The 114,384-nt window shown below is 62.7% G+C and carries 100 protein-coding genes (2 of these 100 running past the window's edge); 47 read left to right on the top strand and 53 right to left on the bottom strand.

Annotation, left to right across the window (positions count from 1 at the left end):
• Positions 1-96, bottom strand: the 5' portion of a protein-coding gene (locus tag LMTR3_RS07550; RefSeq protein WP_141686506.1) for a hypothetical protein. It extends 555 nt beyond the left edge of the window; 96 of the gene's 651 nt are visible here — the first part of the coding sequence; it begins with the start codon at positions 94-96; its stop codon lies beyond the left edge, outside the window.
• A 381-nt stretch (positions 97-477) separates the two neighbouring features.
• Between LMTR3_RS07550 and LMTR3_RS07540 the strand changes: the two genes are divergently transcribed.
• Positions 478-831 (top strand): hypothetical protein, encoded by a 354-nt coding sequence (locus tag LMTR3_RS07540; RefSeq protein ID WP_065744455.1) that lies wholly within the window; start codon positions 478-480, stop codon positions 829-831.
• 65 nt (positions 832-896) lie between these two features.
• On the top strand, positions 897-1,499 hold the full coding sequence (locus tag LMTR3_RS07535; RefSeq protein ID WP_065744454.1) for an MSMEG_1061 family FMN-dependent PPOX-type flavoprotein: 603 nt from the start codon (positions 897-899) through the stop codon (positions 1,497-1,499).
• A 214-nt stretch (positions 1,500-1,713) separates the two neighbouring features.
• Here the strand turns inward: LMTR3_RS07535 and bfr are convergent, their stop codons facing one another.
• The 3 genes from bfr to LMTR3_RS07520 form a co-directional block, all read right to left on the bottom strand.
• Positions 1,714-2,199 (bottom strand): bacterioferritin, encoded by a 486-nt coding sequence (gene bfr, locus LMTR3_RS07530; RefSeq protein WP_065744453.1) that lies wholly within the window; start codon positions 2,197-2,199, stop codon positions 1,714-1,716.
• Between the two features lie 139 nt (positions 2,200-2,338).
• Positions 2,339-2,614 (bottom strand): (2Fe-2S)-binding protein, encoded by a 276-nt coding sequence (locus LMTR3_RS07525; protein WP_065744452.1) that lies wholly within the window; start codon positions 2,612-2,614, stop codon positions 2,339-2,341.
• Between the two features lie 177 nt (positions 2,615-2,791).
• Positions 2,792-3,049: a hypothetical protein gene (locus LMTR3_RS07520; RefSeq protein ID WP_176721831.1), complete on the bottom strand. Its 258-nt coding sequence runs from the start codon at positions 3,047-3,049 to the stop codon at positions 2,792-2,794.
• A gap of 185 nt (positions 3,050-3,234) precedes the next feature.
• Here LMTR3_RS07520 and LMTR3_RS07515 point away from each other — a divergent pair, with 185 nt between their 5' ends.
• Positions 3,235-3,546, top strand: coding sequence for a hypothetical protein (locus LMTR3_RS07515; RefSeq protein WP_057841790.1), 312 nt, complete (start codon positions 3,235-3,237; stop codon positions 3,544-3,546).
• Between the two features lie 231 nt (positions 3,547-3,777).
• Entirely contained in the window at positions 3,778-4,050 is a 273-nt protein-coding gene (locus LMTR3_RS07510; protein ID WP_065744450.1) for a hypothetical protein, read from the top strand.
• Between the two features lie 119 nt (positions 4,051-4,169).
• Here LMTR3_RS07510 and LMTR3_RS07505 read toward each other — a convergent pair whose 3' ends face one another.
• From LMTR3_RS07505 to ettA, 4 genes are all read right to left on the bottom strand, one after another.
• A complete protein-coding gene (locus LMTR3_RS07505) occupies positions 4,170-5,252 on the bottom strand; it encodes an ISAs1 family transposase (RefSeq protein ID WP_065744472.1) in 1,083 nt (360 codons plus the stop codon).
• A gap of 297 nt (positions 5,253-5,549) precedes the next feature.
• Positions 5,550-6,818, bottom strand: coding sequence for a lytic murein transglycosylase (locus LMTR3_RS07500; RefSeq protein WP_065744449.1), 1,269 nt, complete (start codon positions 6,816-6,818; stop codon positions 5,550-5,552).
• Positions 6,818-7,408, bottom strand: coding sequence for a TIGR00645 family protein (locus LMTR3_RS07495; RefSeq protein ID WP_065744448.1), 591 nt, complete (start codon positions 7,406-7,408; stop codon positions 6,818-6,820). The genes LMTR3_RS07500 and LMTR3_RS07495 overlap by 1 nt, the downstream gene beginning before the upstream one ends.
• A gap of 127 nt (positions 7,409-7,535) precedes the next feature.
• Entirely contained in the window at positions 7,536-9,185 is a 1,650-nt protein-coding gene (ettA, locus tag LMTR3_RS07490) for an energy-dependent translational throttle protein EttA (protein WP_065744447.1), read from the bottom strand.
• A 231-nt stretch (positions 9,186-9,416) separates the two neighbouring features.
• On the opposite strand from ettA, the gene LMTR3_RS07485 reads away from it, so the two are divergent.
• Entirely contained in the window at positions 9,417-9,611 is a 195-nt protein-coding gene (locus LMTR3_RS07485; RefSeq protein ID WP_065744446.1) for a hypothetical protein, read from the top strand.
• 140 nt (positions 9,612-9,751) lie between these two features.
• Positions 9,752-10,711 carry a D-2-hydroxyacid dehydrogenase family protein gene (locus LMTR3_RS07480; RefSeq protein WP_065744445.1) on the top strand — a complete coding sequence of 320 codons (960 nt, stop codon included), beginning with the start codon at positions 9,752-9,754 and terminating at the stop codon, positions 10,709-10,711.
• Positions 10,712-10,929: 218 nt separating this feature from the next.
• Here LMTR3_RS07480 and LMTR3_RS07475 read toward each other — a convergent pair whose 3' ends face one another.
• Together LMTR3_RS07475 and LMTR3_RS07470 are read right to left on the bottom strand one after the other, a co-directional pair.
• A complete protein-coding gene (locus tag LMTR3_RS07475) occupies positions 10,930-11,895 on the bottom strand; it encodes an NAD-dependent epimerase/dehydratase family protein (protein WP_065744444.1) in 966 nt (321 codons plus the stop codon).
• A gap of 197 nt (positions 11,896-12,092) precedes the next feature.
• Positions 12,093-13,418: a L,D-transpeptidase family protein gene (locus tag LMTR3_RS07470; protein ID WP_065744471.1), complete on the bottom strand. Its 1,326-nt coding sequence runs from the start codon at positions 13,416-13,418 to the stop codon at positions 12,093-12,095.
• 364 nt (positions 13,419-13,782) lie between these two features.
• Between LMTR3_RS07470 and LMTR3_RS07465 the strand changes: the two genes are divergently transcribed.
• A complete protein-coding gene (locus LMTR3_RS07465; protein ID WP_176721830.1) occupies positions 13,783-14,553 on the top strand; it encodes a hypothetical protein in 771 nt (256 codons plus the stop codon).
• 17 nt (positions 14,554-14,570) lie between these two features.
• Here LMTR3_RS07465 and sseA read toward each other — a convergent pair whose 3' ends face one another.
• The 3 genes from sseA to LMTR3_RS07450 all read right to left on the bottom strand — a co-directional run bounded on the left by sseA (position 14,571) and on the right by LMTR3_RS07450 (position 17,249).
• On the bottom strand, positions 14,571-15,425 hold the full coding sequence (gene sseA / locus LMTR3_RS07460) for a 3-mercaptopyruvate sulfurtransferase (protein WP_065744442.1): 855 nt from the start codon (positions 15,423-15,425) through the stop codon (positions 14,571-14,573).
• A 103-nt stretch (positions 15,426-15,528) separates the two neighbouring features.
• Positions 15,529-15,942 (bottom strand): rhodanese-like domain-containing protein, encoded by a 414-nt coding sequence (locus LMTR3_RS07455; protein WP_028347037.1) that lies wholly within the window; start codon positions 15,940-15,942, stop codon positions 15,529-15,531.
• 131 nt (positions 15,943-16,073) lie between these two features.
• Complete coding sequence (locus LMTR3_RS07450; protein WP_065744441.1) at positions 16,074-17,249, bottom strand: vWA domain-containing protein; 1,176 nt, start codon at positions 17,247-17,249, stop codon at positions 16,074-16,076.
• 141 nt (positions 17,250-17,390) lie between these two features.
• On the opposite strand from LMTR3_RS07450, the gene LMTR3_RS07445 reads away from it, so the two are divergent.
• The 3 genes from LMTR3_RS07445 (at position 17,391) to LMTR3_RS07435 (ending at position 20,158) form a co-directional block, all read left to right on the top strand.
• Positions 17,391-17,633: a GlsB/YeaQ/YmgE family stress response membrane protein gene (locus LMTR3_RS07445; protein ID WP_065744440.1), complete on the top strand. Its 243-nt coding sequence runs from the start codon at positions 17,391-17,393 to the stop codon at positions 17,631-17,633.
• Between the two features lie 98 nt (positions 17,634-17,731).
• On the top strand, positions 17,732-18,574 hold the full coding sequence (locus tag LMTR3_RS07440; RefSeq protein WP_057850028.1) for an AAA family ATPase: 843 nt from the start codon (positions 17,732-17,734) through the stop codon (positions 18,572-18,574).
• A gap of 81 nt (positions 18,575-18,655) precedes the next feature.
• Positions 18,656-20,158: a flavin-containing monooxygenase gene (locus LMTR3_RS07435; protein WP_065744439.1), complete on the top strand. Its 1,503-nt coding sequence runs from the start codon at positions 18,656-18,658 to the stop codon at positions 20,156-20,158.
• Between the two features lie 361 nt (positions 20,159-20,519).
• On the opposite strand, the gene LMTR3_RS07430 is transcribed toward LMTR3_RS07435, so the two are convergent.
• A complete protein-coding gene (locus LMTR3_RS07430) occupies positions 20,520-21,536 on the bottom strand; it encodes a methyltransferase (protein ID WP_065744438.1) in 1,017 nt (338 codons plus the stop codon).
• A 178-nt stretch (positions 21,537-21,714) separates the two neighbouring features.
• On the opposite strand from LMTR3_RS07430, the gene LMTR3_RS07425 reads away from it, so the two are divergent.
• The 3 genes from LMTR3_RS07425 to LMTR3_RS07415 are packed head-to-tail and all read left to right on the top strand — an operon-like array spanning position 21,715 to position 24,511.
• Entirely contained in the window at positions 21,715-22,764 is a 1,050-nt protein-coding gene (locus LMTR3_RS07425; protein ID WP_065744437.1) for an aromatic ring-hydroxylating dioxygenase subunit alpha, read from the top strand.
• Positions 22,765-22,768: 4 nt separating this feature from the next.
• A complete protein-coding gene (locus tag LMTR3_RS07420; RefSeq protein WP_065744436.1) occupies positions 22,769-23,521 on the top strand; it encodes a GntR family transcriptional regulator in 753 nt (250 codons plus the stop codon).
• A 9-nt stretch (positions 23,522-23,530) separates the two neighbouring features.
• Complete coding sequence (locus LMTR3_RS07415) at positions 23,531-24,511, top strand: PDR/VanB family oxidoreductase (protein ID WP_065744435.1); 981 nt, start codon at positions 23,531-23,533, stop codon at positions 24,509-24,511.
• Between the two features lie 48 nt (positions 24,512-24,559).
• On the opposite strand, the gene LMTR3_RS07410 is transcribed toward LMTR3_RS07415, so the two are convergent.
• The 9 genes from LMTR3_RS07410 to LMTR3_RS07370 form a co-directional block, all read right to left on the bottom strand.
• The gene (locus LMTR3_RS07410) at positions 24,560-25,267 is read right to left on the bottom strand and encodes a hypothetical protein (RefSeq protein WP_065744434.1); all 708 of its coding nucleotides are present in this window, start codon (positions 25,265-25,267) and stop codon (positions 24,560-24,562) included.
• A 51-nt stretch (positions 25,268-25,318) separates the two neighbouring features.
• Positions 25,319-25,510, bottom strand: a complete 192-nt coding sequence (locus LMTR3_RS07405; RefSeq protein WP_065744433.1) for a hypothetical protein — start codon at positions 25,508-25,510, stop codon at positions 25,319-25,321.
• A gap of 1,098 nt (positions 25,511-26,608) precedes the next feature.
• Positions 26,609-29,977: an adenylate/guanylate cyclase domain-containing protein gene (locus tag LMTR3_RS07395; protein ID WP_084029461.1), complete on the bottom strand. Its 3,369-nt coding sequence runs from the start codon at positions 29,975-29,977 to the stop codon at positions 26,609-26,611.
• A gap of 64 nt (positions 29,978-30,041) precedes the next feature.
• Positions 30,042-30,167 carry a hypothetical protein gene (locus LMTR3_RS39760; protein WP_283809274.1) on the bottom strand — a complete coding sequence of 42 codons (126 nt, stop codon included), beginning with the start codon at positions 30,165-30,167 and terminating at the stop codon, positions 30,042-30,044.
• Between the two features lie 489 nt (positions 30,168-30,656).
• Positions 30,657-31,067, bottom strand: a complete 411-nt coding sequence (locus LMTR3_RS07390) for a hypothetical protein (RefSeq protein WP_065744430.1) — start codon at positions 31,065-31,067, stop codon at positions 30,657-30,659.
• Between the two features lie 236 nt (positions 31,068-31,303).
• Positions 31,304-32,947: a GMC family oxidoreductase gene (locus LMTR3_RS07385; protein WP_065744429.1), complete on the bottom strand. Its 1,644-nt coding sequence runs from the start codon at positions 32,945-32,947 to the stop codon at positions 31,304-31,306.
• 23 nt (positions 32,948-32,970) lie between these two features.
• A complete protein-coding gene (locus LMTR3_RS07380) occupies positions 32,971-33,564 on the bottom strand; it encodes a GNAT family N-acetyltransferase (RefSeq protein ID WP_065744428.1) in 594 nt (197 codons plus the stop codon).
• A 155-nt stretch (positions 33,565-33,719) separates the two neighbouring features.
• Positions 33,720-34,646, bottom strand: a complete 927-nt coding sequence (locus LMTR3_RS07375) for an SMP-30/gluconolactonase/LRE family protein (protein ID WP_065744427.1) — start codon at positions 34,644-34,646, stop codon at positions 33,720-33,722.
• Between the two features lie 150 nt (positions 34,647-34,796).
• Complete coding sequence (locus LMTR3_RS07370; protein ID WP_065744426.1) at positions 34,797-35,630, bottom strand: AraC family transcriptional regulator; 834 nt, start codon at positions 35,628-35,630, stop codon at positions 34,797-34,799.
• A gap of 118 nt (positions 35,631-35,748) precedes the next feature.
• On the opposite strand from LMTR3_RS07370, the gene LMTR3_RS07365 reads away from it, so the two are divergent.
• On the top strand, positions 35,749-36,855 hold the full coding sequence (locus LMTR3_RS07365; protein ID WP_065744425.1) for a mandelate racemase/muconate lactonizing enzyme family protein: 1,107 nt from the start codon (positions 35,749-35,751) through the stop codon (positions 36,853-36,855).
• 14 nt (positions 36,856-36,869) lie between these two features.
• Here LMTR3_RS07365 and LMTR3_RS07360 read toward each other — a convergent pair whose 3' ends face one another.
• Positions 36,870-37,259, bottom strand: a complete 390-nt coding sequence (locus tag LMTR3_RS07360; protein WP_065744424.1) for a hypothetical protein — start codon at positions 37,257-37,259, stop codon at positions 36,870-36,872.
• Positions 37,260-37,454: 195 nt separating this feature from the next.
• On the opposite strand from LMTR3_RS07360, the gene LMTR3_RS07355 reads away from it, so the two are divergent.
• Complete coding sequence (locus tag LMTR3_RS07355) at positions 37,455-37,688, top strand: hypothetical protein (protein WP_065744423.1); 234 nt, start codon at positions 37,455-37,457, stop codon at positions 37,686-37,688.
• Between the two features lie 83 nt (positions 37,689-37,771).
• Here the strand turns inward: LMTR3_RS07355 and LMTR3_RS38870 are convergent, their stop codons facing one another.
• The 3 genes from LMTR3_RS38870 to LMTR3_RS07345 form a co-directional block, all read right to left on the bottom strand.
• Positions 37,772-37,909 carry a hypothetical protein gene (locus tag LMTR3_RS38870; protein ID WP_210184679.1) on the bottom strand — a complete coding sequence of 46 codons (138 nt, stop codon included), beginning with the start codon at positions 37,907-37,909 and terminating at the stop codon, positions 37,772-37,774.
• Between the two features lie 6 nt (positions 37,910-37,915).
• The gene (locus LMTR3_RS07350; protein ID WP_028347057.1) at positions 37,916-38,350 is read right to left on the bottom strand and encodes a cupin domain-containing protein; all 435 of its coding nucleotides are present in this window, start codon (positions 38,348-38,350) and stop codon (positions 37,916-37,918) included.
• Between the two features lie 304 nt (positions 38,351-38,654).
• Positions 38,655-39,308 carry a glutathione S-transferase family protein gene (locus LMTR3_RS07345; RefSeq protein ID WP_065744422.1) on the bottom strand — a complete coding sequence of 218 codons (654 nt, stop codon included), beginning with the start codon at positions 39,306-39,308 and terminating at the stop codon, positions 38,655-38,657.
• A 178-nt stretch (positions 39,309-39,486) separates the two neighbouring features.
• Here LMTR3_RS07345 and LMTR3_RS07340 point away from each other — a divergent pair, with 178 nt between their 5' ends.
• Complete coding sequence (locus LMTR3_RS07340; protein WP_141686504.1) at positions 39,487-40,710, top strand: polyhydroxyalkanoate depolymerase; 1,224 nt, start codon at positions 39,487-39,489, stop codon at positions 40,708-40,710.
• A gap of 231 nt (positions 40,711-40,941) precedes the next feature.
• Complete coding sequence (locus LMTR3_RS07335; RefSeq protein WP_065744421.1) at positions 40,942-41,736, top strand: substrate-binding domain-containing protein; 795 nt, start codon at positions 40,942-40,944, stop codon at positions 41,734-41,736.
• Positions 41,737-41,865: 129 nt separating this feature from the next.
• On the opposite strand, the gene LMTR3_RS07330 is transcribed toward LMTR3_RS07335, so the two are convergent.
• The 6 genes from LMTR3_RS07330 to LMTR3_RS07305 form a co-directional block, all read right to left on the bottom strand.
• Positions 41,866-43,599 carry a bifunctional protein-serine/threonine kinase/phosphatase gene (locus tag LMTR3_RS07330; RefSeq protein WP_065744420.1) on the bottom strand — a complete coding sequence of 578 codons (1,734 nt, stop codon included), beginning with the start codon at positions 43,597-43,599 and terminating at the stop codon, positions 41,866-41,868.
• Positions 43,600-43,661: 62 nt separating this feature from the next.
• Positions 43,662-44,513, bottom strand: coding sequence for a formate/nitrite transporter family protein (locus tag LMTR3_RS07325; protein ID WP_065744419.1), 852 nt, complete (start codon positions 44,511-44,513; stop codon positions 43,662-43,664).
• A gap of 736 nt (positions 44,514-45,249) precedes the next feature.
• Positions 45,250-45,996: a transporter substrate-binding domain-containing protein gene (locus LMTR3_RS07320; RefSeq protein WP_245319804.1), complete on the bottom strand. Its 747-nt coding sequence runs from the start codon at positions 45,994-45,996 to the stop codon at positions 45,250-45,252.
• A gap of 112 nt (positions 45,997-46,108) precedes the next feature.
• The gene (locus LMTR3_RS07315; protein ID WP_065744417.1) at positions 46,109-46,771 is read right to left on the bottom strand and encodes an OmpA family protein; all 663 of its coding nucleotides are present in this window, start codon (positions 46,769-46,771) and stop codon (positions 46,109-46,111) included.
• Positions 46,771-47,187 carry a hypothetical protein gene (locus tag LMTR3_RS07310; protein ID WP_065744416.1) on the bottom strand — a complete coding sequence of 139 codons (417 nt, stop codon included), beginning with the start codon at positions 47,185-47,187 and terminating at the stop codon, positions 46,771-46,773. The genes LMTR3_RS07315 and LMTR3_RS07310 overlap by 1 nt, the downstream gene beginning before the upstream one ends.
• A gap of 170 nt (positions 47,188-47,357) precedes the next feature.
• On the bottom strand, positions 47,358-48,551 hold the full coding sequence (locus tag LMTR3_RS07305; protein WP_065744415.1) for an MFS transporter: 1,194 nt from the start codon (positions 48,549-48,551) through the stop codon (positions 47,358-47,360).
• Between the two features lie 68 nt (positions 48,552-48,619).
• Here LMTR3_RS07305 and LMTR3_RS07300 point away from each other — a divergent pair, with 68 nt between their 5' ends.
• From LMTR3_RS07300 to LMTR3_RS07290, 3 genes are all read left to right on the top strand, one after another.
• Positions 48,620-49,420, top strand: coding sequence for an AraC family transcriptional regulator (locus LMTR3_RS07300; RefSeq protein WP_065744414.1), 801 nt, complete (start codon positions 48,620-48,622; stop codon positions 49,418-49,420).
• A 215-nt stretch (positions 49,421-49,635) separates the two neighbouring features.
• Positions 49,636-50,988, top strand: a complete 1,353-nt coding sequence (locus LMTR3_RS07295) for a malonyl-CoA decarboxylase (protein WP_065744413.1) — start codon at positions 49,636-49,638, stop codon at positions 50,986-50,988.
• A 22-nt stretch (positions 50,989-51,010) separates the two neighbouring features.
• Positions 51,011-51,442, top strand: a complete 432-nt coding sequence (locus LMTR3_RS07290) for a GNAT family N-acetyltransferase (protein WP_065744412.1) — start codon at positions 51,011-51,013, stop codon at positions 51,440-51,442.
• Between the two features lie 171 nt (positions 51,443-51,613).
• Here LMTR3_RS07290 and serA read toward each other — a convergent pair whose 3' ends face one another.
• The 8 genes from serA to LMTR3_RS07250 form a co-directional block, all read right to left on the bottom strand.
• Positions 51,614-52,873: a phosphoglycerate dehydrogenase gene (gene serA / locus LMTR3_RS07285; RefSeq protein WP_065744469.1), complete on the bottom strand. Its 1,260-nt coding sequence runs from the start codon at positions 52,871-52,873 to the stop codon at positions 51,614-51,616.
• Positions 52,874-52,994: 121 nt separating this feature from the next.
• Complete coding sequence (locus LMTR3_RS07280) at positions 52,995-54,164, bottom strand: mandelate racemase/muconate lactonizing enzyme family protein (protein ID WP_065744468.1); 1,170 nt, start codon at positions 54,162-54,164, stop codon at positions 52,995-52,997.
• Between the two features lie 182 nt (positions 54,165-54,346).
• Positions 54,347-54,589, bottom strand: a complete 243-nt coding sequence (locus LMTR3_RS07275; protein WP_065744411.1) for a DUF3297 family protein — start codon at positions 54,587-54,589, stop codon at positions 54,347-54,349.
• A 17-nt stretch (positions 54,590-54,606) separates the two neighbouring features.
• On the bottom strand, positions 54,607-55,083 hold the full coding sequence (locus LMTR3_RS07270) for a glutathione peroxidase (protein ID WP_065744410.1): 477 nt from the start codon (positions 55,081-55,083) through the stop codon (positions 54,607-54,609).
• 68 nt (positions 55,084-55,151) lie between these two features.
• The gene (locus tag LMTR3_RS07265; protein WP_065744467.1) at positions 55,152-56,543 is read right to left on the bottom strand and encodes an amidase family protein; all 1,392 of its coding nucleotides are present in this window, start codon (positions 56,541-56,543) and stop codon (positions 55,152-55,154) included.
• 72 nt (positions 56,544-56,615) lie between these two features.
• Positions 56,616-57,182 carry a c-type cytochrome gene (locus LMTR3_RS07260; RefSeq protein WP_084029460.1) on the bottom strand — a complete coding sequence of 189 codons (567 nt, stop codon included), beginning with the start codon at positions 57,180-57,182 and terminating at the stop codon, positions 56,616-56,618.
• 145 nt (positions 57,183-57,327) lie between these two features.
• The gene (locus LMTR3_RS07255) at positions 57,328-58,653 is read right to left on the bottom strand and encodes a PQQ-dependent sugar dehydrogenase (protein ID WP_084029459.1); all 1,326 of its coding nucleotides are present in this window, start codon (positions 58,651-58,653) and stop codon (positions 57,328-57,330) included.
• Positions 58,654-58,839: 186 nt separating this feature from the next.
• Positions 58,840-59,097 carry a DUF6894 family protein gene (locus LMTR3_RS07250; protein WP_028347078.1) on the bottom strand — a complete coding sequence of 86 codons (258 nt, stop codon included), beginning with the start codon at positions 59,095-59,097 and terminating at the stop codon, positions 58,840-58,842.
• Positions 59,098-59,407: 310 nt separating this feature from the next.
• On the opposite strand from LMTR3_RS07250, the gene pqqA reads away from it, so the two are divergent.
• The 11 genes from pqqA (at position 59,408) to LMTR3_RS07200 (ending at position 71,109) form a co-directional block, all read left to right on the top strand.
• On the top strand, positions 59,408-59,488 hold the full coding sequence (gene pqqA, locus LMTR3_RS36095) for a pyrroloquinoline quinone precursor peptide PqqA (protein ID WP_082637312.1): 81 nt from the start codon (positions 59,408-59,410) through the stop codon (positions 59,486-59,488).
• A gap of 143 nt (positions 59,489-59,631) precedes the next feature.
• Complete coding sequence (gene pqqB, locus LMTR3_RS07245) at positions 59,632-60,561, top strand: pyrroloquinoline quinone biosynthesis protein PqqB (protein ID WP_065744409.1); 930 nt, start codon at positions 59,632-59,634, stop codon at positions 60,559-60,561.
• Positions 60,562-60,581: 20 nt separating this feature from the next.
• Positions 60,582-61,337, top strand: coding sequence for a pyrroloquinoline-quinone synthase PqqC (gene pqqC, locus LMTR3_RS07240; protein ID WP_141686508.1), 756 nt, complete (start codon positions 60,582-60,584; stop codon positions 61,335-61,337).
• A gap of 41 nt (positions 61,338-61,378) precedes the next feature.
• On the top strand, positions 61,379-61,690 hold the full coding sequence (pqqD, locus tag LMTR3_RS07235; RefSeq protein ID WP_065744407.1) for a pyrroloquinoline quinone biosynthesis peptide chaperone PqqD: 312 nt from the start codon (positions 61,379-61,381) through the stop codon (positions 61,688-61,690).
• Positions 61,687-62,901: a pyrroloquinoline quinone biosynthesis protein PqqE gene (gene pqqE / locus LMTR3_RS07230; RefSeq protein ID WP_065744406.1), complete on the top strand. Its 1,215-nt coding sequence runs from the start codon at positions 61,687-61,689 to the stop codon at positions 62,899-62,901. Before pqqD ends, pqqE begins: the two co-directional genes overlap by 4 nt.
• The gene (gene pip / locus LMTR3_RS07225) at positions 62,891-63,877 is read left to right on the top strand and encodes a prolyl aminopeptidase (protein WP_065744405.1); all 987 of its coding nucleotides are present in this window, start codon (positions 62,891-62,893) and stop codon (positions 63,875-63,877) included. Before pqqE ends, pip begins: the two co-directional genes overlap by 11 nt.
• An 11-nt stretch (positions 63,878-63,888) precedes the next feature.
• Positions 63,889-64,554 (top strand): DUF4286 family protein, encoded by a 666-nt coding sequence (locus tag LMTR3_RS07220; RefSeq protein ID WP_065744404.1) that lies wholly within the window; start codon positions 63,889-63,891, stop codon positions 64,552-64,554.
• A gap of 431 nt (positions 64,555-64,985) precedes the next feature.
• Positions 64,986-66,185, top strand: a complete 1,200-nt coding sequence (gene chrA / locus LMTR3_RS07215; RefSeq protein WP_065744403.1) for a chromate efflux transporter — start codon at positions 64,986-64,988, stop codon at positions 66,183-66,185.
• A 252-nt stretch (positions 66,186-66,437) separates the two neighbouring features.
• Entirely contained in the window at positions 66,438-68,237 is a 1,800-nt protein-coding gene (locus LMTR3_RS07210; RefSeq protein ID WP_065744402.1) for an FAD-dependent oxidoreductase, read from the top strand.
• Positions 68,207-70,057, top strand: a complete 1,851-nt coding sequence (locus LMTR3_RS07205; RefSeq protein WP_065744401.1) for a 2-oxoacid:acceptor oxidoreductase subunit alpha — start codon at positions 68,207-68,209, stop codon at positions 70,055-70,057. Before LMTR3_RS07210 ends, LMTR3_RS07205 begins: the two co-directional genes overlap by 31 nt.
• Positions 70,054-71,109, top strand: coding sequence for a 2-oxoacid:ferredoxin oxidoreductase subunit beta (locus LMTR3_RS07200; RefSeq protein ID WP_065744400.1), 1,056 nt, complete (start codon positions 70,054-70,056; stop codon positions 71,107-71,109). The genes LMTR3_RS07205 and LMTR3_RS07200 overlap by 4 nt, the downstream gene beginning before the upstream one ends.
• On the opposite strand, the gene LMTR3_RS07195 is transcribed toward LMTR3_RS07200, so the two are convergent.
• The 3 genes from LMTR3_RS07195 to LMTR3_RS07185 are packed head-to-tail and all read right to left on the bottom strand — an operon-like array spanning position 71,110 to position 75,885.
• Positions 71,110-72,654, bottom strand: coding sequence for a SpoVR family protein (locus LMTR3_RS07195; RefSeq protein ID WP_065744399.1), 1,545 nt, complete (start codon positions 72,652-72,654; stop codon positions 71,110-71,112).
• Positions 72,651-73,922 carry a YeaH/YhbH family protein gene (locus tag LMTR3_RS07190; protein ID WP_176721832.1) on the bottom strand — a complete coding sequence of 424 codons (1,272 nt, stop codon included), beginning with the start codon at positions 73,920-73,922 and terminating at the stop codon, positions 72,651-72,653. Before LMTR3_RS07190 ends, LMTR3_RS07195 begins: the two co-directional genes overlap by 4 nt.
• 19 nt (positions 73,923-73,941) lie before the next feature.
• Positions 73,942-75,885, bottom strand: a complete 1,944-nt coding sequence (locus LMTR3_RS07185) for a PrkA family serine protein kinase (protein WP_065744397.1) — start codon at positions 75,883-75,885, stop codon at positions 73,942-73,944.
• Positions 75,886-76,391: 506 nt separating this feature from the next.
• Here LMTR3_RS07185 and LMTR3_RS07180 point away from each other — a divergent pair.
• The 8 genes from LMTR3_RS07180 (at position 76,392) to LMTR3_RS07145 (ending at position 85,343) form a co-directional block, all read left to right on the top strand.
• On the top strand, positions 76,392-76,997 hold the full coding sequence (locus LMTR3_RS07180) for a hypothetical protein (RefSeq protein WP_065744396.1): 606 nt from the start codon (positions 76,392-76,394) through the stop codon (positions 76,995-76,997).
• Between the two features lie 45 nt (positions 76,998-77,042).
• Positions 77,043-77,492, top strand: coding sequence for a DsrE family protein (locus tag LMTR3_RS07175; RefSeq protein WP_065744395.1), 450 nt, complete (start codon positions 77,043-77,045; stop codon positions 77,490-77,492).
• Positions 77,493-77,900: 408 nt separating this feature from the next.
• The gene (locus LMTR3_RS07170) at positions 77,901-80,747 is read left to right on the top strand and encodes a bifunctional transaldolase/phosoglucose isomerase (protein ID WP_065744394.1); all 2,847 of its coding nucleotides are present in this window, start codon (positions 77,901-77,903) and stop codon (positions 80,745-80,747) included.
• A gap of 12 nt (positions 80,748-80,759) precedes the next feature.
• Positions 80,760-81,755 (top strand): phosphogluconate dehydrogenase (NAD(+)-dependent, decarboxylating), encoded by a 996-nt coding sequence (gene gnd, locus LMTR3_RS07165; protein ID WP_065744393.1) that lies wholly within the window; start codon positions 80,760-80,762, stop codon positions 81,753-81,755.
• Between the two features lie 6 nt (positions 81,756-81,761).
• Entirely contained in the window at positions 81,762-83,273 is a 1,512-nt protein-coding gene (gene zwf, locus LMTR3_RS07160; RefSeq protein WP_065744392.1) for a glucose-6-phosphate dehydrogenase, read from the top strand.
• A 3-nt stretch (positions 83,274-83,276) separates the two neighbouring features.
• Positions 83,277-84,032 (top strand): 6-phosphogluconolactonase, encoded by a 756-nt coding sequence (gene pgl / locus LMTR3_RS07155; RefSeq protein ID WP_065744391.1) that lies wholly within the window; start codon positions 83,277-83,279, stop codon positions 84,030-84,032.
• Positions 84,001-84,543 (top strand): gluconokinase, encoded by a 543-nt coding sequence (locus tag LMTR3_RS07150; protein WP_065744390.1) that lies wholly within the window; start codon positions 84,001-84,003, stop codon positions 84,541-84,543. The genes pgl and LMTR3_RS07150 overlap by 32 nt, the downstream gene beginning before the upstream one ends.
• On the top strand, positions 84,540-85,343 hold the full coding sequence (locus tag LMTR3_RS07145; protein WP_065744389.1) for a Cof-type HAD-IIB family hydrolase: 804 nt from the start codon (positions 84,540-84,542) through the stop codon (positions 85,341-85,343). Before LMTR3_RS07150 ends, LMTR3_RS07145 begins: the two co-directional genes overlap by 4 nt.
• 817 nt (positions 85,344-86,160) lie before the next feature.
• Here LMTR3_RS07145 and LMTR3_RS07140 read toward each other — a convergent pair.
• Both LMTR3_RS07140 and malQ read right to left on the bottom strand, forming a co-directional pair.
• Positions 86,161-87,966 carry a glycoside hydrolase family 15 protein gene (locus LMTR3_RS07140; protein WP_065744388.1) on the bottom strand — a complete coding sequence of 602 codons (1,806 nt, stop codon included), beginning with the start codon at positions 87,964-87,966 and terminating at the stop codon, positions 86,161-86,163.
• Between the two features lie 72 nt (positions 87,967-88,038).
• Positions 88,039-89,985, bottom strand: a complete 1,947-nt coding sequence (malQ, locus tag LMTR3_RS07135) for a 4-alpha-glucanotransferase (RefSeq protein WP_065744387.1) — start codon at positions 89,983-89,985, stop codon at positions 88,039-88,041.
• A 297-nt stretch (positions 89,986-90,282) separates the two neighbouring features.
• Between malQ and treS the strand changes: the two genes are divergently transcribed.
• The 5 genes from treS to treY are packed head-to-tail and all read left to right on the top strand — an operon-like array spanning position 90,283 to position 102,341.
• Positions 90,283-93,576, top strand: coding sequence for a maltose alpha-D-glucosyltransferase (treS, locus tag LMTR3_RS07130; RefSeq protein WP_245319803.1), 3,294 nt, complete (start codon positions 90,283-90,285; stop codon positions 93,574-93,576).
• A complete protein-coding gene (glgB, locus tag LMTR3_RS07125) occupies positions 93,573-95,720 on the top strand; it encodes a 1,4-alpha-glucan branching protein GlgB (protein WP_065744386.1) in 2,148 nt (715 codons plus the stop codon). The genes treS and glgB overlap by 4 nt, the downstream gene beginning before the upstream one ends.
• 3 nt (positions 95,721-95,723) lie before the next feature.
• Positions 95,724-97,799: a glycogen debranching protein GlgX gene (gene glgX, locus LMTR3_RS07120; protein WP_065744385.1), complete on the top strand. Its 2,076-nt coding sequence runs from the start codon at positions 95,724-95,726 to the stop codon at positions 97,797-97,799.
• On the top strand, positions 97,796-99,547 hold the full coding sequence (gene treZ / locus LMTR3_RS07115; RefSeq protein WP_065744384.1) for a malto-oligosyltrehalose trehalohydrolase: 1,752 nt from the start codon (positions 97,796-97,798) through the stop codon (positions 99,545-99,547). The genes glgX and treZ overlap by 4 nt, the downstream gene beginning before the upstream one ends.
• A gap of 4 nt (positions 99,548-99,551) precedes the next feature.
• Complete coding sequence (gene treY / locus LMTR3_RS07110) at positions 99,552-102,341, top strand: malto-oligosyltrehalose synthase (protein WP_065744383.1); 2,790 nt, start codon at positions 99,552-99,554, stop codon at positions 102,339-102,341.
• A gap of 4 nt (positions 102,342-102,345) precedes the next feature.
• Here the strand turns inward: treY and LMTR3_RS07105 are convergent, their stop codons facing one another.
• A complete protein-coding gene (locus tag LMTR3_RS07105; protein ID WP_065744382.1) occupies positions 102,346-102,657 on the bottom strand; it encodes a polyhydroxyalkanoic acid system family protein in 312 nt (103 codons plus the stop codon).
• A 165-nt stretch (positions 102,658-102,822) separates the two neighbouring features.
• Between LMTR3_RS07105 and LMTR3_RS07100 the strand changes: the two genes are divergently transcribed.
• Positions 102,823-102,987: a DUF3309 family protein gene (locus tag LMTR3_RS07100; protein WP_065727178.1), complete on the top strand. Its 165-nt coding sequence runs from the start codon at positions 102,823-102,825 to the stop codon at positions 102,985-102,987.
• 101 nt (positions 102,988-103,088) lie between these two features.
• Here the strand turns inward: LMTR3_RS07100 and ligD are convergent, their stop codons facing one another.
• A complete protein-coding gene (gene ligD, locus LMTR3_RS07095) occupies positions 103,089-105,761 on the bottom strand; it encodes a DNA ligase D (protein ID WP_065744463.1) in 2,673 nt (890 codons plus the stop codon).
• A gap of 99 nt (positions 105,762-105,860) precedes the next feature.
• Here ligD and ku point away from each other — a divergent pair, with 99 nt between their 5' ends.
• A complete protein-coding gene (gene ku / locus LMTR3_RS07090; protein WP_065744381.1) occupies positions 105,861-106,745 on the top strand; it encodes a non-homologous end joining protein Ku in 885 nt (294 codons plus the stop codon).
• A gap of 238 nt (positions 106,746-106,983) precedes the next feature.
• Positions 106,984-108,591: an AMP-binding protein gene (locus LMTR3_RS07085; protein WP_065744380.1), complete on the top strand. Its 1,608-nt coding sequence runs from the start codon at positions 106,984-106,986 to the stop codon at positions 108,589-108,591.
• Between the two features lie 203 nt (positions 108,592-108,794).
• On the opposite strand, the gene LMTR3_RS07080 is transcribed toward LMTR3_RS07085, so the two are convergent.
• The 5 genes from LMTR3_RS07080 to kdpB form a co-directional block, all read right to left on the bottom strand.
• On the bottom strand, positions 108,795-109,400 hold the full coding sequence (locus tag LMTR3_RS07080; protein WP_065744379.1) for a pyridoxamine 5'-phosphate oxidase family protein: 606 nt from the start codon (positions 109,398-109,400) through the stop codon (positions 108,795-108,797).
• Positions 109,401-109,558: 158 nt separating this feature from the next.
• Positions 109,559-110,248: a response regulator gene (locus tag LMTR3_RS07075; RefSeq protein ID WP_065744378.1), complete on the bottom strand. Its 690-nt coding sequence runs from the start codon at positions 110,246-110,248 to the stop codon at positions 109,559-109,561.
• Positions 110,245-112,962: a DUF4118 domain-containing protein gene (locus tag LMTR3_RS07070; RefSeq protein ID WP_065744377.1), complete on the bottom strand. Its 2,718-nt coding sequence runs from the start codon at positions 112,960-112,962 to the stop codon at positions 110,245-110,247. Before LMTR3_RS07070 ends, LMTR3_RS07075 begins: the two co-directional genes overlap by 4 nt.
• A gap of 41 nt (positions 112,963-113,003) precedes the next feature.
• Positions 113,004-113,606, bottom strand: coding sequence for a K(+)-transporting ATPase subunit C (locus tag LMTR3_RS07065; protein WP_065744376.1), 603 nt, complete (start codon positions 113,604-113,606; stop codon positions 113,004-113,006).
• A 106-nt stretch (positions 113,607-113,712) separates the two neighbouring features.
• Positions 113,713-114,384, bottom strand: the 3' portion of a protein-coding gene (kdpB, locus tag LMTR3_RS07060) for a potassium-transporting ATPase subunit KdpB (protein WP_065744375.1). Its footprint extends 1,443 nt past the window's final position; 672 of the gene's 2,115 nt are visible here — the last part of the coding sequence; the start codon falls outside the window, past its right edge — the gene reads right to left on this strand; it ends in the stop codon at positions 113,713-113,715.

Genomic DNA, 114,384 nt, shown 5'->3' with positions numbered 1-114,384 from the left:
TTCGGTCAAGCTGAAAGCCCAAAGCAATAGGGGGAGCGCAAACAGCAATCCCACGGGTGAAAGCAGGCCTAACGCAATCTTCGGGTTCGTGCCCAACGCGTTTCCAATCGTGAAGATGACCGTAGGGCGGCTGCTTACACCAACCACGGGCGGTTAGAGCGCTTGTTTGGCAGCTTGCTGTGCAAGGCAGCTCACCGCGAATCCACACGCAAGATCGATAGCACGTTCGTGCTGCCCTATTTCAAGGCAGCAATCAGTTCGGTGCGACGGTTGAGCAAGTCGTGGCTCGCATCAAACTGTGTATGGGACGACCAGCCAGAAGTCACGATTTCGCACCGCATCAAATCTGCACCGCGCACATCGCTCATTATTTGAGCGTGCATGCGCGCGCGGGCTCCGCTTCAATTGTCCTTGCATTACGAATCGTCGGTGGCATGCGCCGTCGCGAGGACAAGACAAACGAAAGCGGAGGATCGTATGCGAAGGCTTGCGCCATTGGTCCTGCTCGCCTGCCTTTCGATGCAGGCCGGCGCAGCGCTCGCCGTCGACAGGGGCCAGTACGACCACGTGCCGCCCGATATCCGCGCCTGGTTCAAGAGCGTGATCGCGCCGAACGGCGTACCCTGTTGCGATATTTCCGACGGCCATCGCACCAGCTACGACGTTCGCGGCGGCGCCTATTGGGTGCCGATCGAGGGCCAATGGATGCAGGTGCCCGAGCGCGCGGTCATTCGCGACCAGGGCAACCCGATCGGCGAAGCCGTGGTGTGGTACGTGCATCACCGCGGCAGCATCATCATTAGCTGCTTCGTGCCGGCGGACGCGGTTTAGATTCTTCAAGATGACGGTGACACCGGCGAATGATAATCTGACGGAAAATCGCAAAGGAGCCGCCCTTGTCCGATCTTGCCCCTGGCGACCTCGCCACGATCTATCCCACTCCCACGCCGCGCGTGATCGCCAAGGCACGGCCGGAGATCGATGCGCATGCGAAAAAATTCATCGGCATGTCGCCGTTCTGCGTGCTCGCCACCTCAGGCTCGGACGGCAGCGTCGATGCGTCGCCGCGCGGCGGCAACCCCGGCTTCGTTCATGTCGCGGGACCGAACCTGCTCTTGATGCCGGATCGTTCCGGCAACAACCGGATCGACAGCTTTCGCAATATCGTCGAGGGATCAGGCTTCGTGCAGTTGATCTTCTTCGTGCCCGGAATCGACGAGACGCTGCGCGTCGGCGGCAAGGGGAAGCTGTCTGTCGATCCGGAGCTGATGGCGTCGATGATCGAATTCGGCAAGCCGCCGCGCGCGGTGCTGCATATCGACGTCAGGGAAGCCTATTTCCACTGTGGCAAGGCGCTGATGCGCTCGAAACTGTGGGCGGCCACGCAAGTCGAACGCTCGGTGATGCCGAGCATCGGCGAAGTGATCCACGATCAGACCGGACTTGGCGAGCGCGAAAGCCAGGCCGAGATCTACGAGCGCTACAAGACGCAGTTGTAGGGAAGATTGTTGGGCGACACGTACACCCTCCCCTGGAGGGGGAGGGTCGATGCGCGTGTAACGCGCGGCGGGGTGGGGTGACGGTCCCTCCACCCCCAACAGTGCCCGAGTGGAGAGATCACCCCACCCCGTCTCGCATGTCGCTACGCTCATGCGAGCCGACCCACGAGCGAGCTTCGCTCGTCTCGGACCCCTCCAGGGGAGGGTGAAAAGCTCAGTCCCCGTTCTCGAGCCCGCCGACGTGCTTTTGGGTGTAGAGCTCGAGGCCGATGCGCTGGATCAGGTCAAGCTGGGTTTCGAGGAAGTCGATGTGATGTTCCTCGTCCTTCATCAGGCTTTCGAACAGGTCGCGTGAGACGTAGTCCTTGACGCCATGGCAATAGGTTGCGGCTTCCTGATAGAGCGTGCGCGCGGCGATCTCGGAGGCGAGATCGCATTCGATGATTTCCCTGACGTTCTGGCCGATCCGGAGCGGATCGAGCACCTGCATGTTGGGAAAGCCGTCGAGGAACAGGATCCGATCGGTGAACTTGTCGGCGTGCTCCATCTCCTCGATGGATTCCTTGCGCCAGACCTTGGCAAAATCCAACAGGCCCCAATTGTTCAGGAGCCGGTAGTGCAGCCAGTACTGGTTGATCGCGGTGAGCTCGCTGCGCAGGCCCTTGTTGAGATAGTCGATGACCTTGGGATCGCCCTGCATGGTCCACTCCAATTTCTTCAGGCCAGAGGCGGCCTGACACTGTATTTAGAACGCTTCTAAATCAGTTTGGGGCCAAGAGCAACTGTTCCGCGAAAAAAGCGGTGGGGAACCGAGGAAATCAGGGGATTTCAGAGGGATTTCAGCAGGCCGCGAGGGCGAAGGCCGGAGCGGTTTCCTGCGCGGGCTCATCGTTGGCGGCGTGGCGCGTGTGCGGGCAACCGGAGCAGCACTCCTTGGCGCAGGCGCCGAGCGCTTCGTCGATGATGGTCTTGATGGTGCGCGCGCAACGGCCGCATTCGGCGCTGCAGCCGAGGCAACCGTAAATCTGTTTGGGATTTCGCGGCAGGTCCGAAGCTGCAGTCACAGCATTACGGACATCGTGGTCGCTCAGCACGTTGCAGGAACAGACGATCATGAAACCGGTAAAACCTTGGGTGATGCCTACTCATCGATATGGAAGAGAGCTCCGAGATGCAAAAGGAAAAGCCGCATTTTCAAGCAATTCCAAACTGATGCCGGGGAAATACTGGAATGAATCTAAAAAGGAGTATTGCGGTAAATCAATCCGGCGCTGATTGCCGGTTTTCCGCTATCAATCGCCGCCACCACCCCCGCCGTCGCCACCGCCTCCGCTGCTATCGCTGGATGAAGCGGATTCATGGGACGAAGAACTGTCGCTGCCGCTCCCGGAAAACAGGCTCCAACCGCTGCCGCCGAAACTGTCGCTGGAAGTTGCGCCATAGCTGTCGCCACTGGCGCTCTCGCGCCGGGGCTTGCGATTCTGCACCCGGTTCATCAGCAGGTAGCAGATCAGCGACGTGCCGCCGACCGCCACCACGAATGCCGCCATTCCGCCCATCGTCGTCCTGTCCTGCGTTCACGGACCAAGAATAACACTTCGGTATCTTAGCACCGTGATCTGCCTCACCTCCCGTTTTCGTCATCGCCGGGGGCCTTGGCGTTCATTGATCATTCAAGCGAAATGTGGAACTTTTGCCGCGACAAACCCCAATGCCCTTTTGAGAAAGGTGAGCCATGAAGAAGACATTGATGGCGCTCGGTGCCGCCGCCGCGTTGGCCGTTTCGGCCGTGGCTGTTCCCGCCCCCGCCCAGGCGCAGCGCGGCGTTGCAGCGGGCGTCGCCGCCGGATTGATCGGCGGCGCCATTGTCGGCGGCGCGATTGCTTCGCAGAACGGCTACTATTACGGCCCGGGCTACTATGAGCCCGGCTATGGCGGCCCGGCCTATGTCGTCGATCCCGGCTACGGCGAGTCCTGCATCTGGCAGCGGCAGCGGTTCTGGGATGGCTATGGCTGGCGGGTCCGCAACGTCAGGGTCTGCGACTAGCGGTCGTTCATCTTCATTAAATTGCGCTCAACACCCCGGAAAAGCAGGTGCTTTTCCGGGGTGCATGCGATTTTCGGCCCGAAAAAGACCGTTTTTTTCCGCGACCGTTTGAAGACGTTTACTTTCGATTGACCCATGTGCGCTTTTTTAGCGAAGCGGCAGTTCGAAACAGCGTGTGAGTCATCCCCTAAACCCGGCGCCCGAAGGCGTCACTCCAGGAGAGCCCAAGACATGAAGAAGACATTTGCTGCCTTCGTCGCGGTCGCAACGATTGCCGGTTCGCTTGCCTCGACGCCCGCAAGTGCACAGCGTGGCGTTGCCGCGGGCGTGGCGGCCGGCTTGCTCGGCGGCGCGATCATCGGTGGCGCGATTGCTTCCAGCCGCCCGGCCTATGGCGGCCCGGTGTATGTGGAAGAGGCGCCCTATCCGGCGTGCCGCATGGTTCGCGAGCGCTTCTGGGATGGCTACGACTGGCGCTATCGCCGCGTCGAGGTCTGCAACTGATCTGATCGATTGGCGCGCGAGAAGCGCGTTTTGATCTGAAGCCCGGCCGATATCTCGGCCGGGCTTTTTTATCACCACAGAAGCACGGACGTTTGGTTACCCTCCCCTGGAGGGTAGGGCTATCGCATATGGGCGAGGGCGGAGAGAAGGAAGTCGTTGTCCCATCTGGCCTGGAGCATTTTGTGGCTGATGCGGGCCGGCCCTGGTGTTGTCTGCAGGACGTTGATGGCGATCCTGCGGATAGCGGCGAGGTTTTCCGGCGCGTGATCCTTGCGACTGCGGCAGGCATCCTCGTCGAAGACCGTATCGAGGACCCAGTGCAGATTGTTCTCGATGCCCCAGTGGGCGCGCACGACCTCGAGCAGCTTCTTGGCCGACAGCGGGCGCGAGGCCAGGAAGTATCGAACCTTGTGCTTGGCGGGCTTGCCGGAGTGGGCGCGCCAACTGTCGATGCGGCCGACGGCAGCGATCGCGGGGAAGCCGTATTGCTTCGCCAACTGTGGTGCCGGCGTGACGATGGCCTGCCGGCGCTCGACACGGCCGTGAGCGGAGGTCCTTCGCTGGCTCGCCCGCGCTGGCTTCCGGGCCGCATCGAGCAGCGCCTTGGCGGCCTTGAAGAGCCGGCCGCGATTGCTCTTGATGGCCAACACGTAATGGCCCTTCCGATCGCGGATGGCCTGGGCCGTGTCGGGCCGGCAATGCAAGGCGTCGGCGGTGACAAGGGCCCCGTCCAGATCGAGCAGGGCCAGAACTTCGAGAGCACCGGCAATTTCGTTGCGATGGGGAGCCTTCCTCTGAGCCAAGGCCATGCGCGTGCCTGTCGCCCAGACATTGACCATATGCAGCGGCGTGGCCTGCCGGCCACGCGTGAAAGCCCCGCGCAGCGCCTTGCCGTCGATGCTGACCACGCCTTTGACGCCGAAGCCCTTGCCGAACTTGCGCAAGACCGCTTCCAGACCCTTCGGGTCCAGCGCACGGAAGACGTTGCTGAACGTGTCGTGGCTGGGAATGCCGCATCTGAGTTCCAGAAACCGCCGCAACAGCTTCTCTCGGCCTTTGCCGAAGAACTCGAACTCGGTGCAGGTTTTGGCGCCAGCCAGCGTCGCCGCCAAGGCGATGACGAGGATGTCCAACAGATTGTGTTGAGCGTTGCTGGCACGCGGATCTTTGAGCGGGCGAAATATCCGCCTGAGATTGCGCATCTTGGTCTCCTTCGGGAAGCGGGAGACCTCCGAAGAATCCAATTCGCACCGCTATGCAACACCCCTCTAACGCCATATGCGATTCCCCTACCTGGAGGGGGAGGGTCGCCGCGTAGCGGCGGGGTGGGGTGACGGTCTCTCCACGTCCAACAGTGCCCGAATGGAGAGATCACCCCACCCCGTCTCACATTTCGCTGCGCTCCATGTGAGCCGACCCTCCCCCTCCAGGGTGATCCGAACTTCTACTCGAAATCCGGCTTAACCCGATCCAGCGCGGCTGCCACATCTACGACGTAGTCACCGACCCCCGCTCATCGAGCGCAGCACCGCTTCGCTCGGCCAGCAATCGACCTTAATGCCCGCCGACTTCTGATACGCGCCCAATGCCGCACGGGTCTGCATGCCCGCCTTGCCGTCGAGCTTGTCCTTGTAGAGACCGATGCGCGTCAAATGGCGCTGCATGGCCTCGACATCGGCGGAGCGCAACTGCGTCGAGGCCGACCACGGCGTTGCGAACGGCAGCGGGCTCGCCATGCGGTCGGCGAGATGGCCGACGAACAGCACATAGAGATCGGAGAAATTGTATTCCTTGATGACGAAATAGTTCTTCGTCGTGAGGAACGACGGGCCGTAGATGCCCTCCACCTGCAACAGCGAGGCCGGCTGCGCCTGTTCGGCCGCACTCAGCCTTTGTCCGCGCACCGGCACGAAGCCCGCGCGCAGCCATTCGGCAATCGGCTGCGTCACCTCGGGCACGCCCATGGTGCAATCGACGTTGGCCGGCGCCTTCACCTCGTAGGCCCAGCGCACCCCACGCTGCCAGCCCTTGTTGACGAGCTGCTGCGCGGCGGACGCCAGCGCGTCCGGCACCGAATTCCAGATGTCGACACGACCGTCGCCGTCAAGATCCATGCCGTGCTTGTAATATTCGGACGGCAGGAACTGGGTGAGTCCGGTGGCGCCGGCCCAGGACGAGCGAAAATCCTTGCGCGCCACCGCGCCCTCGCCGAGAAGTTTGAGCGCCTGAATAAACTCGGTGCGATACTGATCCTTGCGCCGGCCGACATAGGCCTGCGTCGCGACCACGCGGAGCATATCGTAAGGCAACCGGTAGCGGCCGAAATCGGTCTCGCGGCCCCAAATCGCGAGCACGATGGTGGCCGGCACGCCAAAGCGCTGCTCGATATCGCTGAGCGCCGCGCGATGCTTCTGCATCAGCTTCTGCCCTTCGGCCGCCAGCCGCGCGATCGAGGATTCCTTCACATAGTCGGCCGGCACCTGAACGAATTCGGCTTGCGCCGGCGCGCCGGTGGGCGGCCGGCCCGGCAGCAAGAGATCGGGCAGCTTGTAGTCAGGCTCCAGTCCTTGCGTTTCGCGATCGAACGTCGCACGCGACACGCCGGCCGCCTGCGCCTCCGGCCATAGCGAGGCGACGAACTGGGTGAAGGCGGCGTCGGCGGAGAATGCCGGTTGCGACGCGCCGAGCGTCACCGCAGTCACTATCAGAACTGCGGCAGCCGCCCTCGTTCGCAAAGCCGAAAATCCGATGGTCGACAGGCCGCCCATCAATGCGAAGTGGCGCGCTTTGCTTCGTCGATAGCCATGTTCGAGACACGGTCGACATAGGCAATGCCGATGGCCGACAGAATGAAGACCGTATGAATGATGGTCTGCCACATCACGCCGGTTTCGGTGTAGGCGCTCTTGCCCGATGCAAGGCCGCCGGCCTCGATGAACGTGCGCAAGAGATGGATCGAGGAGATGCCGATGATCGCCATCGCCAGCTTGATCTTGAGCACGCTGGCGTTGACGTGACTGAGCCATTCCGGCTCATCGGGATGACCCTGCAGGTTGAGACGGGAGACGAAGGTCTCGTAGCCACCGACGATCACCATCACCAGCAGGTTGGAGATCATGACGACGTCGATCAGGCCCAGCACTGCCAGCATGATCTGCTGTTCGCTGAAATCGAAAGCATGGGCGAACAGATGCCACAGCTCCTTCAGAAACAGCACGACATAGACGCCTTGCGCGACAATCAGACCGACGTAAAGCGGCAATTGCAGCCAGCGGGAGCCGAAGATCAGCATCGGAACGGGGCGCAATGCCTTCCCCTTACCTTTAGGCGGCAAGGGTGTTTCGGGGGTAAGGGACATCAGGGATAGCTCGCTGCAGAATTACAATTGCGGAACAACGTCTATATCTACGCACTGTCACCGCCGTGTGAAGCGACAACTGGCCGCAGCACACGCGGGACACTGATCATGCAAACGCCCGATTGGTTCACCTCGTCAGCTTCTTGTACTTCACGCGATGCGGAATGATGCTGTCCTGGCCGAGCCGGCGCATCTTGTCCTTCTCGTAATCCTGGAAGTTACCTTCGAACCATTCGACATGGCTCTCGCCTTCGAAGGACAGGATGTGAGTGGCGATGCGGTCGAGGAACCAGCGATCGTGGCTGATGATCACGGCGCAGCCGGCGAAATCCTCCAGCGCCTCTTCCAGCGCGCGCAGCGTATCGACGTCGAGGTCGTTGGTCGGTTCGTCGAGCAGCAGAACGTTGGCGCCCGATTTGAGCATCTTGGCCAGATGAACGCGGTTGCGCTCGCCGCCTGACAGCGCGCCGACCTTCTTCTGCTGGTCGGCGCCCTTGAAGTTGAACGACGAGCAATAGCCGCGCGAATTGACCTCGCGCTTGCCGAGCAGGATCAGTTCGTTGCCGCCGGAAATCTCCTCCCACACCGTCTTCTTGCCGTCGAGATCGTCCCGCGACTGGTCGACGTAGCCGAGGTGCACGCTCTCGCCGACGGTGATGGTGCCCTTGTCCGGATTTTCCTGCCCGGTGATCATGCGGAACAGCGTGGTTTTGCCGGCGCCGTTGGGGCCGATCACGCCGACGATGCCGCCCGGCGGCAGCTTGAAGGTGAGATCGTCGATCAGCACGCGGTCGCCGAACGCCTTGGTGAGCCCTTCGAAATCGACCACGTTCTGGCCGAGGCGCTCTGCCACGGGAATGGTGATCTGCGCGGTCTGCGTCTGCTTTTCGCTCGCCTGCTTGAGCAATTCCTCATAGCGCTGATAGCGCGCCTTGGACTTGGCCTGGCGTGCCTTCGGTGAGGACGCGATCCATTCCTGCTCGCGGGCCAGCGTCTTCTGGTGCGCGGCCTCCTCGCGGCCCTCCTGCTCGAGGCGCTTCTGCTTCTGCACCAGCCAGGACGAGTAATTGCCCTCGTAGGGAATGCCGCGGCCGCGGTCGAGCTCGAGGATCCAGCCGGTGACGTTGTCGAGGAAATAGCGGTCGTGTGTCACGATCAGGATCGCGCCGGGATAATTGCGCAGGTGGCCTTCCAGCCACGACACCGACTCGGCATCGAGGTGGTTGGTCGGCTCGTCCAGCAGTAAGAGATCCGGCTGATCGAGCAGCAATTTGCACAGCGCGACGCGGCGGCGCTCGCCGCCGGAGAGTTTTGTCACGTCGGAATCGTCGGGCGGGCAGCGCAGCGCGTCCATCGCCTGGTCGACCTTGCTGTCGAGATCCCAGAGACTCGCGGCCTCGATCTGGTCCTGCAATTTGGTCATCTCATCGGCGGTTTCGTCCGAATAGTTCATCGCCAGCTCGTTGTAGCGATCGAGGATCGCCTTCTGCTTGGCGACGCCCTGCATGACGTTTTCGCGGACGGTAAGCGCAGGGTCCAGGTGCGGCTCCTGCTCGAGGTAGCCGACGCGGGCGCCGTCGGCGACCCAGGCCTCGCCGGTGTATTCCTTGTCGAGGCCGGCCATAATCTTGAGCAGGGTCGACTTGCCGGAACCGTTGACGCCGAGCACACCGATCTTGGCGTCCGGGTAGAAGCTCAGATGGATGTTATCGAGCACCTTTCGGGTCGGGTAGCTCTTGGTCAGACCCTGCATGAAATAGATGAATTGGCGAGCCATCGCGATCCCTGGAACCTGTTGGATTTTACGGAAATTTGCTGCCGCTGATGTAGCGGCGTGGCCCCCAAAGGGCAACCGCGGAGGGGCGTTTTCCGTCCGTTCACCACGGGTGAATACGGGATGGTCACCATGTCTGCCGAGATACCGACAATTGAAACTATCTTTTAATAAATCAGGCGAAAACTCGTTTTCAGCGCCGGAAAAGGCGTCTTGAAAACAAGGGCCAGCGTCATGGCTACGATCGGTTCGGCATCCCTTTCCACCCCGGCTCATGCAAGCGCCGGACTGGCAAAACCGTTGGCAGAACTCCGCGCTTTCTGGCGCCAGTTCGTGGCCAAGGCGTTCAACCCCTACCGCCCGGAACTGTACTATATGCGCGGCCCGGGACCGGCCTGGCGCGCCAAGCATCCCGGCCATCAGAACTGAGATTTCCTGGTTTTGAGGCTGTCCTGCCTTTGAGCCTGCCCTGCGTTTAGTCCGCTTGCGCCGCTACCGATTGCGCGCGACCATGGCGATCTTCCCGACGGTGTCTCCGCCGTCATCCTCGCCATCGACGGACCTCTCAAATGACGCGGCTGCGCTGTGCTATCCTCGACGACTATCTCAATGTGGCGCTCAAGGTCGCCGACTGGTCCAAGGTCACCGACCGCGTCGACGTCACGGTGTTCAACCAGCCGTTTGCGAACGCGGAAGCCGCGGCCGCCGCGCTCAAGGATTTCGAGATCATCTGTGCGATGCGCGAGCGCACCCCGTTCCCGCGCACCATGTTTGCAGGCCTGCCCAACCTAAAACTCCTGATCACCTCGGGCCTGCGCAATGCCGCCATCGATATGGAGGCCGCCAAGGACCACAAGGTGGTGCTGTGCGGCACCCAATGGGGCCGCGACCCGACGGCGCCACTGACCATGGGGCTGATCCTGGAGCTGACCCGCAATATCGGCCGCGAAAACGCCCGCATGCATGCCGGCGCGCCGTTGCAGGCACTTGTCGGCATGGAGATCGAGGGCCGCACACTCGGGGTGATCGGCCTCGGCAAGCTCGGCACCAAAGTATCGAAGCTGGCGCAGGCTTTCGGCATGAACGTGATCGCCTGGAGCCAGAACCTGACGGCTGAAAAATGCAAGGAAGTCGGCGTCACCTATGTGAGCAAGGAAGAGCTGTTCTCGACGGCCGACATCGTCACCATCCATGTGGTGCTGAGCCAGCGCACGCGCGGGCTGGTCGGGCGCGATGACCTCGCGCGGATGAAACCGACCGCCTATCTCGTCAACACCGCGCGCGGGCCGATCGTCGACGAAGGCGCGCTATTGGAAGCGGTCACGCAAAAGAAGATCGCGGGCGCCGGCATCGACGTGTTCTCGGTCGAGCCGCTGCCGGTCGACCATCCCTTCCGCAAGCTCGATAACATGGTGCTGACGCCGCATCTCGGCTACGTCACCGAGGACAGTTTTCGAAACCACTATCAGCAGATGGTGGAAGGCATCGACGCCTGGTTCAAGGGCGAGGCGAAGCAGCGGCTCGCCTAGAGCATGATGATTTTTGGTTAGATGAGTTGGCCGCGGGCGCGCTTTACCTCTCCCGCTTGCGGGGGAGGTCGGCGCGAAGCGCCGGGTGGGGGCTCTCTCCACTCGGGCAGTGTCGCCCGCGGAGACACCCCCACCCCGCCCCTCCCCCGCAAGCGGGAGAGGGCGCGCACCTTCTTCGTGGCCGCAATCAGGTCTAATTTCATCATGCTCTAGAACCTTCAGGCTGCGTGCTGCGCGGTTGCGCCGCTGGCGACCTCCGCAAATCCGTGACGCCACGACGGATGCGCCGGCTGCCAGGCCAGCTCGCGCCTCGCCTTGGCGTTGGAGCCTGATCGCACCTCCGTCATCATCGAAACCAGGTGCTCGCCGGCGAACAACCGACCAAGCCAAGCCGGCACACGAATCGGCGGCCTGGCTCCGACCAGCGTGGCAAGAGCAGGCAGCCATTCGGCGACCGGCGCCGGCTCATCGTCGACGATGTTGTAGATCTCGCCTGATATGCCGCGCTCGATGGCAGCAACGGTCGCGGCAGCCGCGTCATCGACGTGGATGAACGACCACCGTCCGCCACCGCCGCCGATCAGCGGCACATGGCGGCGGCGCACCTGTTCGATCATCGCGCGTGAGAGCATGCCGGTGCCGGGGCCATAGAACGACCCATATCGCAGGACGATCCCTTCGAGATTCGCCGAGCTGGTGACGGCGTCCTCCAGATACTGAATCGCGTCAAGCGTGCGGCGCAGTTCTTCCGGCGGATCGAAATCGAGCGGATCGGCCTCCGTCTTGATCGGGTCGCCGCTGCGGCCGTAGGTCCAGCCGCAAAAGCTCTGGACGATGAAGCGCTTCACGCCCGCCTCACGCGCAGCCGCCAACAGAAAATCGGTGCCCTGCGTGCGCAATCGATTGGTGCTGGCGAACGCGCGATCGAAATGCCTGAGATCGGTGACCCCTGCGAGATCGGTCATCTCATGGATGATGACATCCGGCTTCGCTGCAAGCACTGCGGCGCGAATGGCCGGCGCGTCGAGCCCATCGGCGATCGCAGGTTCCGCGCCCATCCGTCTGATGATCTCGGCCTTCGCCGCCGTTCGCGTCGTGCCAACGACGGAATGACCTGCCGCTATCAGCGCGGCAACGAGTGGACGGCCCACAGCGCCAGTGGCGCCTGCAACAAAGATCCGCATGGCAAATCCTCCTGCTACTGCCCCACAATTCTGGCCGGCAGGTAATCGAAGGAAATGTGAATTCAAGCGCGCGAATGTGGCTGAAGGCCCCCTGTCCATCCGGACTTGTTCCGCAAAGGCCAAGCCGCATCGCGCGGATCGACAACAAAAAAGGCGCGCCGTGGCGCGCCTTCGAAACGTCGTTGTGGCTGAGAGCCTTACCGAATCGTGACCGGCGCGGGCAGCGGCGGCACCACCGCCGGCTGCGCACCGGAAGCGGGCGCCAGTTGGGCCTGAGCCGGTCGGGGGGCTGCTGCGGCAGCCGGGCCAGCGGCGGGCGGCGGAGCGGCCGACGCGCTTGCGGTATTGGCGGGCGGGGGGCCACCGGGCATCACCACCACGCGGGTACCGACCTTGGCGCGCTCGAACAGGTCGGAGACGTCCTCGTTCAGCATGCCGATGCAGCCCGAGGAGACGAACTTGCCGATCGTCGAAGGCTGGTTGGTGCCGTGGATGCGATAGATGGTCGAACCCAGATACATTGCACGTGCGCCGAGCGGATTGCCGGGGCCGCCGGCCATGAAGCGCGGCAGATAGGGTTGGCGCTCGATCATCTCGGTCGGTGGATGCCAGTCCGGCCACTCGGCCTTACGGCTGATCTTCTGCACGCCGTTCCAGGTGAAGCCGTCGCGGCCGACGCGGACGCCGTAGCGGATCGCACGTCCCCCACCGAGGACGTAATAGAGGTGGGTATTGGCGGTATCGACAACGATGGTGCCCGCGGGCTCCTTGGTCGTGAAGGCCACTTCCTGGCGGCGTAGATGCGGTGGAAGCTGCGCAGGGCCGACTTCCGGCTGCTCTTCCGGCGGCAGGGCGGCGAGTTGCACCGGCTTGCCGTCAGCTCCAACGGCGGGTTGCTGCGACTGCGGGAGCGCGCCAGTGGCGGCGGGCGCGGCCGCCGGTGCGGCGCTGATGGCCCCCGGCGGACGCAGGCCGTCGTCGTTCGGATAGACGATGCCGGCGCCGGGAATGCGGCTATCGCCGCGATCCGAATAGACCTGTTGCTGCGAACCGGGCGGACGGTCCGCATAGATCACCGGCGGCGGACCGGCCAGACGGCCGTAACGCGGATCGTCGGGCGAAAGGATCGGGCCGGTAGGTGCCGCGGCGGTGGCCGGGCGGCCATAGCGCGGGTCATCAGGAGAAAGGATCGGGCCTGTGGGCATCGGGGCGCCGCGGTCCGAATAGACCGGGGCGGGCGCCGGGCGGCCATAGCGGGGATCGTTGGGTGACAGCACCGGGCCGGGCGGCGGCAACGCGGCCGAACTCGGCGCGTTCGGCGTCTCGTCGTCGTCCAGTGCGTCGAAATCAGGTTCGCCGGGGCGGCGTTCGTCAACCGCATAGCCACCGTGCACGTACGGTCCCGGAGCTGTCGAATAGACCTGGCCGGGAGCTGACGGATAGCTCTGCGCATGGGCGAGCGAGGTTCCAGCCATGCCAGCGGCAATGGCGGCACAAATCGTCAAAATGCGGTTGTTCATCATCGCCTTTGTATAGACCCCAAGCCCCACCGGACGGTTAACGGCAGATGACGGAAGATCGCGGCGCATTCAAGACAAATCCGCGAAATTCGGCCCAACCAGTCATTTGTGATCGCAGCCAAGCTGCGGCAAAGATGCCTCAGGACGGCGGAAATCGCCGTCGGCGGGTGGTGCGCGACGTCGAACCGCAGATTTTGTAACAAAAAGCCGCCGGGCATTGAGATACTCTCAAATCGGCCTGATTCGCGCGCGCCGCACCCCGCCGCATCCGGCTCTCACAGTGGTCACCGCGTTCCCTTGGCAAGCAATAACCCTTCAGAGATCAAGGAGGGTGGAACCCTGGTCCATGCTTCCCGGCTTTCGTTTCTTGTTCATCGCAATTGTACTGTCGACGTCGATTCTGGTTTTTGGTCTTGGCGCTGCTGCCCTGTTGCGGGCCGCGCATGAGGAATTTGCCAATCTTCCCTCGCGACGGGCGGCACCCGAGCCGATGTTCGCCCGCCAGAGCGACGACCCGCTGCCGAGCTTGGCTTTGATGCGCGTCGACCCATCCGTCGCGGATAGGCCGGCCGACAATGTCGCGGCCGCCGCCGTCCCGGAAGCAGCCTCGGAGGCAGCGGCATCGACCGTGCAGTCTCCAGACGTCAGTCCGGCGGAGCCCGAGCAACTGGCTGCGGCGACGCCGGCAGAGCCGATGCCGACCGAAGCCGCCAAGCCGGAAGTGCCGGCGACGGAGATGATTGCGGGCACACCGGTTGCTCCGGCTTCCGCGGCCCAAACCGAGGCGCCCGCTCCCAGTGCGGAAGTCAAGCTCGCCACCGTCCCTGATACGCCGGATCCAGCCGCTGCTGCCGCCTCGCCTCCCGCGGCGCCGTCACTTGAAGACAATGCCGCTGTGACCAGGATCGCGACGCTCGGCGGTCCTGCCGTCATCGTCGATGAAAAGACATCGGCCACGACCACGGACGCGAAGCCGGACCGCACCGCAATCAAGAAGCTTGCCGCACAGCGGGCTCGCGAGAAGCGGCGAATTGCGGCGGCGCGCCGCGCGCGTCTGGTACGTGAGGCAGAGCTGACCCTGCAGCAGCAGCAACCCAATCCGTTCCTACCGTTCCCCGTCACGCCCGCAACGAGGTAGCATCCAAAATTTAAGGATCAGGCCGGGCCGGTCGCAACCGGGGGACCGTCGGCCGCGCCCCACTCCGTCCACGAGCCGTCATACAGCGCCGGGTTCTCGACGCCGAGACGATAGAGCGCCAACGTCAGCACGGCGGCGCTGACGCCGGATCCGCAGCTCGTCACGATCGGTGCATCGAGCTTCACGCCGGCGCCTGAGAACGCCGCGCGCAACTCATCGAGCGGCTTCATCGTCCCGGTCGCGGCATCGAACAGATTGTTGTAGGGCAAGCTGAGGCTGCCGGGGATGTGGCCGGAGCGAAGTCCCGGCCGCGGCTCGGCGACCTTGCCCTGATAGCGTTCATTGGCGCGCGCATCGATCACCTGCTCGGCGCGGGTCGCGAGGTTTTCGACCAATTGCTGCATGCTGCGCGTGCGCCGCGCATCGAACGTCGCCTTGAACGTCGAAGGCTTCGGCGTCCCCTGCCCGCTCTCGACCTTGCGGCCTTCCGCGACCCACTTCTTCAGGCCGCCATCGAGCACGCGCACGTCCTTGCCGAACGACAGAAACATCCACCACACCCGGGGTGCGGCGACCCAGCCGCCGGAATCATAGACCACGACGGTGTCGTCATTGCCGATCCCGAGCGCGCCGACGTCGCGGCCGAATTGCTCGGCGGACGGAAACATGTGCGGCAGCGGATTGGAATGGTCGGACACCGCATCGACGTCAAAGAACACCGCGCCCGGAATATGCGCGGCGAGATAGTCGTCCTTCGGCAGCGGCATCACGCCCGGCATCTTGAACGTGGCATCGACGATTTTGACGTTGGGATCGTTCAGGCGCGCGGCGAGCCAGTCGGTGGAGACGAGCGGGTCAGTGGTGGTGGGCATAATGCAAAAATCCTTGCTGTCATTCCGGGATGGTCCGAAGGACCAGACCCGGAATCTCGAGATTCCGGGTTCGCTTCGCACCCCGGAATGACGCGGGAAAAACTTAAGCCTTCTTCTTCGGCTCCCATTTCTCGACCGGGCCGCCGGCGTCGCGCCAGGCGGCGAAGCCGCCGCCCATATGCGCAACCGGCTTCAGGCCCATGTCCTGCGCGGTCTTGGCCGCGAGCGCCGAGCGCATGCCGCCGGCGCAATGGAAGATGAACTTCTTGTCTTCCTGAAAGATCGGCTTGGCATAGGGGCTTTGCGGATCGATCCAGAATTCCAGCATGCCGCGGGTGCAGGAGAACGCGCCGGGAATCTTGCCCTCGCGTTCGATCTCGCGGGGATCGCGGATATCGACGATCACGACGCCCGGATCCTGCGCGGCCTTGATGGCCTCAGCGGCACTGACAGTCTCGATCTCGGCATTGGCTTCATCGATCAGGGATTTGATGCCGCGGTGAATGGTCTGGGGCATTTGCACTCCTTGAAGTTTCTTGGCCGTCATTCCGGGATGGTCCTAAGGACCAGACCCGGAATCTCGAGCGAGTAAACCAATCTCTGGATTCCGGGTTCGCGCTGCGCGCGCCCCGGAATGACGAGGTAGAACTACCGCACCAATTCCTTCATCGCGGCCTCTAAGCCTTCGATCGTGATCGGATACATGCGATCCGAAAGCAACCGGCGGATGATGGTGGTGGATTCCGAATAGTCCCAGTGTTTCTGCGCCACCGGATTGAGCCACACCGTATGCGGATAGGTGCGCGTGATGCGCTCCAGCCAGACCGCGCCGGCTTCCTCGTTCACATGCTCGACCGAGCCGCCCGGCACCATGATCTCATACGGCGACATCGAGGCGTCGCCGACGAACACCACCTTGTAGTCGTGCGGATATTTATGCAGCACGTCCCAGGTCGGCGTGCGGTCGGTGAAGCGGCGCTTGTTCTGCTTCCACACGCCTTCATAGAGGCAGTTGTGGAAGTAAAAATATTCCATGTGCTTGAACTCGGACTTCGCGGCCGAGAACAACTCCTCGACCTGCTCGATATGGGAATCCATCGAGCCGCCGATGTCGAAGAACACCAAAACCTTCACCGCATTGCGACGCTCGGGGCGCATGTGCACGTCGAGATAGCCGTGGTTGGCGGTCTCCCTGATCGTGGTGTCCAAATCGAGTTCGTCGGGCGCGCCGGTGCGGGCGAATTTGCGCAGACGGCGCAGCGCGATCTTGATGTTGCGGATGCCGAGCTCGACATTGCCGTCGAGGTCTTTGAACTCGCGCTTGTCCCACACCTTCACGGCGCGGTTGTTGCGGTTCTTCTCCTGCCCGATTCTGACGCCTTCGGGATTGTAGCCATGGGCGCCGAACGGCGAAGTGCCGGCGGTGCCGATCCACTTGTTGCCGCCCTGATGGCGGCCCTGCTGTTCCTTCAGGCGCTGGCGAAGCGTCTCCATGAGCTTGTCCCAGCCCATCGCCTCGATCTGCTTCTTCTCTTCCTCGGTGAGGTATTTTTCCGCGAGCTTCTTCAGCCATTCGGCGGGAATGTCCGCCTTCTCCATGGCGTCCAGCAGGCTTTCCAGCCCTTTGAACACGGTGCCGAAGACGCGGTCGAACTTGTCGAGGTTGCGCTCGTCCTTTACCAGCGCGGCGCGGGAGAGATAGTAGAAATTCTCCACCGTCTGATCGGCAAGGTCGGCGTCGAGCGCCTCCATCAGCGTCAGATATTCACGCAGCGTCACCGGGACCTGCGCGTCGCGCAACGATGTGAAGAATTGCAGGAACATGGAATACAGATTGCCCGCCCCGCCGCACACGTCAAGGGCCCGCGCGTGCCAAAGGCCGGCGCATAGCTGTCAGGCCTAGACCGGGAGGCTTTTTCAATTACAATTGACCTGTAAAAGGCTTATTCCGGCAGGGGAAATTCAATGGGAATCGTAGCGGCGCTGATCATCGGCGGTATTGCGGGCTGGCTTGCCGGGTTGATCGTGCGCGGCGCAGGCTTCGGGCTGATCGGCAATATCGTGATCGGCATCATCGGCGCGCTGCTGGCGAGCTGGCTGTTGCCGCAGCTCGGCGTCAGCCTCGGCGCTGGCTGGGTCCGCGATATCGTCAACGCCACCATCGGCGCGGTGATCATCCTGGTGATCCTGTCGCTGATCAGACGCTGACGAAGCCGCAGCAACTCCAATCGCGACCGCCGGACCGGCGGTCGTTTACTGTTCAGGCCGCGAGCGGCTGACGAACGAACAACAAGGCAAACGGATAGATGAAATTTACCGGCACCAAGGACTATGTCGCCACCGACGACCTCAAGGTCGCCGTCAACGCCTCGATCGTGCTCGAGCGCCCGCTGCTGATCAAGGGCGAGCCCGGCACCGGCAAGACCGTGCTGGCGGAGGAAGTCGCCAAGGCGCTCGGCGCGCCGCTTCTGACCTGGCACATCAAGTCAACCACCAAGGCGCAGCAGGGCCTATACGAATACGACGCGGTGTCGCGGCTGCGCGACAGCCAGCTCGGCGATAGCAGGGTTTCCGACATCTCCAACTACATCAAGCGCGGCAAATTGTGGGAAGCGTTTACGCACGACAAGCGCCCGGTGCTTTTGATCGACGAGATCGACAAGGCCGATATCGAGTTTCCGAACGACCTCCTGCTCGAACTCGATCGCATGGAGTTCTTCGTCTACGAGACCGGCGAGAACATCAAGGCGAGCCTGCGCCCGATCGTGATGATCACCTCGAACAACGAAAAGGAACTGCCGGACGCGTTCCTGCGCCGCTGCTTCTTCCATTACATCAAGTTTCCCGACGCCGACACCATGGGCCGGATCGTCGACGTGCACTTCCCCGGCATCAAGAAGCGCCTGGTGGAGGAAGCCTTGCGCATCTTCTTCGAGGTGCGCGAAGTGCCGGGTCTGAAGAAGAAGCCCTCGACCTCGGAGCTGCTCGACTGGCTCAAGCTGTTGCTGAACGAGGACATCACCCCGGAAATGCTGCGGGAGCGCGATCCGCGCAAGCTGATTCCGCCGCTGCACGGCGCTCTCTTGAAGAACGAACAGGACGTGCACCTGTTCGAGCGGCTGGCGTTCCTCAGCCGACGCGAAGTGTAATCGCCGACGACCGCGACGCCAGAACCTGAGGTTCTGGCGTTTTGCTTTTCGCAAAACACCAACGAAAAAAGAACAGGGAAGATGAACGTTCAAAGCCAGATCGACGCAGCGTCACCCCGCACGACCGAGCATTTCGACGTCCTGATCGCCGGTGCCGGCATCTCCGGCGTGGGAGCGGCCTATCACCTCACCACGCAGTGCCCGGGAACGACGTTCGTCGCGCTCGAAGCGCAAAAAACCTTCGGCGGCACCTGGACCACCCATCGCTATCCCGGCATCCGCTCCGACAGCGATCTCCACACCTTCGGCTACCGCTTCAAGCCGTGGACCACTGCGCCGATCGCCAGTGCCAAGGAAATCCTCAAATACATGGGCGAGGTGATCGAGGAGAACGATCTCGCCCGGCACATCCGCTACCGGCACACCATCACTTCAGCGAAATGGTCGAGCGAGGAAAACCTCTGGACCATCGAGGCCACGCGCACCGACACCGGCGAGAGGCTGCGCTTCACCACCAATTTCTTCTGGATGTGTCAGGGCTACTACCGCCACACCGAGGGTTATACGCCGGAGTGGAAGGACATGGCCAAGTTCAAGGGCCCGATCGTTCATCCACAGAAATGGCCTGAAGACCTCGATTACAGGAACAAGCGCGTCGTCGTGATCGGCTCGGGTGCTACCGCGGCGACGCTGATCCCGGCGCTGGCTCCCGACTGCGCCCATGTCACCATGCTGCAGCGTTCGCCGACGTATTTTCGCACCGGGCGCAATGCGATTGAGATCGCCGAGGAGCTGCGGAAACTACAGGTCGACGAAACCTGGATTCACGAAATCACGCGGCGAAAGATCCTGTTCGATCAGGACGCGTTCACGCGCAAGACGTTCAATGAGCCGGAAGCGGCCAAGAAGGATCTGTTGTCGGCGGTCGAAGCCTATCTCGGCAAGGACTACGACATCGCAACCCACTTCACGCCAAAATACCGGCCGTGGCGGCAGCGCATCGCCTTCATTCCCGACGGCGACCTGTTCCAGGGCATCAAGTCCGGCAAGGCCTCCGTCGTTACCGACGAGATCGACCGCTTCACAGAGAAGGGAATCCTGCTGAAATCCGGCAAGGAGCTGGAAGCCGACATCATCGTTACCGCGACCGGCTTCAACCTCTGCGCCAACGGCGACATCGAGTTTGCCATCGATGGCAAGCCGCTCGACTTCGCCGATACCGTGACCTATCGCGGCATGATGTTCACCGGCGTACCCAACCTCGTCTGGGTATTCGGCTATTTCCGCGCGAGCTGGACGCTGCGCGTCGATCTCGTCGCCGACTTCGTCTGCCGGCTGCTCACGCACATGAAAGAGACCGGCGTGAAAAAAGTGACGCCGCAGCTTCGTCCCGAAGACCACAACATGCCGCTGTTGCCGTGGATCGATCCGGAGAATTTCAATCCCGGCTACATGATGCGCGGCATGCATCTGCTGCCCAAGCGCGGCGACAAGCCGGAATGGCAGCACAACCAGGACTACTGGGCGGAAAAGGATGAGTTTCCGGCCATCGACCTCAAGGACAAGGCGTTCGTTTACGGCTGAGGTTGGCGCTGGGTGAGCGGTATCAAATGCTGTGAGGGATGCACCGGCGATAGGGTTCCCTCCCCCCTTGCGGGGGAGGGTTAGGGAGAGGGGTGCCGCACGGCATGCTCTCTCCGTGTGGGTCTTTTCGACGAATGACCGTGATTGAGAAAGCCGTGCGCTTATCGATCATCTCGCCCGGGGCTTACCCCTCTCCCCAGCCCTCCCCCGCAAGGGGGGAGGGAGCCTGAGCAGCGTGCTCACCTCACGCGGTATGCGCAACTCTCCACCGGTCATGGCCGGGCTTGTCGCCAAGCTTTAGAAGGCGGCAAGCCCGGCATGACGAGTTTGCGGACCGATCCGGGCCCTCACCCGGCGTCCCCTAGGCAACACGCGCCTCAATCAGATTGAAGCGGCCGGCCGGATAACTCGTGACCAGATCGAAGCCGCTCTGGTCGAGCAATTCGCGGTACTGTCGCTCGGTGCGCTCGAGCCCTCCAGGCCCGCGAAGCATGTTCAGATCACTCAGCGCCTGCTCTCTGTCCTCGTCCGCCATGGTTGGCGTCTCCGGCATCAGCCGCTCCACCAGAAGCAGCTTGCCTTCGCCCGGGAGCGCCTTGCGACAGTTTTGCAGGATCGCGATACTGCGCGCATCATCCCAGTCGTGAATGATGCTCTTGAGAATGATCGCATCGGCGACCGCCGGCACGGCCTCGAAGAAATCGCCGGCCACAAATTCCACGCGGTCATCGACACCGATCTGCCTGAGATGCCTGCTCGCGGCCTCGGCACATCTCGGAAGGTCGAAAACAGTTCCGCGCAGGTTCCGGTTTTGCTGCGCGATGGCGCCGAGCAATTCGCCGGATCCGCCGCCCACGTCCATCAAACGGCGTATCCCGCTGAAGTCATAGGACTGAAGGACATCCGGTGTCACAAGACGAGTAAGCTCCACCATCGCCACGTTGAACTTGTCTACAATCTCTGGCGTCCGGCCCATCAACTCGAAGCTGTCATCGACGCCTTGCAGTTGCGCTGCGGTCTTGCCGGTCATGATGGATTCAAGCATTCCGCTCCAGGATTTTGCAAGCAGTTCGGTCTCAAGGATTGCCCAGCCCTTGACCGAATGCTTTGCGGAGCTGTCGAGGCAGGCCCCCATGTCCGTCAACGCATAGCGATCTTCGCCGCTACGCGAACAGATGCCTAGGGTGGAGAGTGCGGTGAGCAGGCGGCCAAGCGCCCGTTCATCTGCCCCGGTTGCCTTGGCGAGCTTGCCGACCGTCTGCGGCCCGTAGCTCAACAACTCGGCGAGCCCGAGTCTGGCGGCGACGTAGATCACTGCGGTCACACGGTGCGACTGTATGAGGTCGAAAAGCCTGAGGGCCAATACTTGCGATGACATCGCGCCTCCTATCTCCGCATTGTTTTGCGGCAGGTGATCGCAAACCGGGAGCAGGCGAAATGAGATAATTCACAGAACAGATGTATACTTTAGCGGTAATTTAACACCTTTATATCGCACCATTTGCAAGCTCTCCGCGTTTTCTGTATACATACTGCACTCAACAAGGAGTGCAGCCATGCCGTCCTCATTCCCGCTCAATGCCTGGTACGCCGCCGCCTGGGACGTCGATATCAAGCGCGCGCTGTTTCCGCGTACGATCTGCGGCAAGCATGTCGTGATGTACCGCCAGTCCAACGGGCGGGTCTGCGCGCTCGAGGACGCCTGCTGGCACCGCCTGGTGCCGCTCTCGAAAGGACGGCTCGACGGCGACACCGTGGTCTGCGGCTATCACGGGCTGAAGTTCAACGCGCAGGGCCGCTGCACCTACATGCCCTCGCAGGAGACCATCAACCCGTCCGCCTGCGTGCGCTCATACCCCGTGATCGAACGCCACCGTTTCATCTGGCTGTGGATGGGCGACTCGGCACTGGCCGATCCCGCGCTGGTGCCTGACATGCACTGGAACGACGATCCGGCCTGGGCGGGCGACGGCAAGACCATTCACGTCAAATGCGACTACCGCCTCGTGGTCGATAATCTGATGGACCTCACCCACGAGACCTTCGTGCATGGCTCCAGCATCGGCAATGATCACGTCGCCGAAGCCCCGTTCGACGTCACCCATGGCGACAAAACGGTCACCGTGACGCGCTGGATGAAGGGCATCGACGCGCCGCCGTTCTGGGCCGCGCAGTTGCAAAAGCCCGGACCGGTCGACCGCTGGCAGATCATCCATTTTCAGGCGCCCGGCACCGTCAATATCGACGTCGGCGTCGCGCCCGCCGGCACCGGCGCGCCGGAAGGCGACCGCTCGCAGGGCGTCAACGGCTTTGTGCTCAACACCATGACGCCGGAAACCGACACCACCTGTCATTATTTCTGGGCCTTCGTCCGCAATTACCGGACGACCGAACAGAAACTGACCACCGAAATTCGCGAAGGCGTGTCGAACATCTTCCACGAGGATGAAATCATCCTCGAAGCGCAGCAGCGCGCGATGGACGAGAATCCGGATCGCACGTTCTACAATCTCAACATCGATGCGGGGGCGATGTGGGCGCGGCGCGTGATCGACCGGATGGTGGCGCGCGAGAGCACACCGCAGACCATGCAGGCTGCGGAGTGAGGAAATGAGCGAGCGCGACGTCGAACGTTCCGTGTCGCAGACCGTGCGGGCGCAGCTCGCGCTGCGCGACATGATCCTGTCCGGGCGGCTGCGACCGGGCGAGCGCATCTCCGAATTGCAGGCGGTCGACATCACCGGCGTGTCGCGGACCCCGGTGCGGCTGGCGCTGGTCCGGCTGGAGGACGAAGGCCTGCTGCAGGCGATTCCTTCCGGCGGCTTCATGGTGAAAGCCTTCACCGAGCGCGACATTCTGGATTCGATCGAGCTGCGCGGCACGCTGGAGGGCCTCGCCGCGCGCTTTGCGGCCGAGCGCGGCGTCGGCGCGCGCAGCCTCGAGCCGCTCAAGGAGTGCCTTGCCGATCTCGACCAACTGGTTCGGCAGGACCCGATTTCGGTCGAAGCCTTTTCCGCCTATGTGACGATGAACGCGCGGTTTCACGCGCTGCTGAACGAATTGTCTGCCAGCGCGCCGCTGATCCGGGAGATCGACCGCGTCTCGGCGCTGCCGTTCGCTTCGCCAAGCGCGTTCGTGATGGCGCAGTCGGCGCTGCCGGAAGCGCATCAGATTCTGCTGATCGGGCAGGATCATCACCGCGTCGTGGTCGATGCGATCGAGAACCGCGAGGGCGCGCGGGCCGAAGCCGTGATGCGCGAACATTCCCGCCTCGCCGCGCGCAACCTGCGGCTCGCGATCCGAAACCGCACGCATCTCGATTTGCTGCCCGCGCTCGCCCTTTTGAAATCGCCAGTCGAATAGAGGTAGCCCATGCGTTTTGCCGAGCAATGGAGCTGGTGCACCATCGAATCTATCCGCGACGTGACGCCGACGATCCGCGAATTCCGCCTGCGTCCTGAAAGCGGTCATATCACGCCCTACCCGGCAGGCAGCCATATCGGTGTCTCCGTGCTGATCGATGGACAGCCGGCGCGGCGCTCCTATTCGCTGGTGGAAAACGACGACGCCGGCACGTATCGCATCGCGGTGCGGCTGGCACCGGATAGCCACGGCGGCTCGCGCGGCATGTGGAATTTGCGAGCTGGCGCGCGGATCGAAACCTGCAACCCGAGCTCGCTGCTGGACCTCGATTGGACGCGGCGAAACTATTGCCTGATCGCCGGCGGCATCGGTATCACGCCGATGACAGGCATCGCGGCCGCACTCCGCCGCAGAAATATCGACGCCCCGCTGCACCATGCCGTGAAATCGCGCGGCGATGCCGCCTTCCTCGACGAACTCTCGGCGCTGCTCGGCGACCGGCTGAACGTCTACGCCTCCGATGAAGGCGCGCGGCTCGATCTCGAAGCCACCTTCCGCGCCCTGCCGGACGACGCCATCGCCGTCATCTGCGGGCCGATGCGGATGCTGGAAGCTGCGCGGCGTATCTGGAATGACTTAGGCCGCGCGCCCGCCGATCTTCGCTACGAGACTTTCGGCTCCAGCGGGTTGAAGCCGACAGCGGAATTCCGGGTGCGGCTGAAGGATATGGACACCGAACTGGTCGTGCCGCCGAACAGCTCGATGCTGGATGCGCTTAACGGCGCCGGCTTCGAGGTGATATCGGACTGCCAGCGCGGCGAATGCGGCGTCTGCGCCGTCGACGTCGTCGCCGTCGAGGGCGAGATCGACCATCGGGACGTGTTCTTCAGCGATCAGCAGAAGCAGGACAACCGCAAGATCTGCCCTTGCGTCTCACGCGCGATCGGCATCGTTACAATCGATACGCTGTACAGGGCTGAGGCTGTCTAGCGCCTGGATCAGGCGCCGGTCTGGCTGGAGCGGGAGGACGAACGCGAGCTATTGTTCTGACGACAGGCGGACTATCTGGCGCCCGCTATTCATCGCCTTGAGATTGTTGACGTACTCCTCAGGGCGCTGCCAGCGGTGAGGAACTTTTAGTCCCATGAACTCCGCGATGTCACCGATAAACGCCGTGCAATTGGTTGTTTCGGCGTTCCAGACTGGTGAGTTCGCCTGTAGTTTCTTGATGTATGCGAAAACCCGTTTTGCGTCCGGCTCATTCAGGTAAACCCGGTAACTGGCGGTCAAGTACTGCGGATCAAGATCGCCATAGCTTGCCGTGGTCTCGGACGGCACCCACAGCAAATGACCAAGTACATAAGCTGCAGTGTCTCCCGCAGGGGTGAGGCCCGCGACTTCAACTGCTCGCTCGCTTGTCTTCCCGAACCAGACGAAAGCGTGTCCCCAGCTCGCCGCCGTCCTGGCTCGGAAATCAACGTAGTACGGGCCCTTTGCTGATCCCGATCCCGGCTTTCGATTCGACTGTGGCGCCGGTTTCGATTCAATCGGCGCCTCATTGGAAACAAGCGCGTTCGCGGTGGCGGCGCGCTTGTGGAGCTCCCGTTTCTGGGAAATGAAACGTTCCGAGCGGGCGCGAGTATCAACCTCACGCGCAGAAGCCGATTGGATGTTGCACTGGAGCAAGACAGAGAGTGTGAATCCCGCAAGCAGGCATATTCCCAACCTCTTCGGCTTGTTTGCCACGCTTCGCCCTTCAACTGTCGACGATAAGGTCAGATTCCGCGAGACCTTAAATCAATACCGCGCATAGGGCCGCGGCGGCGCGACAGGTGTCTTGCCGATTGGGGTCTTCCCGATTGGGGTCTTGCCAATCGGCATCTTGCCGATTTGGGCCGTCTGATAGACGGGCTGTCGGCGCGGAATGTCGGCAGCACTAGCGGCAGTCACCACGGCAAGCGTTGCACCGACAACAATCACAGTCTTCATCACGGTACTTTTCCTCCAGGTTAGAAGAAACGAGGCAGTAAACTGCTTCGCGTTCCCCTCAGACCCGCCGTGAGCATGACCGTCGGAATACGTCTACAGTGCGGCAGATCAAACACGTTCGACGGATAGGTCTGCAGTGCGGCATATATGAGACATGCTGGAACCCGAACCTATTGGATCGATGGTGCGATAGCCGAACGCCATTGTCATGGGGACTCATCCCAACGTGGAGATGGAACGACAAGGCTCACGCCCATCCCGAACTCAGGTGCGGGCTTCCGATCGGTTCTTAATAACCGCTGTGCGGCCTCGGCGTTTGTGGCGCAGCGCTCGAGCCAGCGAGCCACGAGAAAATCAACCCGCGCGGCAAATCGCCGTTGCGCCGCTGCCAGTAGAGGCCACGCGTCCAAGCTCTGATCGGATGGTCTCTTGACGTCGTTGCGGGCGTTCATCTTGCCCTCCTGCCGGTTCGGCGGAGGGAGCGGCCCTGCGCCGAGAGTTACACTCTTGCTTTGCGGATCAGCCCCGCATCGAGCTGAAGGTTCGGGCCCCACATCATCACGGACATGCACGACCAATCGGCCAGCCGAATAAGCGGCCGGACGCGGGCGGCAGTCTCTGCGATGTGTGTGCGTGCGTTGCGCATTACGTCCTCAAGAGTGCGGGCAATCTCGCCCGCGACGAATGTCATGATCTAAACGCAGAGAAAATTCGGCGCGTCAAATGTTTTATGTTCACGAGGTGCGGGATTTGTGCGTGCTAGTAATTTTCGAACGCCAGCGGAGCCGGCCTGGTTCGAAAATTTCAGGCTATTGTCAGTTGAGCGGAAGTGGCGGCTTACTTCGCCATGTCCGATCTATCCCGGGAAGCACACACCAATCGGACGGATCGGCTTGTCCACTAGGGGGCATACAGCCCATCTCCGGCACCTCCGTTCTGCCCACGAGAACAGACGTTGCCCATCGGGATCGTCATGTCGGCGATGGTCCAAACTCGGAAGTCGTCCCGCGCAGCTATCAAGCCCGCTCCTCCGCAGCATTGCTTAGTGTGCTTCAAGGCAGTCAGAATTCGGGCTGTCAATGACGATTGCACGGGCTTCTACGCACTTAGTTTGTCGAGTAAGGCCTTCGCTTTCTTCAAGTCCGATGTGTCGAAGCCTTCGGTGAACCAACCGTAAACCTGCGCGAGGAGACCGCGTGCTTCATCGCATCTGTCCTGGTCGCGCCAGAGATGGGCGAGGCTGATGGCGGAGCGGAGTTCCCAGAGCTTCGCCTCCTGCTGGCGCGCGATCGCGATGGCACCGAGCAAGTCAGCCTCCGCCTCGGCCTCAGCGTACTGGTGAGTGGTCCGCAACAGCTGGCCTCGGCGACATCGCAGTTCGGCCTCGAACCACCGTACGCCCGATTTCTCGGTTAGAGACAAAGCCTCGGATAGTCGGCTGAGCCCGTCTTCGGGCGTCCCTTTCTTCACGTACGCCGTAGCAAGCAGCGCAAGGTAAAACGGAAGGGTCCACGCCGCGCCGGATGCTTGGAATCCCTCGATCCCGAGCCGCAGCAAATCCATCCCGGCGTCTGATTCGCCAGCCTCGACCAAGGTCCAGCCGCGATACGCCGTTCCCATCGCGAGAAAGAAGGCAAAGTCCTGCTCGGTAGTAAGCGCAATCAGCTCATCCGCGAGCAGGCGCACGGTCCGTGCATCGTCGAGCACGAAATACAGCCGGCAGGCGACGCTTAACGCGAACGCGAGGCTAATGGGGTGCGACAGCTCGCGTGCCTCTGCCAGGGCTTCCCTGCTCCGCGCCCGGGCCTGATCGACGAAGCCTAGCAGCCCGAGAGTCAGTGACAGGAAGGAGAGCATCGCCACGCTGGCGTTCTCGGCGAACAGAAGCGTCAGAGATCGATGCTGCGTGGAATCGTAAAGTGCGAGCCCTTGCTCGAGATGCGCGCGCGCCAAACGTAACTCTCCGCGATGCAGCCAGCTATCGCCGACCGCCCGATGGCCGGCCACTAAGGCGGCCCTGTCGTTTTGTCGTCCGGCCAATTCGAGCAGTTCTTCGGCAGCGCGATGCGATAGTTTTGTCTCGGCGCGCACGTGGTGATGAACGAACTCGCCCCACAACGCCTTGAGCAGATTTGGCGTGTCGTTCAGTAGTTCGCAGAGACGACGCGCCCGAGCGTAGGCCTTTCCGGTCTCTTCGGCCGCATGGCCCTTCGCGGCGATCAGCGCGCCGCCGATAGCGAGTTGAAGCTGGACTTCGGTGCGCTGGCTCTCGGCGGTGTCCGGTAGATGGGACAACAGATCGAGCGCCTTCCGCATCTGTCTGATCGCTTCTGCAGTGGCTGAGCGCGCCTTGGAGCGTTCGCCGGCCTCCTGCCAATAGGAAACCGCCTTCTCGATTAGACCGGCATTTCCGAAATGGTGCGCGAGGATCTCGGGTTGCGCTTCGGCCGTTGTCGCCAGCTTCTCCTCCAGCGCGCCAGCGATACGGGCGTGCAACTCACGACGCTGGCCCCGCAGCAGCGTGCCATATGCCGCGTCCTGCACCAATGCGTGTTTAAAGAGGAAACTGGCTTCGGGTGGTTCGCCGTGCCGAAACACCAACCCGGCATCTATCAGCCGGTCTAACGCCGATTGCAGCTCGCTCTCGCTCCGCCGCGCGGCGGCGGCGAGCAGATCGTAGGAGAACTCCCGGCCGATGGCCGCGCCGAGTTGTGCGACTTCCTTGGCGACCGTGCCGATGCGGTCGAGCCTCGCCATCAGCGAAGCGTGCAAGGTGGGCGGGACCGCGAGCCCCGGGAGCGGCGCAGTGGAGACGGCGCGCTCGACCCCGGCAGCACCCGCTTCGAGCACAGCCTTGGTCAGTTCCTCGACGAACAGCGGCACACCGTCCGTTCGCTCGGCGATCTCAGTGACGAGCTCGGGCGACAGCCACCGATCGCCAGTCATGCTCCGGATCAGCGCGGCGCCCGCCGTATGATCAAGACGGTTCAGAACCAACGTGCTGACATGTGACTTTCCGCTCCATACGGACCGAAACTCGGGGCGGAAGGTGATCAGCGACAGCAGCGGCAGGGTCGCCACTCGATCGATGGTCCGGTCCAGCAACTCGCGCGAGCTCGGATCGATCCATTGCGCATCCTCGAAGACCATCATGATTGGATGTCGCAGGGCCAGACCTTCAAGCTGCCGAAACAGGGCATCGAAAGTCTTCTCTTTCTTTCGCTGTGGCGTGAGCGCAATCGGCGGATATCGCCCACCGGCCGGAATCGAGAGCAGCTCGGCGAGGATTGCGATATCCTCGTCAGGCGGCAATGCCGGGGATAGCACCGCCTGCAGCTTGTCGAGCCTGTGCTCCGGCGTGTCCTCGCGCTCGAAATCGACGGTTCGTTGCAGCTGAGCAATGAACGGATAAAGCGCGCTGTCCTGATGATGCGGCGAGCAGAAATACCGCAAGCGAGTGTGCGGCTCGCCCTCGATGCGCTCCTGCAGAGCCGCGACGAGGCGCGATTTGCCAATACCCGGCTCGCCCGCCAGCAACACCACCTGGCCCGTGCCCGTCCTGGCCCGCTGCCAATGCTGCACCAGCAGCTCGAGCTCCTCCTCGCGCCCTACCAACGGCGTGAGCGCCGCCGCGTGGAAGGCCTCGAAGCGGCTTTCCGCCCTTCCCTCGCGCAGCACCCGCCAGGCGCGCACCGGGGCGGCGAAGCCCTTCAGCGTCACCACGCCGAGATCCTCGTAATCAAAGAGCCCGCCGATGAGTCGCCGCGTGTCCTCGGCGATTACCACCCCGTCGGGCTCGGCGAGCGCTTGCAGTCGGGCGGCCAGATTCGGCGTTTCGCCGAGCACCGCCTGCGGCTCGACGGCCTCACTGCCGATGAGGTCCCCGACGATAACCAGACCAGTCGCGAGCCCAAGGCGAACCCGCAGCTCGAGATCCGGTGGGGCGCTCGGCGCGTGCCGGGCCGCGGCGATCTCAAGCGCGGCGCGCACCGCACTTTCCGGATCGTCCTCGTGCGCTGAAGGATGACCGAACAGGATCAGCATGCCATCGCCGATGTAGCGGCTGATGGTGCCGCCGTACTTGCGGACAATGGCCGCCACACCGTCGCGGTACTCGGCGATGACCTCCCGTAAATCTTCCGGGTCTAGCATTGTCGCAAGCGCCGTCGAGCCGACGAGGTCGCAGAACATCACTGTGAGTTGGCGGCGCTCCGCGGAAGAACTTGGCGCGGATGACACGGAAGAGGGCTTCGTGACCCGCGCTACGGTGGACGTGGACGCTTGGGCCGCTACCGATGGTCGCGCAGTTCCCGTCGGCATGAGCGCTTCGCCGCAGTCGCCGCAGAACCTTTTGCCCGACGGATTGTCGGCTCCGCACGCATAGCAGCGCAAAAATAGCGGCGCACCGCAGTCGCCGCAGACCTTCTTACTTTCTGGGTTGATTCTGCCGCAGCTCGGGCAATCCATGTCGCACCCGATCTAATTGCTGATCTACATGAGCTCTCATCGGTCTCCCTCTAAGAGCGAACCTTCAGAGCGCGACATTGCTCCTTGGTTCAGGCAGTTCTGGGCTGATGCAATTTGGAAGCTTCCTGGCTATTGCATTTGCCATTTCGAGCGCAGCTGCGACCGGCACAATCAAGAACAGTTTGTTCATGGCAAGCTCCCTAGAAAACAGGGATAATCGCACCACGACTTCCAGCAATGATCTTAGTCCAATCCGCTCGCAGCAAATGTGCGCAGCTTCACATCTATCGGTTTGTCCGCTCCTGGCAGCCTTAGGCTTCAACCTGCGCCGGCTCCAACCAAGCATCGTGCCGTTCAAAGTAGCAGCGCGCGGTATGGTCAAGGCATGAACCGCCAGAGGACTGGACGCCGATAAAGGGCGGCCAGCAGACAAACGGGACATCTCAACGATCAGACAGTCAGCAATGCAATTGACGTCGGCCATGGATGGTAAGACATGTCGCGCCCAATCCCTTGCGCGCGTCATATGCGGCAGGAGAGGTCAGCGCGGATCGATGCCCAATCTACCGCTGACAGCCGACGTGACAGTGGCCTAAGCGTTGTTCGGCTCAGGGCCACGTGCGGGCAGGCGAGCCTCGGCTAACAGAGGACATCTGCGCCTCTATGAGTCCGCGCGACCCTAGAAGAATTCGTCGAGGAACGCCGCCGCTTCGTCCGAGATGCCGGCGATCTTGTTGGTTGCCTGACGATAGAACTTGAAATTGAGCTCGGTCCCGGGCTGGCCGTCATTCCACTCGGTGAAATGCTTGAGTTCGCTCCGCCCCAGCGGTCGCTTCGCGAGCGCCGTGCGTCTGATGGTGACGCTCACACGTGGTGTTTGCCTGGTGATGCCGCGCTTCCTGGCGATCGCTTCGGCTGAAATAACAACGCCGCGCGCGACAAGGCCCTGCCCGCCCTCGTTCTCGCTCGCGAACACGAAGACCGTGTCGCCTTCGGCGATATGCTTGCCGCCATACATGGTCTTTTGCGCTGTCAACGCGAACGTCTTCGGCCGCAGATCGGAAACCTCGGCCTTGATCGCGAACGCCATGCTCCCCGTGCCAATGCTAGAGAGCGTGATGATTCTTGGTTAGATCGATCTGGCCGCAGACGCGCTTCACCTCTCCCGCTTGCGGGGGAGGTCGGCGCGAAGCGCCGGGTGGGGGCTCTCTCCACTCGGGCAGTATCGCCCGCGGAAACACCCCCACCCCAGCCCTCCCCCGCAAGCGGGAGAGGGAGCGCACCTTCTTCGTGGTCGCAATCAAACCTAATTTCATCATGCTTTAGTTAGGCCGACACCGGAAACCGCACCGCTTCCAGCGCCGTCTTGCCGCGGATCATGTCGGAAGCCTTGTCGGCGATCATCAGGGTGGAGGCGTTGAGATTGGCCGAGATCATGCGCGGCATGATCGAGGCGTCGACGACGCGCAGGCCCTGCAGGCCGTGCACGCGCAACTGGTCGTCGACCACGGCCCATTTGGCATCCGCCGGCCCCATGCGGCAGGTGCAGCCGGGATGGAACGTGGTGGTGCCGCGCTCGGTGGCGGCGGCGAGGAATTCGTCGTCGCTCTGCACCTTGGGTCCGGGAAAATCCTCATAGGCATAGTATGGCGCGAGCGGCTTGGACGCCAGCAGCCGGCGCGCCAGTTTCATGCCGGCGACGACGACGCGGCGGTCGATCTCTTCCACCAGATAATTGGTCTGGATGATCGGCGGCGCGAACGGATCGGCGGAGCGGATGCGGACATAGCCACGGCTTTCGGGCCGCTGCTGCCATGAGGCAACCGTCATGCCGGGCTCGTCCTCGAGCTGGCCCTGCACGCCTTCCTTGTAACTCGCCGGCGTAAAGGTGAGCTGCAGGTCAGAGCTTTCGGTGGTCTCGCCGGAGTGCCAGAAGCAATAGACCATGGTCGGCGACAGCGACAGCAACCCGCGCCTCGTCGTCGCCCATTTCAATGCCTCGACCCACAGGCTCAGGCCGCGCCTGAGTTCATTGATGGTCTTGATGTTCTTGACGCGTGCGACCGAGCGCGGCGCGTAGTGGTCCTGCAGGCCTTCGCCGACGCCTGGCAGCGCGTGACGGACCTCGATGCCGTGCGATTGCAGCAGTTCGGGCGAGCCGACGCCGGACAATTGCAGCACCTGCGGCGAGTTATAGGCGCCGCCGCAAAGAATGACTTCCTTGTTGGCGCGCACCTCGACGGGCGTGCCGCCCTTGCCGCCCCGGAGATAACGCACGCCGACCGCGCGCTTGCCCTCGAAAATGAGGTTGGTGACATGCGCATGCGTGCGCACATCGACATTCGGCCGCTTCCGCGCCGGATGCAAAAACGCCTTCGCGGCGCTCATGCGCAGACCGTTCTGGATGGTGCGCTGGCAGTAGGACACGCCCTCCTGGATCGCGCCGTTGTAGTCGGGATTTTTGGGGATGCCGAGGCTGACGGCACCTTCCATGAAGGCCTCGCACAGCGGATCCTGCCAATCCATGGTGGTGACGGTGAGACTGCCATCGCGGCCGCGATAGGTCTCGTCGCATTCGCCGACGCGGCACTCCAGCCGCTTGAAATAGGGCAGCACGTCCGGATAGCCCCAGCCGCGATTGCCAAGCTGCGCCCAGGTGTCGAAATCCTGGCGCTGGCCGCGGTTGTAGATATGGCCGTTGATCGATGATGAGCCGCCCAGTGTCTTGCCGCGCGGCGCGTAGATGCTGCGCCCGCCGGTCCACGGCCCCGGCTCTTGGCTGTAGGCCCAGTTGACGCTCTTCATGTGGAACGTCTTGATGAAGCCGGCCGGCAGATGGATGTAGGGATGCCAGTCCTTGCCGCCTGCTTCGAGCACGCAGACGCGGCTGGAAGGATCTTCGCTGAGCCGGTTGGCGAGCACGCTGCCTGCGGAGCCCGCGCCGATAATCACATAATCGAACGTTTCCATCGTCTCTTTTCTGGCGCGGCTTGTTACCGCGGCTTATCGTTGAGTTGATAGGTGAGATGCGCCTTCACCGTCGGCCATTCGCTGGCAATGATGCTGTAAACCACCGTGTCGCGCAATGTCCCGTTCGGCGCGATCTGGTGGCTTCTCAGGATACCGTCCTGCTTGGCGCCCAGGCGCTCGATGCCGCGCCGGCTCTGATGATTGAAGAAATGGGTGCGGAACTCCACTGCAATGCAATTCAACTTCTCGAACGCGTGCGTCAGCAGCAGCAATTTGCACTGCGTATTGAGCGCGCTGCGCTGCACGCGCTTGGCGTACCAGGTCGAGCCGATCTCGACGCGGCGGTTGGCGGCATCGACATTCATATAGGTCGTCATGCCCGCGATCTTGTTGTCGGCATCAAACACCGTGAATGGCAGCATCGATCCCGCCGCGAACAGGCCGAGCCGGCGATCGATTTCCTTTTTCATGTTTTCGACGGTCGGAATGGCGGTGTACCAGAGCTTCCACAGTTCGCCGTCCCTCACCGCTTCCACCAGGCCATCGATGTGATCGTGCGACAACGGCTCCAGCCGCGCGTGCTCGCCGCGAAGGGTAACCGGTTCAAGAAAGGCCATTCAAAAACTCCGTCGTCACGCCGTCACTGCGAAGCGGTCGTGATCCATCCTCCGTCATTCCGGGATGGTGCGCTAGCACCAGACCCGGAATCTCGAGATTCCGGGTCTGGTCCTTCGGACCATCCCGGAATGACGATTGCGCTTTGGCGCAATCGTCACTTGTTCAAAAAATTCAGCGCCAGCCCCGGCCGCGGCCAATCCACCGCAATCAGCTCACCCCTCCCCGACAGCGTGATGTACGCCGTCTTCAACTCCGGTCCGCCGAATGCGATATTGGTGGTGACACGGTCGCCGGTCGGCACCTGCTCGACCAGCGTGCCGTCGGGCGCGATCACCGAGATGCAGCCCGACACCAGCGTCGCCACGCAGACATTGCCGTTTGCTTCTACCGCCATCGAGTCGAACATCTGATAGCCACCAAGCCCCGTGATCGGCTTGCCGCGCTCGCCGCGATAGATGACATCGCGCGGCTTGATGGTGCCGGGTTCGGAGATTTCATAGGCCCATAGCCGCGCGGTCGGCGTCTCCGCGATGTAGACCGTCTTCTCATCCGGCGACAGGCCGATGCCGTTGGCGGGCAGTACGCCGTGCACGGCCTCCACAATCTCCTTCATGCCCGGCTTGATGTAGTAGAACGCACCGACATCCATCTCGCGGGCGCGGCGCTTGCCGAGATCGGAGAACCAGAGGCCGCCGTGCTTGTCGAACACGAGGTCGTTGGGGCCCCGTAGCGCATGCTCGCCGCATTTGGTGACGACGGTCTCGACCTTGCCGCTCTGCAGATCCACGCGCTGGATCGAACCGCCCTGATAATCATCGGGCTGCGGCCCCGGCATGATCATCTTGCCGGTCGGAATCCAGCTAAAGCCGCCATTGTTGCAGATGTACACCTTGCCGTCGGGGCCGAGCGCTGCGCCATTGGGGCCACCGGGAATTTGCGCGACGACCTCCTTGCGCCCATCAGGATAAACCCGGGTCAGCCGCTTTCCGCGGATTTCGACAAGCACGACCGATCCGTCCGGCATGACGACCGGGCCTTCCGGAAATTCCAGATCGGCGGCGAGAACGCGGATATCGGCCATGAATCCTCCCGGCTTGCTTTTGGCTGCAGGCGGACTTTTTGGCTCGGCCCCGCACGCGCAACAATTCGTTGCGGCTGTTATGGCAAAGTCGGTTTGGCTTGCCAAGCAATCACGGGCAATGAAGCGGCGCAGGGCAGCATTGCGGAGACGCTACTCCTTGACCGGAATCCAGATCTCCAGCCCGCCATTGCCGGTGGCGGGATCGAACTTCTCGTCGTAGCGCTCGAAGCTCGGCGCATCTGCCGCCTTCATGCCCGATGCCGGCAGCCAGTGATTCCAGATCGTGTTGACGGTGCGGCGAATGGTCGAGATGTGCTCTGCGTGGGTGAACACTGCGTATTTATGTTCGGGAATCCGCACGCGGGCGAACTCGCGCGGCAGGTCGGAGAAGTCGGCCACTTCGACGCCAGCGATGTAATCGAAGCCGGAATCGTCGCCATTGCAGCAGACGCCGTAGGCCACCTTGCCGACCCGATTCGGGATGTCGTCGACTTTATGGTGAAATTGCTCCCACTGATTGGGAATGCCGGCGCCGCCGTTCTCATGCGTGCAGCGTTCGCTGATGCCGGCGATGAGCAGCGGCTTGGAAGTTTCGAAACGCGGTGGCTTGAGCGTATCGAGCAGGGTTGAATCCATCATGATGGGCTCCTGAAGCTTGAGATGATCGAGGCACGTTGCAGCGCGAACCGCTTCGGGCGTCGTGCCGAAATGATCGCGGAACGCGCGGGTGAAAGCTTCGTGAGAACTGTAGTCCGCCTCCAGCGCGAGGCTGAGAATGTCGGGCGCGCCGGCGGCCAGTGCCTGCGCCGCCTTGGTTAGCCTGCGGGCACGCACATAGCGCATCACCGAAAGGCCGGTCGCGGCGGCAAACGCCCGCACCAGGTGGAAGCGCGAGACGCCGGCAATGTTAGCGACCTCATCGAGCGTCAGCGGCTCGGCAAGATGACTTTCGATGTACCAGAGCGCCTTCTGGGCTGGATTCATGACGGACAGCTCTCATGCGAAGCGTTGGCATTATCGGCGGTTCCGCCGCGCTTCATTTGACAGTCCTTGCTCTTCGATCGTGCCACTGACAAGGTAGGGAACGCTTTCGGAGGGTACCATGCTGATCACCAATGTCCGGGCGCACCATATCCGTATTCCCTATGACGCCGGGGTCGCGAGCTTCAAGCAAGGCGCGTCCGCCATCTCGGCGCTGGAAATCGTCATGGTGGAAGTTTCGACCGACGCCGGCATCACCGGCTGGGGCGACGCCTTTGCCTATGTCTGCCCGCGAACCAGCTACGCCGCCATCGAGGAAATGATTGCGCCGCAGGCGCAGGGACAGGAAGTCCCAGATGCGGCCGGTATTCCCGCCTTCATGGAACAGATCCAGCGCAACCTGCATCTGTTCGGCCGCTATGGCATCACGATGTTTGCGATCTCGGCGTTGGATATTGCGCTGTGGGACCTCGCGGCAAAGCTCAAGGGCGTGCCGTTGCACCGCCTGATCGGCGAAGCCAGGCGCACGCGGATTCCCGCCTATGCGAGCCTGCTGCGGATCGGCAAACCGGAACTGATCGCAAGCGAATGCGAGACCGCGCTGCGGCAGGGCTACAAGGCAATCAAGCTGCACGAGACCACAACGCCTGCGGTATATGCCGCGCGGCAGGCGATCGGCGCCGGCATTCCGCTGATGGTCGACTTGAATTGCCCGCTGAATGGCGAGGCCGCGATCGCCTTCGCGCATTCCTGCCGCGACGCCGCGCCGATGTTCCTCGAAGAGCCGGTCTGGCCGCCGGAAGATTTTGCAACGCTGGCCGACGTGCGAAGCAAGGGCGGGCTCAACATTGCGGCCGGCGAGAATGCCTGCACGGTTCATCAATTCAGGCAGATGCTGAAGGCAGGCGCGGTAAGCCATGCGCAACCTTCCGTCATCAAGGTCGGCGGCATCACCGAATATCTCAGGGTCGTCGACCTCGCTGACGAATTCGGCGTCAGGCTTGCACCGCATTCGCCGTATTTCGGCCCGGGCTTCCTGGCGACACTGCAGTTGATGTCGCTGCGCGACGACGCGAGCTTTGTCGAGGTGTTCTCCATGAAACGCGCCGCCTGCTTGTGGCGCGGCCGCATCGACGTCGATGCCAATGGCAATGTGGAGGTGCCGCAGGGGCCGGGGCTCGGTTACGAACCGGATAAGGCCATCATGGAGCAATACCGCGTGGCGTGATCCGCAGGACGGCCCTACTTGGTGCCTTCTTTCGGCGCATCCTTCGCAGCAGGCGCTGGATCCTTCGCCGCGGGCGCAGCGGTCTTCTTCGCATCCTCCGCCACCTTGTTCTGCGCCGCCTGCAACTCGCCGATCAGCTTCTGCAAGCCAATGACCGCGTTCTTCAGCGCCTCGATCTGCCGGTTGCCGGCATCAATCTTCTGCTGATGGTCGGTGGTGAGTTTTGTGATCGTCTTCTGCAGGAAGTCGACATTGCTCTGCAGGCAAGAGGTGCGCCGCTCCATGGTTTTTTCGACGGTGCAGATCTCGATGCCGGGAACGTCCTGCGCGTGTACGCCCGCCGGCATCAAAGCCATCAGCAGCGCGATGGCGACGATCATGATCCTGGGCGTCCGAGCAATCATCAAAATCCTCGTTCCAAAAACATCTCACGCAGGGGAACGTCTATCACGGCAATTTGCGCGCAGCAGGGCCCTGTCCCCAGAGATACCATACTGATACCTCATTCAGGCGTTGTGCTTCATCCCGTTAACAGTGGATGGATTTCGCCGCACCTCAAACCGGTGTGTTTGCCGGCTGCGGCAGTGGAGATTGATTGTATGGCAACGCGTGAAAAACGACTGGCGCAGTTCGACGGCAACGGGGAGCCGCCGCCGAACCTGCCGGTGGAAGTTCTTTGCGAGGATCACAGCGGAACCTATCAATTGCCGTTCGCCTGCCGATGGATCGACGGTCAATGGCGCAACGACAGGACCGGCGGCATGGTCGAGGCCACGGTAGTTGGTTGGCGGCTGCCGCGGCAGAGATCCGAAAACACCGCGGACAGGCCCTGACCCGTCGCAGATTGTGTCATAATGCGACGGACGCGCGCGGAACCTTAAGGTTCGGAACAGCGATGGAACGAACCGCGCCCGAATCACTGATATAGCGCCGTACTCCTCTGTTCACGGCTAGATGTCGGGCGCCATTCCGCGAGGCGCACCACATAAAGCACCGCAGCAATCGGCCGCAGCCAGCGGCCGACGACAAAGGTTAATTCCTCGGGCGACGACATGGGCGGTCAGCTCCACGGCGTGGGCGGCGGCACCTTGTCGACCGCGGGAGGCACGTCGACGGTCTTGAAGTCGGCGGGGCTGACGATCTCGAGGTACTCCATGTCCTCCGAGTAATCGTACAGGTAATGCGTGATGCCCGGCCGCTGGTGCACGACATCGCCGGCCTGCACCAAGGTCGACTTGTCCTCATACATGAAGCGCGCCCAGCCCTTGGTCATGATCACGATCTGGAATTCGCATTCGTGCTTGTGCCAGCCGGTGCCCTCTTCAGGCGGCAAGTCGGGGTTGGCCTTGACCAGATGGCAAATCACCTGCCCGCCGGTGGCATCGGCGATGCCGAGATCGCGATACAGGAAGAAGTCGCGCAGACCTCCTCCCTTGAACTCGGTATCGCCGGGTTTGACGTGAGAGAATTTGCTGACGACGGCCTGCTTGTTCATCGAAGCCTCCACGGTTCGCGTTGGCGGGACCGCGACAGGCGAAGAGCGTCCAAATTTTCGGCAGCGTCGCATCGTCGCGTTCACGGCTGCATGCTGCTATGCGAAATCCACGCCAGTCGCGTTGCGATGCAGCGATTTGGCCGGCATCGGTGCAGTGAACTGCTTGGCTAAAGACAGGAATCCGGCTTCAGCGGCTTGTGGAAACGGCCAGCGGATAGGCTGCGTGTTTGTTTGCGGCCGGCACCGACATGAGCAACTGCCCGTTGCCTGAGCCCTGCAAACGGGCAAGGCTCGCCAGGCTTGCCTAATATTCGACCTCGAGCTCCTCGATCTCGGCCGGCTCGGCCTTGGCGGCCTCGATCCATTCCTGCATCTCTGGCATCGCCATGATGGTACGGGCGTAGGCCGCGAGGACGGGCTCGAGCTTGACGTCATAGGTCATGAAACGGGTCACGACGGGCGCGTACATGGCGTCCGCCATGGTGCGCTCACCGAACAGGAACGGCCCGCCTGATTCCGCAAGGCATTCGCGCCAGATGGTGCAGATACGGTCGATATCGGCCTGCGCGCGCGACCAGATCTTGAAGCCCGGGAAATGGCCCTTCAGGTTGACCGGCAGCGAGGCACGCAGGGTGGTGAAGCCCGAATGGATTTCACCGCAGATCGAGCGGCAATGCGCGCGCCGGATCCGGTCGGCCGGCAATAAGCCGGCGTCCGGCATGGCCTCGTTGAGATATTCCGCGATCGCCAGCGTATCCCAGATGGTGGCGTCGTCGTGGCGCAGGCACGGCACCAGGATCGACGACGACAGCAGCAGGATTTCGGCCCGCGCCGAGGCATCGTCGGGAGCGGTGATGACCTCCTCGAATTCAAGCCCTGAGAACTTCGCCAGCAGCCAGCCGCGCAGCGACCAGGACGAGTAGTTCTTGCTGGAGATGGTCAGTGTGGTCTTCGCCATATGGCCTTCCCTCGAACCCCAAAAACGCCTTTTGCGCAGCCAAGGACGGCCGACCGCGGCGGCGCCCAATGCCTGTGCGCTGGGCATTTGCGCAGCAAACCACGTGCCAGTTTTAGAGGCGACCGGGCCCGCTATGGCGTCGATATTGCATGGCCTCACGGGACAGGGGCTGATGTGAATGATGTCAATGATGTACCAGGCCTATCAGAACCACATGGACCTGACGTCGCCATGGCGGACCGGGGCGGCAGCGGCGCTCAGATATCTCAATCTGGTGCCGCAGGGGGTCTCCGACAGATTGTTCGGCCGGCTGGCCGCTTCGCTCGAACTGATCTCGCGCTCCTCCCTCACCTATCACCGGCCAGCCTATGGCATCGACAGGGTGTTGGTCGGCAATCAGGAGCTGGAGGTAACCGAGGAAGTCACCTTCGCCACCCCGTTCGGCTCGCTCTTGCATTTCAAGAAGGAGAACGCGCCGGAGCAGCCGCGGCTGCTGCTGGTGGCGCCGATGTCGGGCCATTTCGCGACGCTTTTGCGCGGTACCGTGAAGACGCTGCTGCAGGACCACGACGTCTACATTACCGACTGGCACAATCCGCGCGACATTCCGCTTCATGCCGGCCGGTTCGGGCTCGAAGATTACACCGACCACCTGATCACCTTCCTGGACAGGATCGGTCCGCGTGCGCACATGGTGGCTATCTGCCAGCCGTCGGTTTCGGCGCTGGCCGCGGCAGCTGTGATGTCGGAGGATAATCATCCCGCCCGCCCGGCCACGCTGACCCTGATGGCCGGGCCGATCGACACCCGGATCCAGCCGACCAAGGTCAATGAATTCGCCAAGAGCAAGCCGATCAACTGGTTTGAGAAAAACCTGATCAATTACGTGCCGGTGCAGTGCAAGGGCGCGTTCCGAAAAGTCTATCCCGGCTTCGTGCAGCTCACCGCCTTCGTATCGATGAATCTGGAACGCCACATCAAGCAGCACATCGATCTCGCCAATCATCTCGCCAGGGGTGAGAAGGAAAAAGCCGCGATCATCAAGACCTTCTACGACGAATATTTTGCGGTCATGGACCTGCCCGCCGAATTCTATATCGAGACCGTTCGCGACGTGTTTCAGGAGCATCTGTTGCCGCAGGGCAAACTGATGCATCGCGGCCGGAAGGTCGACCCGGCCGCGATCAGGCGCATGGGCCTGATGACGGTCGAAGGCGAGAAGGACGACATCTGCTCGATCGGTCAGACGCTGGCGGCGCAGGACCTCTGCACCGGCGTCCGCGCCTATCGCAAGGTGCACCACATGCAGGCCGGCGTCGGCCATTACGGCGTGTTCTCTGGTAAGCGCTGGAACAACGACATCTATCCGCTGCTGCGGGATTTCGTGCATGTGAATTCGTGATCTGTAGTCACCTCTCCCGCTTGCGGGGGAGGTCGCCGTGCTCGTAGAGCACGGCGGGTGGGGGATCTCTCCCGGAATTCGACAGTCGTTATGCGGCGATACCCCCACCCTGCCCTCCCCCGCAAGCGGGAGAGGGAACGCACCGCCGTTGTCGAACTAGCCGCCTCCCTCTTCGCGCGCTAACATTCTCCCAAGGACGACCGCTCAAGAGTCGTCCGGGAGGAATCATCAATGCGACTTTCTGCAAATCTCCGCGCCCTCACCCTCGCCACTCTCAGTGCATTCCTGCTATCCGCCACAGCCTCCGCTGCCGAGGTGCGCGTGATGATCTCGGGCGGACTGTCGGCCGCCTATAAGGCGCTGGTGCCGGAATTCGAACGCACTACCGGCAACAAGGTGCTGACCGCCTATGGGCCGTCGATGGGCACGACCACGAATGCTATCCCGGTGCGGCTGGAGCGCGGCGAGCCGGCCGACGTCCTCATCATGGTCGGTTATGCGCTCGACGATCTCGTCAAGAAGGGCAAAGTGACTGCCGGCACCAGCGTTGATCTCGTCAAGTCACCGATTGGGGTTGCCGTTAAGTCAGGCACGCCAAAGCCGGACATTTCTACGGCGGATGCGCTCAAGCGCGCGCTGCTGGCTGTGAAGACGGTCGCCTACTCTGACAGCGCCAGCGGCGTCTACGTCTCGACCGAGATGTTCGACAAGCTCGGCATCAAAGAAGCCATGCAGGGCAAGGCGCGAAAAATTCCGGCAACCCCGGTCGGTGAAATCGTCGCCCATGGCGAGGCTGAGATCGGCTTCCAACAGATGAGCGAATTGAAGCCCGTGCAAGGCATCGAGATCGTCGGCCCGCTGCCGGACGAACTGCAGAAGATCACGGTGTTCTCAGCGGGGATCGCCAGCGTCTCGAAAGAGCCCGAGGCCGGCAAGGCGCTGATCAAGTTCCTCGCCTCTCCGGCCGCGCGCGGCGAGATCGTCAAGAGCGGGCTCGATCCGATTCCGGCGGGGACGACGAACTAACATTCTGCGTTCCCCGGATGCTGCGCAGCGCCAAGAGCGCGTCCACGCGCGTCTTCGACGCTATGCCTTGCGGCGTGATGCGCTGCTGATCCGGGGTCCATGCCGCGGCGTCCGGGACACGATCCCCCATCACCGATGCATGTGCTGCATGGCGAGCAGCACGATCACGGCGAGCGCCAGCACGACGGTCGTGCCTTTCCAGAACAGCAGCGGATTGCGCTCGATCAGCGGTGTTCGTGACGTCGAGAGATAGTTCGCATTGGGATGACGCAGGTCGAACAAGAATTCCGAGAAGCTATCATAGCGCTTGGCGGGATTGGGGTGCACGGCCTTCTCGAGCGTGCCGTCGATCCATTGCGGCAACTCGCGGTCGCCATGCGACGCCGGGCGGTAGACTAGCTTGTTGAATTGCGACCTGGTCCGCGCCTTTGCGATCTGCGCGCCGTAGGGCAGTTTTCCGGTCAGCATCTGATAGGTGATGACGCCGAGTGAAAACAGGTCCGAGCGCGTCGTCGCCGGCTCGCCGAGGAAATATTCGGGCGCGGTGTATTGCTGGGTACCGAGAATGTCATCGCGGATGCCGGATGGCTCGGCCTCGACGACGCCGGTGATTTTCGTCGAACCGAAATCGATTATCTTCACGGTGCCCGTAGCGTCGATCATGATGTTGTCGGGCCTGACGTCCTGGTGCAGCATCTCCTTGCGGTGGAAGGCGCGCAGCCCCTTGGCGATCTGCTCGACGATGCCCCGCACGGTTTCCAGGCTGGGTTTTGGATTGTCGATCATCCATTGCGTCAGCGTCTGACCGTCGATGTATTCGGTCGCGACATAGAGGAAGTTGCGCTTGCGCTGCAGCAGGCAGGGCTTCAGCACATGCGGACTGTCGATCCGCCGCGCTACCCACTCCTCCATCATGAACCGCTTCAGGTAAGCGGGATCGTCGCGCAAATCGATCGACGGGATCTTGATGGTGACGACAGCGTCGGTTTCGATATCGACGGCAAGATAGATGTGGCTGCGGCTGGAGCCATGCAGTTCGCGGACGATTCTGTAGCCGTCGAATACCGCCCGCGCCTCCAGAAGCGGCGGCAGCGGCAGTTCATGCGGCTGGGCGAACACTTCGCTGGCGGCGCCGTCGGGCACCTCGTCGATGCGGACGATCTGGACGGTGAGATTGTCCTTGCTGCCGGCTTCAAAAGCCTGGTCGACAATCTCCTTCGCGGCCGCATCGAGATCGGCGCCGCCTTCGTTCACTGCCTTTGCAATGCGACGGGCGCTAAGATGCTCGTAGATGCCGTCGGTGACGAGCACAAAGACGTCGCCCGGCTCGAGCCGCAGCATCTGGTAGTCGATCTCGATTTGCGGATTTACGCCGAGCGCTCGGCCGAGATAGCTCTGCTGCGAGGAGATGACGATACGGTGGTCGTTGGTCAATTGCTCCAGCGTGTTGCCGGAGAGGCGATAGATTCGGCAATCGCCGATGTGAAAGAGATGCGCCGTGGTCGACTTGATGACCATGGCGGAGAGCGTACAGACGTAACCGCGGTCCTTGTCATAGGCATACTGGCTGCGCGTCTGCGAATGCAGCCAGGAATTGGTCGCCTCCAGCACGCGCTGCGCCGAGGTCCGCACCGACCAGGATTCCGAGGTGCAGTAATAGTCGGTCAAAAACCCCTTGACCGCCGATTCCGCGGCGACCCGGCTGACCTTGCTCGTGCTGATGCCGTCGGCCAGCACGATGGAAATGCCCTTGAGGCTGAGCAGCGGCTCGTCCGGGATCAGGACGCCATGGAAATCCTGGTTGGTTTCCTTGACGCCCTTATCGGAAAATTGTCCGACCGATATTTTCAGCTCGCGCGGCATTCCCGGCTTTCACGACAATGGGCCTCTCCCCTTGCGAGGAGAGGCCCATCCTCGTCCTAAGATCAAGCGGCGATGCGCGACGACGGCCGCGAAGATGCCGCAGCCGACGCGCTGCGCGACGGACCGGTCTTCACGTGAGTGGCGTAAAGTGTCAGCCCGGTGAAAGCGAGACCACCGACGAGGTTTCCGACCACGGTCGGAATCTCGTTCCAGACGATGTAGTCCCACCAGGTGAACTTGCCGCCGAGCAGGAGACCCGACGGGAACAGGAACATGTTCACGATGGAATGCTCGAAGGTCATGAAGAAGAACAGCATGATCGGCATCCACATCGCGATCACCTTGCCGCTGACGTGCGTGGAAATCATCGCGCCGACCACACCGGCCGAGACCATCCAGTTGCAGAGCATGCCGCGGATGAACAGCGTCAGCATGCCGGCCGCGCCATGGTTGGCATAGCCGACGGTGCGGCTCTCGCCGATGGTGCCGATCACCTGGCCGACCTTGTCCGGCGGCTGCGACCAGCCGAAGGTGAACACGATCGCCATCATCACCGCGACCGTGAAAGCGCCGGCGAAATTGCCGATGAAGACGAGGCCCCAGTTGCGCAGTACGCCGCCGAGCGTCACGCCGGGGCGCTTGTCGATCAGCGCCAGCGGCGCCAGCACGAACACGCCGGTGAGCAGGTCGAAGCCGAGCAGATACAGCATGCAGAAGCCGACCGGGAACAGCGCGGCGCCGACGATCGGCACGCCGGTCTGCACGTTGATGGTGATCGCAAACGCCGCGGCAAGCGCAAGGATCGCTCCGGCCATGTAGGCGCGGATGACCGTATCGCGCGTCGACATGAAGATTTTGGATTCTCCGGCGTCGACCATCTTGGTCACGAATTCCGAAGGCGCGAGATAGGCCATTCCAGTTCCCCTTTCGAGACAACATTGAAGCGCGCCGGATGCTGCGCAGCCGTGCACCGATTAAATGAAAAATCTTGCCGTCCTCGCGCGACGAATCCCGCGCCGCTTTTCAACGGCACAGAACGACGCAGGTGATGCCCGATCAGGAACTGAGGATGCGCGAGCTATGGTGAGGTGGTCCCGAAGACTGCTCGAAGCGCCTCACGCGAGGCCGCTTGATCCCAACGCCTTCGGCCAACGCTGGCCTTGGCAATCCGAACGGACGGCAGTCGTCATTGACTGAGACAGGATTAAGCAATCGATGTGCCAACGCGACGGTACAGAAATCTCCCATTATTCCCGTGGCTTAGCCATTGGGCCGTAAAACATCGGGGTCTTGTGAAGTGCCCTGAATTTGTGCAGTTGCACAGATGCCGCGCAATGATCCCGCTGTGCGCATGTTTGGCCGTCATTGCGAGCCAACGGATCGCGCGAATGCGCGTCCGATGACAAGCTCCGCGAAGCATCCACCTATCGCCGTGGCGCAAGATAGATGCTTGGTCGTTTCGTTCCTCGCAATGAAAACTGAATCCGCAAACTCACTGTCGTCCCGGACAAGCGAGCACTGCGAGCGCCGATCCGGGACCCATAACCACAGGACAAAGTTTTGCGAACGTTGGAGCCTCAGCTTCTTCCAACAACTCGACCCTGTGGTCATGGGGCCCGGCGTTCGCCGGGACGACAGCGGAGCAAGCTCCTACTTCGTTTGCGTCCGGATCGGCCGATCTTTCAGGCCGTTATTGTCGTAGGCCTTGCGCAGCGTGCCGTTGGAGATCGCTTCGTTCAGGAACCTGACCGCAAACGCCAGCGACAGCGGATGATTGGGCGGCACCGCTACGGCCGTCACGGTCTGCTTAAAGGTTTCATCCAGCACGCGTGTGCCCGGAATCCTCTTTGCCATGGCGTTGAGCTGGTCGCGCGACAGCGCGAACGCATCGATCTCGCCATTCTTGAGCAGGCCGAAGATTTCGTCATAGGTCTGGTAGCCCGTGACCTCAGCGTTCTTCAGATGCGCGATCGCGCCGCGCATCGTGGTCGTGTTGTTGACCGCCGCGACCTTGATCCCGGGTTGATCGAGTGTTGCGAAATTCGTGACCGTCGAGCCAGGCTTGACGATGTAGGTCGCATCCGACACCTCATAGATCGGTCCGAACGCCATCCTGCCCTCGCGTTCCGGATCCCTCGGCAGGAAGGTGATGTCCCAGGTGCCCTTCGACGCCGCGTCGACGATCTGCCCGGAATTGTTGTGCGCGACATATTCGACGGGAACGCCGAGTTGATCCGCCATCGCCTTGCCGAGATCGACCGGCACGCCGGCATAACCGGTTTCGGTCTTGGTCGACCAGAACGCGCCACCGGCCGGACTGATCGCGATCGCCACCCGCAGCTTGCCGGTCGGCGCAATCTCACCCTTCAGGGCATCCGCTGTAGCGGGCATCGTCATCATCACTGTCAATCCCAGCAAGAGACCGGCCGTTGCCGGCGAGAGTTGATTGAACATCGGGAGCTCCTTCCCAAGCCGGCGGCTGGCGTCCCATTCATCCCTGCGCGGATGATCAGCGCTTCTTCTTTGCCGCAGCCGCGCCTTTTGGAGCCGCAGCCGGCGTTGCCGGCTCGGCCGTTTCGAACTTGCCGATCGCCATGATCTGGACGCGCGCATTGGCTGATGATGCCGGACGATTGACGTCCTGCAACTGCTCCTCGCCTAAACCAAGCGCCTGAAGCCGTTTGGGCGACACCTTGAAGGTGTTCACCAGAACGTCGCGGATCGATTCGGCGCGCCGCTGGCTCAGGATCAGATTATGGTCGCGCCTTCCGGCGGATTCGACGTGATCGACGATCAGATAGCGATAGGGCCGCGTCTTCGGATCTGTGAGCGCGTCCGCGATGCTGCCGATGGTCTGGTAGGAGGCCGGCCGAATCAGGGAGGAATCCTGGTCGAACACGACGTCGACACGGATCTGCGGCAGCTTCGTCAGTTGCGGCGCGATCGGTGGGCGCTTCTGCGGCTGGGCGTCCGCTCTCGCCTTGATGCGGTCAGCAGCCTGCTGGCGCAACGCAGCCAGGTCGATATCCGACTCGGCTTCGACGGCAAGCTTCTCAATGATGTCCCCGCTCGACATGGCGGTTTGCGCCCGGCTCGCTGCCATCGGCAAGGCAAACAGGGCCACGGCGGAAAGCACGAGAGCGATGCCGCACAGCTTTTCTCCCCCAGGCATCAGCGATACCCCGCGGCGCTGATCGCCTTGTTGCAGTTCGGGGTCGCCTTCTGGGTGGATTCCAGCAGGCATTGCAGACCCTTGACAGGATCGGTCCGAACCTCGCCGCAGAAACGGTTCAATTCCCAATTGCACAGTCTCACAAGGGAGGTGCGCGCGGTAATGCGCTGCTGGATGGCGCCGAGGGCCTGGGGATAATCGGTCTTGCACTTCGCCGACACCACGTCCTGGTTGCGGCCTAGGCACTCCTTCAGGCGCGTCGCGTCGAGATTGACGCCGCGGCAATTGTCATCGATGTCCTTCCCGCAGCTCGCCGCCAGCATGGCCGCGGCCTGCTCGAATTTCATGGTCTGCGCCGTCGCCAGCGAAGGCGCAGATATCGCAATGATGCAAAGGAAAAGCCGGATTCGGGTCATGCGCTCACCTCACACAAGGAGGGCAGCAATGGTCAAGTGTTCTGTTTGAGTTCACGGCCACAGCGTAGCTATTGCACCGCAACAAATCGTCGCGGCTAGCACGCGCCAGTACCTCCGTTCGTCATGCCCAGCCATGACGGAAAGTGTGCATGTTCAAGCGATTAATGCCGTCACGGCGCGGTTTGCGCGGCCGGTACCTTGATCTCCTGCGGCAGGATGATCGCCGCCACGATCACCAAAAGGCACAGCGCGCCGAACGCCTGCAGCATGGTGACGAAGCCGCCCTTCTCGTAGAGCCACGCCACCAGGCCGACGGAGGCGCCCGCCGCGGTGAAGCCGACGAAGTAGCGCACCGAATAGGCGCGCGAGCGCCATTCTTCGGTGGTGTACTTGCCGACCATGGCGTCGTTGACGGTAACCTGCCCGAACGCACCCATCACGATGCCGATGGAAGCGATGATCAGCGGCAGGTTCGACAGCGTCGCCGCGAAGTACATGAACGGCGCCAGCAGGAACGACAGCGGCAGCATCAAGGCCTTCAGCGAATAATGGTCGATCAGCTTCCCGATGGTATATTGCGTCATCGCGCCGAACACGTAGACGCCGGCCGCGATCACCCCGAGCAGGGCCGGACTGTTGGTCAGGCCGGCCAGCCGCTCGGCGAACAGTTTCGGCATCGCCACGGTGATGGCGTTGAAGGTCGTGGATATCGCGATCACCACGATCAGAAGCGCCAAAAACACCCGCCACATGTCTTCTTTCGCAACCCGTGCCTGCGCTGCGGCCTGCCTGGTGCCGGTTCGGTCCTCGTGCACCACCATCAGCGCAAAGGCCGCGCCGATCAGGATCGTGACGATTCCCGGCGCGATGAAGGCCCAGCGCCAGCCGAGATATTGCCCGATCACGCCGGTGACCAGCGCCGAGGACGCCACGCCGAGATTGCCCCAGACGCCGTTCAGGCCCATTTCGCGGCCGAGTTTGTCGGCATAGGACACGATCATCGCGGTGCCGACCGGATGATAGATCGAGGCGAACAAGCCGATCGCCAGCAGCGCCGCGCCGAGTTGTAAGGGCGTTTGCACGAAGCCGACGGCGATCATCGACGCGCCGATGCCGAGGAAAAATATCACCATCATGTGCCGCCGGCTCCAGCGGTCGCCGAGCCAGCCGGTGACGAGCGAGCCCGCGCCGAATGCGACGAAGCCCGGGGTGGCGTAAGGCAACAGCTCCGAATAGGCCATGCCGAGCGCCGGGCCCATGATGATGACGGCGGCGGCAAAGATCAGCATCGAATAATGGTCGATGAAGTGGGCGGCGTTGACGAAAGTGATCACCCGGCTCGGGCTGTTCCTTGGGCTGTTCATGGTCGATTCCCGAATCCCGCAATTTTCCGAAATAGGTTATACGGGGTTGTCCTGACGGGATGTCGCCAATGAATATCGCCGAAAAGCCAATTGCCGCCATTATCGGGCGCCGCATCTCCACCGGCGACGGCATCCACATGATTGCGAACAGCTACCGGAAGGGCGTCCGGCTCGACACCCACATGCACCGCGAGGCGCAGCTCGTCTATGCGGCGAAGGGCACCATGCAGGTGACGACGCCAAAGGGGCGCTGGCTGGTGCCGCCGGACCGTGCGGTGTGGGTGCCCGCACTATCGGAGCATGCGATCGACGTGCTCGCCGATATCGAGATGCGGACGCTCTATTTCGAACTTGACTGGCTGCAGCGCGAGGTGCGCAGCCACAGCCTGGATGCGGAATTCGTGGTGCGGGTGTCGCCGCTCCTGCATCAGACCATCCTGGCCTTGTTCGACGATCGCGGCGACCGCGAGCGAATCGAGCTTCTGCTGCGACTGGCCATGATGGAGCTCGACCAGGCGGAAGATTCGGCGACCTTCATCCCGCTGCCGCGCGAGCTGCGCTGCCGGCGCGCCGCCGACATCGTGCTCGCGGACCCAACCGGCGACCATGAGATCGAAACGCTGGCGCGCGAGGTCGGCACCTCGGTGCGGACGTTGTCGCGGCTGTTCTCGTCGGAGACGCAATTGAGCTTCAAGAGCTGGTGCCAGCGCGCCCGGATTGCAGCGGCAATCGAGAAGCTGTCGACGGATGCCGGCGTGTCCGTCAAGCAGCTTGCCTCGGATTTGGGCTATGCCAGCGTGCCGGCGTTTTCCCATGCTTTCCGGCAGGTTACCGGCAAAACACCGACGGAATTCGCCGGGAGGGAGTGAGGCGGACTTGTCATACGCGGGCTTGACCCGCGTATCCATCACCTTCGTGAAATGCTTTTTCCAAGAAGGGGATGGATGGCCGGGTCAAGCCCGGCCATGACAGTGCTCTGGGAGACATGACATATTTCCGTACGGTCCATACGCTTGATTGTGATCGGCACCGACCTAAATCCCATGTAAGATTCCGCAAAACCCCGCTGGACTCGACCCGCCACATGGCCAATGCCTTTTTCTCCGATCTTCTCGCGACGATATCAGAACGCGGCCGTACACTGCTGCGACGGGCCGGACCGTCCGACGACGGCCAGGACGCCTCAGAACTGATCGAATTATGTGAAGCGCTGCTGTCGGGCCGCGGCGAAGCCTCCGGCACCGCGATGGCGCGCGAGGTGCTCGATCGCTACCACGATCTCGACGTCGCCGGCCGCGTCACCTTCTTCGAAACGCTGGCCCGCAACTTCGGCCCCGACCGCGAGAAGCTGTCGCAGGCGATCGAGAGCTGGCGCAGCCAGCCGAACGACAGCGATGCCAGCGACCTTCATTTTGCCTCCGAGCCGCGGCGGCAGGAACTGATCCGCCGGCTCAACCGAGCGCCCGGCGGCACCAGCGAGCTGGTGGCGATGCGCGCCGACCTGCTTTCCCTGATGAAGGGCAACAAGGATCTGGCCGCGCTCGACCGCGACGTGGTGCATTTGCTGTCTTCTTGGTTCAACAGGGGATTTCTCGTGCTGCGGAGGATAGACTGGTCGACGCCGGCCAATATTCTGGAACAGATCATTCGCTATGAAGCCGTGCACGAAATCCGCGACTGGAACGATTTGCGCCGCCGCATCGATCCCGTCGACCGGCGTTGCTACGCCTTCTTCCATCCCCAACTCAACGACGAACCGCTGATCTTCGTCGAGGTCGCGCTGACCGAGACAATTCCGACCGCGATCGCGCCGCTGCTCGCCGCCGAGCGGCAGCCGGTGCCGATCGAACGTGCGCGCACCGCGGTGTTCTATTCGATCTCGAATACGCAGAAAGGGCTTGGCGGCATTTCCTTCGGCAGCTTCCTGATCAAGCAGGTGGTCGAGGAATTGCGGCGTGAACTGCCGAAGCTCGACACCTTCATCACGCTGTCGCCGGTGCCGGGCTTCATGCAATGGCTGAAGCAGGCCGACAATGTTCCTGTCGGCGACGAGGAGCGGATACTGCTCGAAAGCCTCGACAAGCCGGACTGGTTCGAGAATGACGAACTGACGGCGCAATTGCGCACCGTGCTGGAGCCGCTGGCGGCGTACTATTTCCTGAAAGCCCGCACGCCGAAGGGCCGGCTGGTCGATTCGGTGGCCCGCTTCCACATCGGCAACGGCGCACGGCTGGAGAAGATCGACTGGCTCGGCGACCTCTCGCCAAAGGGCCTGCGGGAATCTGCCGGGGTCATGGTCAATTACCTCTACCGGCTCGAGGACATCGAGAAGAACCACGAGGCCTACGCCAACCAGGGCGAGATCGCCGCATCAAGTGCGGTGAAGAAACTGCTGAAGACCGAAGGCCGCCGGTTATTGGACATGCGGCTGTCGTAGGACGGCGCGGAGCCCCCTCGCGATGACGGTCATTTGGAGCGACAGCCGCGACGGCGTCGACTGGCAGGAACTCGAAGCGCTCTATCGGGCCGCCCCGCTCGGCACCAAGAACGCCGCCGATCTCGAAGTGGTGTTCGGCAACAGTATGTTCTGCTGCTTTGCCCGCGACAACGGCCGGCTCGTCGGCGCCGGCCGCGTTCTGGCTGACGGACGCGATTGCGCGTATCTTTGCGACGTCGCGGTTTTGCCGAGCCATCAAGGAACAGGTCTCGGAAAACAGCTTATCGAAAGACTGCTTGCCCAATCGCAAGGACACGCGAAGATCATCCTTTATGCGGTCGCCGGCCGCGAGCCGTTGTATGCGAAGTTTGGCTTCCTGCGGATGAAGACGGCGATGGCGATTTTCAGGAACCGGCAATCGGCGATCGATAAAGGGCTGTTGTCGGAGAAGTGATCGAGGCGATCGCGCTTGTCATGCCCGCCACCGGGTCTCGCCTTCGGCGAGCCCGATGACAGGCTCCGGCGGGCATCCAGTATTCGCCGACGTCAGAGATAAGCCGAGAAGCCGCGGCGTACTGGATCGTCCGCTTTCGCGGACGATGACAGCATCACATGCGAATCCGTTTCAGATCTTGTACTCATAGAGCAACCGGGCGCGTATGGTGCCTTCCAGCGCCCGGATGTCCGTGAGCACGCGCTGGCCATCCGCGGCCGAGGCATCGACGTCCAGCACCACGTAGCCGACGTCATGAGCGGTCTCGTAATATTGCGCGGCGATGTTGACGGCATGACGGGCCAGCACTTCGTTCAAACGCCCGAGCATGCCCGGCACGTTACGCTGCACCTGAATGAACCGCGTGCCTGACGGCCGCGGCGGCAATTGAACCTGCGGGAAGTTGACAGCGCCCATGGTCGAGCCGGAATCGCTGTACTCGATCAGCTTGCGCGCGACTTCGGCGCCGATGCGCTCCTGCGCCTCCTCGGTCGAACCGCCGATGTGCGGCGTCAGGATGACGTTCTCCAGCCCCTGCAGCGGCGAGACGAAGCGCTCGGAGTTCGCGCGCGGCTCGACCGGAAAGACGTCGACCGCGGCGCCGCGAAGCCGGTTTTCGCGCAGCGCCTCGGCGAGCGCCTCGAGGTCCACGACCGTGCCGCGGCTGTTGTTGATGAAATACGCTCCCTGCTTGATCGCGCGAATCTCCTCGCGCCCGATCATCCCGTGCGTGGCGGCAGTTTCCGGTACATGCAGGCTCACGACGTCGCTTTGCGCCAAGAGCTCATGCAGGCTCGCAGTCGGCTCGGTGTTGCCGTGACGAAGCCTGTCGGTGTGATCATAGAAGATCACACGCATGCCCAGCGCTTCCGCGAGATTGGAGAGCTGCGAGCCGATATTGCCGTAACCGATTATGCCGAGCGTCTTGCCTCTCACCTCGTAGCTGTCGTTGGCCGACTTGTCCCAACGCCCCTCATGGGCGGCGTTGGAACGCGCGACGATCCGGCGCAGCAGGATGACGATCTCACCGATCACGAGTTCTGCCACGCTCCGCGTGTTGGAGAACGGCGCGTTGAACACCGGAATCCCGCTCCGGCGCGCAGCGTTGAGGTCCACCTGGTTGGTGCCGACACTGAAACATCCGACCGCGATCAAGCGATCCGCGGCGTCGAGAACATCCGTGGTGATTTGCGTGCGCGAGCGGATGCCCAGCAGATGCACACCCTTGATCGCCTCTTTTAGCGCATCGCCCTCGAGCGCCTTGGACAGGCGTGTCATGTTGGAGTAGCCGGCAGCCTCGATCATCTGCGCGGCGCTGTCGTTAACACCTTCAAGGAGCAAGACCCGGATCTTGTCCTTCGCAAGCGAGAGTTGGGGAAGTGTTGTGGCCAAGGTCGCGGCGTCCTTCAACGATGGATGAACGGTAAACTGGCGGCCCGGAAATCCATGATCGGCGGCAGGGCGAACGCCCTGTCCAGGCCACCGATTCCGGTCTCTCCTATGGCATCCGGCCCTACGCCGCCAGTGCCTTCATCTCCGCATAGAGATCGGATTTCCCCTCGAAGCCGATGCCAGGGATATCAGGCATAGTGATATGCCCGTTCTCGACACGCACGCCATCGGGAAAACCGCCATAGGGCTGGAACAGGTCGGGATAGCTCTCATTACCGCCAAGGCCGAGGCCCGCCGCGATATTGAGCGACATCTGGTGGCCACCGTGGGGAATGCAGCGGCTTGGCGACCAGCCGTGCGTCTTCAGCACCGCCAGCGTCCGCTGGTATTCGCACAAGCCATAGGACAACGCGCAATCGAACTGCAGCCAGTCGCGATCGGGCCGCATGCCGCCATAGCGGATCAGGTTTTTCGCGTCCTGATGGCTGAACAGGTTTTCGCCGGTCGCCATCGGTGCGGGATAGAATTCGGCCAGCGCCGCCTGCAGCGCGAAATCGAGGGGATCGCCGGCCTCCTCGTACCAGAACAGCGGATATTCCCGCAGCATTTTGGCATAGGCAATCGCAGTTTCCAGATCGAAGCGGCCGTTGGCGTCGACGGCGAGCTGCGCGTCCTTGCCGATCTCCTTCAGCACGGCTTCGATGCGTTCGCGATCTTCCGCGATCGGCGCGCCGCCGATCTTCATCTTGACGACGTTGTAGCCGCGGTCGAGATAGCCGCGCATTTCGCCGCGCAGCGCCGACAGGTCCTTGCCGGGATAATAGTAGCCGCCCGCCGCATAGACGAACACGCGCGGGTTGGCCTCCCGGCCATGGCGTTCGGCGAGTAGCCGGAACAGCGGCTTACCTGCGATCTTCGCCACCGCGTCCCACACCGCCATGTCGATGGTGCCGACCGCGACCGAGCGCTCGCCATGGCCGCCAGGCTTCTCGTTCGACATCATCGCCGCCCAGACCATGTCGGGGTCGAGATTGCCCCCGGAGGCATCGAGCAGCGTTTTCGGATCGGCCTCCTTCAGCCGCGGCGCAAAGCGTTCGCGGATCAGGCCGCCCTGCCCGTACCGGCCGTTGGAATTGAAGCCGTAGCCGACCACGCGGTTGCCGTCGCGCACGGCGTCAGTGACGACGGCGACGAGGCTGGTCGTCATTTTGGTGAAATCGATATAGGCGTTGCGGATCGGTGAGGAGATCGGCTTTGTGATTTCGCAGACGTCGACGATGCGGACGGACATGGTGTTTGGCTTTCGATATCGGGAATAGGGCGGCGCGGTCTCCACATCGTCATTGCGAGCCACCCGGTCGGCGCGTAGCGCCGCCGGATGACAGGCTCCGCGAAGCAATCCATAGTACCGCACGCGGAGATATGGATTGTTTCGTCGCTATCGCTCCTCGCAATGACGAACGAGAAACCGACCTACTTCTTGTCGCGGAAATACGGCTCGACCGGGCCATGCACCTTGATCGTCAGCGGGTTGCCGTAGCGGTCTTTGGCATTGCCGGCGGTGACGCGCACCCAGCCCTCGCTGATGCAATATTCCTCGACATTGGTTTTCTCGACGCCCTTGAAGCGAATGCCGACGTCGCGCGAGAGGATCTCGGCGTTGTAGTACGGGCTGCTCGGGTCGACCGAAAGACGGTCGGGGAATTGGTCGCTCATTGCTTTATTGGTCTCATTCACAGCAGTGCCTCGATTTCTCTTCTGATTCCCTCGGGCGTCGCGGTTGGGGCGTAGCGCCCGACCACCCTGCCCGAGCGGTCAACCAGGAATTTGGTGAAATTCCATTTGATCGACGAACCCAACAATCCCGATTTCGCGTTCTTCAGATGGTCGAACAACGGATGCGCATGGCTGCCGTTGACGTCGATCTTGGCGAACATTGGAAACGTCACGTCATATTTGCCTGCGCAAAATTGCTCGATCTGCCTGGCGTCGCCCGGTTCCTGCCCGCCGAACTGGTTGCAGGGAAACCCGAGCACTGCAAAGCCGCGCGGCGCCAGTTCACGATGCAACTGCTCCAGGCCCTTGTATTGCGGCGTGAACCCGCAGGCGCTCGCGGTGTTGACGATCAGCAGCACCTGCCCCTCGAACCGCTTCAGCGGAACCTCTTCACCGGCAAGCGACTGCGCCGTAAAATCATAAACGCCTTGCATGGTCCTCTCGATTGTTACCGGAGCATGATCTTGTCCGAACACCGGTACCCACTTTTCGGGATCATGCTCTAGCCGGCAGGATCAATCGCCGCCGACGGCGTTCCGCCGGCTTCGATCGCCTCGCCCGCGGCGAGACACAGGTCCTCGCGGTAACGCCCGGAGACCAGTTGCACGCCGACCGGAACGCGGCCGACCAGTCCGGTCGACACCGTTAACCCGGGCAGCCCCATGAAGGGAATGGCGATCTGCGGCAATTGCGCATGCCAGACGCGCGCAAACGACGCCTCGTCCTTGCAGTCGAGTTGATCGGGAAACGGCAGTTCGCCGGACACCGGCATCAGCAGCACGGCATAGTTTTCAAAGAACGCCAGCCATTCGCGGGTCAATGTCGCACGCCGTGTCAGCGCTTTCGACAAGTCAAAGGGATGCACTTTCGCGCGGTTGCCGCGCAGGCACGCCAGCGCGCCGGCATCGCCTTCGCGCCCGGCGGCTTCCAACTGCGCCTCATAGCCGTCGCCAAGCCAGAGTTTCGTCTGCAGATCGGCGGCCTCGCGCAGCGGCGGCGTGTCGGCGATTTCCTCGACGACCCAGCCCGCGCGCTCGAGCCGCTTGCCGGCGTCCACCACCGCGGCTTTCACTTCAGGTACGGGATCAAGGCCGCCAGGGTTGAGGCACATCGCGACGCGCTTCGGCATTGCCGGCCCTTCGAGCGGCGCCGGCACCCACCAGGGATCGCGATAATCCTGCGCCGACATCGCAGCCAGCGCGATCCTGATATCGCCGATGGTGCGGGCCAGCGGGCCTGAGACGGCGCTGATCTGCGGCCCGATCGGCCGTTCGGGGAGCGCCGCGTTGAACGCCGCGATGCGTCCCATGGTCGGCCGCAGCCCGTGCACGCCACAGGCGTAAGCCGGATAGCGGATAGATCCAGCAATGTCGGTGCCGTGCGCGATATGACCGATGCCGGCTGCGACCGCCGCACCAGCGCCACCGGACGAGCCGCCCGGGGTGATGCCGGGGTCACGGGGATTCTTGGTGTCGCCATGGATGAGGTTGGTGGTGAACCAGCGATAGGAGAACGCCGGGCAATTGGTGCGCCCGAGAATGACCGCGCCGGATTTACGCAAATTGTCGATCACCGGGCTGTTGCTCTTGGCGATCGCGTCGCGCTGCAGCTTCAGCCCGTTGGTGGTGGCAAAACCTTGCTGGTCGATATTGACCTTCACCGTAACAGGCACGCCGCCCAGCGGACCGGCATCCTCGCCGCGCGCGATCGCGGCATCGATGGCGGCAGCCTGAGAAAGAACGTCCTCGGGCCTGTGGTCGACGACAGCATTGATTTTGGGATTGACCGCGTCGAGCCGCGCCAACGCCGCGGTCGCCGCCTCTTTCGCCGAGACTTTTTTCGACCTGATCAGTGAGGCTATTTCCGCAGCCGACAGGCGCCATAGGTCTTGCATGCAAAACTCCATCCAACTGCCGCCCTTGTAGCGCCGAGCGCGGGGCAATGCCAGCGGGGCCGTCGCCCGGATTTAGCGCATGCGGGCGATGTAATAGGCGAGATCGGCGATCTGCTCCGGCGAGATCGGCGCCATCACGTCGGCCATGCTGGCGTCGTAGCCGTGGCGGCTATTGTCCTTGTACTCGCCGAGCGTCTTGGCGAGGTAGTCCTCGCGCTGGTTGGCGATGCGCGGGACGTTCTCCTTGCCGGAGAGGTCGCCGTTATGGCAGCTATCGCAGCGGTGCTGCTGCACCAGCGCCTGGCCGCGTTGCATCCGCGCTGGATCGCCATTTTCCCCTGGCGGCTCAGGCTTCGGCATCTTGGCGATGAAGTCCGAGAAAAGGCGGAGATCGTCGTCGGTCAGCGCCTTCGTCACCTCGTTCATCGGCTCGACGACGCGCAGCTTCTCGCGGAACATGAAAAGCTGGATCAGCGAATATGGCGCATGCTGCGCGCCGAGCGACGGCGTGTTCTCGGTTTCAGATTGGCCCTTTTCGCCGTGGCAGGCGAGGCACGGGGCGATGCGTTGTTCGATCGGCTCGGCTGATACGGACGTTGCAATCAACGCATACGCTAGTGCCGTTGTTGTTTTACGCATCAGCCATTTCCGGTACGTCGTCATTCCGAGGCGATGCGAAGCATCAAACCAAGGTGCGCTATTGCGCACCTGAGAATCTCGAGATTCCGGGTCTGGTGCTAACGCACCATCCCGGAATGACCAAGTCGAGCGTTCGTCGCTTCTCCTACGACTTCCCCGCCGTCTTCTGCTTGCCGTAGGTGATGCGATAGACGGCGCCGTTGTAGTCGTCGGAGACCAGCAGCGAACCGTCCTTCATCGGCAGCACATCGACCGGGCGGCCGATATATTTGTTGTCCTCGAGGAAGCCGGTGAGGAACGGCTCCAGCGACTTCATGGTGCCGTCCTTGTTCAGCTTGGCAATGACGACATCGCCGCCAACCTTCTTGGAGCGGTTCCAGGAGCCGTGCCGGGCGATGATCGCCACGTTCCTGTAGGCTTTCGGGAACATGTTGCCGGTGTAGAAGCGCATGCCGAGCGCTGCAGCATGCGGGCCCAACAGCCCTGCCGGCGCGGTGTATTCGCTGCAGGATTTGCCCCAGCCGAATTCGGGGTCGACGATATTGCCCTGCAGGCAGAATGGCGCGCCGAAATGTTCGCCGACCTTGGTGATCCGGTTCAGCTCGTCCTCGGGCACGTCTTCCGACATCCAGTCGCGACCGTTGTCTGTGAAGTAGAGCTGCTTGGTCTCCGGATGCCAATCGAAGCCGACGGTGTGGCGAACGCCGCGAACGATCACTTCCGCCCCCGAACCGTCGAAGTTCATCCGGCGGATCAGGCCATGCTCATCATCGTTCAGCACGTTGTTGCCGGGCTGGCCGACCGGAGCGTAGAGCTTGTTGTCGGGACCGATGGCGATGAACTTCCAGCCATGGGGCTCGTCCTTCGGCAGCTTGTCGAAGATCACGGTCGGCTTCGGCGGGTTATCCAGATTGTCTTCGATCTTCTCGATCTTGGAGATCTTGGACAGTTCAGCGATGTAGAGCGTGCCGTCCTTGAAGGCGACGCCGTTGGGCCGGTAGAGGCCGGAAGCCAATACCTTGACCTCGCGTTTGCCGTCCTTGTTGACGATGGCATAGACCTTGTCGACGAGGCGGCTGCCGACAAACACCGTGCCCTTGTCACCGAGCGCGAGCGAGCGGGCGTTCGCCATGCCGGCGGCATAGACCTCGATATTGAAACCGGCCGGCACCTTGAGCTTCGCCGTCGGCAATTTATCCGGCGCGGCCGGGATCGGCGGCGGCGCGATCGGCGCCAGCTTGGCGGCGGCATCGTTGCCCGCGGGACGTCCGATCAGCGGCGATCCCGGTGGCAGCGAGGGCGAGGCTGCGGTCCCTGCCGGGGGCGGCGCACCGGCGGCCGGTGCCGGGGCGGGAGCTTGGGCAGCGGCCGGCGGGTCAGCGGCTTGCTGGGCAGCGGCGCCTAGTATGAAGGCGCTCAAGAATGCACCGGACAGCAACACGCTGCGCGGCACCGTCAAATAGTTCATCATGGGCGTTCTCCCTGGCGGAAGCCTTTCTCTCTCTTCGCACGGGCTCGCTTGATGCCGGCGGCCGGAGGCTTTCCGGCCGGCACTCTCCAATATTTATCGGCCCGTGCGCAATCGGAAAACTTTGCGCCCGGAAGTTGCATGCAAAACCGAGCGAGCACGAAGCTCCGACGCCGGTGCAGCGCGCAGTCAGTGCCTGGTGATGGGACCGCCCGGCGCATCGAGAATCGCTTCGGCGAACGGAAACTCCAGCACGATCTCGCCATCGTCGTCGGTGACTTCGATGGTGGCGCTGAGAAGCGCACCGTCGGCGCCATCGGTCTTGAGCAGTTCCCGGATCATGGCACGTGCCATTTCCCAGGCACGATCGGGATCCCTGAGCACTTCGCCGTCGGGATCGGAAATCAGCTCATCGCCGATACGGGTGTTGAAGTAATATCGCGGCATCGGCGGAAACCTGACTCCGGTTGAGCCCTCGCAGCCGGAGGGCCCTATCCTCACTCACAAGTTCTTCATCCGGAGCCGGCAGCGCTCCGTCGCACTCAGAATTGCCATTCGCGGTGGTGCGAACAACCGCGAAACGCTTGATCCCACGCTGTTTTGACCAAGGCCCTCCGCACAACTCCGTGAATTGTTCTTTGCGGCGCAGCATAAACAAATAGGGGTTCCAGGCAAAAGATTTAACTGGCGAACTTTTTGATCCGCGGTACCTTAACCCGCGAGGGCGGAGTCCGTCCGGTAGCAAAAGGAGCGACAAATGGCCTGGAAAGCACCAAAAATCGCCGAAGTATCGGTCGGCATGGAAATCAACATGTATATGTGCGCCACCCGCAAGTAAGCGGCAGCGCGTATCAAATCTCACGCAGGTGGACTTCCGGACTTGACACGTTCTGCGAGAGCGGAGCGGTGTCCGAGGCTGGTATCCACCTCGTGGCGTTTTTGTTTGTATTTTTCGAGTTTCGAATCTCCAGGAGACGGATCATGCTTCGCGTCGTCGTCCTGGGCGCCGCGGCGGGCGGCGGCGTTCCACAGTGGAATTGCGGATGCCCGGTGTGTCGGAAAGCACGAAGCGACCATCCGGAATTGCGGAGCACCCAGGCTTCGATCGCGGTCAGCGCCGACGGCGAGCACTGGTTTCTCGTCAACGCCTCGCCCGACCTCCGCCAGCAGGTGACCGCAACGCCGCAGCTTCATCCCCGGGCCGGACAGCTCAGGCACAGCCCGATCGCCGGCGTGATCCTGACCAATGGCGAAATCGACGCCGTCGCGGGACTGTTGTCGATGCGCGAGGGTTCGCCGTTTACGCTCTATGCGCATGAACGGGTACTTGCGATTCTCAGATCCAACAGCATCTTCAATGTGCTGAACGAGAAAAACGTGAAGCGGCAGCCGATCGACGTCGACAAGGCGTTCGAGCCGGCGTTGCCCGACGGCAAGCCGTCAGGCATTGAAGTGCTTCCGTTCGCGGTTCCCGGCAAGGGCGCGTGGTATCTTGAAGGCAAGGCGCATCCGGCAGGCGGCGACGGCGCGGGCGACACGCTGGGCTTGCGGGTTCTGGACAAAGGAAGCGGCAAGTATTTCTATTTCTTGGCCGCCTGCGCACGCGTGACCGACGATCTCAAATCGCGCCTTTCGGGCGCTGCACTGGTGTTTTTTGACGGCACCGTGTGGCGCGACAATGAGTTGATCGCAGCCGGCCTCGGCACCAAGACGGGACAAAGCATGGGCCACATTTCGATGTCGGGCGATCATGGCGCGATCGAGAGCCTCGCCGATCTCGACGTCGGAACGAAGGTGTTCCTGCATATCAACAACTCCAACCCCGCTCTCTTGCGCGGCTCGGACGAGCGCAAAGCCGTGGAGCAGGCTGGCTGGCACATCCCCGCTGACGGAACGGAGATCAAGCTGTGAACGTCGTCGCTGCCCCCGGAATGACCACCCTATCGATCGGCAAGGGCATTACGCTCAATAGCGCCGAGGAACTGGAGGCGACGCTGCGCCATATCGGCGCGACGCGCTATCACAGCTTGCATCCGTTCCATCGGCTGTTGCATGGCGGCAAGCTCAACAAGGGACAGGTGCAGGCGTGGGCGCTGAACCGCTATTATTACCAGAGCACGATCCCGCTGAAGGATGCGATGGTGATCTCGCGGTTCCGCGACCGTGCGACCCGGATCGAATGGCGGCACCGCATCGAGGATCACGACGGCGATGTGGGCAGCGAAGGCGGCATCGAGCGCTGGCTCAAACTGACCGAAGGACTCGGTCTCGACAGCGCCTATGTGGAATCGACCGAAGGCATCCTGCCGGCAACGCGGTTTGCCGTAGAGGCCTATGTGCATTTCTGCCGCGACAAGACGCCGCTGGAGGCGATCGCTTCCTCGCTTACGGAACTGTTCGCGCCGAACCTGCATGAGGAGCGCATCTCCGGGATGCTGCAGCACTATGATTTCGTGAATCCTGACATCATGAGCTATTTCAGCCGCCGCCTGACCCAGGCGCCGCGCGATGCCGGTTTTGCGCTGGAATACGTCAAGGCAAACGCAAAAACACCGGCGGAGCGCGAGGCGGTCTGCAACGCGCTGATCTTCAAGACCAATGTGCTATGGGTTCAGCTCGACGCGCTGTATCATGCCTATGTCGAGGGCCACATACCGCCCGGGGCATTCGTGCCCCAAGGAAACTGACAAGAAACTGACAGGAAACGGACAAAGGGAACTAGCGATCGATGGCTCCAGGCCGCAACATCAGTGTCAGCGAGGCGAGCCGGCCGAAATTGCCGCGCCACGCCCGCTTGAAGTTCGATGAGACGCGGCAGGTCTGGGTGATCCTGGCGCCGGAGCGCGTGCTGGCGCCGGATGAGATCGCAGTTGAGGTATTGCAACTTTGCGACGGCGTGCGCAGCGTGGCCGACATGGTCGATCAGCTCGCCGCCAAATACGCCGCGCCGCGCGAGGCGATTTTGACCGACGTCACTGCCATGCTGCAGGACCTCGCCGACAAGGGCTTTCTGACCGAAGCGCGTGAGAAGACGTCATGACCACCGACATTCTCGCAGAGGGCAAAACAGCCAGCGCCGCGCCGCCCAGTGACGGGCTCGCGGTGCTCGAACAGAAGCGTTCGACCGCGGAGACGTTCGGCATTCCGCTTGCCGTGCTCGCCGAACTGACGCACCGCTGCCCGCTGCAATGCCCCTATTGCTCCAACCCGGTTGAGCTCGACCGCGGCAGCAGCGAATTGACTACAGAAGAATGGAAGAAGGTCTTGAGCGAGCTCGCCGAAATCGGCGTGCTGCAAATCCATTTCTCCGGCGGCGAACCGACCGCGCGCAAGGACCTGGTGGAGCTGGTGCAGCATGCGACCGATGTCGGGCTGTACAGCAATCTCATTACATCGGCGGTGCTGTTGACCAAGGAAAAGCTGTCCGCGCTCGCTGATGCCGGGCTCTGCCATGTGCAGATCAGCTTCCAGGGCAACGAGCCGATCGTGGCCGACCGCGTTGCAGGGCTGAAAAATGCGCATGAGAAAAAGCTTGAAGTCGCTAAATGGACGCGCGAGCTCGACCTGCCTCTGACGGTGAACGCGGTCATGCACCGCCAGAACTTGCACCAACTCCCTGATATCATTCAGATGGCAGTCGATCTCGACGCCGACCGGCTGGAAGTCGCCAACGTCCAGTATTACGGCTGGGCCTTGAAGAACCGCGCGGCGCTGATGCCGACGCTCGAACAGATCGAGGAAACCAGCCGGATCGTCGAGGAAGCCGCGACGCGCCTGAAGGGCATTCTCGCCATCGACTATGTGGTGCCGGATTATTACGCGCTGCGGCCGAAGAAATGCATGGGCGGCTGGGGCCGGCAGTTCTTCAACATCTCGCCCGCGGGCAAGGTGCTGCCCTGCCACGCCGCGGAAAGCATTACCGGGCTCGAATTCGAATCCGTCCGCTCAAACCACTCGATCGCCTGGATCTGGCAGAACTCGGAAGCCTTCAACCGCTATCGCGGCACCGGCTGGATGCCCGAGCCGTGCAAGAGCTGCGAGTTCCGCGAGATCGATTTCGGCGGCTGCCGCTGCCAGGCGTTTGCGCTGACGGGTGACGCCGGCAATACCGACCCGGCCTGCACGCTGTCGCCGATGCACGAGCAGATCTTCAAGGACGCCGAACGCGAGGCTGCCGCGCACCAGGACCGCTTCCTCTACCGCAATTTCGCCGGCGGCACGCTGGAGACTGAGGGCGAGCATGGCGCCTGATGCCGACGCCGGCAAATCCATCAAACGCGCCGACCCCTTTGCGCCGCTGACGTCGGAGCAGCTCGCGGTCGGCGAAGGCCACGACATCCATGTCGAGAGCATCGGCCGGCCTGATGGCATTCCAGCGGTCTATCTGCATGGCGGCCCCGGCAGCGGCTGCCAGCCCGATCATCGCCGGCTGTTCGATCCCGAACGTTTTCATGCTGTACTGCTCGACCAGCGCGGTGCCGGACGCAGCCGCCCCAAGGGTCGTCGCGAAGCCAACACGCTGCCGCATCTGATCGCCGATATGGAAATGATCCGCGAGAAATTCGGCTTTCAGCGCTGGATGGTCGTCGGCGGCTCCTGGGGCGCCACGCTGGCGCTGGCCTATGCGCAGGCCCATCCCGACCGCGTCAGCGGCATCGTGCTTCGCGCTACTTTCCTGGGCACGACCGAGGAAATCGAAAACGGTTTTCTAAAAGTGCTGCCGCGGTTCTATCCAGGGCTCTACGACGACTTCATGAGCGTGTTGCCGGAAAGCGAGCGCGCGCAACCGCTGCAGGCCTATTTCCGCCGGATCCTCGATTCCAATCCCGACGTGCATATTCCTGCCGCGCGGGCATGGGGCGAAACCGAACGTATTCTTTCCGAACACACGCCGAACCGCACGCGCCTCGACCGCTCAACGCTGAATTCATCGCGCGGCCTGCCGGCGACGCCCTTCATGGAAGCGCATTATTTTGCCAATGACTGCTTCATGCAGCCCAATCAATTGTTGCGGGAAGCGGGTAAGCTCAAAGACATCCCCGGCATCATCGTGCAGGGCCGTTATGATCTGCTGTGCCCGCCTGCGACCTCGCATGCGCTTGCCGCCGTGTGGCAGGAAGCCGAAATTCGCTTTGTCGAGGGCGCCGGCCACACGCTGTACGATCCCGGTGTCCGCGACACCGTAATGAAGGCAATCGCGGACATGGCGTCCCAGGCCAGCAAATAGGAAACAAGAAAATGCCGATCGCCGGAAAGGGCATGCTGCTGACGTCGATGAATATCGATGCCGAGCACGAAGCCGAGTTCAATCGCTGGTATGATCGCGAACACCTCGAAGAGCGCGTCGTCATCGAAGGTTTTCTCGAGGCGCGCCGCTACGTCGCGCATGACGCCGACCCGAAATATCTCAGCCTCTATTCCACCGAGACGTTCGAGGTGCTGGATAGTCCGGCCTATCGCACCGCGCTGGCGAACCAGACCGCGTGGTCGAAGGCCAACATCGCTCGTTTCAAAAACATGATTCGCGCGGTCGCGCGCATCACGATCAGCCAAGGCACCGGCCGCGGCGCGGCGCTCGGCATCGTCAGGCTGCGTCCCAGCGGCGATGGCGAGGAGAAGCTGCGCGCCGCGCTGAGCGAACAGCTCGATCCCGCAGAGCTTGACGGTATTATTTCCCTGCACCTTATCGAGAGCGACCCGGCGCTGTCGAAGCCGATCACCGACGATCCCTCCGCGTCCGATCCCGGCGCCGGCGACTGGTTCGTGCTGATTGACGCGATCGATGTCGGCGCGGTGCCTGCGGCCATGCTGCGCTTTTCCGGCAATATCGCGTTGAAACCGCTGATCATCTCGAGCGGAATCTACCGGCTGATGTGGGATCTGGCGAAGAGCGATATCGGCTAGGCGCTTTCCCCGCTGCCGGTAGCGTGCGCAGGTACGTGAACCCGGTTGGCGGCTTGATCGCGGCGTTCCGGAACGGTAACTAGCGATGTCGCCCGTAAAAACCCGGTGAAGGCGTTGTTAACGCGATGTCGAGTAAACCGGTGGCCAAGATTGCTTTCTGGCATGAATTGCCTGGTCCGGAGCGGGTCCGCAACATTGGTGCTTGCGCCAGGCGGCTTCGATTCTTCTTCTCGTAACGGTCGAATGCCTTGATAAGGCAGGTGAGAACTTCTGCCAAAGTCTCTAATATCGCTTTCAGTTACCCTGCTGATGTTATCTCTCAGATGTGCGATGGTCGCGTGGAAGCGCTCCTTCTTGCAGGTGCTGGGGCGATCGATCGGCTGAAGATGCCACATGCATCTACTTTTCAGCCCACACTGGAGTTGCATTGCATGCCGGAAAAGTCCGCGGGCACTATCGCCGAGGTTTTTACCGCCTTCCTCAAGCTCGGCCTCACATCGTTCGGGGGACCGATCGCGCATCTCGGCTACTTCAGGACCGAATTCGTCGAGCAGCGGAAATGGCTCAGCGAAAGCAGTTACGCTGATATCGTTGCGCTCTGCCAGTTCCTGCCGGGCCCGGCGTCCAGCCAGGTCGGCTTCGCCCTCGGCGTACTACGCGGCAACGGCCTGCTCGGCGGGTTAGCTGCGTGGTTCGCTTTTACCATGCCATCGGCCATCATTCTCTTCGCTTTCGCGCTCGGTGCGAGCGTCCTCACTGGCCTGTTTGCCGAAGGCATTCTTCACGGCCTGAAGCTGGTGGCGGTTGCTGTGGTCGCACAGGCCATCTGGGGTATGGCGAGCAGCCTGACGCCGGACCGCGAACGCGCCGCCATCGCGCTTGCAGCGGTCATCATCGCGGTGTTCGTCGGCGGGTCGTTCGGCCAGATCGGCGCCATTGTGCTGGGCGCGCTGGCCGGGCTCTGGCTGTGCCGCGGAGACGGGCCCGCGCCGACCGGCCATCTCAGCTTCTCGGTATCACATCGACTTGGCGCCGCCGCACTTGTGCTCTTCGCACTGCTGTTTCTGGTCACGCCGCTGGTGACCGCAAAAACCGGCTCGCAAGGGCTTGCCCTGTTCGACGCCTTCTATCGTTCCGGCGCCCTGGTGTTCGGCGGCGGCCATGTCGTGCTGCCGCTATTGCAGGCAGAAGTCGTAACGCCGGGCTGGGTCAGCAACGAGGATTTCCTGGCCGGTTACGGCATGGCGCAAGCAGTGCCCGGACCGCTGTTCACGTTCGCGGCCTATCTCGGCGCCGTCGCAGAGCCCGCCCCTAACGGGCTCGCCGGCGCTTCGATTGCCCTCATCGCCTTGTCCCTGCCGGGACTGCTGCTGGTCTACGGCATGCTGCCGTTCTGGGACGCGCTGCGCCTGCGCCCCAGGGCCCAGGCCGCGATGCGCGGCACCAATGCCGCCGTCGTCGGCATCCTTGGCGCCGCGCTCTACAATCCGGTCTGGACCAGCGCCGTGCTCACACCACGTGACTTCGCCGTCGCGCTGGCGGGCTTCCTGCTGCTGACGGTCTGGAAGCTGCCGCCATGGATTGTCGTCGTCATTCTTGCTGCGGCTGGAGCTTTGCTGCGGCTGACCTGACGTCTGCCCGTTCATCAGCATTAAATCAAAGCTGCACTGCACATGCTGCAGTGCAAATCAGCGCTGCGACGCTAAGTCCACGCCTCCATGCAATTGAAAGCTGGAGATCGCGCAAAATTGCCTTTGTGCCCGCTCTGGAATGGCTCTAATAAGATAAGCCTATGATCCAATTCAAAAACCACAAGAACGCTCGTTAAGCGTTCGCAGGCAAAATAAGGCCGCGTTTCCTAAGCTTGCGCGGACAAGGTAGGAATGAAACCGACTGATATCTCGGCGCCAGACTACTTTCACAAAGTGGTTGATTGCCAATGGGCCTGCCCCGCACACACCCCGGTTCCCGAGTACATCCGTTTGATTGCCGAGGGGCGTTATAGCGACGCCTACATGATCAACTGGAAATCGAATGTGTTTCCCGGAATTCTGGGGCGCACCTGCGATCGTCCATGCGAGCCCGCCTGCCGGCGCGGCCGCGTCGAGGAAAACCCGGTTGCGATCTGCCGCCTGAAGCGCGTTGCCGCCGACTTCAAGGACGACGTCAAGCACCGCATGCCGAGGCCATCGGCGAAGAACGGCAAGCGCATCGCACTGGTCGGCGGCGGGCCTGCGTCGCTTGCGGTGGCGCGGGACCTCGCACCGCTCGGCTATCACTGCACTGTGTTCGATTCCGATCCCAAGGCGGGCGGCATGATGCGGAGCCAGATTCCAAAGTTCCGCCTGCCTGACACCGTCATCGACGAGGAAACCGGCTACATCCTCGACCTCGGCGTCGAGTTCAAGGGCGGCCACCGCGTCGACAGCCTGAAGAAGCTGCTCAACGAGAACTACGACGCGATCTTTATCGGCTCCGGCGCGCCGCGCGGCCGCGAACTCGACATCCCCGGCCGCAAGGAAGCGGCTGGCAATATCCATATCGGCATCGAATGGCTGGCATCGGTCTCGTTCGGCCATGTCGAGAAGATCGGCCGCCGCGTGATCGTGCTCGGCGGCGGCAACACCGCGATGGATTGTTGCCGCACCGCGCGCCGACTCGGCGGCGAGGACGTCAAAGTGATCGTGCGCTCCGGCTTCGAGGAGATGAAGGCAAGCCCCTGGGAGAAGGAAGACGCCCTTCACGAGGATATTCCGATCCTCAATTACATGGTGCCGGTGGCATTCAAGCATGTAAGCGGCAAGCTGATCGCCGTTACCTTCCAGAAGGTGAAGGCCGAATACGACGCCAAGGGCCGTCGTAATCTGGTGCCCTCGGGCGAGCCGAACCAGACCATCCCTTGCGACGACGTGCTGGTCGCCGTCGGCCAGGAGAACGCGTTCCCCTGGATCGAGCGCGACTGCGGCATCGAGTTCGACAAATGGAACATGCCGCAGGTCGATCCCAACACCTTCGTATCGACCAATCCGAAAGTGTTCTTCGGCGGCGACGCGGCGTTCGGTCCGAAGAACATCATCTGGGCGGTGGCGCACGGCCACGACGCGGCGCTGTCGATCCACAAGATGCTCTCAGGCGAGGACATCAACGAGCGTCCGCTGCCCGAGGTAAACGTCTTCTCGCAGAAGATGGGCATCCACGAGTGGAGTTACGACAACGACATCTCCGGCGACAAGCGCTTCAAGGTGCCGCATCGCGACAAGGTGATCGCGCTAAAGGACATCAAGGCGGAGGTCGAGCTCGGCTATGACGTCAAGCTCGCGCTCGGCGAGGCGCAGCGCTGCCTGAACTGCGACGTGCAGACCATATTCTCGGCGCCCGCCTGCATCGAATGCGACGCCTGCGTCGACATCTGCCCGATGGATTGCATCACGTTTACAGAGAACGGCGAGGAGGACGACCTGCGGCAGCGGCTGAAAGCGCCGTCGCCGCATCACGACCAGGCGCTCTATGTCGCCGAAGGGCTCAAGACCGGCCGCGTCATGGTGAAGGATGAAGACGTCTGCCTGCATTGCGGGCTGTGCGCCGAGCGTTGTCCGACCGGCGCCTGGGACATGCAAAAATACCTCATCGATATGACTTACGCGGGATCAACATGTCAGTCAAAAGCCCGATCAGCAGCGTAAACGACTTCGTCGTCCGCTTCGCCAACGTCAACGGTTCGGGTTCAGCCAGCGCCAACGAACTGTTCGCGCGCTCGATCCTGCGCCACGGCGTTCCGGTCTCACCGCGCAATATCTTCCCCTCGAACATCCAGGGGCTTCCGACCTGGTATGAGGTGCGCGTGACGGAGGCCGGCCATCTCGGCGCCCGCGGCGGCGTCGATTTGATGGTGGCGATGAACCCGCAGACCTGGGACAAGGACGTCGCCTCGATCGAGCCCGGCGGCTATCTGTTCTACGATTCGACAAAACCGATGCCGTCGTCGAAATTCCGCGCCGACATCACCGTGATCGGCGTGCCGCTGACCGCAATCACCAATTCGACCTATACCGATCCGCGCCAGCGCCAGCTCTTCAAGAACATCATCTATCTCGGCGCGCTCTGCGCCCTGCTCGATCTCGATCCCAAGCTGGTCGAGCAACTGATCGGCGAACAGTACAAGGGCAAGGAAAAACTGCTGTCGTCGAATGTCCACGCGCTGCATCTCGGCCGCGACTGGGCACTGCAGAACCTGAAGTGCCCGATCGGTTTGCAAGTGAAGAAGTCCGACAAGGTCGGCGACCGCATCTTCATGGAAGGCAACAGCGCGGCGGCGCTAGGGGCGGTCTATGGCGGCGCCACCGTCTGCGCCTGGTATCCGATCACGCCGTCGTCGTCGGTGGCGGAAGCCTTCACGAGTCACTGCAAGAAACTGCGGCACGACCCTGAGACGGGCAAGGCGAAATACGCGATCGTGCAAGGCGAGGATGAGCTCGCATCCATCGGCATCGTGATCGGGGCCTCCTGGAACGGCGCGCGCGCCTTCACCGCAACCTCCGGCCCCGGCATTTCCCTGATGACTGAATTCATCGGCCTGTCCTACTTCGCGGAAATTCCGGCCGTGATCATGAACATCCAGCGCGCCGGCCCCTCGACGGGCATGCCGACGCGTACCCAGCAATGCGACATCATCGCCTGCGCCTATGCCTCGCACGGCGACACCAAGCACGTTCTGCTGTTCCCGGAAGACCCGGCCGAAGCGTTCGAGTTCGCCGCACAATCATTCGATCTCGCCGAGCGGCTGCAAACCATGATCTTCCTGATGCTCGACCTCGACATCGGCATGAACCACCGCCTCTGCCGCCCGCTGAAGTGGGACGACGCCAGGCAGTATGACCGCGGCAAGGTGATGACTGCGGAAATGCTCGATGAACCGGGGCGCGATTTCGGCCGCTATCTCGATGTCGACGGCGATGGCATCCCCTACCGCACCTATCCCGGCACGCATCCGACCAAAGGCTCGTTCTTCACCCGCGGCACCTCGCGCGACCGTTACGCGCGCTATTCGGAGGAAGGCGCCATCTACGCCGACAACATGCAGCGGCTGGTGCGCAAGTTCGAGACCGCGCAGGACATGGTGCCGCGGCCGCTGCAGGCCAACGCCGCCAAGCCGACCAAATACGGCGTGATCTATTTCGGCTCGACCTCACCCGCGATGGACGAGGCGATCGGGATATTGGAAGCGCGCGGGCATCAGCTCGACCGCCTGCGCATCCGCGCCTTCCCGTTCCACTCCAGCGTTGCGAGCTTCATTGCCGATCATGATTTCGTGTACGTGGTCGAGCAGAACCGCGACGGCCAGTTGCGGCAGTTGATCGTCAACGAGAACGGCATCGATCCGGTCCGGCTGGTGCCGATCCTGCACTATGACGGCACCCCGATCACCGCTCGTTTCATCGCAAATGCGATCGGCGACCACCAGGATCATCTGAAAGTGACCCCCCTCCGCAAGGCCGTGTCATGACCTACATTGCAAAGCCGAAATTCCAGCATCCGGGCCTGCCGAAGAACGAACTCGGCTACACCCACCGGGATTACGAGGGGAAAGTTTCGACCCTGTGCGCCGGCTGCGGCCACGACTCGATCACCGCCTCGATCATCGAGGCCTGCTATGAGCTGTCGATCGAGCCGCACCGGGTGGCGAAGATCTCCGGCATCGGGTGCTCGTCGAAGACGCCGGACTATTTCCTCGGCAATTCGCACGGCTTCAATTCGGTGCACGGCCGGATGCCGTCGGTCCTGACCGGCGCCAACCTCGCCAATCGCGATCTGATCTATCTCGGTGTCTCCGGCGACGGCGATAGCGCCTCGATCGGCTTCGGCCAGTTCGCGCATTCGATCCGGCGCGCCGTCAACATGACCTACATCGTCGAGAACAACGGCGTCTACGGCCTGACCAAGGGGCAATTTTCGGCGACCGCCGATCGCGGCTCGAAGTCGAAAAAGGGTGTGATGAACACCGACAACGCCATCGACCTGGTGGCGATCGCGCTGCAATTGGGCGCGAGCTTCGTGGCGCGCAGCTTCTCCGGCGACAAGAGCCAACTCGTGCCGCTGATCGCAGCCGCGATCCGGCACAAGGGCGCGGCGTTCATCGACGTCATCAGTCCCTGCATCGCCTTCAACAATCACGCCGGCTCGACCAAGAGCTTTGACTATGTCCGCGAGCACAACGATGCGGTGAACCGCCTCGACGTGCTCACCGGCCGCGACCCGATCACGGTCGAATATGCGCCGGGCACGGTGCAGGTGGTCGAGCAGCACGACGGCACGCGGCTGGCGCTGCGCAAGATCGACGCCGACTACGACGCCAACGACCGTCTGGCCGCCATGACCTTCCTGCAGAAACACGCCGCCAAGGGCCAGGTCGTCACCGGGTTGCTCTATGTCGATCCGGACGCGGAAGACCTCCACACCCATCTCGACACCGTCGAGACGCCGCTCAACACGCTGGAAGCCAAGGATTTGTGCCCCGGCTCGGCGGCGCTGGAAAAGATCAACGCCAGCCTGCGGTAGCTACGCTACTGCGGCGATCTTCCGCGGATTTGCAACGTACTCCTTCAAGACCGTGCCGGATGCATCGGCCTCGACGAGAGACACGTCGTAGGTCCATAGATCGGCAAGGTGCTGCAGCACGCGCTTGGTGTCGGCCTCGGTGAGCTGTGCACCCTTCACCACGGTGTGGCGCAACATCAGGCGACGATCGCCGGCAAGGTCGACATCGACGACTTCGATATTCGGGTCGATGAAACCGACATCGTACTGCCGCGCCAGTTCGCGCCGTAGCCGGCGGTAGCCGCGCTCGTCGTGGATGGCGTCGACCAGGATGCCGGAGCGCTCCTCCGGATCGTCATGCAGATGGAACATGCGGAAGTGCCGCATCAGCCGCGGGCTCATGAACTGGCTGATGAAGCTTTCATCGCGATAATTGGCCCAGATGTCGCGCAACACGCCCATCGTGTCGCCGGTCCCGGCGATATCCGGAAACCAATCGCGGTCCTCGGCTTCCGGATTGGTGACGATGCGCTCGATGTCCTGCATCATCGCAAATCCCAGCGCATACGGATTGAAGCCGGAATAGCGCGGATCGTCGAACTCGGGCTGGAACACGACGTTGGTGTGCGACTGCAGGAATTCAAGGAAATTGCCGTCCGTCAGCCGCCCCTGCTCGTGCAGCCGGCTGATGATGCGATAGTGAACGTAGGTCGCCGTACCCTCGTTCATCACCTTGGTCTGGCTCTGCGGATAGAAGTATTGCGCGATGTGCCGCACGATCCGCAATATTTCGCGCTGCCAAGGCTTCAGTCGCGGCGCCGTCTTCTCGAGAAAATACAGCAGGTTTTCCTGCGGTAGACCGAGCATCTGGCGACGTCGTTCGACGTCCAGTACCGCGCCGCTCTTGGCCGGGCCGGTGGGAACGGTGCGCCATAGATCGTTGAAGGCGCTCTCCTCATGGGCACGGCGCCTGCCCGCCCGCTTTTCCTCCGCGCGAAGATCGAGGCTCTTCTTGCCGGGATAGCGATCGATGCCGTGCGACATCAAGGCGTGCGCGGCGTCGAGCGTGTGCTCGACCGCCAGCCGGCCATGGCGCTCCTCGCAGTGCGCCACATAGCGCTTGGCGAATTCGAGATAGTCGAGAATGCCGTCGGCATCGGTCCATTGCTTGAACAGATAGTTGTTCTTGAAGAAGTGATTGTGGCCGAACGCGGCATGCGCGATGACGAGCGTCTGCATCGTCGCGGTGTTTTCCTCCATCAGGTAGGATATGCACGGCGAGGAATTAATGACGATCTCGTAGGCCAGACCCATCAGTCCCTTGCGGTAGGACGCCTCCTGAAAGGCAAAGTGCTTGCCGAACGACCAATGCTTGTAGAACAGAGGCATGCCGACCGACGAATAGGCATCCAGCATCTGCTCGGCGGTAATGACCTCGATCTGGTTGGGGTAGACGTCGAGCCCCAATTCGTCCCGCGCAATCTGCTCGCAGGCATCGCAGATCCGCTGTAGCGTCCGGAAATCCCAGTCGGCCCCCTCAAACAGCAACTGGTCGGTCGTGGTCATGACCCGGTCCTTTCCTGCTGGCCACGGCGCTGGAAGAGATCGTGAAACACCGGGAATATCTCGCTGCGCTCGTTGACCTTGCGCATCGACAGCGGCGCACCATTCGCACGCAAGCCCTCGTAAAGGGTCCAGAGCGCCGAATTGGGCATTTCGTAGGACAGGCCGTTTTCCTGGCCGACTTCCAGGTAGGCAAAAAACTGGGTGACCGGCAGGATATTGTCGGTGAGGAGCCGGCTCGCGACTTCGCCGTCCGAGTAGGAATTGTCCCCGTCGGAAGCCTGTGCAGCGTAGATGTTCCAGTCCGCCGGCCGGAACCGCGACCGCACAATGTCATGCATCGCCTGCAACGCGCTTGACACCAGCGTGCCGCCGGAAGCCGGGCCGTAAAAGAACGTCTGCTCGTCGACCTCTTCGGCCCGGTCGGTATGCCGGATGAAAACGATCTCGACGTGCCGATAGCGCCGCTTCAGGAAAACGTAGAGCAGCATATAGAAGCGCTTGGCGAGATCCTTCATATGCTCGGTCATCGAACCGGAGACGTCCATCAGGCAGAACATCACGGCCTGCGCCACAGGCTTCGGTACCGTCTCGAAACGCCGGTACCGGATGTCGATCGGATCGATGAACGGGATGCGGCGCATCTTTGCCTTCAGGGCCTCGATCTCGGCCATGAGCTCGGCGCGACGCTCCTCGCTGCAATCCAAAAGCTCCGCTTCGAGGGCCTCCAGCACCTCCCGCCTCGGTCGCCGTAGCGCAACGCGCCGCGCCAGAGCGCGACTTACCGTTCGGCTCACCGAGATGTTGGCAGGCGATCCGGATGTTGTGTAACCGGCCCGGCGAATGCCTTCGCTCTCCACCTCAGCCAGCTTTCGCTTGGCAAGATCAGGCAATTCCAGGTCGTCCAGGAACAGGTCGACAAACTCGTCGCGACTGAGAACGAAGCGGAACGTATCTTCGCTGTCGCCCTCGCCCGCTCCTCTTCCCTTGCCGCCGCTCTGGTTTGGCCGCGGCAGGATATCGCCTTCGACGAACTTCTTGTTTCCAGGCAGCACCATGTCGCGCGTGCCGCCTTCGCGGCGAAAACGCGGCTCGTCCATACCGTCGATCGGGACGCTGACCTCGCCGCCTTCCAGGACATCCTTGATGTCCCGGCTCTGCGACGATTTCTTCACAGCTCCCTGGACCAGCGCCTTGGCCCTGCGCAGAAAGCGCTGGCGATTCTCAAGACTCTTGCTGCCTGGATTCAGGCGCCGGTCGACGATGTGAATAGCCACGTTTTCATCCGCCTCAACCAGCCTGTTTTACGCGCATGTACCACTCGACCAGCCTGCGGACTTGCCGCTCGGTATAGCCGCGCTCGACCATGCGCGCGACAAAGTCGTCATGCTTCTTTTCGGTGTCACCGTCCTTCTTCGAGCCGAAGGAAATCACGGGCAACAGATCCTCGACCTGGGAGAATATCCGCTTCTCGATCACTTCCCGGATCTTCTCGTAGCTGGTCCACGCCGGATTCTTGCCGCTGTTCTGGGCGCGCGACCGCAGCGAGAACTTGACGACCTCGTTGCGGAAGTCCTTGGGATTGGCAATGCCGGCCGGCTTTTCGATCTTGGTCAGCTCCTGATTGAGCAGGTCACGATCGAGCAGTTGTCCGGTGTCCGGGTCCTTGAAGTCCTGATCCTCGATCCAGGCATCGGCATAATCGACATAGCGATCGAACAGGTTCTGGCCGTAATCCGCATAGGATTCGAGATAGGCCTTCTGGATCTCGTTCCCGATGAATTCGGCGTAGCGCGGCGCCAGTTCCGCCTTGATGAATTCGAGGTAACGCTTCTCGACTTCGTCGGGAAGCTGCTCGCGCCGGATCGCCTGCTCCAGCGTGTACATCAGATGGACCGCGTCGGCACCGACCTCGTTGGTGTCGTGGTTGAAGGTCGCGGCGAGAACCTTGAAGGCGAAGCGGGTCGAAACGCCGTCCATGCCTTCATCGACGCCGGCAGCGTCCTTGTATTCCTGAACGCTGCGCGCCTTCGGATCCGACTCCTTCAGGCTTTCACCGTCGTAGATCCGCATCTTGGCGAACAAGGTGGAATTCTCGTGCTTGCGCAACCGCGACATCACCGAGAAGCGCGCCATGGTTTCCAGCGTGGCCGGGGCGCACGGGGCCGTGGCCAGTTCGGAGCTCTGGATCAGCTTCTCGTAGATCTTCTGTTCTTCGGCAACCCGCAGGACGTACGGCACCTTGATGACGCAGATGCGGTCGATGAACGCCTCATTGTTCTTGTTGGCTTTGAAGCTTGTCCATTCGGCCTCGTTGGAGTGGGCGAGAATGACGCCGGTGAAGGGGATCGCACCGATATTCTCGGTCCCGATATAGTTGCCCTCCTGCGTCGCCGTCAGCAGCGGATGCAGCATCTTGATCGGCGCCTTGAACATCTCGACGAATTCGAGAATGCCCTGGTTGGCGCGATTGAGGCCGCCCGAATAGCTGTAGGCGTCGGGATCGTTCTGGGCGAAGGTCTCCAGCTTGCGGATGTCGACCTTGCCGACCAGTGACGAGATATCCTGGTTGTTTTCGTCGCCAGGCTCGGTCTTTGCGATCGCGATCTGCCGCAGCCGCGACGGCTGGATCCTGGCGACGCGGAATTGCGAGATGTCGCCACCGAACGCTTCAAGGCGCTTGTAGCACCACGGACTCATCAGACCACTGAGGCGGCGGCGCGGAATGCCGTACTTCTCCTCCAGCATCGGCCCGAGCGAATCCGGATCGAACAGGCTGAGCGGGCTTTCGAACACGGGGCTGAGTTCGTCGCCGGCCTTCAGCACGTAGATGGGGTGGACTTCCATCAACGACTTGAGGCGCTCGGCGAGCGAGGATTTTCCGCCGCCGACGGGCCCGAGCAGATAAAGGATCTGCTTGCGCTCTTCGAGGCCTTGAGCTGCGTGGCGGAAGAACCCGACGAGGCGCTCGATCGTGTCTTCCATGCCGTAGAAGCCCGCGAAGGCCGGATAGAGCCGCATCGTGCGATTCAAAAAGATACGGCCAAGGCGAGGGTCCTTGGCCGTGTCAATCATCTGGGGCTCGCCGATCGCAGCTAGTAGTCGTTCGGTCGCATTGGCATATCGCATCGGATCGTTTCGACACGACTCGAGATATTCCGCCATCGACATGTCGGCTTGACTTCGAGCTTCGAAGGACCGGGCGAAAGCATTGAACAGAGAATCGTTGTACATGATCCGTCTCTCCATGGTCACCTGTAAATGCCGGACGCACCACTAGGGTTCCAGTATCGGAGCGTCACAGCTTCCGTTCGCGAATCACCGTCAGCACATATGACGATTGGACACGTGAGCGGCTTCACAATGCAATGCAATACTCATGCTAAGGGCCTCTACCTCGTAAAGATACGGTGCCATTTCGCTCGCGTTGTAGCCGGGCAGCAACATTTTTCACCGGGGAAGTACTGAGCAATATGTAAGGGGTTTTTTAAGGATTGTGAGCAGGCGCGGGGCTCGAATCTGCTTCGGCCCGGGCAAGGCGAAGGCGGCAAACGCTGCAATCCCGGGGCTCTGAACGGGGGGTAAACGCCGCATTTATCGCGCATTCAGGGCTTTGGGCGGGCCGCGCTGACGCAAAATGGCCAAATATCCGTCAGGCCAGTCGCCGACCTGAGCGTTTGAACGCACCCGGCGCCACCTGCAACTAAAGTAATATGCCGCGCGTTTAATCCGAGTCTGCCATGAAACATCTCTGGATCGTCACCGCCGCTGCCTCCCTCGTCGGAGCCAATGCCAGTCACGCCCAGGACGGTGTCGACAAGGCCAAAGCCAGCGCATTCGACGCCCGAATGTTCGGCGGCCCGCTCACCCAAAAGACGTATGCCTGCTTCGTGCGTCGTTATGACGCCAACCATCTGACGCAGCATCCGAAGCAGAAGGCCGGCGCAATGAAGCTTTTGGTGACGGCCGAAGACGCGCCGGAGGACAAGACCGTCAATTATTCCTTCCGTCTCGGTTTCAAATATCGCCACCGCGCGGGCAATTTCGATTCCAGCGGCTATTGCAATCACATTGTCGCCGAAAACACCGGCGGCGAAATTCGTCTCGGCTGCAGCATCGATTGCGAAGGCGGCGGCATTGAAGTGGCGATGAAGGATGATAGATCCGCGCTGATCCGGCTGGAGCGGATCAGGATCTGGGAGCGCAACAAAGCCGACGACGATGCCAGCAACGATCTGATTGCCGGCGCCGACGACAAGATTTTCCGTGTCGATCGCGCGGACTTGCGCGAATGCGCCGAGCTCGTGACCGACCGCAAGGAACTTGCGGCGCTCCGGCGCAAATAGAAGACACATTGTTCAAGCTGGAAGGAATTCGAGCTGGGAGGACGCATGCACCGACGCAATATCCTGTGGGGCGCGATTTCGGCGCTCAGTGCAGTCTTTGCTGCCTCTCGCGCCAGTGCGGCGAGCGAAGCAGCACCTACGGCAAAATTGAAAGTGGTTTATCACCTCAACGATCTCGACAAGGTCAATTTCGTGCTCGGCAACATCCAGAATCATCTCGATGGGGTCGGCGGTCCCGACCATGTCACGATCGCGCTGGTGGTTCACGGCCAGGCGCTGCGGGCGTTTCATTCGGCTTCCGTCAATCCCGACCTTTCCCGGCGTGTCGGTCAATTCTCCAAGGCCGGAATCGAACTCGCTGCCTGCGGCAACACCATGAAATCTCAAAATGTCGCGCTGGACGATTTGCTGCCGGGCTTCATTGCCGCCGACCGCGGCGGCGTGGTGCGGATCGCCGAGTTGCAATCGCAGGGTTATCTTTACCTGAGGCCGTGAGGCGTCGCTGATTGACGTGAACAATTCACATCGATCGCTCATTTGGACAATTTGGACGCCGCACTTTCGCCGCTCCATCGCGCTGAATATTTCTGGTGTTCTGATCCAGGCCGCACGAAATCGCGAGACAGCCCGGAGGCGAGAAACGACGGCTCATGACGTTCTCCTTCACGACTTCGTGCAATGGGGCCGTCCGCGTCGCCATACCGAACGCTGGTTCGACCGATCCGCCAGTATCTCGGCGGGTAAGAACGGACTTTTCCGGGATCGAACCGGAGCCGCTGGCGTTATCGTCCCGGACAGCCCCATTCCGCGCCGCTGCACGCCCAACCAAATGTTGACTTTCCGGCCCTGCCCCCGAAAGCTGCCGGAAGCCCAAAAATCGACCGATCGAACAGAACAGGCACCATGAATCCCGTCAAAGCACTCGAAAACCATGGCCAGGCAGTCTGGCTCGACTTCCTCGCCCGCGGCTTCGTCGCCAAGGGCGACCTCAAGGCGCTGATCGATACCGACGGTGTCAAGGGCGTGACGTCGAATCCCTCGATCTTCGAAAAGGCGATCGGCAGCTCGGACGAATATGATGGTGCCATCAGCCACGCCCTGAAAGCGGGCGACCGCCCCGTCGCCGACCTGTTCGAGGCGCTCGCCGTCGAAGACATCCAGAACGCCGCCGATGTGCTGCGCCCGGTGTACGACCATTTAAACGGAAACGACGGCTTCGTCAGCCTTGAGGTCTCGCCCTATCTGGCAACGGATACCGAGGGGACCATTGCGGAAGCCCAACGGCTCTGGAAGGACGTCAAGCGTCAGAACTTGATGGTGAAGGTGCCGGCCACGCCGGAAGGCCTGCCCGCGATCGAACACCTGATCGGCGAAGGCATCAGCATCAACATCACACTGCTGTTTTCGCAAGACGTCTATCGCGAGGTGGCGGAGGCGTACATCGCGGGCCTGGAAAAATACGTCGCCAAGGGCGGCGATCCCTCTCACATCGCCAGCGTTGCGTCTTTCTTCGTCAGTCGCATCGATACTGCGGTCGACAAGCAACTCGACGAGAAGATCGCGAGGGCCAATGACCCCGGTGAGAAGGAGCGGCTGAGCGCGCTGAAGGGCAAGGTCGCCATCGCCAACGCCAAGCTCGCCTATCAGGACTACAAGCGGCTGTTTGCCGGCCCCCGGTGGGAGAAGCTTGCCGCCAGGGGCGCCAGGCCGCAGCGGCTGTTGTGGGCCTCCACCGGCACCAAGAACAAGGACTACAGCGACGTGCTGTATGTCGAGGAGCTTATCGGTCCCAATACCGTCAACACCGTGCCGCCGGCAACGCTCGATGCATTCCGCGACCATGGCAAGCTGAGAGACAGCCTCGAGGAGAATGTCGACGACGCGCGCCGCGTGCTGGAGGAGCTCGAAAAATCCGGCATCTCGCTCGACGCCATCACGGCCGAGCTGGTCAAGGACGGCGTCAAGCTGTTCGCGGACTCTGCCGACAAGCTCTACGGCGCGGTCGCATACAAGCGCGCGACCTCGCTCGGCGGCGGCATCGACCGGCAGCAATTCGCGTTCGGCGATGGCATCGGCAAGGCCGTCGAGAAGAGCACCGAGGAGTGGCGCGCGTCGGCCAAAATCCGAAGGCTGTGGCAAAAAGACAAGTCGGTCTGGACCGGCGACGACGAGAACAAATGGCTGGGCTGGCTGAACAGCGCGGCCGCTGCCAACATTGCCGACTACGAGGATTTTGCCCGCCGCGTGAAGGGGCAGAATTTCAGCGACGCGGTCGTGCTCGGCATGGGCGGATCGAGCCTCGGGCCGGAGGTGCTGGCAGAGACGTTTGCCAGGAAATCCGGTTTCCCGAAGCTGCATGTGCTCGATTCCACCGATCCCGCGCAGGTGCAGGCGATGGAGGAGTCCGTCGACCTCGCCCACACGCTGTTCATCGTCTCCAGCAAGTCCGGCGGCACCACCGAGCCGAATGTGATGAAGGATTACTTCTTCGATCGCGTCGCCAGGACCATCGGCAAGGACAAGGCCGGCCATCGCTTCATCGCGGTCACCGATCCCGGCTCGTCCCTGGAGAAGGTCGCGATCAGCCAAGGCTTTGCCCGCATCTTCCATGGCGATCCCACAATCGGCGGACGCTATTCGGTGCTGTCGCCGTTCGGACTGGTGCCGGCGGCTGCCGCCGGCATTGACGTCCGCAGCCTGATCACGCACGCGCTCGCGATGGTACGCTCCTGCGGCGCCGACGTGCCGCCGCACGAAAATCCGGGCGTGCAGCTCGGACTGGCGATGGGCCTTGCCGGCCTCGACGGCCGCGACAAGGTGACGATCTCCTCGTCGGAGAAGGTCGCGGATTTCGGCGCCTGGGCTGAGCAACTGATCGCCGAATCCACCGGCAAGGAGGGCAAGGGCCTGATCCCGATCGACGGCGAGCCGCTCGGCGACCCCTCGCTTTATGGCGACGACCGCTTCTTCATCGATATCCGGACCGAGGGCGAGGACGACGCTTCGCATGATGATCGGCTCAAGGCACTCGAGGCGGCCGGACATCCCGTGGTTCGCATCGTCATGAAGTCGATCGACCATATCGGACAGGAGTTTTTCCGGTTTGAGATGGCGACCGCCGTCGCAGGTGCGATCCTCGGCATCAATCCGTTCAACCAGCCCGATGTGGAAGCGGCCAAGATCAAGACGCGCGAGTTGACGCGTGCGTTCGAGAAGACCGGATCGCTGCCGACGGAGGAGCCGGTGATTTCGACCGACGAGGCTGATCTTTACACCGACGAGCACAATGCGGCCGAGTTGCGCAAGGCCGGCGCCGACGGCACGCTCGGCTCCTGGATCAAAGCGCATCTTTCGCGCTCCGACGATGGCGACTATGTCGCCCTGCTCGCTTACATCGCGCGTAATCCCGGCACGATCGGCTCGCTGCAAAAGATGCGGCTTGCGGTGCGCGACAAGCATCATCTGGCGACCTGCGCCGAATTCGGCCCGCGCTTCCTGCACTCGACCGGCCAGGCCTACAAGGGCGGTCCCGACAGCGGCGTGTTCCTGCAGATCACGGCCGACGATGCCGAGGATTTGCCGGTGCCCGGACAGAAAGCGAGTTTCGGCATCATCAAGGCGGCGCAGGCGCGCGGCGATTTCGACGTACTCACCGAACGCGGCAGGTGTGCGCTGCGTGTCCATCTCAAGGGCGATCTCGGGTCGGGGCTGTCTGCGCTCGATGCTGCGATCGCAGAGGCGATCAGTTAAGGAAGTCAGGGTATGCAACTCGGCATGATCGGCCTCGGCCGGATGGGCGGCAACATCGTCCGCCGGCTGATGAAGAATGGCCACACCGCCGTGGTCTACGACAAGGACGCCAAGGCGGTCGCCGCACTCGCAGCGGAAGGCGCAACCGGCGCTGACACGCTGGAAGATTTCGTGTCGAAGCTGGAGAAGCCTCGCACCGCCTGGGTAATGCTCCCGGCAGGCAAGATCACCGAGACGACCATCGAGGCATTGGTAAAGCTGATGCAGCCCGGCGACGTCATCATCGATGGCGGGAACACGTTCTGGCAGGACGACGTCCGCCGCGGCGCGGCGCTGAAGGCAAAAGGCCTGCACTACCTCGACGTCGGCACCAGCGGCGGCGTCTGGGGCATCGAGCGCGGCTATTGCATGATGATCGGCGGCGACAAGATGGTGGTCGACCGGCTCGATCCGATCTTCAAGACGCTGGCGCCGGGCGCGGGCGACATTCCGCGCACACCGGGACGCGAGGGCCGCGACCCGCGCGTCGAGCAGGGCTATATCCATGCCGGGCCGTCCGGCGCCGGACACTTCGTCAAGATGATCCATAACGGCATCGAGTACGGCCTGATGCAGGCCTATGCCGAAGGGTTTGATATCCTGAAGAATGCCAACATCGACGCGCTGCCGCCGGAGCATCGTTTCGAGTTCGACATGGCCGACATTGCCGAGGTGTGGCGGCGCGGCAGCGTGATCCCCTCCTGGCTGCTCGATCTCACCGCTTCGGCGCTTGCGGAAAACCAGACGCTCGACACCTACTCCGGCTTTGTCGAGGATTCCGGCGAAGGCCGCTGGACGGTCAACGCGGCGATCGACGAAGCTGTGCCGGCCGAAGTGCTGACGGCGGCGCTCTATGCGCGCTTCCGTTCGCGCAAGGACCACACCTTTGCGGAAAAGATTCTTTCCGCGATGCGGGCCGGTTTCGGCGGCCACAAGGAGCCGCCGAAGAAGCCCACTTCGAAGGCGTGAGCGGTCATGGCGGTCGGTCAAACAACACAGAAGAAGCCCGATCCCTGCTCCTTCGTCATTTTCGGCGTCACCGGCGACCTCACGCACCGGCTGGTCGTCCCTGCCCTCTATAATCTCGCCGCCAGCGATCTCCTGCCGGATAGGTTCTGCCTGGTCGGCGTCGCTCGCAAGGGCATGACCAACGACAGGCTGCGCGACAGCCTGATGAAGGGCCTGCGCCAGTTCGCGACCCGGCCGGTGGAGGACGCGATTTCGCGTCGTCTTTTGGACTGCCTGACCTGCATCGAAGCCGATCCGAAGGATCCGGCTTCGTTCGACGCGATGAGCAAGCAGCTCGGCGAGTTGGAGGCCGCGCGAAACACCGGCGGCAACCGCCTGTTCTACTTGGCAACCCCGCCCAACGCCTTCCTGCCGATCAGCCGCGAGCTAGGCCGCACCGGCATGCTGGCCGAGAACGGCGCGTGGCGGCGGCTGGTCGTGGAAAAGCCGTTCGGCACCGACCTCGCTTCCGCGAAGGCGCTGAACGGCGAATTGCTAAAGCTCGTCGACGAGCACGAGATCTACCGGATCGATCACTATCTCGGCAAGGAAACGGTGCAGAACATTTTGGTGCTGCGCTTCGCCAACGGCATGTTCGAGCCGATCTGGAATCGCAACCATATCGACCATGTCCAGATCACGGTCAACGAACAGCTCGGCGTCGGCCACCGCGGCAGCTTTTACGACCAGACCGGCGCGCTGCGCGACATGGTGCCAAACCATCTGTTTCAACTGCTGTCACTGGTCGCAATGGAGCCGCCGATCCGGTTCGACGCGCATTCCGTGCGCGGAGAAAAAGCGGATGTGCTCGCCGCGATCCAGCCGCAGAGCGAGGCCGAGGCGCTGCGGAATTCGGTGCGCGGCCAATATCTGGCCGGCCGGATCGGAGGTGCCGAGATCGCCGACTACCGCAAGATCGAGGACGTCGCGGCCGGCAGTACGACCGAAACCTATGTGGCGCTGAAACTGATCATCGACAATTGGCGCTGGGCCGGCGTTCCCTTCTACCTGCGCACCGGCAAGGCGCTCGGCGTCAAGCGCACCGAAGTCGCGATCAAGTTCAAGCAGGCGCCGTTCGCGATGTTCAACTGCACGCCGGTCGAACGGCTGGCGCAGAATTACCTCGTGATCGGGGTCGCGCCGAACGAAGGCATCGCGCTGCAGTTCAACACCAAGGTGCCCGGCCCCTCGATCCTTATCGACGGCGTCGAGATGAAGTTTCGCTACAAGGATTACTTCAAGGCGGAGCCTTCGACCGGCTACGAGACGCTGATCCATGACTGCATGACCGGCGACAACATCCTGTTCCAGCGCGCCGACAGTGTCGAGGCCGGCTGGAAGGCGGTGCAACCATTCCTCGACGCCTGGAAGAAGGCAGGGGCCGAGGGCTTGCAGACCTACAAGGCCGGCAGCGAAGGGCCGCAGGAAGCGAACGAATTGTTGACCCGCGACGGCCGAAGCTGGCGAAAGCTCGGGTGAGCGATGACAGCGAACGACAATCGCCGCGTGATCGCGGTCGCCGATCCGGCCGCACTGGCCGAGGCCGCGGCCGATCGCGTGCTCGCCAGGATCGAGGCCAATAGCGGCCGCGTTGCGATTTGCCTGACCGGCGGCTCCAACCCCAGACAGCTTTATCAATTGCTCGCGACCGATGCCTATCGCAGCCGGATCCCGTGGCAGCGCGTGCACTGGTTCATTGGCGACGAGCGCTTCGTGCCGGCCGACGATCCGCTCAACAACATGGGCATGGCGCGAGAGCTTTTTCTGGATAGCTGCGCGCCGGCGGCAAACATCCATCCGATTCCGACCGCGACCGCCGACCCGACCAATCCGGACCGCTGCGCCGCGCTTTACGAACGGGAGCTGCAATCGTTCTATGGGGCAGACGCACTCGATCAAGCCCGCCCCCTGTTCGATGTCGTGTTGATGGGTGTAGGTCCCGATGGCCACACCGCATCGCTGTTTCCCGGCGATCCCGCGCTCGATGAGACCGCGCGCTGGGTTGTCGGCGTGCCACGCGCGACTGTCGAGCCATTCGTCCCGCGGGTCACCCTCACGCTGCCCACCCTTGCCTCCTGCCGCGAAATGCTGTTCGAGATTGCCGGCGCCGAGAAGCATGCGGTCTTGACGCGCCTCTTGGCACGCGAGAACCTGCCTGCCAACCGTGCGCGATCCACCGGCGAAACGATCTGGCTGGTGGACCGGGATGCGCTTCCGGAGGATTTTGGTGGGCGATAGGACTCCCAGCGCGCTGGTGGTGATGGGCGTTTCCGGTTCGGGCAAGAGCACCATCGCCGATCGTCTCGCAAGACGCCTCGGCTGGCGCTACGAGGACGGCGACCGGTTTCACCCGCCAGCCAATGTTGCGAAGATGAGCGCCGGCCACCCGCTGACCGACGAGGACCGCGGGCCGTGGCTGCGGGCAATCGCCGACGAGATCGACCGTCTCTCGGCGGCCGGCGAGCACGCCGTGATCGCCTGCTCGGCATTGAAGCGCGCCTATCGCGACATTCTCGTGCACGGCCGCGACGCTGTCCGTATTGTTTTTCTCGACGGAACGCAGGACCTGATCGCGGCCCGGCTTGCCGCCCGCAAGGGACATTTCATGCCGCCAGGCCTGCTCGCCAGCCAATTCAGGACGCTGGAGCCGCCGGGCGCGGGCGAGCGGCCGATCATTGTATCGATCGATGCCCCGGTCGAGAACATCGTGGATGACATCGTCGGTCAATTGAACCTGGTCCCCCAATGACACGTATCGCGCTCGTTGTTTCCGACGTCGACGGCACTCTGTTGACGCACGACAAGATCCTGACCGATGGCGCCAAGGCAGCCGTTCGCAAGCTGCATGCGGCCGGCATCGGCTTCACCATCGTCTCCAGCCGGCCGACCATCGGCATGGGCTTTCTGATCGAGCCGCTTTCGATCACGCTTCCCGTCGGCGCCTTCAACGGCAGCTCGATCGTCGATGCCGGGCTCAAACCGATCGAGCAGCATCTGATCGGCTCGGCCGTGGCGCAGCGCAGCCTCGATGTGCTCAATGCCTTCGGCGTCGATATCTGGCTGTTCACCAATCAGCGCTGGTACACGCGCAATCCGGACGGCGAGTACGTCCCGCACGAGAAGCTGGCCATCAAGGCCGATCCGACCATCGTCGCCGACTTCACGCCGCATCTCGCAGAGACCTGCAAGATCGTCGGTGCCAGCTCGGATGCTGAGCTGTTGCAGCGCTGCGAGGTGGCAATGCGAGAGGCGCTCGGCCGGGAGGCCGTCGCGGTTCGCTCGCAGACCTATTATCTCGACGTCACGCCGCCCGGTCACGACAAGGGCACCTTCGTGGATGCCATGATCAGGTGGCTCGGCATTCCGGCGGCAGCGGTCGCGACCATCGGCGACATGGAGAACGATCTTCCGATGTTTGCCCGAAGCGGCGTTTCGTTTGCGATGGGCAATGCGGCCGAAGGCATCAAAAAGCACGCGACGCACGTGACCGACAGCAACGAGCGCGACGGATTTGCGGCGGCGATCGAGACCGTGCTGCGGCTCGGATAGGCAAGACACTCCGTGCATGCGAGGCATCCAGTACGCTGCGGCTTCTCGGTTCAATCACCGCTGTCTCCGAATCGTCATTGCGAGCGCAGCGAAGCAATCCATCTTTCCGCGTATGAGGTGACAATGGATTGCTTCGCTCCGCTCGCAATGACGTGGAAATAGCTTCGCGATCTCGCGGCGCATCTCGCCCGAGGTTTGCATCTTCTTTTCCCGCCCTCTTATTATTTAGAGGGCGCAGGGAAGACCGGGTGCTGGCTGCACCCGCGGTCTCGTGTGCAAAGGAAAACGCACACGAGCATACAGGTACAGCGGGAGCATCCCGGCCTTCCCTGCGCAATGGCTTTACGGCTTACTTCGTGCTCTCCCCGGTGAACGGCTCTTTTGCCACCGTCGCCCCCGAGAAGCTTTCGCTTCTCAAAGAACTTCATGCCAGCACCGCGACATCAGGACCACACGACTTCGCCGTACGCGTCGGGCACCTACGTCCTGCGCCTTCCGCGTCCATCGCATCTCACCGCACGTTCGTGACGATCGCGAGCGCCCCTCAATGGGTGAGACGGGCGGAGTTATGCGACTGATTTGCCCTGCACGTTAAGCGAAATATTTTTGATTCCTGCGCTTGACATGATTTCTGAAAATCCGAAGTGATTTGCCCGACAAGTCGATTTGTCGCATCCATGATCGTAGGGTGGGCAAAGCGAAGCGTGCCCACCATTTCGAGCAAGGCGAAAAATGGTGGGCACGGCGCTCGCGCGCCTTTGCCCACCCTACGGACTCGCGCTTCGCGCGCCCCGAAATGGCGGAAGAGAAGCTCCCGCTATTTAGATCGCTGCATCGCGGGCTTCTCGGTCGACTTCTTCGCCACGCTGAGGTTCTGCGCGGTGTTGATCAGCGCGATATGCGTCAGCGCCTGCGGAAAATTTCCGGTCTGGCGACCGGCCACCGTATCGTACTCCTCGGCCAAGAGGCCGAGGTCGTTGGCGACTGCGACGACGCGGGCGAACAACTCCTGCGCCTTGCCGAATTCGCCCGCCAGCACATACGCGTCCGCAAGCCAGAGCGTGCAGGCGAGGAACGCACCTTCGGCCGGCTGTTTCTCCGCCGGGACTTCCCGCGGGTCGTGCCGCAGCACAAACCCGCCCCGCATCAGATGCTGCTCGACCGCGACAAGCGTACCGCGCACGCGGGGGTCCTCCGGCGGCAGAAATCCCACTGACGGCAGCAACAGGATGCTCGCGTCGAGCATTTTTGAGCCGTATGACTCGACGAACGCGTTCAGCTCGGCGTCAAAGCCCTTCGCGCAGACGTCGGCGTGAATGGCGTCGCGCAGCACCCGCCACTTCACAAGCGGCGCCTTGAAGCCGAACGTCTCGGCGCTCTTGATGCCGCGGTCGAACGCGACCCAGGTCATCACCTTCGACGAGACATAATGCCTGCCGGCGCCGCGGCGCTCCCAGATGCCGTGGTCCGGCTGGTCCCACCGTCCGGCGAGGTGCTGCAGCACCGCGCATTCCAGCGCCCAGCTCGTTTCATCCATTTCGAGCTTGGCCACGCGCCACTGGTGAAAGGCGTCGATCAATTCACCGTAGACGTCGAGCTGCAGTTGCGCATGCGCGGCGTTGCCGACCCGCACGGGACGTGCGCCTTCATAGCCCGGCAACCACGTGGCCTCCCATTCCAGGAGACGCCGGTTGCCCATGATGCCATACATGATCTGCATGTTGGCGGGAGAACCCGCCGCCGCCCGTAACAGCCAATGGTGCCAGGCGGAAGCTTCCTCGGTATAGCCCGAGTTCATCAGCGCCAGCAGCGTGAAGGTGGCGTCGCGCAGCCAGCAGAAGCGATAATCCCAATTCCTGGCGCCGCCGAGCTTTTCAGGCAGCGAGGTCGTCGGCGCAGCGACGATGCCGCCGGTCGGCGCATAGGTCTGCGCCTTCAGCGTGATCAGGGAGCGCATCACGAGATCGCGGTAGTCGCCCTCATAGGTGCAACGGTTGCTCCACTCGGTCCAGAACGCTTCGGTATCCTGCAAGGCATAGGCAGGATCGATCGGCTTGGGCACCGGCAGATGCGAAGGGCCGTAGGTGAGCACGAAGGGGACGGTATCGCCCTCGCCGACCTCGAAATCGGCGACCGTCGTCAGGTCCTCCCCGCGCGTTTCCACCGGGGTGCGCAACACCGTCATGTCCTGCCCGCAAATCGCGAGCAACGCGGAGCCGTCCTCGGTCTTCTTGACCCAGGGAATATCGGTGCCGAAGCCGAAGCGGATGACCAACTGCATGTGCATCCTGACCCGCCCGCGCACGCCGCGCACCAGCCGCACCACGTCGGAGGCGTTGCCGCGCGGCGGCATGAAGTCGATCAGCTCGACCGCGCCGTCAGCGGTCTCGAACCGCGTGTGCAGGATCAGGGTGTCGCCCCAATAGTGGCGCGAGGTGCCGGTGATCTCCCCCACCGGGGCGATCAGCCAGCGGCCGTGCTTATGGCTGCCGAGAAGGGCTGCAAAGCAGGCGTCGGAATCGAAGGCCGGCCAGCATAGCCAGTCGATCGATCCGTCGCGGCCGACCAGTGCCGCGGTCTCGCAATCGCCGATCAACCCGTAGTCTTCGATCCGGCACGACAAGGTGATTCACCGCCAGAGCGGAATGGCATTTCTTCCAACTGTCATCCCGCTCTGCCTTCCTCCTCGAACTCGTCAGATCGCGGCGCGCGACCGCTCATGGGTTGCCGCCTTGAGTGCGGCGACGTCGACCGTGGACGTCATCTCCTCGATCGACACCGGAAGCCGCCGCCGCCAGTTCGGATGCTCGTTGACGGTGCCGGGGATATTGGGCTGGTCGACCAACCCAAGCAGATCCTCCAGCGAGACCGCGAGCAGCCGCGATTTGGTCCGTGCCAGGAAATTCGCGACCGAATAGAGATCGTTGCGGTAGATGGCGTGATGCCGCAGCACGTCGTCCAGCATGGCAAGCGCGTGCCAGCGCGCATCGTCGCTCTCGCCCGGATCGATCCCGAGCGAACGCTTCAGCTTGAGATCGCCGAACGAACGCCAGCCGGCATAGGTCGAGAGATCATGGGTGTTGAAGGTGACGAGCGCGTTGGTCAGGTAATGATCGATGCTGCGGAACGATCCGCGGTCGTCGCGCTCGAACATCATCACGAGATACGACCAGATGCCCCAATCGGCGATCTGGTCGCGAAACCCTTCCGGCACGGTGCCGAGGTCTTCGCCGATCACGACGCAGCGATGCGCGAGGCTTTCCAGCGCGGTTACCGCGAGCAGCGCCTCGAATGGCATCTGCACATAGACGCCGTCGCGTGCGGTGAAGCCTTGCGGCACCAGATAGAGCCGCTTCAGCCCGAGCACATGATCCAGCCGGATCGCGCCGGCGTGCCGCATCGAGGCGCGCAGCATGTCGCGATACGGCGCAAAGGACTGCCGCTCGAGCCCTGCCGCATTGAAGCCGGCAAGGCCCCAGGTCTGGCCGGCGGTGTTGAGCGGATCGGGTGGCGCGCCGACGCCGAGATGGCGAGAGATCGCGACCTGTTCGTTCCAGGCATCGAACCCGTCTGCCTGCACGCCGACCGCGACGTCGAGATAGAGCCCGACCTTCATGCCGAGCTTCTTCGCCAGATCGCTGGCCGCGCCGAGCTGCCGGTCCGCGGTCCATTGCACGAATTCGACGAATTCGATTTCGCCGGCGTCCGCGCCCTCGCGCAATGCGGCGCATCTGGCGTCGTCCGGCTGCCGCCACTCTTCCGGCCATTCCCACCACGGCTTGCCGAATTTGTGCCGGAGTGCCTCGAAGCAGGCAAAGTGCGACAGCAAGGTACCGCGCTCGGCGCGGAATTTGTCGAAATCCTGCCGGCGGGTCGGGTTGGCATTGGCCTTGAAGGCAGCAAAGGCTGAACGAAGCGCGCGCCATTTCAAACCGGCGACACCGACATAATCGACGACGTCGCCAGCCCGCAATGGCGCCAGCGCCTTGCGGGTTTCGGAATCGGGTTGATATTCGGGAAGCTTTTCGACGTCGATGTAAAGCGCGTTGAGAAACAACCGGCTGTTTGGCGAATACGGGCTGCAATCGCCCGGGCGATCGTCGAACAGGGCATGCAAGGGATTGAGACCGACGCCGTCGGCCCCGAGATGGTCGGCGAGTTCGATCAGGCTTGCGAGGTCGGTGAAGTCGCCCATGCCCCAATTGCGCGCCGAGCGGACGCCGTAAAGCTGGGCCGCGAGCACCCAGCAGCGGTCGAACTCGCCGCCAAACGCCCGTTCCGGCGCCGAAATCAGCGGCACATCCTCGACTCTCGCGGCATCGCTCAACTGCAGCCGGTAGATGCCGAGCGGCAGGTCCCTGGGCCAGTCGACGGCATGATCCGAGCTCTCGCCCTTGGCGATAACTCCTGAATCCGCAACGATTTTCCACTCCGCCGGGAGCGTGGCTGTGGGGAGTTCGGTTCGCGACGGCCGTCCGGACCGGACCACGACCGGGTGGCCGACCAGCGGTCCCGGCGCCTGCGGCGGCAGGGCATCCAGGATAATTTTGAGGGCGGCCGCGTCTGTCACACGGCGATTACCCTGGCCATCCAGGAATTCGGTTTGAATTCCCAGGGCTTTAGCTTGAGCGAAAAGATCCATTCGGCACGTACTTTGCACGCAAACATCAAACCGATGTCGCGAAATTGTCCAATTACGGGAAGGAGATAGACAGTGTCTAACGTTCGGGCCCGCCAACGGTTCCGCTGGAACCAAAGCAAGCCGAGCGGCTTTCTATCTATGTCCGGAACGTCTCCCTTTCTGCAAACGAAACGGGGACGTCATTTCCATGGCAATGGCATCACCGTGAACAAAAAAGCGCAAACCGCCGAGAGCTCCAACGCCGGCGTCTCCATTACTATCGACGGTACCTATCCGCTGAATCCGGATAGCAGCCTTGTGGTCGAAGCAAAGGACGTGCCCGCAGCCGAGGTCGCCACCGACGAGCTCTGGTACAAGGATGCGATCATCTATCAGTTGCACGTCAAGGCCTTCGCCGACAGCAACAATGACGGCATCGGCGACTTTGCCGGGCTGACCGAGAAACTCGGGTACCTGCAGGACCTTGGCGTCACCACATTGTGGCTGTTGCCGTTCTATCCGTCCCCCGGCCGCGACGACGGCTACGACATCGCGGACTACGGCGACATCAACCCCGATTTCGGGACGATGAAGGATTTCAGGCGCTTCATCCAGGAAGCCAAGAAGCGCGGCCTGCGGGTCATCACCGAGCTCGTCATCAACCACACCTCCGATCAGCACGACTGGTTCAAGCGCGCCCGCCGCTCGGACCCGAATTCCTCTGCCCGCAACTGGTATGTCTGGAGCGATACCGACCAGAAATATCTGGGCACGCGGATCATCTTCACCGATACCGAGAAGTCGAACTGGACCTGGGACCCGGAGGCCGGCCAGTTCTACTGGCACCGCTTCTTTTCGCACCAGCCGGATCTCAATTTCGACAACCCGCGCGTGGTAAGCGCGCTGGTGCAGGTGATGAAGCGGTGGCTCGACACCGGGGTCGACGGCTTCCGGCTCGACGCCATTCCCTATCTCTGCGAGCGCGACGGCACCAACAACGAGAACCTTCCCGAGACCCACGCGGTCATCAAGCGACTGCGCCAGGAGCTCGACGCCTACGCCAAGGGCAAGGTGCTGCTGGCCGAGGCCAACCAATGGCCGGAGGACGTTCAGGAATATTTCGGCCGTGGCGACGAATGCCACATGGCCTATCATTTTCCGCTAATGCCGCGCATCTACATGGCAATCGCGCAGGAAGACCGTTTTCCGATCACCGACATCCTGCGCCAGACGCCGGATATTCCGGGCAATTGCCAGTGGGCGCTGTTCCTACGCAACCACGACGAACTGACGCTGGAAATGGTCACCGACGTCGAGCGCGATTACCTGTGGTCGACCTACGCCAACGATCCCCGCGCCCGCATCAATGTCGGCATCCGGCGGCGGCTGGCGCCGCTTATGGACAATGACCGGCGCAAGATCGAGCTGATGAATTCGCTGTTGTTCTCGTTCCCGGGCACGCCGATCATCTATTACGGCGACGAGATCGGCATGGGCGACAACATCTATCTCGGCGACCGCAACGGCGTCCGCACTCCGATGCAGTGGACGCCGGATCGCAATGGCGGCTTCTCCCGTTCCGACCCCGCGCGGCTCTACGCGCCGACCATCATGGACCCGGTCTATGGCTACGAGTCCGTCAATGTCGAGGCACAGTCGCGCAGCCTCTCCTCGCTGCTCTCTGCCACCAAGCGGCTGATCGCGGTCCGCAAATCCACGATCGCCTTCGGCCGCGGCAGCATGACATTCATCCGCCCGGAAAACCGCTCGGTGCTGTGCTACGTGCGCCAGTACGGGGACGAGGTCATTCTGTGCGTCGCCAATCTGTCGCGATCGGCTCAGGCGACCGAACTGGATCTCTCCGCCTTCAAGGACCGCATCCCGTTGGAAATGCTCGGCCGCACGCGCTTCCCGGCGATCGGCGAGCTGCCCTACATGATCACGCTGTCGCCTTACGGCTTCTACTGGTTCGAACTGCAGGAGCGCGACAAATCGGCGCCGGTTCCGCAGCGCGCGGTGCCCGAGTTTGAAACGCTGGTGGTGCCGTTGAACGCGACCTGGGTATCGCTGGCGCGCGAGCGCGGCGTGTTCGAGCGCGACGTGCTTCCGGGACATCTGGCACGCAGCCGCTGGTATCCGGAACGCTCGGCCAAGGCGATCCATCCGAAACTGACGTCGGCGATTCCGTTCTGCGACATCGGCGACAACCGGCCGTGGCTCGCTTTTTTCGAAGCGACGCAACGCGGCGTCACCACGCGCTACGTGCTGCCGATGCAGATCGAATGGGTCCGCTTCGACCGCGAGCGCTACAATCCGCATGCGCTGGCCGCCGTTCGCCAGGGCGCGCGCGAGGGAACGCTGCTCGACGTTGCCACCGACCCGATCTTCGTCGCGCTGTTTTTGCGCAATCTGCAGCAGTCGCTGACGGTCGACGAGAGCGAACAGGGCTTGCGGCTCGAATTTCGCCCGACCAGCCGCTTCGGCGACAAGTCGATCCGGCAGCCGGAGCACATCCGCACCATTGAATCCGAACTGCCGCGCAGCACCGCGTTGGTGGACAATGACTATGCCGTCAAGATCTATCGGACGCTTCAGGCCGGTCCCAATCCCGAAATCGAGATCGGACGCTTCCTGACTGATGTCGCCAACTTTCCCAATGCGCCGGCACTGCTCGGCAGCGCCGAGCTGGTCGAGGGCAACGAGAAGAGCGCGGTCGGCGTCGTTCACGCCTTCATCGCCAATCAGGGCGACCTCTGGACCATGAGTGCGGCCTATCTGGATCGCTTCGTCGAGGAGCAGAGCCTGCTCGCAGCGAGCATCCATCCCGGCGAGCGCGAGGAAGAGATCCCTTATCTGCGCTACATCGCGCAGGCCGGACGGCGCGTCGCCGAGCTGCATGTTGCGCTCGCCAGCAACGGCGAGCTTGCCGAATTCGCGCCGGAGCCGACCAGCGGCGACGACGTGCAGCGCTGGGTCGACGATCTGATGCTCAGCGCCGGGCGCGTCTTCGATGCGCTTCGGCAGCGGCGAGAGGCGCTGAAGGACGCCGACCGGGCGTTGGCCGATCAGGTGCTGGCGTTGCAGCCGGCCCTGCCGGGTTGGCTGGAATCGCTGCTGCTGCGTGAGGCCGACGCCGCCAACATTCGCGGCCATGGCGACCTCGATCTCAGCCAGTTGCTGATCGTCAAGGACGATATCTTCATCGTCGACTTCGAAGGCGCGCCGCGGCGCAGTATCGCCGAACGCCGGCGCAAGATGCCCGCAGCACGCGACATCGCAAGCCTGATCCGCTCGATCGATTATTCGGCAACCGCAGCCCTTGAGCGCGCGCTCAAAGTAGCCCACGATGACCACGGCAAGCTCGGCGCGGCGCTTGGCGAATGGCGGGACCGGGCGACGGCCGCATTTCTCGCCGCCTACCGCGAAGCGATGACCGACCAACGGCTTTGGCCGGCCGATCCGACCGCGGCAGACGGCTTGCTGACCTTCTTTCTGCTCGAGAAGGCCTTGAACGAGATCGAGCACGAACTGTCATTCCGGCCGGAATGGCTGCGCGTGCCACTGAGCGGAATTGTCAAGATGTTGTCACAACCGTCCTTCGAGGCCTCATGACCAAGCTATCCGCAGAGGCCTACGCAATCATCGAAGGCAAGCATTCGGATCCGTTTCGCTATCTCGGCTTGCACAGCGAAGGCGGACACAGCGTGGTGCGCGCTTTCATCCCCGAAGCGTCCAACGTGGAGGCGATCGGCGAGCAAGGCGAGACGGCGCCGCTTGAGCGCATCCACGATGCCGGGCTGTTTGCAGGCGCGCTGCCGAACGGATCGAAACGCTACCAGCTCCGCGCCCGTTTCGGCGAGAACGTCGTCGATCTCGACGACCCCTACCGCTTTCCGCCCGTGCTCAGCGACTTCGACCTCTATCTCCTGGGCGAAGGCACCCATCGGCGGATCTACGACAAGCTCGGCGCGCATCCGATGATACTCGATGGCGTCGACGGCGTGGCGTTCGTGGTGCTGGCGCCGAACGCCAAGGCGGTCAGCGTTGTCGGCGATTTCAATTTCTGGAATGCGCGGCGGCATCCGATGCGGGTGCGCGGCGTCGGCTATTGGGAGCTGTTCGTGCCCCATGCCCGCGCCGGCGACCGGTACAAGTTCGACATCACCGGCTCGGACGGACGGCATCTGCCGCTGAAATCCGATCCGGTGGCCTTTGCGGCGGAAGTCCGGCCCTCGACGGCCTCGATCGTCGTCGACGAAAGCAGAATTGCGCATCCGCGCCCGGCGCCGTCGGGCATCAACGCGCTGGAAGCGCCGATCTCGATCTACGAGGTTCATCTCGGCTCCTGGCGGCGCAAGAACGGCAATGAATGGCTGAGCTATCGCGACCTCGCCGAACAGCTTCCGGCCTATGCGAAGGACATGGGCTTTACCCATCTCGAGTTTCTACCCGTCAGCGAACACCCCTTCGACGGCTCCTGGGGCTATCAGCCGACCGGCCTGTACGCGCCGACCAGCCGGTTCGGCCCGCCGGAAGATTTTTCCGCCCTCGTCGATGCCTGCCATCGCGAGGGGCTCGGCGTGTGGCTCGACTGGGTGCCCGGACATTTTCCCGACGATCCGCATGGGCTCGGCTATTTCGACGGCACCGCGCTCTATGAGCACGCCCACCCGATGCAGGGCCGCCATCTCGACTGGGGCACGCTGATCTATAATTACGGCCGCACCGAAGTGGTCAATTTCCTGGTGTCCAACGCGCTGTTCTGGCTCGATCGCTACGGCATCGATGGCCTGCGCGTCGATGCCGTCGCCTCGATGCTCTACCTCGACTACAGCCGGCCCGCCGGCGAGTGGATCCCGAACCGGCTCGGGGGGCGGGAAAACCTCGAAGCCATCGAGTTCCTGCGCCGCTTCAACATCGAACTGTTCGGGCATTTTCCGGAAGCCACCACGGCTGCGGAAGAATCCACCGCATGGCCGCAGGTCTCGCGGCCGGTCGAATATGGCGGGCTCGGTTTCGGCTTCAAATGGAACATGGGCTGGATGCACGACACGCTGAAATATATCGGCAAGGATCCGATCTACCGGAAGCACCATCACGGCGACGTGCTGTTCGGCCTGCATTACGCATTTTCGGAAAACTTCATTTTGCCGTTGTCACATGACGAAGTCGTGCACGGCAAGCGATCGATCCTCGGCCGCATGCCCGGCGACGAGTGGCAGCGCTTTGCGAACCTGCGTGCCTACTACAGCTTCATGTTCGGCCATCCCGGCAAGAAGCTCCTGTTCATGGGCTGCGAGTTCGGCCAGGAGCGCGAATGGAATCACGATCATTCGCTCGACTGGCACCTTTTGGCGCAGCACCGCCATAGCGGCATGCAGAACCTGATCCGCGACCTCAACCGGCTCTATCGCAGCGTGCCGGCGCTGCACCAGATGGATTGCAACCAAGCGGGATTTGAATGGGTCATCACCCACGATTCCGGCGGCAACGTCTTTGCCTGGCTGCGCAAGGGTCTCGATGCGCACGCGCGCTGCCTCGTGGTCGTGAACTTCTCGCCGAACGTCTATCACAACTATCGCGTCCGGGTGCCGTTCGCAGGCAAGTGGAGGGAAGCGCTCAATTCCGACTCGGCGCATTATGGCGGCAGCAATGTCGGCAACGTTGGCGAAGTCCACACCCTGGAAGGCGCCATCCCCGAACTCAGCCTCACCATTCCGCCTCTGGCTGCGATCTTTCTCGTACCGGAAAGCTGACGCATGCGATTGTCCGCGGGAAGTCCCGCCCGCCTCGGAGCAAGCTGGGACGGCAGGGGCACCAACTTCGCGCTGTTCTCGGCCAATGCGGAGAAGGTCGAGCTTTGCCTGTTCGACGGCCAGGGCCGCCGCGAACTCGAGCGAATCGAACTGCCCGAGCGCAACGAGGACGTTTGGCACGGCTATCTCAACGACGTCTCGCCCGGACAGCTCTACGGCTATCGCGTCCATGGCCCCTACGCGCCGGAGCGGGGACACCGCTTCAACGCCAACAAGCTGTTGCTCGATCCCTATGCCAAGCGGCTCGCCGGCAGGCTGGTGTGGAGCGACGCGCATTTCGGCTATCGAACGGGGAGCGCGCGCGAGGATCTTTCGTTCGACCGCCGCGACAATGCCCGCGGCATGCCGAAGGCGGTCGTGGTCGACGAAACCTTCAACTGGGGCCGCCGCGAGATACGACCGAACATCGCCTGGGAAGACACCGTCATCTATGAGGCCCACGTCAAAGGCCTGACACAGAGGCGCGACGATGTGGCGCCGGGCTGGCGCGGCACCTATGGCGGGCTGTGCTCGCCGGCGATGATCGACCATCTCAAGCGGCTCGGCGTCACCACCATCGAACTGTTGCCGATCCACGGCCTGATCGATGACCGGGTGCTGGTAGAAAAGAAGCTCTCCAACTACTGGGGCTACAACACGCTGGCGTTCTTCGCGCCGGAGCCGCGCTATGCGCAGGACAATGCGCTCGATGCGTTCCGCACCACGGTGGCGCGGCTGCACGACGCCGGCATCGAGGTGATGCTCGACGTAGTTTACAATCACACCGCCGAAGGCAATCATCTCGGCCCAACGCTGTGTTTCCGCGGCATCGATAATGCATCCTATTACTGGCTCAACAAAGAGCATCCGCGCTACTATGACGACTTCACCGGCTGCGGCAGCTCGGTCAACCTCACCCATCCGCGCGTGCTGCAGATGGTGATGGATTCGCTGCGCTACTGGGTCGAGGTCTGTCACGTCGACGGCTTCCGCTTCGACCTCGCCACCACGCTGGCGCGCGAGCCAAACGGTTTTGACCGCAATTCGGCGTTCCTCACGGCCGTGCGGCAGGACCCGGTGCTGGCAACCGTAAAACTCGTCGCCGAGCCGTGGGACCTCGGCCTGGGCGGCTATCAGGTCGGCGCGTTTCCCTCACAATGGTCGGAATGGAACGACCGCTATCGCAGTGCGTTGCGGCGCTACTGGAGCGGCGAAGGCAGCCTGATCGGCGAGGTCTCGCGCCGCATGACCGCCTCATCCGACCTGTTCCATCACGACAATCGCGCAACGCGCGCCAGCATCAATCACATCACCGTCCATGACGGTTTCACGCTGACCGACCTGTTCAGCTACAACGAGAAGCACAACGAGGCAAACGGCGAGGACAATCGCGACGGCTCCAACGACAACCACAGCAACAATTGCGGCCATGAGGGCCCGACCACGGACGCCGCGATCGTGGCGCTGCGCCGGCAGCTCCGCAGGAACCAGCTCGCCTGCCTGTTCCTCGCGCAGGGGACGCCCTTGATGCTGGCCGGCGACGAGGTCGGCAATTCGCAGAACGGCAACAACAATGCCTATTGCCAGGACAACGAGATCGGCTGGGTCAACTGGGAAAATCTCGGCAAGCCAGGCGACGACCTCACCGATTTCGTCGGCCATATGACCGCGCTGCGCCGGCGCTTCCCGCAACTGCGCTACCAGCGCTGGCTCTCCGGGCGGCGCAAGGACGGCTCCTACGGCGTGCTGTGGCTGACGCCGGCAGCCGAGGAGATGCAGGAAGCCGACTGGAATTTTCCGGAAGGACGGTTCCTCGCCTATGTGCTGGGGCCCTTGGAACCAGGTCAGCCGCCGATCTTTATCGTGCTGAACGCTGCGCCCGAAGAGATTGCTTTCAAGTTGCCGCCAATGCCCGAATACAAGAGCTGGCAGCAGGTACTGAACACGACCGAGGCCGTGCTGGCCGCCGCCGAATTCGCTTCGGGCGTCGAAACCAGCGCGCCGCCGCGGTCGGTGCTTGTCTTTGCGGGCGCGGCATGAATGACCGGCAATTCGGCCCGCTTCTGACAAACTACGGCACGCGGTTTCGGCTGTGGGCGCCGGCGGCCAAACGCGTCGAGGTGATGCTGGAGCAGCCTCACGCGATGAGGCGCGGCGAGGACGGCTGGTTCACGGCCGATATTGCCGGTGTCAAGGCCGGCGCACGCTACAAATTCCGCATCGATGGCGAACTCGATGTCCCCGATCCAGCTTCGCTGTTTCAGCCCGAGGACGTTTTGGGCCCGAGCGAAGTGATCGACCATGACGCCTATCCGTGGCGGGCCGCAAGCTGGCACGGACGGCCGTGGCAGGAAGCGGTGATCATCGAGACGCATGTCGGCACCTTCACCGCGGAAGGCAGCTATCGCGCCATGATCGACAGGCTCGACCATCTCGTAGCAACCGGCATCACCGCATTGGAATTGATGCCGCTGGCGGATTTCGCCGGCTCCCGCAACTGGGGCTATGACGGCGTCTTGTGGTACGCACCCGACAGCTCCTATGGCCGTCCCGAAGATCTCAAGGAGCTGATCGACGAGGCGCACCTGCGCGGGCTGATGGTGATGCTTGACGTCGTCTACAACCATTTCGGCCCCGAGGGAAATTATCTCGGCCGCTATGCGCCCTCCTTCTTCACCGAAGCCCACACGCCATGGGGCAGTGCGATAGACTATCGCGTCAGGCAAGTCCGCGGCTTTGCAATCGAGAACGCGCTCTCCTGGCTGCGCGACTACCGCTTCGACGGACTGCGGCTCGATGCCGTCAACTCGATCGTTGAACCGGGCGGGTTGTCGCTGCTGCATGACATCAGCGCCGCCGCCGGCCAATTGGCTGCGGAAACCGGCCGGCACATTCACCTCGTGCTGGAGAACGGCGACAACCGCGCCAGCATCCTGGATTCCGTCCAGGACCCTCCGCACGGCAAATACCGCGCGCAATGGAACGACGATTACCATCACGCCTGGCGCGTGCTGATGACCGGCGAGAAGCAGGGCTATTATGGCGATTACCAGCGCGCGCCGAGATCGGATATCGCCCGCTCACTGTCATCAGGTTTCGTCTACCAGGGCGAGCCATCGGCTTTTCGCGGCGTCAGGCGTGGCGAGCCGAGCGGCCATCTTGCACCGACCGCCTTCATCAACTTCCTGCAGAACCACGACCAGATCGGCAATCGTGCGCTGGGCGACCGGCTGGAAGGCAACGCCGACGCGCGGATGATCGAGGCGGCGCTTCAGGTCCTGCTGATCGCTCCTCCCATCCCCATGCTGTTCATGGGCGAGGAATGGGGCTCGACGGTCCCCTTCCCCTTCTTCTGCGATTTCGGCGGCGAACTCGCCGACGCGGTTCGGAAGGGCCGCCGCATCGAATTGGCCTGGGCCTATGCGGAATATGGCGATGAAGTCCCCGACGCGCTCGCCGCTTCGACCCGCGATTCCGCCGTTCTCGACTGGGATGGCCGCGACGCTCCGGCGGGACGGAAACGCCTGACCATGGTGCGAAACCTGTTGCAGGTCCGGCGGCAGGAGATTGTACCGCGGCTGGCCGGCGCAGCTTTTGGGAAAGCAGACGCGGAAAGCAACGGGTTGCTGACAGCCGATTGGCGCATGGGCGATGGCACCGCGCTTCGCCTCATCGCCAACCTGTCGGAAAAGGCCGTCAGCCACGGCGAAGCTGCAGGAACCCTGATCTGGGGTAGCGAGTTGGGCAATAGCGTCCCGCCATGGTCGGTGCACTGGCGCATCGGATAGGAAAATGCCCCCGGCGATCCCGATCGCGACCTACCGCCTGCAACTGTCGGCGGATTTCGATTTCGACGCCGCCGTTTCCGTGGTGCCTTACCTGAAGGCGCTCGGCATCACCCATCTCTATGCATCGCCCTTCATGCGCGCCCGCAAGGGCAGCGCGCATGGCTACGACGTCATCGACCATGCCCAGTTCAATCCAGAGCTCGGCGGCGAAGCCGGCTTCGAGCGGCTGAGCGCCATGCTGCGGCAACATGATCTCGGGCTGATCCTCGATTTCGTGCCCAACCATGTCGGCGTGCATTTTGACGATAATCCATGGTGGCTCGACATGCTCGAGTGGGGTCCCGCCTCGCCGCACGCGGCCTCCTTCGACATCGACTGGGAACAATTGCCATACCGCGCCCGCGGCGGGGTGTTGCTGCCAATCATCGGCTCGTCCTACGGTCAGGCGCTGGAAAACGGCGAGATCGAATTGCGCTACGACGCCGGCGAAGGCAGTTTTTCGGCCTGGTACTTTGAGCATCGGCTGCCGATCGCGCCGGAGCGTTATGGCGAAATCCTGCGTATGATCGTCAAGGAAGCGGGCGCGGAGGAAAGTGCGTCCGGCAGGGCCATGCTTGCGCCGGCCTCCCGCTATCAGGGGCCGCGACGCCCCAACCGCAAGGAAGCACCAGCGTTCAAAGCCGAGTTGAAGGGCATCACGGGCGCCGCCGAGATCATCGCGCATGGGCTTGCAGCCTATCGGGCCGGGCCGGATCGCGCCGCTGCAACGCTGGCGCTGCATCATCTGCTCGAACGCCAGCACTACAAGCTCGGCCACTGGCGGCTCGCTTCCAGTGACATCAACTACCGGCGCTTCTTCGATATCAACACGCTGGCGGGCCTGCGCATCGAAGACACCGGCACCTTCGAGGCGATCCATCGCCTGGTCAAACGGCTGATTGCGGAGGAAAAGCTTGCGGGGTTGCGGCTCGATCACATCGACGGCCTGCGCGATCCCGTCCAGTATTTCCAGCGCCTGCGCCGGCTGATCCGCGATGGCTTTGGCGGGCGGAGCAGGCCCTTCTACGTGGTGGTCGAGAAAATTCTTGGCGAGCACGAAAAGCTGCCGCCATTCTCCGGCGTTCACGGCACCACCGGCTATGAGTGGCTGAACGCGATCACCCATGTGCTGACCGACGGAAGCGGCCTGGAGCCGCTCGACGAGATCTGGCGGCAGATCAGCAATCTTTCGCCGAAACTCGAACCGATCCTGCGGGAGGCCAAGCGTCGCGTGCTGGAAACGCTGCTGACCAGCGAGTTCACGGTGCTGACGCGCCTCTTGGCGCGGATTGCCAGCGGGCATTATTCCACCCGCGACTATTCTGCCGACAGCCTGCGGCAGGCACTCGAACTCTACGTGCTGCACTTTCCGGTTTACCGCACCTACCTGACGGCGTCGGGCCCATCTGCGCATGACCGCCAGTTGATAGCAGGGACGATCGAACGGGCGCGCGCCGACTGGTTTGCCGCCGATGACGGCATCTTCGATTTCCTGAGCGACGCCCTGACGATGGACCTGATCAAGCCCGGACGTACCCACCACAGCGCGCCGCGGGTGCGCCGGTTTGCCTTGAAGATGCAGCAGTTCACCGGACCGATGATGGCAAAGTCGCTGGAGGACACGACGTTCTATCGCTACCACCGCCTGCTTGCCCTCAACGAGGTCGGCGGCGATCCCGCCGCAAGGGCGGTATCGGTTGACGATTTTCACGGGATGATGGAGGCGCGCGCCAGGGAATGGCCGCATGGCATGACCGCGACCGCGACGCATGATACCAAGCGCGGCGAGGATGCGCGTGCGCGCATCCTCGCGCTTTCGGAAATTCCGGGCGAATGGACCGGCACGGTAGCCCGATGGAAACTGCTCAACGCGCCGCATCTTTCGGTCGATGGCGATCTGCGCGCGCCGTCGGCTGCGTTCGAATACATGCTGTATCAGGCGCTGGTGGGGGCATGGCAGCCGGACGACGCTTCGTTCGTGGACCGGATGCAGGAATATGCGCTGAAGGCGGCGCGCGAGGGCAAGCAGGAAACGAGTTGGCTCAATCCCCACGCGCCCTACGAGACGGGGGTCAAAGGCTTCATCGCGAAGATTCTCGATCCCTCACTGTCGGGCGAATTCCTGAATTCCCTGCAGACGCTGGCGCAGCGGCTCTCGTTGCTGGGCGCCCTGAACTCGCTCAGCCAGATCACGCTGAAGTCGACGATACCGGGCGTACCGGACTTCTATCAGGGCACGGAACTTTGGGACTTTTCGCTGGTCGATCCCGACAACCGGCGGCCCGTCGACTTTGCCGAACGCGCAGGCCGGCTGGGCGCGGTGGAGAATCCGGATTGGGATCGGCTGGTCGAGAAGTGGCCGAGCGGTCATCTGAAGCTGGCTTGGACACGGCATCTGCTCAAGCTTCGAACCGAATTCGCCGACACGTTCACAAGCGGCGATTACGAACCCTTGGAAGTTAGCGGACCGCGTCGCGACCATTTCATCGCGTTCGCCCGGCGGCGCGGCCGCGATGCTGCGATCGTCGTGGTCACACGATGGTTTGCGCCGTTTACCGATGGCGGCAGACATTGGCCCGGTCCGGAGAACTACGACGCCGCGCTGAACGTTGGCGGCTACGCGATGGAAGGTTTTGCCGACGCCGATGCTGCGCAATTGCGCCTGTCAGACCTGCTGATGCATCTGCCGGTCGCGGTGCTGAAGGCCAGGTACAATGGCGCGGCAACACCCGCACCAAGGCGCCGTCGCGGCTGATACGTCAGCTTTTCTTGGTCAGCAGCAACTGGCCGCGGCTGCGGATCGCGGCCTGGGCCGCTTCGGCAAAGCGCTGCAACAGCCATGGCAGCACCACTTCCACCTGCACGTGATCGTCGGCGACATCGACATGGCCTGCCGCGCCTTGCCCGAGGGCGCGCACGCGGAAGATCATGCGGTTGCCTTCCCAGCGTTCCTCCTCGACACTCAGCATCGGCACGCTGGACGCAGCACGCGACAGTCCTGTCTTGAGGCGGCGCATCGCCTCCTCGCGGCCCAGACTATGCGGGATGGAAACCACGAGCGGTTTGGTCATCGCTGAAAAATCCTCCCTGATCTAGCTGCATGTAATTGTACGTGGTTCGAAAGTAAGGGACGACGGTACAATTGCCTCCCAGACCGGAACTTTCGTGATTCACGCTTGTTACTCTCCGCGAAGGCAGGATAGACACACGCCCCGCTTCGGGCTGAGGAGAGATTTATGTCTATCGGCACAATCATTCTGATTATTCTCATCATCGCCCTGCTCGGCGGCTTCAGTGGCATCGGTGGCGGCCCGTTCTATGGCACCGGATATTACGGCGGCGGCGGACTGGGCCTGGTGATCGTGATCCTGTTGATCCTGCTGCTGCTCGGGAAGATCTGAGCCACGCGTCGAGAATCGTAGGGTGGGCAAAGGCGCACTTGCGCCGTGCCCACCTTTCTTGTTGAGATGAAGATGGTGGGCACGCTGTCGCTTTGCCCACCCTACATTGAGGCCAGCTTCTTGATCGCCGGCTTGATCGACGCTGCCGCGTCATCGTAGCCGTCCCACGCCTTGGTCTTGGCCAGCAGTGCGGGCACGGTGCGGATCGTGTACTTCTTCGGATCGAGATCGCCACGCACCTGCGTCCAGGTCAGCGGCATCGACACGGTAGCACCCTCGCGCGCACGGGGCGACAAGGCAGCGATCGCCGTCGACATCCGGTCGTTGCGAAGATAGTCGAGGAAGATCTTTCCCTTGCGCAGCTTCTTCGACATGTTGAGCAGATAGCGCTCGGGATCATCGTTCGCCATCCACTGGCAGACGCCTTGAGCGAAGGCCTTGGCCTCCTTCCATGAAACCTTGTCCCTTGCGCCATGAAGCAGCGGCGTCACCACGTGCAGCCCCTTGCCGCCGGTGGTCTTGCAGAAGCTTTCGAGACCAACAGCGGTCAACCGCTGGCGCATGTCTTTTGCCGCCTCGATGACGTCGGAGAATTCAACATTGGGAGCGGGATCGAGATCGAACACCAGACGTCCCGGCGTGTCGTAAGCGTCCGGCGCACAATTCCAGGGATGCAATTCGAGGCCGCCGATCTGCGCCACCGCAGCCAATCCCTCGACCCGGTCGATCTGCAGATAGGGCTTGCGGTCGCCGGAAACCTTGGCCAGCTCGAACAGGTTGGACGCGCCCTGCATGGCGTGGCGTTGAAAGAACTTCTCGCCATGGATACCGTCGGGCGCGCGAACGATCGAGCATGGACGGCCCTTGAGGTGACCGATCATCCAATCGCCGACGGTCTCGAAATATTGCGCGAGGTCGAGCTTTGTAACGCCTTCGCCGTCGCCGGCGTCGGGCCACAGCTCCTTGTCCGGCTTTGAGATCACCACCCCCATGACGTCGCCGGTCTTGTTCGTTGTTGCGGGCGTTGCCCGCACCGTCGCGCCCTTGCCCTTGCCCTTGCCCGGCTTCGGCTGCGCGACGGCTGCCTTGGACGGTGTTTCCGCCTCCACCTCCTCGGCCGGCTTATCCTGCCGCAGGCCCTTGAACGCGGCCTGACGAATGTTTCCATCCGCCGTGAAGCCCGCGAATTCGATCTCGGCAACCAGTTCTGGCTTCAGCCAATGCACATCGCGGGTCTTCTTCGGCGCGTTCTTGCCGCCGAACGGGTTCTTGTCGGAGGCTGCGGCCTTCAGCGCCGGCATGATGCGGCGGACCTTGTCCTGCCCGAAACCGGTACCGACCATACCGACAAAGGCGAGATGATCGCCGCGGTAGACGCCGGCCATCAGCGAACGGAACTTGCCGTTGGTGGTCTTCCAGCCGCCCAGCACCACCTCGTGCCCGGCGCGGCATTTCGCCTTGGTCCAGCTCTCGGTGCGGCCGGAGCGATAGGGCACATCGAGTTTCTTGGAGACGATGCCCTCCAGTTCGAGTTTGCAGGCCGATTGCAGCACCGCATCGCCGCCGCTTTCAAAATGCTCGACATAGCGGATCTGCTTGTCCTTGCCCTTCTGCGCCTCCAGCAATTTCTTCAGCCGCGCCTTGCGGTCGCCGAGCGGGAGCTTGCGAAAATCTTCACCATTGGCGAACAGCAGGTCGAACGCATAGAAGATCAGGCTCTCGCTGTCGCCGTCAGACAGCGCCGCCTGCAGGGTCGAGAAGTTGGGCGCGCCGTTGTGATCGAGCGCGACGATCTCGCCATCGATCAGCACGTCGGGAAGCGATTTCGCTTCGTCGGCGATCGCCCGGAATTTGTCGGTCCAGTCGAGGCCTTTTCGGGTGTAGAGCACCGCATCGCCGTCCTCGACCCGCAATTGCACCCGGTAGCCGTCGAACTTGATCTCGTGACACCAGCCCACGCCGCCGGGCGGCCGCTCGACGACCGTGCAAAGCTGCGGCGCCACGAAATCCGGCATCGCCGCGACCTTCTTCGGCTTGGCCGTCGGGGCCGGGGCGCGCGTCTTGATCTCCGGCGCGGCCCGCAAGGCGGCCGTCTTCCGCAAGGTCCGCGCCTCGGCGGCATCGCCGCGGTTGGATTGCCAGACCGCGTCGGCCTTTGTCTTCGTGGCCAGCATGAACGGCTTTGGCGCCTTGCCCTTGCCTTGCGCGATCTGCTCCATCGTGCGCCCGGAGGCGACCGAACGGTCCTCGTCGAGAATGTCGTTTTCCTCGCCTTCCCCGGCGAATTCGTCACGGTGCTTGATCAGGAGCCAGTTGGTGCGCTTGCCGCCGTAGCGGTCGCCCCGCATCCGCACCAGCACCCAGCTTCCATGCAGCTTGCCGCCATGCAGGGTGAATTTCAGGTCGCCCTTCTTGAAGCCGCGATCGGGATCATCGGACTCCCAATAGCCCCGGTCCCACAGCATCACCGTGCCGCCGCCGTATTGATCTTCCGGAATGGTGCCTTCGAAATCGCCGTAATCGAGCGGGTGGTCCTCGACCTCGACCGCGAGCCGCTTGTCGTGAGGGTCGAGCGACGGCCCCTTGGTGACGGCCCAGGATTTGAACACGCCGTCGAATTCCAGCCTGAGATCGTAATGCAGCCGGCTTGCATCATGCTTCTGAATCACGAACCGCCGCTCTCGGGCGGGCGCGACCTCGACGTCGCCGGAGGGCTCCGCCGTTTTGCCGAAATCGCGCTTCTTGCGGTACGTGCTGAGCTTCTTCAACGCCACGGCCACACCTCGATCAAAACCGCCCCGCGGCAACACCCGGAACGAAAACCCATACTAACCGTTGAAGTTCCCAAACCCAAACCGCGCCCGGAGATTGCAATGGCCCCCCGCGCCTACTGGAAAGGCTCGCTGAAGCTCTCCTTGGTGTCGTGTCCGGTCGTGCTGTATCCGGCCTCGACATCGGTCGAGAAAACACGCTTTCACATGATCAACAAGGAGACCGGCAACCGGCTGAAACAGCAGATGATCGATGCCGAGACCGGCGACGTCGTCGAGAGCGATCAGAAAGGCCGCGGCTATGAGCTGAAAAAGGGCCAGTATGTCGAGATCGAAAAGGAGGAACTCGAAGCCGTCCAGATCGAGAGCAATCATACGATCGAGATCGACAGTTTTGTGCCGCGGGACGAAATCGACAAGCGCTACTACAACCACCCCTATTACGTCGCCCCCGACGGCAAGGCCGCGGTGGACGCCTTCGCGGTGATCCGCGATGCCATGAAGGACGAGGAACGGGTGGCGCTGGCGCGCATCGTGCTGACCAACCGCGAGCACGTCATGGCGATCGAGCCGCTCGGCAAGGGCCTGCTCGGCACCACGCTGCGATATCCTTACGAGCTGCGCGACGAGGAAGACTATTTCGAAGGCATCAAGGCCCCGAAGGTCACCAAGGACATGGTCGAACTTGCGGGCCATATCCTGCACAAGATGGCCGCGCATTTCGATCCCTCGAAGTTCAAGGACGAATATGAGAACGCATTGAAGGCGCTGGTGCGCCGCAAGGCTTCCGGCAAGCCGATCAAGATGCCTGAGCCCGAGGAGAGGCCGGACAATGTCATCAATCTGATGGACGCACTAAAGGCGAGCCTGAAGGGCAAGGGAGCGACGAAACGGCGCGCACAAGCCCCGACCTCGCGGCGGGCGCCGGCGCGCCGGACAGCAAGGAAAGCGCACCGGTCTACAGCCAGGCACCGCAAGGCGGGGTGACGCTCGTTCCGCCGTCATTGCGAGGAGCGAAGCGACGAAGCAATCCATCCCTCCGCGCGTGTTGAGCAATGGATTGCTTCGCTTCGCTCGCAATGACGGGGGTTACTGCCGCAGCCCCTTCCTAACCTCCATCTCTTCGGCCACGTCTATCCCGCTTGCATTACCCGAAGTCGGAAGGCATTTTCCCCTTGGGAACTGACGCCACCGAGGATAACGGCGCCGGACCGGGGAGGATTTGATGGCATTGACGAAGTCGCACGTCGCAGGACCGACCACGCCTGCGGTACGGGAGATGACATTCGGCGATCTCTTGCGCAAGGCGGCTGAAGCCGCGCCCGATCGCCTCGCCCTGATCGCGGGCGTGCCTGACCCGGCGCAGCGGCGGCAATGGACCTACGCACAGTTCTACCGCGAAGCCCAGCGCACCGCCCGCGCGCTGCTGTCGCGCTTCAAGCCCGGCGAGCGCATTGCCGTCTGGGCACAAAATATTCCGGAATGGGTGATGCTCGAATTCGGTGCCGGCATGGCGGGCATGGTGCTCGTCACCGTCAACCCGGCCTTCCGCGCCCGGGAAGTTGAATATGTGCTGAAACAATCGCGCTCCGCCGGCGTCTTCGTGGTCAACGGCTTCCGCGGCAATCCGATGCTGGAGACCGTGCAGGCGGTGGCGCCGAACTGCCCCGAACTGCGCGAGATCATCTGCTTCGACGACTGGAATGCCTTCATCACCGCAGGCGATGACGAGGGCATTAAGCTGCCGGCCGTCAGCCCCGACGATCCCGTCATGATCCAGTACACCTCGGGCACGACGGGCTTTCCGAAGGGCGCCCTGCTCCGTCATCGCGGGCTGCTGAACAACGGAGCCGATACCGCAGACCGGATGGGCGTCGACGACGGCGACGTCTTCGTCACCACGATGCCGTTGTTTCATACCGGCGGCTGCGTCTGCTGCGTGATCGGCGCGGTCTCGAAAGCCGCAACCCAGGTGCTGGTCGAGGCCTTCGAGCCGGGGCTGGTGCTGGAAATGCTCGGGACCTATCGCGGGAACGCGATGCTCGGCGTGCCCACCATGCTGGTTGCGATGCTGGAGCACCCGACATTCGCGGCGACCGATCTGTCCTCCGTCAAGGCGATCTGCTCCGGCGGCTCGACAGTACCTGCCTCGCTGGTGCGGCTCCTGGAGGAAAAGCTCGGCGCGCCCTTCACCATTGTTTTCGGCCAGACGGAATGCTCCCCCGTCGCGGCGCAGACCCGCACCCATGACAGTGTCGAGGACAAGGCCAACACGATCGGCTTGCCGCTGCCCAATATGGAAACCAAGATCATCGATCCCAACACCGGCGAGACCGTTCCGATCGGCACGATCGGCGAGTTCTGCACCCGCGGCTATCACGTCATGATCGGTTACTTCGAAATGCCCGATGCGACTGCGGCTGCGATCGACGCCGACGGCTGGCTGCACACCGGCGATCTCTGCGCGATGGACGCGCGCGGCTACTGCACCGTGGAAGGCCGGCTGAAGGACATGATCATCCGCGGCGGCGAAAACATCTATCCGCGCGAGCTGGAAGAGTTGCTGTTCAAGCACCCCAAGGTCGGCGAGGTCGCCGTCATCGGCCTGCCGCATGAGAAGTGGGGCGAAGAGGTCGCAGCCTTCATCCGCCCGGCACCCGGCGCCGCGATCGACAAGGAAGAGCTGATCGCCTACATGCGCGCCTCGCTCGCCCCGCACAAGACGCCAAAACACTGGTATGTCGTCGACGCCTTCCCGCTGACCGGATCGGGCAAGATCCAGAAATTCAAGCTGCGGGACGCCTGCATCAAGGGCGAGATGACGGCGGTCTAGGCCGCTTCCGTTCATTGCAAATACTTTCGCCGTCGTCCCTGCGAACGCAGGGACCCATACGCCGCGGCTTATCTGCGGCGCGATGGGGCCAGTTGCCGTCGCTGCAATCCAGGCCGGTGGTTATGGGTCCCTGCGCCCCGTGCGCAATTGCGCACTAGGCAGGGACGACGAGGGCGATTTTCGGCGTGGGCTACAATCGCTCCCTAACCCTTGAATGTCGGCTGCCGCGGATGGATGCAGTCATTGAAATCCGCAAAGCCTTTCCACGCCGGCTCCGGTGCGTCCTGTCCGGCTTGAGGCACATAGATCGACGGCTCGATCGAACTCATCGTCGGAATATAGCGCGGGCAGTTCGGGAAGATAGCGCGCGCCGTCACGCGAACGATGAGCTGCGCGCCGACGGTCTCCGCCAGCAGCGGGTCGCTGTCGCTCACGCTGGCGCTGCCGTTGACACGCAAACGCCGCGGCTTGTCGTGCATGGCGATGAACAGCAGGCCGACATCGGCATTGACGACGATGTTGCCGAGACTCTTGAACATGCCGTTGCCGTCATAGTCGGGAAATGCGAGCTCGGACAACCCGGTGATGCGCACAAACCCCGGCGCCCCGCCCTTGAATGAGCAATCGGGCCGCCCCTCGGCATCGGCGGTTGCCAGAAAGAAATACGGCAGGCCTTCGATGAACTGCTTGTCGTCGGCGGAGAATTGCTTGCGCATCAGCTTCTCTTCCAGCCGATCCGAAATCCGGCGGCTGTCGAACCGATCCTGCAATTGCCTGTTACCATCGTGATACATGACGCTCTCAGCCATGGCGTTGGGTCCTCCTGCTCTGGATCACCTGGGCGGAAGGTCCTACCACAGGTCAGGTTCCCGCAGGGAAGCATACCACTTCATGGCGACGCCGCATCGGCAAGCTGACCCGCACGACGATCGATCAAGTGCGGGGACAGCGGCTATCGGAGGTGTGATCAATCCGGCGCGCGCAACCGATAACCGATGCCGGTCTCCGTCAGCACGAATTGCGGGCGCTCAGGATCGGCTTCGATCTTCTGACGTAGCTGGCGGACATAGACGCGCAAATACTGCGCATCCGTCAGCTCGTCCCACAGCTCCTTCAACAGGAAGCGATGGGTCAGCACTTTGCCGGCATGCTGCACCAGAACGCGCAGCAATTCGTATTCCTTCGGCGAGAGTTTTACTTCGCGCTCGCCGACCTTGACGATGCGGCGCACCAGATCGACCGAGAGATCGCCTGCGCGGAATGCCGGCCGCTCGCCCTGCACCTGCAATTGGTGCCGGAGCGCTGCGCGCATCCGCGCCAGCAACTCGTCCATGCCGAACGGCTTGGTCAGATAGTCGTCGGCGCCGAGGTCGAGCGCCTGCACCTTGCCGGCCTCGTCGCCGCGGCTCGACAGCACCACGATCGGCACGCTCTCGTTGCGGCCGCGGATCATGCGCAAGAGATCATGGCCCTGGATGTCAGGCAGGCCGAGATCGAGGATAATCAGCGCCGGGCCTTCCGCGAGCTTCTCCAGCGCAATCTTGCCATTGGAGGCTTCGAGGATGTCGTAGCCCTGCGTGCTCAACCCCATGCGCAACAATTTGCGGATCGGCGGCTCGTCGTCGATCACCAGAACCTTGATCTGAGCGGCATTCATGCGGCGGTATCCAGCGCGCTATCGGAGGCCGGGACGGGCAGTCGAATAGTGATGATGGCTCCCGAGCGATCGTTACGATTGGCGGCCGATATCGTGCCATGCATCGCCTCGACGAAACCGCGCGAGATGGCGAGCCCCAGCCCGGTGCCGGCACGGACGTGGTCGCCCTTGTGAGCGCGATAGAATTTGTCGAACACGCTTTCCACCTCCGCAGGCGGAATACCGCTGCCTTCGTCGAGGATCTGCAGCGACACGCTTGCCTGATCGCGCGTGCCCCGGATCGAAATCGTGGTGCCGGCCGGCGCGTATTTGGCCGCGTTGTCAAGCAAATTGAACAATACCTGTTCGAACAACACGGCATCGAGCTCCAGCATCGGCAGATTGGTGCTGAGCTCCAGTGACACCTTGTGATGCAGCAGAATCTTGTTCGCGCGGCGCAGCGTGCTGCCGACGATCTCGGAGACGTCATGCCGCGCGGTATTCGGCACGATCGCGCCGGACTCCAGCTTGGTCATGTCGAGCAGATTGGCGATGAAGCGATTGAGGCGCTCGGATTCGTCGATCATGGTGGCGAGAAGTTCGTTCTTCTGGTCGTCGTTGAGGCTGGAGCCGAGATCGCGCAGGGTGGAAGCGGCGCCGAGCACCGAGGCCAACGGCGTTTTCAGATCGTGCGAGATCGAGGTCAACAGCGCGCCGCGCAGCCGGTCGGATTCCACCGTGCGCTTGACCCGGTCCATGTCCTCCACCAGCAGCACGCGCTCGATCGCCAGCGCGCCCTGATCGACCAGCGCATCCAGCAGGCGGCGCTGATCCGGCGTCAGCAACGGACCGGTGCGGTCGTCGTCGATGCCGATGACGCCGATCGCGCCGCGCCCGGTTCGCATCGGCAGGAATAGCCGCTTGGCGCCCGGCAGCGTATCCGAGCCGCGCCCGGCCGCACGGTCGTTGTCCCAGGCCCATTTGGCGGCAGCAAGGTCGGCCTCGTCCAGTTGATCCTCGGGCGGATAGCCCGACTTCACGGTGAGCACGCCGTCCTCCGGCAACAGCAGCACCACCCTCACCCTCAGCATCAACGCGGTCTGATAGGCGGTCGCCCACAGCACGTCGTCCAGCGTCGCGGTTCCCGCGAGCTTGCGGCTGAAGGCGTAGAGCGATTCGGTGGTGCGCACCCGGCCGATCGCGGTGTCGGCCTGAGAGCGCACCCGTGCCGCGACATTGGAGACCAGCAGCGCAATCAGCATGAAGAAGAAGAAGGCGGCGACGTTGGTCGGATCGGCAATGGTGAAGGTATAGAACGGCGGCATGAAGAAGAAATTGTAACATAGCGACGCCGCGACGCTCGCCAGCAGCGATGGCCAAAGCCCGTAGCGAACGGCGACGCCGACCACGGCGGTGAGAAAGACGAGATCGACGTTCTCGATGCCAGCGAACATCGGTTGGATCAGTTCGGCAGCGCCGAGACCGATCGCGACGAACAGCAGCGCCATCATGTAGGGTCGCAGGTTGAACGGCTCCTGCCGCGCCGCGGTCTGCACCGCCGCCTTCGCCACGCCCTGTTCGTCGCCGGGGATGACGTGGACGCTGATATGGCCGGCGCGGCGTACCAGATCGTGCACGACAGAACCGCGCGTCAGTTCGAACCACCAGGAGCGGGTCGATTTGCCGATGATGATCTGCGTGACGTTGTTGGCATGCGCGAAATGGATCACGTCGTCGGCGATGCGGCGGCCGACGCCGGGGATGGTCAGCGCCTCGCCGCCGAGCGCTTCCGCCAGCCGCATGGTGTCGGCCAGCCGGTCGCGCTGCTCGTCGGTCAGTTGCAGGCTACGGCGCGTCTCGATGCTAACAGCGGTCCATTGCGCGTGCAGCCGGTCCGCCAGCCGCTTGGTATAGCGCACCAGCCCGGCCGCTCGCGGATCTTCACTGACGCAAACCAGGATGCGCTCGCCCGCCGCCCAGGGACCCGCTATGGCATTGGCCTGCATATGGGTGAGCAACTGCTCGTCGACGCGTTCGGCGGTACGCCGCAGCGCCAGTTCGCGCAGCGCGGTCAGGTTGCCCGGCGAGAAATAATGCTCCAGCGCACGCTCGGCCTGCTTGGGCACATAGACCTTGCCCTCCTTCAGCCGCTGGATCAGATCGTCGGGCGTGAGGTCGATCAGCTCAATGGCGTCGGCGCGGTCGAACACGGAATCCGGCACAGTCTCGCGGACCCGCACATGCGTGATCTGCGCGACCACGTCGTTGAGGCTCTCGATGTGCTGGATATTGACTGCCGTATAGACGTCGATGCCGTGGGACAGCAATTCCTCAACGTCGAGATAGCGTTTGGGATGACGGCTGCCAGGCGCGTTGGTGTGAGCGAGCTCATCGACGAGCGCGATCTGCGGCCGCCGTGCGATCAGGGCATCCAGGTCCATCTCCTCGAGCGTCTGCTCCTTGTAGGCAAGCCGTCGGCGCGGCAGCACCTCGAGGCCGTTCAGAAGCACTTCGGTTTCAGCCCGGCCGTGGGTTTCGACGATGCCGACCACGACATCGGCGCCGGCCTTCTTCCTGGCGTGGGCGCTCTGCAGCATCTCATAGGTCTTGCCGACGCCCGGCGCGGCGCCGACAAAGATCTTGAGCTTGCCAGCGCGGCTCTCCTCGCGCCGCGCTGCCTCCAGCAGGGCTTCCGGCGAGGGACGCTGTTCGGGATCGCGGCGGGCTTGGACCATGCGGCAATATAGTCCTCACCCTTCGAGGGGCCTAGCGGGTCTCATTTTGATATCTCGTCCAACGCCAGATTCAACGCCAATACGTTAACGCGGGGCTCGCCAAGCAATCCAGCCATGCGGCCCTGCGTATGCTCCACGACCAGTTCGCGGACGCGGGCGTCCGGCAGGTTACGGGCCTTCGCCACCCGAGGGACCTGGAACAGCGCGCCTTCCGGCGAGATATCCGGATCGAGCCCGCTGCCGGAGGTGGTAACGAGATCGACCGGCACGGGTGCGGCTGGGTTTTCGGTCTTCAGCTTCGCGAAGTCCTCCTTGATCCGGTCGGCCAGCGCCTTGCTGGTCGGCCCGAGATTGGAGCCGCCAGAACTGGCGGCGTTGTAAGGCGCGGAGACCGTCTTGGTCGGATCGGCCGGGTCCGGCGCCAAGGTCGCAGACGGGCGGCCGTGGAAATATTTGTCTTCCTTGAACTCCTGCCCGATCAGGGCGGAGCCGATCACCTTGCCGTCCTTCTCGATCAGGCTGCCCTGCGCCTGCTTCGGGAAGATCGCGCCGGCGATCGCGGTCATGGCGAGGGGATAGGCAAGGCCGGTGATCGCGGTGAGCAGCAGCAGGATGAGGATCGCGGGACGGATTTCTCTGAGCATTGTGTGTCTCCTAGTTCTCTGTCATTGCGAGCGAAGCGAAGCAATCCACTGTCTGATACCGCGGTGAGATGGATTGCTTCGTCGCTTCGCTCCTCGCAATGACGGGTTAGGCTAGCCCCAAAGCCGCAACCGCAAGGTCGATGGCCTTGATGCCGATGAAGGGAACGATGATGCCGCCCAAGCCGTAGATCAGCAGGTTACGGCGCAGAAGCGCGCCTGCCCCGACCGCGCGATAGGCAACGCCTTTCAGCGCCAGCGGGATCAGCGCGATGATGATCAGCGCGTTGAAAATGATCGCCGACAGGATGGCGCTCTGCGGGCTTGCCAGGTGCATGACGTTGAGCACCTCGAGCTGCGGGTAGAAAGCCAGGAACATCGCCGGGATGATGGCGAAATATTTCGCGACGTCGTTGGCGATCGAGAATGTGGTGAGCGCGCCGCGCGTCATCAGAAGCTGCTTGCCGATCTCGACCACCTCGATCAGCTTGGTCGGATTGGAATCGAGATCGACCATGTTGCCGGCCTCGCGCGCCGCCTGCGTGCCGGTGTTCATGGCGACGCCGACATCGGCCTGCGCCAGCGCCGGCGCGTCGTTGGTGCCGTCGCCGCACATTGCCACCAGCTTGCCCCTGGCCTGCTCGTCGCGGATCAGCTTCAGCTTGTCCTCCGGCGTTGCCTGGGCAAGGAAATCGTCGACGCCGGCTTCGGCGGCGATGGCGGCTGCGGTCATCGGATTGTCGCCAGTGATCATCACGGTGCGGATGCCCATGCGGCGCAG

Origin of the sequence: Bradyrhizobium sp. LMTR 3, from assembly GCF_001693485.1 — a bacterium.
Classification (GTDB): domain Bacteria; phylum Pseudomonadota; class Alphaproteobacteria; order Rhizobiales; family Xanthobacteraceae; genus Bradyrhizobium.
The sequence above is the reverse complement of the archived record's forward strand: the minus strand, read 5'-3'. Positions and strand labels throughout refer to the sequence as shown.

What these genes read in the sequence shown, in the direction of transcription:
- gnd (WP_065744393.1), top strand. Translation starts at nt 80,760, where the DNA reads ATGCAACTCGGCATGATCGGCCTCGGCCGGATGGGCGGCAACATCGTC.
- LMTR3_RS07180 (WP_065744396.1), top strand. Translation starts at nt 76,392, where the DNA reads ATGAAACATCTCTGGATCGTCACCGCCGCTGCCTCCCTCGTCGGAGCC.
- ettA (WP_065744447.1), bottom strand. Translation starts at nt 9,185, where the DNA reads ATGGCTCGCCAATTCATCTATTTCATGCAGGGTCTGACCAAGAGCTAC.
- LMTR3_RS07435 (WP_065744439.1), top strand. Translation starts at nt 18,656, where the DNA reads ATGAACGTTCAAAGCCAGATCGACGCAGCGTCACCCCGCACGACCGAG.
- LMTR3_RS07365 (WP_065744425.1), top strand. Translation starts at nt 35,749, where the DNA reads ATGCTGATCACCAATGTCCGGGCGCACCATATCCGTATTCCCTATGAC.
- LMTR3_RS07505 (WP_065744472.1), bottom strand. Translation starts at nt 5,252, where the DNA reads ATGCGCAATCTCAGGCGGATATTTCGCCCGCTCAAAGATCCGCGTGCC.
- LMTR3_RS07500 (WP_065744449.1), bottom strand. Translation starts at nt 6,818, where the DNA reads ATGGGCGGCCTGTCGACCATCGGATTTTCGGCTTTGCGAACGAGGGCG.
- LMTR3_RS07430 (WP_065744438.1), bottom strand. Translation starts at nt 21,536, where the DNA reads ATGTCATCGCAAGTATTGGCCCTCAGGCTTTTCGACCTCATACAGTCG.
- LMTR3_RS07450 (WP_065744441.1), bottom strand. Translation starts at nt 17,249, where the DNA reads ATGTTCCTGCAATTCTTCACATCGTTGCGCGACGCGCAGGTCCCGGTG.
- LMTR3_RS07340 (WP_141686504.1), top strand. Translation starts at nt 39,487, where the DNA reads ATGATGTCAATGATGTACCAGGCCTATCAGAACCACATGGACCTGACG.
- pqqD (WP_065744407.1), top strand. Translation starts at nt 61,379, where the DNA reads ATGGCTCCAGGCCGCAACATCAGTGTCAGCGAGGCGAGCCGGCCGAAA.
- LMTR3_RS07355 (WP_065744423.1), top strand. Translation starts at nt 37,455, where the DNA reads ATGGCAACGCGTGAAAAACGACTGGCGCAGTTCGACGGCAACGGGGAG.
- chrA (WP_065744403.1), top strand. Translation starts at nt 64,986, where the DNA reads ATGCCGGAAAAGTCCGCGGGCACTATCGCCGAGGTTTTTACCGCCTTC.
- LMTR3_RS07405 (WP_065744433.1), bottom strand. Translation starts at nt 25,510, where the DNA reads ATGAAGACTGTGATTGTTGTCGGTGCAACGCTTGCCGTGGTGACTGCC.
- LMTR3_RS07200 (WP_065744400.1), top strand. Translation starts at nt 70,054, where the DNA reads ATGACCTACATTGCAAAGCCGAAATTCCAGCATCCGGGCCTGCCGAAG.
- LMTR3_RS07480 (WP_065744445.1), top strand. Translation starts at nt 9,752, where the DNA reads ATGACGCGGCTGCGCTGTGCTATCCTCGACGACTATCTCAATGTGGCG.
- LMTR3_RS07440 (WP_057850028.1), top strand. Translation starts at nt 17,732, where the DNA reads ATGAAATTTACCGGCACCAAGGACTATGTCGCCACCGACGACCTCAAG.
- LMTR3_RS07085 (WP_065744380.1), top strand. Translation starts at nt 106,984, where the DNA reads ATGGCATTGACGAAGTCGCACGTCGCAGGACCGACCACGCCTGCGGTA.
- LMTR3_RS39760 (WP_283809274.1), bottom strand. Translation starts at nt 30,167, where the DNA reads ATGAACAAACTGTTCTTGATTGTGCCGGTCGCAGCTGCGCTCGAAATG.
- LMTR3_RS07105 (WP_065744382.1), bottom strand. Translation starts at nt 102,657, where the DNA reads ATGACCAAACCGCTCGTGGTTTCCATCCCGCATAGTCTGGGCCGCGAG.
- LMTR3_RS07395 (WP_084029461.1), bottom strand. Translation starts at nt 29,977, where the DNA reads ATGGATTGCCCGAGCTGCGGCAGAATCAACCCAGAAAGTAAGAAGGTC.
- pip (WP_065744405.1), top strand. Translation starts at nt 62,891, where the DNA reads ATGGCGCCTGATGCCGACGCCGGCAAATCCATCAAACGCGCCGACCCC.
- glgX (WP_065744385.1), top strand. Translation starts at nt 95,724, where the DNA reads ATGCGATTGTCCGCGGGAAGTCCCGCCCGCCTCGGAGCAAGCTGGGAC.
- LMTR3_RS07280 (WP_065744468.1), bottom strand. Translation starts at nt 54,164, where the DNA reads ATGTCCGTCCGCATCGTCGACGTCTGCGAAATCACAAAGCCGATCTCC.
- LMTR3_RS07385 (WP_065744429.1), bottom strand. Translation starts at nt 32,947, where the DNA reads ATGGAAACGTTCGATTATGTGATTATCGGCGCGGGCTCCGCAGGCAGC.
- sseA (WP_065744442.1), bottom strand. Translation starts at nt 15,425, where the DNA reads ATGCCCACCACCACTGACCCGCTCGTCTCCACCGACTGGCTCGCCGCG.
- LMTR3_RS07350 (WP_028347057.1), bottom strand. Translation starts at nt 38,350, where the DNA reads ATGAACAAGCAGGCCGTCGTCAGCAAATTCTCTCACGTCAAACCCGGC.
- LMTR3_RS07420 (WP_065744436.1), top strand. Translation starts at nt 22,769, where the DNA reads ATGAGCGAGCGCGACGTCGAACGTTCCGTGTCGCAGACCGTGCGGGCG.
- LMTR3_RS07495 (WP_065744448.1), bottom strand. Translation starts at nt 7,408, where the DNA reads ATGTCCCTTACCCCCGAAACACCCTTGCCGCCTAAAGGTAAGGGGAAG.
- pqqB (WP_065744409.1), top strand. Translation starts at nt 59,632, where the DNA reads ATGCTTCGCGTCGTCGTCCTGGGCGCCGCGGCGGGCGGCGGCGTTCCA.
- LMTR3_RS07335 (WP_065744421.1), top strand. Translation starts at nt 40,942, where the DNA reads ATGCGACTTTCTGCAAATCTCCGCGCCCTCACCCTCGCCACTCTCAGT.
- LMTR3_RS07075 (WP_065744378.1), bottom strand. Translation starts at nt 110,248, where the DNA reads ATGAATGCCGCTCAGATCAAGGTTCTGGTGATCGACGACGAGCCGCCG.
- LMTR3_RS07255 (WP_084029459.1), bottom strand. Translation starts at nt 58,653, where the DNA reads ATGATGAACTATTTGACGGTGCCGCGCAGCGTGTTGCTGTCCGGTGCA.
- LMTR3_RS07265 (WP_065744467.1), bottom strand. Translation starts at nt 56,543, where the DNA reads ATGCAAGACCTATGGCGCCTGTCGGCTGCGGAAATAGCCTCACTGATC.
- LMTR3_RS07065 (WP_065744376.1), bottom strand. Translation starts at nt 113,606, where the DNA reads ATGCTCAGAGAAATCCGTCCCGCGATCCTCATCCTGCTGCTGCTCACC.
- treZ (WP_065744384.1), top strand. Translation starts at nt 97,796, where the DNA reads ATGAATGACCGGCAATTCGGCCCGCTTCTGACAAACTACGGCACGCGG.
- pqqA (WP_082637312.1), top strand. Translation starts at nt 59,408, where the DNA reads ATGGCCTGGAAAGCACCAAAAATCGCCGAAGTATCGGTCGGCATGGAA.
- LMTR3_RS07455 (WP_028347037.1), bottom strand. Translation starts at nt 15,942, where the DNA reads ATGCCCCAGACCATTCACCGCGGCATCAAATCCCTGATCGATGAAGCC.
- LMTR3_RS07515 (WP_057841790.1), top strand. Translation starts at nt 3,235, where the DNA reads ATGAAGAAGACATTGATGGCGCTCGGTGCCGCCGCCGCGTTGGCCGTT.
- ku (WP_065744381.1), top strand. Translation starts at nt 105,861, where the DNA reads ATGGCCCCCCGCGCCTACTGGAAAGGCTCGCTGAAGCTCTCCTTGGTG.
- LMTR3_RS07250 (WP_028347078.1), bottom strand. Translation starts at nt 59,097, where the DNA reads ATGCCGCGATATTACTTCAACACCCGTATCGGCGATGAGCTGATTTCC.
- LMTR3_RS07275 (WP_065744411.1), bottom strand. Translation starts at nt 54,589, where the DNA reads ATGAGCGACCAATTCCCCGACCGTCTTTCGGTCGACCCGAGCAGCCCG.
- LMTR3_RS07300 (WP_065744414.1), top strand. Translation starts at nt 48,620, where the DNA reads ATGAATATCGCCGAAAAGCCAATTGCCGCCATTATCGGGCGCCGCATC.
- LMTR3_RS07390 (WP_065744430.1), bottom strand. Translation starts at nt 31,067, where the DNA reads ATGGCGTTCGCGATCAAGGCCGAGGTTTCCGATCTGCGGCCGAAGACG.
- LMTR3_RS07445 (WP_065744440.1), top strand. Translation starts at nt 17,391, where the DNA reads ATGGGAATCGTAGCGGCGCTGATCATCGGCGGTATTGCGGGCTGGCTT.
- LMTR3_RS38870 (WP_210184679.1), bottom strand. Translation starts at nt 37,909, where the DNA reads ATGTCGTCGCCCGAGGAATTAACCTTTGTCGTCGGCCGCTGGCTGCGG.
- pqqC (WP_141686508.1), top strand. Translation starts at nt 60,582, where the DNA reads ATGACCACCCTATCGATCGGCAAGGGCATTACGCTCAATAGCGCCGAG.
- LMTR3_RS07330 (WP_065744420.1), bottom strand. Translation starts at nt 43,599, where the DNA reads ATGCCGCGCGAGCTGAAAATATCGGTCGGACAATTTTCCGATAAGGGC.
- LMTR3_RS07380 (WP_065744428.1), bottom strand. Translation starts at nt 33,564, where the DNA reads ATGGCCTTTCTTGAACCGGTTACCCTTCGCGGCGAGCACGCGCGGCTG.
- LMTR3_RS07525 (WP_065744452.1), bottom strand. Translation starts at nt 2,614, where the DNA reads ATGATCGTCTGTTCCTGCAACGTGCTGAGCGACCACGATGTCCGTAAT.
- LMTR3_RS07470 (WP_065744471.1), bottom strand. Translation starts at nt 13,418, where the DNA reads ATGATGAACAACCGCATTTTGACGATTTGTGCCGCCATTGCCGCTGGC.
- LMTR3_RS07150 (WP_065744390.1), top strand. Translation starts at nt 84,001, where the DNA reads ATGCGCTTCCGGAGGATTTTGGTGGGCGATAGGACTCCCAGCGCGCTG.
- LMTR3_RS07310 (WP_065744416.1), bottom strand. Translation starts at nt 47,187, where the DNA reads ATGACCCGAATCCGGCTTTTCCTTTGCATCATTGCGATATCTGCGCCT.
- LMTR3_RS07260 (WP_084029460.1), bottom strand. Translation starts at nt 57,182, where the DNA reads ATGCGTAAAACAACAACGGCACTAGCGTATGCGTTGATTGCAACGTCC.
- LMTR3_RS07185 (WP_065744397.1), bottom strand. Translation starts at nt 75,885, where the DNA reads ATGTACAACGATTCTCTGTTCAATGCTTTCGCCCGGTCCTTCGAAGCT.
- bfr (WP_065744453.1), bottom strand. Translation starts at nt 2,199, where the DNA reads ATGCAGGGCGATCCCAAGGTCATCGACTATCTCAACAAGGGCCTGCGC.
- LMTR3_RS07325 (WP_065744419.1), bottom strand. Translation starts at nt 44,513, where the DNA reads ATGGCCTATCTCGCGCCTTCGGAATTCGTGACCAAGATGGTCGACGCC.
- LMTR3_RS07475 (WP_065744444.1), bottom strand. Translation starts at nt 11,895, where the DNA reads ATGCGGATCTTTGTTGCAGGCGCCACTGGCGCTGTGGGCCGTCCACTC.
- LMTR3_RS07510 (WP_065744450.1), top strand. Translation starts at nt 3,778, where the DNA reads ATGAAGAAGACATTTGCTGCCTTCGTCGCGGTCGCAACGATTGCCGGT.
- treY (WP_065744383.1), top strand. Translation starts at nt 99,552, where the DNA reads ATGCCCCCGGCGATCCCGATCGCGACCTACCGCCTGCAACTGTCGGCG.
- malQ (WP_065744387.1), bottom strand. Translation starts at nt 89,985, where the DNA reads ATGGATCTTTTCGCTCAAGCTAAAGCCCTGGGAATTCAAACCGAATTC.
- LMTR3_RS07425 (WP_065744437.1), top strand. Translation starts at nt 21,715, where the DNA reads ATGCCGTCCTCATTCCCGCTCAATGCCTGGTACGCCGCCGCCTGGGAC.
- LMTR3_RS07415 (WP_065744435.1), top strand. Translation starts at nt 23,531, where the DNA reads ATGCGTTTTGCCGAGCAATGGAGCTGGTGCACCATCGAATCTATCCGC.
- LMTR3_RS07375 (WP_065744427.1), bottom strand. Translation starts at nt 34,646, where the DNA reads ATGGCCGATATCCGCGTTCTCGCCGCCGATCTGGAATTTCCGGAAGGC.
- LMTR3_RS07100 (WP_065727178.1), top strand. Translation starts at nt 102,823, where the DNA reads ATGTCTATCGGCACAATCATTCTGATTATTCTCATCATCGCCCTGCTC.
- LMTR3_RS07080 (WP_065744379.1), bottom strand. Translation starts at nt 109,400, where the DNA reads ATGGCTGAGAGCGTCATGTATCACGATGGTAACAGGCAATTGCAGGAT.
- pgl (WP_065744391.1), top strand. Translation starts at nt 83,277, where the DNA reads ATGACAGCGAACGACAATCGCCGCGTGATCGCGGTCGCCGATCCGGCC.
- LMTR3_RS07320 (WP_245319804.1), bottom strand. Translation starts at nt 45,996, where the DNA reads ATGACGATGCCCGCTACAGCGGATGCCCTGAAGGGTGAGATTGCGCCG.
- zwf (WP_065744392.1), top strand. Translation starts at nt 81,762, where the DNA reads ATGGCGGTCGGTCAAACAACACAGAAGAAGCCCGATCCCTGCTCCTTC.
- LMTR3_RS07315 (WP_065744417.1), bottom strand. Translation starts at nt 46,771, where the DNA reads ATGCCTGGGGGAGAAAAGCTGTGCGGCATCGCTCTCGTGCTTTCCGCC.
- LMTR3_RS07295 (WP_065744413.1), top strand. Translation starts at nt 49,636, where the DNA reads ATGGCCAATGCCTTTTTCTCCGATCTTCTCGCGACGATATCAGAACGC.
- LMTR3_RS07220 (WP_065744404.1), top strand. Translation starts at nt 63,889, where the DNA reads ATGCCGATCGCCGGAAAGGGCATGCTGCTGACGTCGATGAATATCGAT.
- LMTR3_RS07210 (WP_065744402.1), top strand. Translation starts at nt 66,438, where the DNA reads ATGAAACCGACTGATATCTCGGCGCCAGACTACTTTCACAAAGTGGTT.
- LMTR3_RS07175 (WP_065744395.1), top strand. Translation starts at nt 77,043, where the DNA reads ATGCACCGACGCAATATCCTGTGGGGCGCGATTTCGGCGCTCAGTGCA.
- LMTR3_RS07360 (WP_065744424.1), bottom strand. Translation starts at nt 37,259, where the DNA reads ATGATTGCTCGGACGCCCAGGATCATGATCGTCGCCATCGCGCTGCTG.
- glgB (WP_065744386.1), top strand. Translation starts at nt 93,573, where the DNA reads ATGACCAAGCTATCCGCAGAGGCCTACGCAATCATCGAAGGCAAGCAT.
- LMTR3_RS07345 (WP_065744422.1), bottom strand. Translation starts at nt 39,308, where the DNA reads ATGGCGAAGACCACACTGACCATCTCCAGCAAGAACTACTCGTCCTGG.
- LMTR3_RS07540 (WP_065744455.1), top strand. Translation starts at nt 478, where the DNA reads ATGCGAAGGCTTGCGCCATTGGTCCTGCTCGCCTGCCTTTCGATGCAG.
- LMTR3_RS07305 (WP_065744415.1), bottom strand. Translation starts at nt 48,551, where the DNA reads ATGAACAGCCCAAGGAACAGCCCGAGCCGGGTGATCACTTTCGTCAAC.
- LMTR3_RS07145 (WP_065744389.1), top strand. Translation starts at nt 84,540, where the DNA reads ATGACACGTATCGCGCTCGTTGTTTCCGACGTCGACGGCACTCTGTTG.
- LMTR3_RS07170 (WP_065744394.1), top strand. Translation starts at nt 77,901, where the DNA reads ATGAATCCCGTCAAAGCACTCGAAAACCATGGCCAGGCAGTCTGGCTC.
- LMTR3_RS07485 (WP_065744446.1), top strand. Translation starts at nt 9,417, where the DNA reads ATGGCTACGATCGGTTCGGCATCCCTTTCCACCCCGGCTCATGCAAGC.
- pqqE (WP_065744406.1), top strand. Translation starts at nt 61,687, where the DNA reads ATGACCACCGACATTCTCGCAGAGGGCAAAACAGCCAGCGCCGCGCCG.
- LMTR3_RS07070 (WP_065744377.1), bottom strand. Translation starts at nt 112,962, where the DNA reads ATGGTCCAAGCCCGCCGCGATCCCGAACAGCGTCCCTCGCCGGAAGCC.
- LMTR3_RS07290 (WP_065744412.1), top strand. Translation starts at nt 51,011, where the DNA reads ATGACGGTCATTTGGAGCGACAGCCGCGACGGCGTCGACTGGCAGGAA.
- LMTR3_RS07205 (WP_065744401.1), top strand. Translation starts at nt 68,207, where the DNA reads ATGTCAGTCAAAAGCCCGATCAGCAGCGTAAACGACTTCGTCGTCCGC.
- LMTR3_RS07270 (WP_065744410.1), bottom strand. Translation starts at nt 55,083, where the DNA reads ATGCAAGGCGTTTATGATTTTACGGCGCAGTCGCTTGCCGGTGAAGAG.
- LMTR3_RS07195 (WP_065744399.1), bottom strand. Translation starts at nt 72,654, where the DNA reads ATGACCACGACCGACCAGTTGCTGTTTGAGGGGGCCGACTGGGATTTC.
- LMTR3_RS07370 (WP_065744426.1), bottom strand. Translation starts at nt 35,630, where the DNA reads ATGAATCCAGCCCAGAAGGCGCTCTGGTACATCGAAAGTCATCTTGCC.
- LMTR3_RS07520 (WP_176721831.1), bottom strand. Translation starts at nt 3,049, where the DNA reads ATGGCGGCATTCGTGGTGGCGGTCGGCGGCACGTCGCTGATCTGCTAC.